The organism is Undibacterium paludis (assembly GCF_022568815.1).
Lineage (GTDB): Bacteria > Pseudomonadota > Gammaproteobacteria > Burkholderiales > Burkholderiaceae_D > Undibacterium.
The window spans coordinates 57,672-173,014 of the sequence record NZ_JAKZHX010000003.1; the positions used below are offsets into that span (position 1 = coordinate 57,672).

The 115,343-nt window shown below is 51.6% G+C and carries 107 protein-coding genes, 1 tRNA gene and 1 pseudogene (2 of these 109 cut by a window edge); 20 read left to right on the forward strand and 89 right to left on the reverse strand.

From position 1 onward, the window contains the following. The 17 genes from hflK to surE all read right to left on the reverse strand — a co-directional run. Nucleotides 1–1,125, reverse strand: partial view of an FtsH protease activity modulator HflK gene (hflK, locus tag LZ463_RS06900; protein ID WP_241454888.1) — the 5' portion only. The gene continues 144 nt to the left of window position 1, outside the view; 1,125 of the gene's 1,269 nt are visible here — the first part of the coding sequence; its start codon is at nt 1,123–1,125; its stop codon lies beyond the left edge, outside the window. 31 nt (nt 1,126–1,156) lie between these two features. Then, nucleotides 1,157–2,284: a GTPase HflX gene (hflX, locus tag LZ463_RS06905; protein WP_241454889.1), complete on the reverse strand. Its 1,128-nt coding sequence runs from the start codon at nt 2,282–2,284 to the stop codon at nt 1,157–1,159. 35 nt (nt 2,285–2,319) lie between these two features. Next, on the reverse strand, nt 2,320–2,556 hold the full coding sequence (hfq, locus tag LZ463_RS06910; RefSeq protein WP_241454890.1) for an RNA chaperone Hfq: 237 nt from the start codon (nt 2,554–2,556) through the stop codon (nt 2,320–2,322). Between the two features lie 184 nt (nt 2,557–2,740). Further along, nucleotides 2,741–4,084 carry a ribosome biogenesis GTPase Der gene (der, locus tag LZ463_RS06915; RefSeq protein ID WP_241454891.1) on the reverse strand — a complete coding sequence of 448 codons (1,344 nt, stop codon included), beginning with the start codon at nt 4,082–4,084 and terminating at the stop codon, nt 2,741–2,743. Between the two features lie 5 nt (nt 4,085–4,089). Next, nucleotides 4,090–5,250 (reverse strand): outer membrane protein assembly factor BamB, encoded by a 1,161-nt coding sequence (gene bamB, locus LZ463_RS06920; RefSeq protein WP_241454892.1) that lies wholly within the window; start codon nt 5,248–5,250, stop codon nt 4,090–4,092. A 12-nt stretch (nt 5,251–5,262) separates the two neighbouring features. Next, on the reverse strand, nt 5,263–5,919 hold the full coding sequence (locus LZ463_RS06925; protein WP_241454893.1) for a YfgM family protein: 657 nt from the start codon (nt 5,917–5,919) through the stop codon (nt 5,263–5,265). A gap of 45 nt (nt 5,920–5,964) precedes the next feature. Beyond that, complete coding sequence (gene hisS / locus LZ463_RS06930) at nt 5,965–7,323, reverse strand: histidine--tRNA ligase (protein WP_241454894.1); 1,359 nt, start codon at nt 7,321–7,323, stop codon at nt 5,965–5,967. Nucleotides 7,324–7,338: 15 nt separating this feature from the next. Then, nucleotides 7,339–8,616 (reverse strand): flavodoxin-dependent (E)-4-hydroxy-3-methylbut-2-enyl-diphosphate synthase, encoded by a 1,278-nt coding sequence (ispG, locus tag LZ463_RS06935; protein WP_241454895.1) that lies wholly within the window; start codon nt 8,614–8,616, stop codon nt 7,339–7,341. A 2-nt stretch (nt 8,617–8,618) separates the two neighbouring features. Beyond that, nucleotides 8,619–9,677, reverse strand: coding sequence for a RodZ domain-containing protein (locus LZ463_RS06940; protein ID WP_241454896.1), 1,059 nt, complete (start codon nt 9,675–9,677; stop codon nt 8,619–8,621). Next, nucleotides 9,670–10,479, reverse strand: a complete 810-nt coding sequence (gene pilW / locus LZ463_RS06945) for a type IV pilus biogenesis/stability protein PilW (RefSeq protein ID WP_241454897.1) — start codon at nt 10,477–10,479, stop codon at nt 9,670–9,672. Before pilW ends, LZ463_RS06940 begins: the two co-directional genes overlap by 8 nt. Then, nucleotides 10,476–11,636, reverse strand: coding sequence for a dual-specificity RNA methyltransferase RlmN (gene rlmN / locus LZ463_RS06950; RefSeq protein WP_241455154.1), 1,161 nt, complete (start codon nt 11,634–11,636; stop codon nt 10,476–10,478). The genes pilW and rlmN overlap by 4 nt, the downstream gene beginning before the upstream one ends. A gap of 78 nt (nt 11,637–11,714) precedes the next feature. Further along, complete coding sequence (gene ndk / locus LZ463_RS06955) at nt 11,715–12,140, reverse strand: nucleoside-diphosphate kinase (protein ID WP_162041069.1); 426 nt, start codon at nt 12,138–12,140, stop codon at nt 11,715–11,717. 206 nt (nt 12,141–12,346) lie between these two features. Further along, entirely contained in the window at nt 12,347–13,681 is a 1,335-nt protein-coding gene (gene rlmD / locus LZ463_RS06960) for a 23S rRNA (uracil(1939)-C(5))-methyltransferase RlmD (RefSeq protein ID WP_241454898.1), read from the reverse strand. A gap of 110 nt (nt 13,682–13,791) precedes the next feature. Next, nucleotides 13,792–14,862 (reverse strand): RNA polymerase sigma factor RpoS, encoded by a 1,071-nt coding sequence (gene rpoS / locus LZ463_RS06965; RefSeq protein WP_241454899.1) that lies wholly within the window; start codon nt 14,860–14,862, stop codon nt 13,792–13,794. Between the two features lie 151 nt (nt 14,863–15,013). Continuing rightward, nucleotides 15,014–15,964: a peptidoglycan DD-metalloendopeptidase family protein gene (locus LZ463_RS06970; protein WP_241454900.1), complete on the reverse strand. Its 951-nt coding sequence runs from the start codon at nt 15,962–15,964 to the stop codon at nt 15,014–15,016. A gap of 46 nt (nt 15,965–16,010) precedes the next feature. Further along, entirely contained in the window at nt 16,011–16,880 is an 870-nt protein-coding gene (locus tag LZ463_RS06975; protein WP_241454901.1) for a protein-L-isoaspartate(D-aspartate) O-methyltransferase, read from the reverse strand. After that, complete coding sequence (gene surE, locus LZ463_RS06980; protein ID WP_241454902.1) at nt 16,877–17,614, reverse strand: 5'/3'-nucleotidase SurE; 738 nt, start codon at nt 17,612–17,614, stop codon at nt 16,877–16,879. The genes LZ463_RS06975 and surE overlap by 4 nt, the downstream gene beginning before the upstream one ends. Nucleotides 17,615–17,719: 105 nt before the next feature. Between surE and LZ463_RS06985 the strand changes: the two genes are divergently transcribed. Beyond that, the gene (locus LZ463_RS06985) at nt 17,720–18,700 is read left to right on the forward strand and encodes an NADPH:quinone oxidoreductase family protein (protein ID WP_241454903.1); all 981 of its coding nucleotides are present in this window, start codon (nt 17,720–17,722) and stop codon (nt 18,698–18,700) included. Nucleotides 18,701–18,772: 72 nt separating this feature from the next. Here the strand turns inward: LZ463_RS06985 and LZ463_RS06990 are convergent, their stop codons facing one another. From LZ463_RS06990 to LZ463_RS07060, 15 genes are all read right to left on the reverse strand, one after another. Then, nucleotides 18,773–20,026 carry an HD-GYP domain-containing protein gene (locus tag LZ463_RS06990; protein WP_241454904.1) on the reverse strand — a complete coding sequence of 418 codons (1,254 nt, stop codon included), beginning with the start codon at nt 20,024–20,026 and terminating at the stop codon, nt 18,773–18,775. A gap of 124 nt (nt 20,027–20,150) precedes the next feature. Next, complete coding sequence (locus LZ463_RS06995; protein ID WP_241454905.1) at nt 20,151–20,960, reverse strand: uracil-DNA glycosylase family protein; 810 nt, start codon at nt 20,958–20,960, stop codon at nt 20,151–20,153. Beyond that, nucleotides 20,957–21,556 (reverse strand): type II secretion system protein N, encoded by a 600-nt coding sequence (locus LZ463_RS07000; protein ID WP_241454906.1) that lies wholly within the window; start codon nt 21,554–21,556, stop codon nt 20,957–20,959. The genes LZ463_RS06995 and LZ463_RS07000 overlap by 4 nt, the downstream gene beginning before the upstream one ends. 10 nt (nt 21,557–21,566) lie before the next feature. Then, entirely contained in the window at nt 21,567–22,787 is a 1,221-nt protein-coding gene (gspF, locus tag LZ463_RS07005) for a type II secretion system inner membrane protein GspF (RefSeq protein ID WP_241454907.1), read from the reverse strand. Nucleotides 22,788–22,791: 4 nt separating this feature from the next. Continuing rightward, the gene (gene gspE, locus LZ463_RS07010; protein ID WP_241454908.1) at nt 22,792–24,222 is read right to left on the reverse strand and encodes a type II secretion system ATPase GspE; all 1,431 of its coding nucleotides are present in this window, start codon (nt 24,220–24,222) and stop codon (nt 22,792–22,794) included. A 3-nt stretch (nt 24,223–24,225) separates the two neighbouring features. Then, nucleotides 24,226–26,397 (reverse strand): type II secretion system secretin GspD, encoded by a 2,172-nt coding sequence (gene gspD / locus LZ463_RS07015; protein ID WP_241454909.1) that lies wholly within the window; start codon nt 26,395–26,397, stop codon nt 24,226–24,228. Next, complete coding sequence (gspN, locus tag LZ463_RS07020; protein WP_241454910.1) at nt 26,394–27,167, reverse strand: type II secretion system protein N; 774 nt, start codon at nt 27,165–27,167, stop codon at nt 26,394–26,396. The genes gspD and gspN overlap by 4 nt, the downstream gene beginning before the upstream one ends. 42 nt (nt 27,168–27,209) lie before the next feature. After that, entirely contained in the window at nt 27,210–27,710 is a 501-nt protein-coding gene (locus LZ463_RS07025) for a type II secretion system protein M (RefSeq protein ID WP_241454911.1), read from the reverse strand. Continuing rightward, nucleotides 27,710–28,969 carry a type II secretion system protein GspL gene (gene gspL / locus LZ463_RS07030; protein ID WP_241454912.1) on the reverse strand — a complete coding sequence of 420 codons (1,260 nt, stop codon included), beginning with the start codon at nt 28,967–28,969 and terminating at the stop codon, nt 27,710–27,712. Before gspL ends, LZ463_RS07025 begins: the two co-directional genes overlap by 1 nt. Nucleotides 28,970–28,975: 6 nt before the next feature. After that, entirely contained in the window at nt 28,976–29,983 is a 1,008-nt protein-coding gene (gspK, locus tag LZ463_RS07035; RefSeq protein WP_241454913.1) for a type II secretion system minor pseudopilin GspK, read from the reverse strand. Beyond that, complete coding sequence (locus tag LZ463_RS07040; RefSeq protein ID WP_241454914.1) at nt 29,980–30,657, reverse strand: PulJ/GspJ family protein; 678 nt, start codon at nt 30,655–30,657, stop codon at nt 29,980–29,982. Before LZ463_RS07040 ends, gspK begins: the two co-directional genes overlap by 4 nt. Further along, a complete protein-coding gene (gene gspI, locus LZ463_RS07045; protein ID WP_241454915.1) occupies nt 30,647–31,024 on the reverse strand; it encodes a type II secretion system minor pseudopilin GspI in 378 nt (125 codons plus the stop codon). Before gspI ends, LZ463_RS07040 begins: the two co-directional genes overlap by 11 nt. A gap of 1 nt (nt 31,025) precedes the next feature. Next, a complete protein-coding gene (gene gspH / locus LZ463_RS07050) occupies nt 31,026–31,493 on the reverse strand; it encodes a type II secretion system minor pseudopilin GspH (protein WP_241454916.1) in 468 nt (155 codons plus the stop codon). A gap of 9 nt (nt 31,494–31,502) precedes the next feature. Further along, entirely contained in the window at nt 31,503–31,964 is a 462-nt protein-coding gene (gspG, locus tag LZ463_RS07055; protein WP_241454917.1) for a type II secretion system major pseudopilin GspG, read from the reverse strand. 252 nt (nt 31,965–32,216) lie between these two features. After that, on the reverse strand, nt 32,217–34,475 hold the full coding sequence (locus tag LZ463_RS07060) for a xanthine dehydrogenase family protein molybdopterin-binding subunit (protein WP_241454918.1): 2,259 nt from the start codon (nt 34,473–34,475) through the stop codon (nt 32,217–32,219). A gap of 179 nt (nt 34,476–34,654) precedes the next feature. Here LZ463_RS07060 and LZ463_RS07065 point away from each other — a divergent pair, with 179 nt between their 5' ends. Beyond that, nucleotides 34,655–34,855 (forward strand): hypothetical protein, encoded by a 201-nt coding sequence (locus LZ463_RS07065; RefSeq protein WP_241454919.1) that lies wholly within the window; start codon nt 34,655–34,657, stop codon nt 34,853–34,855. A 211-nt stretch (nt 34,856–35,066) separates the two neighbouring features. Here LZ463_RS07065 and LZ463_RS07070 read toward each other — a convergent pair whose 3' ends face one another. The 3 genes from LZ463_RS07070 to LZ463_RS07080 form a co-directional block, all read right to left on the reverse strand. Next, a complete protein-coding gene (locus LZ463_RS07070) occupies nt 35,067–35,813 on the reverse strand; it encodes a metal-dependent hydrolase (protein WP_241454920.1) in 747 nt (248 codons plus the stop codon). Between the two features lie 100 nt (nt 35,814–35,913). Next, nucleotides 35,914–36,681, reverse strand: a complete 768-nt coding sequence (locus LZ463_RS07075) for a hypothetical protein (RefSeq protein WP_241454921.1) — start codon at nt 36,679–36,681, stop codon at nt 35,914–35,916. A gap of 790 nt (nt 36,682–37,471) precedes the next feature. Then, nucleotides 37,472–37,663 carry a DUF1289 domain-containing protein gene (locus LZ463_RS07080; RefSeq protein WP_241455155.1) on the reverse strand — a complete coding sequence of 64 codons (192 nt, stop codon included), beginning with the start codon at nt 37,661–37,663 and terminating at the stop codon, nt 37,472–37,474. A 250-nt stretch (nt 37,664–37,913) separates the two neighbouring features. Here LZ463_RS07080 and elbB point away from each other — a divergent pair, with 250 nt between their 5' ends. Then, a complete protein-coding gene (elbB, locus tag LZ463_RS07085; RefSeq protein WP_241454922.1) occupies nt 37,914–38,564 on the forward strand; it encodes an isoprenoid biosynthesis glyoxalase ElbB in 651 nt (216 codons plus the stop codon). A gap of 39 nt (nt 38,565–38,603) precedes the next feature. Further along, on the forward strand, nt 38,604–39,206 hold the full coding sequence (locus tag LZ463_RS07090) for a MarC family protein (RefSeq protein ID WP_241454923.1): 603 nt from the start codon (nt 38,604–38,606) through the stop codon (nt 39,204–39,206). 113 nt (nt 39,207–39,319) lie between these two features. Here LZ463_RS07090 and LZ463_RS07095 read toward each other — a convergent pair whose 3' ends face one another. The 6 genes from LZ463_RS07095 to LZ463_RS07120 all read right to left on the reverse strand — a co-directional run bounded on the left by LZ463_RS07095 (nt 39,320) and on the right by LZ463_RS07120 (nt 45,180). Further along, on the reverse strand, nt 39,320–40,567 hold the full coding sequence (locus tag LZ463_RS07095; RefSeq protein ID WP_241454924.1) for a CaiB/BaiF CoA transferase family protein: 1,248 nt from the start codon (nt 40,565–40,567) through the stop codon (nt 39,320–39,322). Between the two features lie 19 nt (nt 40,568–40,586). Then, nucleotides 40,587–41,252: an HD domain-containing protein gene (locus tag LZ463_RS07100; protein ID WP_241454925.1), complete on the reverse strand. Its 666-nt coding sequence runs from the start codon at nt 41,250–41,252 to the stop codon at nt 40,587–40,589. Nucleotides 41,253–41,263: 11 nt separating this feature from the next. Then, nucleotides 41,264–41,860: a recombination mediator RecR gene (gene recR, locus LZ463_RS07105; RefSeq protein ID WP_241454926.1), complete on the reverse strand. Its 597-nt coding sequence runs from the start codon at nt 41,858–41,860 to the stop codon at nt 41,264–41,266. A gap of 2 nt (nt 41,861–41,862) precedes the next feature. Continuing rightward, the gene (locus LZ463_RS07110; RefSeq protein WP_241454927.1) at nt 41,863–42,189 is read right to left on the reverse strand and encodes a YbaB/EbfC family nucleoid-associated protein; all 327 of its coding nucleotides are present in this window, start codon (nt 42,187–42,189) and stop codon (nt 41,863–41,865) included. Nucleotides 42,190–42,267: 78 nt separating this feature from the next. Beyond that, nucleotides 42,268–44,532 (reverse strand): DNA polymerase III subunit gamma/tau, encoded by a 2,265-nt coding sequence (locus tag LZ463_RS07115; protein ID WP_241454928.1) that lies wholly within the window; start codon nt 44,530–44,532, stop codon nt 42,268–42,270. Nucleotides 44,533–44,541: 9 nt separating this feature from the next. Continuing rightward, nucleotides 44,542–45,180, reverse strand: a complete 639-nt coding sequence (locus tag LZ463_RS07120) for a TetR/AcrR family transcriptional regulator (RefSeq protein ID WP_241454929.1) — start codon at nt 45,178–45,180, stop codon at nt 44,542–44,544. A gap of 101 nt (nt 45,181–45,281) precedes the next feature. Here LZ463_RS07120 and LZ463_RS07125 point away from each other — a divergent pair, with 101 nt between their 5' ends. Next, on the forward strand, nt 45,282–46,922 hold the full coding sequence (locus tag LZ463_RS07125) for an isovaleryl-CoA dehydrogenase (RefSeq protein ID WP_241454930.1): 1,641 nt from the start codon (nt 45,282–45,284) through the stop codon (nt 46,920–46,922). A gap of 55 nt (nt 46,923–46,977) precedes the next feature. Here LZ463_RS07125 and LZ463_RS07130 read toward each other — a convergent pair whose 3' ends face one another. The 12 genes from LZ463_RS07130 to LZ463_RS07185 all read right to left on the reverse strand — a co-directional run bounded on the left by LZ463_RS07130 (nt 46,978) and on the right by LZ463_RS07185 (nt 60,277). After that, nucleotides 46,978–47,709 carry a potassium channel family protein gene (locus tag LZ463_RS07130; RefSeq protein WP_241454931.1) on the reverse strand — a complete coding sequence of 244 codons (732 nt, stop codon included), beginning with the start codon at nt 47,707–47,709 and terminating at the stop codon, nt 46,978–46,980. Nucleotides 47,710–47,852: 143 nt separating this feature from the next. After that, on the reverse strand, nt 47,853–49,028 hold the full coding sequence (locus tag LZ463_RS07135; RefSeq protein WP_241454932.1) for an acyl-CoA dehydrogenase: 1,176 nt from the start codon (nt 49,026–49,028) through the stop codon (nt 47,853–47,855). Nucleotides 49,029–49,120: 92 nt separating this feature from the next. Further along, entirely contained in the window at nt 49,121–50,656 is a 1,536-nt protein-coding gene (locus tag LZ463_RS07140; RefSeq protein ID WP_241454933.1) for a 3-hydroxyacyl-CoA dehydrogenase, read from the reverse strand. Next, nucleotides 50,653–51,051 carry a RidA family protein gene (locus tag LZ463_RS07145; protein ID WP_241454934.1) on the reverse strand — a complete coding sequence of 133 codons (399 nt, stop codon included), beginning with the start codon at nt 51,049–51,051 and terminating at the stop codon, nt 50,653–50,655. Before LZ463_RS07145 ends, LZ463_RS07140 begins: the two co-directional genes overlap by 4 nt. Before the next feature lie 97 nt (nt 51,052–51,148). Further along, the gene (locus LZ463_RS07150) at nt 51,149–51,568 is read right to left on the reverse strand and encodes an acyl-CoA thioesterase (protein ID WP_241454935.1); all 420 of its coding nucleotides are present in this window, start codon (nt 51,566–51,568) and stop codon (nt 51,149–51,151) included. After that, complete coding sequence (locus LZ463_RS07155) at nt 51,565–52,746, reverse strand: acyl-CoA dehydrogenase family protein (RefSeq protein ID WP_241454936.1); 1,182 nt, start codon at nt 52,744–52,746, stop codon at nt 51,565–51,567. The genes LZ463_RS07150 and LZ463_RS07155 overlap by 4 nt, the downstream gene beginning before the upstream one ends. Before the next feature lie 14 nt (nt 52,747–52,760). Further along, nucleotides 52,761–53,615: an enoyl-CoA hydratase family protein gene (locus tag LZ463_RS07160; protein ID WP_241454937.1), complete on the reverse strand. Its 855-nt coding sequence runs from the start codon at nt 53,613–53,615 to the stop codon at nt 52,761–52,763. Between the two features lie 28 nt (nt 53,616–53,643). Further along, complete coding sequence (locus tag LZ463_RS07165) at nt 53,644–54,156, reverse strand: MarR family winged helix-turn-helix transcriptional regulator (protein WP_241454938.1); 513 nt, start codon at nt 54,154–54,156, stop codon at nt 53,644–53,646. A gap of 29 nt (nt 54,157–54,185) precedes the next feature. Continuing rightward, the gene (locus tag LZ463_RS07170; protein WP_241454939.1) at nt 54,186–54,971 is read right to left on the reverse strand and encodes an SDR family NAD(P)-dependent oxidoreductase; all 786 of its coding nucleotides are present in this window, start codon (nt 54,969–54,971) and stop codon (nt 54,186–54,188) included. A 2-nt stretch (nt 54,972–54,973) separates the two neighbouring features. Further along, the gene (locus LZ463_RS07175; RefSeq protein ID WP_241454940.1) at nt 54,974–57,367 is read right to left on the reverse strand and encodes a bifunctional salicylyl-CoA 5-hydroxylase/oxidoreductase; all 2,394 of its coding nucleotides are present in this window, start codon (nt 57,365–57,367) and stop codon (nt 54,974–54,976) included. 46 nt (nt 57,368–57,413) lie between these two features. Further along, nucleotides 57,414–58,619: an ABC transporter substrate-binding protein gene (locus tag LZ463_RS07180; RefSeq protein ID WP_489686090.1), complete on the reverse strand. Its 1,206-nt coding sequence runs from the start codon at nt 58,617–58,619 to the stop codon at nt 57,414–57,416. Between the two features lie 29 nt (nt 58,620–58,648). Continuing rightward, nucleotides 58,649–60,277: a benzoate-CoA ligase family protein gene (locus LZ463_RS07185; protein ID WP_241454942.1), complete on the reverse strand. Its 1,629-nt coding sequence runs from the start codon at nt 60,275–60,277 to the stop codon at nt 58,649–58,651. Nucleotides 60,278–60,485: 208 nt separating this feature from the next. Between LZ463_RS07185 and LZ463_RS07190 the strand changes: the two genes are divergently transcribed. Genes LZ463_RS07190 through LZ463_RS07205 form a run of 4 tightly spaced genes read left to right on the forward strand, consistent with a single transcriptional unit; the run spans nt 60,486 to nt 63,854 of the window. Further along, nucleotides 60,486–61,406 carry a branched-chain amino acid ABC transporter permease gene (locus LZ463_RS07190; protein WP_241454943.1) on the forward strand — a complete coding sequence of 307 codons (921 nt, stop codon included), beginning with the start codon at nt 60,486–60,488 and terminating at the stop codon, nt 61,404–61,406. An 8-nt stretch (nt 61,407–61,414) separates the two neighbouring features. Next, nucleotides 61,415–62,386 carry a branched-chain amino acid ABC transporter permease gene (locus LZ463_RS07195; RefSeq protein WP_241454944.1) on the forward strand — a complete coding sequence of 324 codons (972 nt, stop codon included), beginning with the start codon at nt 61,415–61,417 and terminating at the stop codon, nt 62,384–62,386. Continuing rightward, nucleotides 62,383–63,147, forward strand: coding sequence for an ABC transporter ATP-binding protein (locus LZ463_RS07200; RefSeq protein ID WP_241454945.1), 765 nt, complete (start codon nt 62,383–62,385; stop codon nt 63,145–63,147). The genes LZ463_RS07195 and LZ463_RS07200 overlap by 4 nt, the downstream gene beginning before the upstream one ends. Then, entirely contained in the window at nt 63,144–63,854 is a 711-nt protein-coding gene (locus LZ463_RS07205; RefSeq protein WP_241454946.1) for an ABC transporter ATP-binding protein, read from the forward strand. The genes LZ463_RS07200 and LZ463_RS07205 overlap by 4 nt, the downstream gene beginning before the upstream one ends. Nucleotides 63,855–63,875: 21 nt before the next feature. Here the strand turns inward: LZ463_RS07205 and LZ463_RS07210 are convergent, their stop codons facing one another. From LZ463_RS07210 to LZ463_RS07255, 10 genes are all read right to left on the reverse strand, one after another. Further along, the gene (locus LZ463_RS07210; RefSeq protein ID WP_241454947.1) at nt 63,876–65,003 is read right to left on the reverse strand and encodes a hypothetical protein; all 1,128 of its coding nucleotides are present in this window, start codon (nt 65,001–65,003) and stop codon (nt 63,876–63,878) included. A gap of 89 nt (nt 65,004–65,092) precedes the next feature. Next, nucleotides 65,093–67,486, reverse strand: coding sequence for a hypothetical protein (locus LZ463_RS07215; RefSeq protein WP_241454948.1), 2,394 nt, complete (start codon nt 67,484–67,486; stop codon nt 65,093–65,095). A gap of 329 nt (nt 67,487–67,815) precedes the next feature. Further along, on the reverse strand, nt 67,816–68,145 hold the full coding sequence (gene ftsB, locus LZ463_RS07220; RefSeq protein WP_241454949.1) for a cell division protein FtsB: 330 nt from the start codon (nt 68,143–68,145) through the stop codon (nt 67,816–67,818). 77 nt (nt 68,146–68,222) lie between these two features. Next, nucleotides 68,223–69,506: a phosphopyruvate hydratase gene (gene eno / locus LZ463_RS07225; protein ID WP_241454950.1), complete on the reverse strand. Its 1,284-nt coding sequence runs from the start codon at nt 69,504–69,506 to the stop codon at nt 68,223–68,225. 388 nt (nt 69,507–69,894) lie between these two features. Continuing rightward, nucleotides 69,895–71,538, reverse strand: coding sequence for a CTP synthase (gene pyrG, locus LZ463_RS07230; protein ID WP_241454951.1), 1,644 nt, complete (start codon nt 71,536–71,538; stop codon nt 69,895–69,897). A gap of 110 nt (nt 71,539–71,648) precedes the next feature. After that, nucleotides 71,649–72,602, reverse strand: coding sequence for a lipid A deacylase LpxR family protein (locus tag LZ463_RS07235; RefSeq protein ID WP_241454952.1), 954 nt, complete (start codon nt 72,600–72,602; stop codon nt 71,649–71,651). Between the two features lie 21 nt (nt 72,603–72,623). After that, nucleotides 72,624–73,433 carry an alpha/beta fold hydrolase gene (locus LZ463_RS07240; protein WP_241454953.1) on the reverse strand — a complete coding sequence of 270 codons (810 nt, stop codon included), beginning with the start codon at nt 73,431–73,433 and terminating at the stop codon, nt 72,624–72,626. Nucleotides 73,434–73,447: 14 nt separating this feature from the next. After that, entirely contained in the window at nt 73,448–75,886 is a 2,439-nt protein-coding gene (locus LZ463_RS07245; RefSeq protein ID WP_241454954.1) for a DNA internalization-related competence protein ComEC/Rec2, read from the reverse strand. Nucleotides 75,887–75,889: 3 nt separating this feature from the next. Then, nucleotides 75,890–76,696, reverse strand: coding sequence for a TatD family hydrolase (locus LZ463_RS07250; RefSeq protein WP_241454955.1), 807 nt, complete (start codon nt 76,694–76,696; stop codon nt 75,890–75,892). Nucleotides 76,697–76,742: 46 nt separating this feature from the next. Continuing rightward, the gene (locus tag LZ463_RS07255) at nt 76,743–77,558 is read right to left on the reverse strand and encodes a hypothetical protein (protein ID WP_241454956.1); all 816 of its coding nucleotides are present in this window, start codon (nt 77,556–77,558) and stop codon (nt 76,743–76,745) included. Nucleotides 77,559–77,720: 162 nt separating this feature from the next. Here LZ463_RS07255 and LZ463_RS07260 point away from each other — a divergent pair, with 162 nt between their 5' ends. After that, nucleotides 77,721–78,467, forward strand: a complete 747-nt coding sequence (locus LZ463_RS07260; protein ID WP_241454957.1) for a transcriptional regulator — start codon at nt 77,721–77,723, stop codon at nt 78,465–78,467. Here LZ463_RS07260 and LZ463_RS07265 read toward each other — a convergent pair. From LZ463_RS07265 to LZ463_RS07275, 3 genes are all read right to left on the reverse strand, one after another. Next, a complete protein-coding gene (locus tag LZ463_RS07265) occupies nt 78,464–79,285 on the reverse strand; it encodes an N-acetylmuramoyl-L-alanine amidase-like domain-containing protein (protein WP_241454958.1) in 822 nt (273 codons plus the stop codon). The genes LZ463_RS07260 and LZ463_RS07265 overlap by 4 nt on opposite strands. Nucleotides 79,286–79,643: 358 nt before the next feature. Then, on the reverse strand, nt 79,644–80,138 hold the full coding sequence (gene rraA / locus LZ463_RS07270; RefSeq protein ID WP_241454959.1) for a ribonuclease E activity regulator RraA: 495 nt from the start codon (nt 80,136–80,138) through the stop codon (nt 79,644–79,646). Between the two features lie 52 nt (nt 80,139–80,190). Next, on the reverse strand, nt 80,191–81,414 hold the full coding sequence (locus LZ463_RS07275) for an MFS transporter (protein WP_241454960.1): 1,224 nt from the start codon (nt 81,412–81,414) through the stop codon (nt 80,191–80,193). A 157-nt stretch (nt 81,415–81,571) separates the two neighbouring features. Between LZ463_RS07275 and LZ463_RS07280 the strand changes: the two genes are divergently transcribed. Further along, a complete protein-coding gene (locus LZ463_RS07280) occupies nt 81,572–82,357 on the forward strand; it encodes an AraC family transcriptional regulator (RefSeq protein ID WP_241454961.1) in 786 nt (261 codons plus the stop codon). A 92-nt stretch (nt 82,358–82,449) separates the two neighbouring features. Here LZ463_RS07280 and clpB read toward each other — a convergent pair whose 3' ends face one another. Next, nucleotides 82,450–85,059, reverse strand: a complete 2,610-nt coding sequence (clpB, locus tag LZ463_RS07285) for an ATP-dependent chaperone ClpB (protein ID WP_241454962.1) — start codon at nt 85,057–85,059, stop codon at nt 82,450–82,452. A 118-nt stretch (nt 85,060–85,177) separates the two neighbouring features. On the opposite strand from clpB, the gene LZ463_RS07290 reads away from it, so the two are divergent. Further along, a complete protein-coding gene (locus LZ463_RS07290) occupies nt 85,178–85,732 on the forward strand; it encodes a hypothetical protein (protein ID WP_241454963.1) in 555 nt (184 codons plus the stop codon). Nucleotides 85,733–85,783: 51 nt separating this feature from the next. On the opposite strand, the gene pip is transcribed toward LZ463_RS07290, so the two are convergent. Beyond that, the gene (gene pip / locus LZ463_RS07295) at nt 85,784–86,752 is read right to left on the reverse strand and encodes a prolyl aminopeptidase (RefSeq protein ID WP_241454964.1); all 969 of its coding nucleotides are present in this window, start codon (nt 86,750–86,752) and stop codon (nt 85,784–85,786) included. 226 nt (nt 86,753–86,978) lie between these two features. On the opposite strand from pip, the gene LZ463_RS07300 reads away from it, so the two are divergent. Continuing rightward, the gene (locus tag LZ463_RS07300) at nt 86,979–87,926 is read left to right on the forward strand and encodes a phytanoyl-CoA dioxygenase family protein (RefSeq protein WP_241454965.1); all 948 of its coding nucleotides are present in this window, start codon (nt 86,979–86,981) and stop codon (nt 87,924–87,926) included. 22 nt (nt 87,927–87,948) lie between these two features. Here the strand turns inward: LZ463_RS07300 and crcB are convergent, their stop codons facing one another. The 5 genes from crcB to LZ463_RS07325 form a co-directional block, all read right to left on the reverse strand. Continuing rightward, the gene (gene crcB, locus LZ463_RS07305; RefSeq protein ID WP_241454966.1) at nt 87,949–88,332 is read right to left on the reverse strand and encodes a fluoride efflux transporter CrcB; all 384 of its coding nucleotides are present in this window, start codon (nt 88,330–88,332) and stop codon (nt 87,949–87,951) included. Next, a complete protein-coding gene (gene moaE, locus LZ463_RS07310; protein ID WP_241454967.1) occupies nt 88,329–88,817 on the reverse strand; it encodes a molybdopterin synthase catalytic subunit MoaE in 489 nt (162 codons plus the stop codon). Before moaE ends, crcB begins: the two co-directional genes overlap by 4 nt. Nucleotides 88,818–88,820: 3 nt before the next feature. Beyond that, on the reverse strand, nt 88,821–89,078 hold the full coding sequence (moaD, locus tag LZ463_RS07315; RefSeq protein ID WP_241455156.1) for a molybdopterin converting factor subunit 1: 258 nt from the start codon (nt 89,076–89,078) through the stop codon (nt 88,821–88,823). Nucleotides 89,079–89,104: 26 nt separating this feature from the next. Continuing rightward, nucleotides 89,105–90,310, reverse strand: a complete 1,206-nt coding sequence (locus LZ463_RS07320; RefSeq protein WP_241454968.1) for a molybdopterin molybdotransferase MoeA — start codon at nt 90,308–90,310, stop codon at nt 89,105–89,107. A gap of 226 nt (nt 90,311–90,536) precedes the next feature. Continuing rightward, nucleotides 90,537–91,049 (reverse strand): outer membrane lipoprotein, encoded by a 513-nt coding sequence (locus LZ463_RS07325; protein ID WP_241454969.1) that lies wholly within the window; start codon nt 91,047–91,049, stop codon nt 90,537–90,539. Nucleotides 91,050–91,367: 318 nt separating this feature from the next. On the opposite strand from LZ463_RS07325, the gene LZ463_RS07330 reads away from it, so the two are divergent. The 3 genes from LZ463_RS07330 (at nt 91,368) to LZ463_RS07340 (ending at nt 95,741) form a co-directional block, all read left to right on the forward strand. Continuing rightward, nucleotides 91,368–93,635, forward strand: a complete 2,268-nt coding sequence (locus tag LZ463_RS07330) for a catecholate siderophore receptor Fiu (RefSeq protein WP_241454970.1) — start codon at nt 91,368–91,370, stop codon at nt 93,633–93,635. A gap of 73 nt (nt 93,636–93,708) precedes the next feature. Next, nucleotides 93,709–94,389, forward strand: coding sequence for a Fe2+-dependent dioxygenase (locus LZ463_RS07335; protein WP_241454971.1), 681 nt, complete (start codon nt 93,709–93,711; stop codon nt 94,387–94,389). A gap of 122 nt (nt 94,390–94,511) precedes the next feature. Continuing rightward, complete coding sequence (locus LZ463_RS07340) at nt 94,512–95,741, forward strand: MFS transporter (RefSeq protein WP_241454972.1); 1,230 nt, start codon at nt 94,512–94,514, stop codon at nt 95,739–95,741. 108 nt (nt 95,742–95,849) lie between these two features. Here LZ463_RS07340 and LZ463_RS07345 read toward each other — a convergent pair whose 3' ends face one another. The 4 genes from LZ463_RS07345 to LZ463_RS07360 all read right to left on the reverse strand — a co-directional run bounded on the left by LZ463_RS07345 (nt 95,850) and on the right by LZ463_RS07360 (nt 98,472). Further along, a complete protein-coding gene (locus LZ463_RS07345) occupies nt 95,850–96,215 on the reverse strand; it encodes a cytochrome b/b6 domain-containing protein (RefSeq protein WP_347176247.1) in 366 nt (121 codons plus the stop codon). 304 nt (nt 96,216–96,519) lie between these two features. Then, a complete protein-coding gene (locus LZ463_RS07350) occupies nt 96,520–97,077 on the reverse strand; it encodes a PilZ domain-containing protein (RefSeq protein ID WP_241454974.1) in 558 nt (185 codons plus the stop codon). Nucleotides 97,078–97,244: 167 nt separating this feature from the next. After that, on the reverse strand, nt 97,245–98,075 hold the full coding sequence (gene lepB / locus LZ463_RS07355) for a signal peptidase I (RefSeq protein WP_241454975.1): 831 nt from the start codon (nt 98,073–98,075) through the stop codon (nt 97,245–97,247). 307 nt (nt 98,076–98,382) lie between these two features. Then, nucleotides 98,383–98,472, reverse strand: a tRNA-Ser gene (locus LZ463_RS07360). Nucleotides 98,473–98,808: 336 nt separating this feature from the next. On the opposite strand from LZ463_RS07360, the gene LZ463_RS07365 reads away from it, so the two are divergent. After that, the gene (locus LZ463_RS07365) at nt 98,809–100,587 is read left to right on the forward strand and encodes a GGDEF domain-containing protein (RefSeq protein ID WP_489686093.1); all 1,779 of its coding nucleotides are present in this window, start codon (nt 98,809–98,811) and stop codon (nt 100,585–100,587) included. 79 nt (nt 100,588–100,666) lie between these two features. On the opposite strand, the gene serS is transcribed toward LZ463_RS07365, so the two are convergent. The 5 genes from serS to LZ463_RS07390 all read right to left on the reverse strand — a co-directional run bounded on the left by serS (nt 100,667) and on the right by LZ463_RS07390 (nt 106,116). Continuing rightward, nucleotides 100,667–101,962 (reverse strand): serine--tRNA ligase, encoded by a 1,296-nt coding sequence (gene serS, locus LZ463_RS07370; protein WP_241454976.1) that lies wholly within the window; start codon nt 101,960–101,962, stop codon nt 100,667–100,669. A 115-nt stretch (nt 101,963–102,077) separates the two neighbouring features. Continuing rightward, on the reverse strand, nt 102,078–103,514 hold the full coding sequence (locus tag LZ463_RS07375; RefSeq protein WP_241454977.1) for a DUF4139 domain-containing protein: 1,437 nt from the start codon (nt 103,512–103,514) through the stop codon (nt 102,078–102,080). Between the two features lie 473 nt (nt 103,515–103,987). Next, entirely contained in the window at nt 103,988–104,674 is a 687-nt protein-coding gene (locus LZ463_RS07380; protein WP_241454978.1) for a DsbA family oxidoreductase, read from the reverse strand. A 17-nt stretch (nt 104,675–104,691) separates the two neighbouring features. Further along, the gene (locus tag LZ463_RS07385) at nt 104,692–105,333 is read right to left on the reverse strand and encodes an NAD(P)-dependent oxidoreductase (protein ID WP_241454979.1); all 642 of its coding nucleotides are present in this window, start codon (nt 105,331–105,333) and stop codon (nt 104,692–104,694) included. 165 nt (nt 105,334–105,498) lie between these two features. After that, nucleotides 105,499–106,116: an FMN-dependent NADH-azoreductase gene (locus LZ463_RS07390; RefSeq protein ID WP_241454980.1), complete on the reverse strand. Its 618-nt coding sequence runs from the start codon at nt 106,114–106,116 to the stop codon at nt 105,499–105,501. 109 nt (nt 106,117–106,225) lie between these two features. Between LZ463_RS07390 and LZ463_RS07395 the strand changes: the two genes are divergently transcribed. Continuing rightward, complete coding sequence (locus tag LZ463_RS07395; RefSeq protein ID WP_241454981.1) at nt 106,226–106,660, forward strand: winged helix-turn-helix transcriptional regulator; 435 nt, start codon at nt 106,226–106,228, stop codon at nt 106,658–106,660. Between the two features lie 68 nt (nt 106,661–106,728). On the opposite strand, the pseudogene LZ463_RS07400 reads toward LZ463_RS07395, so the two are convergent. The 5 genes and pseudogenes from LZ463_RS07400 to LZ463_RS07420 all read right to left on the reverse strand — a co-directional run. Then, nucleotides 106,729–106,980, reverse strand: a pseudogene (locus LZ463_RS07400) (transposase); the annotation flags it as partial. 43 nt (nt 106,981–107,023) lie between these two features. Then, a complete protein-coding gene (locus tag LZ463_RS07405) occupies nt 107,024–108,340 on the reverse strand; it encodes a replication-associated recombination protein A (RefSeq protein ID WP_241454982.1) in 1,317 nt (438 codons plus the stop codon). Then, entirely contained in the window at nt 108,333–108,779 is a 447-nt protein-coding gene (locus tag LZ463_RS07410; protein WP_277623973.1) for an AAA family ATPase, read from the reverse strand. The genes LZ463_RS07405 and LZ463_RS07410 overlap by 8 nt, the downstream gene beginning before the upstream one ends. 9 nt (nt 108,780–108,788) lie before the next feature. Beyond that, on the reverse strand, nt 108,789–109,433 hold the full coding sequence (lolA, locus tag LZ463_RS07415) for an outer membrane lipoprotein chaperone LolA (protein ID WP_347176248.1): 645 nt from the start codon (nt 109,431–109,433) through the stop codon (nt 108,789–108,791). A gap of 18 nt (nt 109,434–109,451) precedes the next feature. Then, a complete protein-coding gene (locus LZ463_RS07420) occupies nt 109,452–111,788 on the reverse strand; it encodes a DNA translocase FtsK (protein ID WP_241454983.1) in 2,337 nt (778 codons plus the stop codon). A gap of 280 nt (nt 111,789–112,068) precedes the next feature. Between LZ463_RS07420 and trxB the strand changes: the two genes are divergently transcribed. Beyond that, nucleotides 112,069–113,013 (forward strand): thioredoxin-disulfide reductase, encoded by a 945-nt coding sequence (gene trxB, locus LZ463_RS07425; protein ID WP_241454984.1) that lies wholly within the window; start codon nt 112,069–112,071, stop codon nt 113,011–113,013. 37 nt (nt 113,014–113,050) lie between these two features. Continuing rightward, on the forward strand, nt 113,051–113,686 hold the full coding sequence (locus LZ463_RS07430; RefSeq protein WP_241454985.1) for a Smr/MutS family protein: 636 nt from the start codon (nt 113,051–113,053) through the stop codon (nt 113,684–113,686). A 202-nt stretch (nt 113,687–113,888) separates the two neighbouring features. Here LZ463_RS07430 and LZ463_RS07435 read toward each other — a convergent pair whose 3' ends face one another. Together LZ463_RS07435 and LZ463_RS07440 are read right to left on the reverse strand one after the other, a co-directional pair. Beyond that, the gene (locus LZ463_RS07435) at nt 113,889–114,227 is read right to left on the reverse strand and encodes a P-II family nitrogen regulator (protein WP_241454986.1); all 339 of its coding nucleotides are present in this window, start codon (nt 114,225–114,227) and stop codon (nt 113,889–113,891) included. Nucleotides 114,228–114,308: 81 nt separating this feature from the next. Then, on the reverse strand, nt 114,309–115,343 hold the 3' portion of the coding sequence (locus LZ463_RS07440; RefSeq protein ID WP_241454987.1) for an NAD+ synthase. It continues 579 nt past the right edge of the window; only the last 1,035 of its 1,614 coding nucleotides appear in the window; its start codon lies beyond the right edge, outside the window — the gene reads right to left on this strand; the stop codon is at nt 114,309–114,311.

Below are 115,343 nucleotides of genomic sequence, written 5' to 3' on the forward strand. Positions count from 1 at the left end.
AGCCTGACCTGTCAACTTGTCCAGAGGCAGGTAAATCATGTTATTGCCGCTTTTACTATCGATCATGACTTTGCTTGTATTCGCAAAAATTTGCTGCATGGCGTCGAGATACATCCTGTCACGAGTAATTGCAGGAGCTTTTTGGTATTCAGTCAGGATTTGCTGGAAGCGAGAGGCATTACCCTGTGCATTGGCGATGGTACTTGCCTTATAGGCTTCCGCCTCTTGTATCATCCTGGATGCTTCACCACGCGCCTTTGGGATCACATCATTGGCGTAAGCAATACCTTCGTTCTTCAGACGTTCTTTGTCTTGCTTGGCTTTTTGCGCATCTTCAAATACGGCCTGCACCTGCTCCGGTGCCTGTACATTCTGCATGGTAACCTGGGCAACCTGTACGCCAGAACCATAGGCATCCAGTATTTTCTGCATACCAACATTGACATCAAGTGCTATTTTTTCACGGCCCTCGTACAAGACAAAATCCATGGTGCTTTTACCAACAATTTCACGAACTACTGTTTCCGCTACCTGACGGATCATTTCTTCCTGGTCACGATTGTTGTATAACCAATCAGCAGCATTATTCAATTTATATTGAACGGCAAATTGAATATCAACAATATTCTCATCATCAGTCAGCATCAGCGAATCACGTTCTTTCGCGCCTTTTTTATAACCTATTTCTACCGTTCTGACTTGTGACAGGTTAACGATCTCGTGATTTTGTATGGGATAAGGCCAGCGCCAGTTAAAACCTGCTGAAGTCTGATGGCTGAGCTTGCCGAATGTCGTGATGACAGCGGTTTGCCCCTCTTGCACAATAAAGAAGCCGCTGGCCAGCCAGATCAGGACAACAATCGAAATAATCAGAGATGCACCCACTCGTGCACCTGCGGAGTCAGGTGAAAAATTCCCGTTGTCGCCACCATTACCTTTTTGGCCAAAGAAACGGCTCAGCTTCTGGGTAAAGTCTTTCCACAACTGATCAAGATCAGGCGGACCTTCCGGAGGTTTTTTACCATTCTGGTTATTATTTTGATTATTGTTTTGAGAACCACGTCCCCATTGCGGGTCGTTCATCGACATGGTCAAACCAATTCTTTTGAGAAGTGAAACAAGCATTCTGTCGCTATCCAATGAATAGTGGGTTGGACTACTGAAGATTAAAGCGTGCATCAAGATCTTCTGGCAGGTCGTTTTGCCCCTTGCCAGCACTCTTTGCCAATGCGAATTCTGCAATTGATTCGCGTAATAAAGCTACACCTGCCCCGGTACGAGCGCTCAAAAAAACCCGTTGAATTTTATCATATTCATCCAGCTCAACCGCAGGCTCCAAACCTACCAAGTCAATCTTATTCCACACAAGTATCTGTGGAATATGGTCGGCACCTATCTCTTTTAACACATGATTGACTTGCTGAATCTGATCAAACCTGACCGGACTGCCCGCATCGACCACATGCAACAGCAGATCTGCGTGAATGGTTTCTTCCAGAGTAGCCCTGAACGCCGCCACCAGTTGATGTGGCAACTCACGAATGAAACCGACAGTATCAGAAATCACGACATTGCCTGCGTCACCAAGATAAAGGCGGCGTGAAGTGGTATCCAAGGTAGCGAACAATTGATTCGCAGCATAAGCACCAGCCTTTGTCAGGACATTAAACAAGCTGGATTTACCCGCGTTGGTATAGCCGACCAGAGAAATTGACAAGGTATTGCTACGACCGCGTGAGCGACGCTGCGTTTCCCTTTGTTTATGCAATTTGTCGAGCTTTTGCTTGAGCATTTTCACCCGGTCACCCAACAAGCGGCGATCAGTTTCCAATTGGGTTTCACCTGGACCGCGCAAACCAATACCGCCCTTTTGCCTTTCCAAGTGAGTCCAGCCACGTATCAGGCGCGTTGCCAGATGCTGTAACTGTGCCAATTCAACTTGAACCTTACCCTCATGGCTTTGCGCACGTTGTGCAAAAATATCAAGAATCAGACTGGTACGGTCAAGCACTCTGACTTTCAGGTGACGCTCAAGGTTTCTTTGTTGCGCTGGAGAAAGTGCATGATTGAATATGACGATTTCCAATGCATTATCAGTAACAGCGTGTGCAATCTCATCAGCCTTGCCGCTACCGACAAACAAGGCTGCGTCGGGACTTGCCCGCTTGCAAGTGATGGTTGTAACGGGCTCCGCCCCCGCAGATTGCGAGAGTAAAGACAGCTCTTCCAGACTAGCGGCAAAGTCGTCCTTGCCGAAATCAACACCGACTAGAGCGGCGCGCATAGACGACTTCTTTCCAATAATTCAGCACTCAAAAATTACTCAGCTTCCTGCTCTGTATTGATGCTCACTGCGCGTGCCGGGACGACAGTGGAAATAGCGTGCTTGTAGACCATCTGCGTCACGGTATTACGCAGCAAAACCACATATTGATCAAAAGATTCAATATGACCTTGCAGCTTGATGCCATTGACCAGATAAATTGATACAGGAATATGCTCTTTACGCAAAGCGTTCAGAAATGGGTCTTGTAATAATTGCCCTTTATTGCTCATAACAGCTCCATTGTGTTGTTGTGATTAGGAGTTGGGGACTACTTAACAAAATACAAGTATTCCCAGAAGTTGATTACAAAGTAATGTAATCTATTTTCATCTTAATTGCATATCCCTTGCTTAAATTTCATTGCAAAAGGAGATGAACCAAGCTTTTTTTACATTTTGATACTTGCCTGCAAATCTACTTGGACGACTTGTCAAACGGATTCTTGCCCGAACGCATTTCAATTCTCAGGGGAGTCCCTGTCAATGAGAAAGTCTCACGGAAATGTTTTTCCAGATAACGTTTATAGACATCGCCCACTGCTTCCAATGCATTACCATGAATAACAATGATAGGTGGATTTTGCCCACCTTGATGAGCGTACCGTAGCTTGGGTCGAATAGAACCTTTACGCTTGGGTTGCTGATGTTCTACCGCCTCAATCAGGGCACGCGTCAGTTTGGGCGTGGACAAGTTGACCATCGCAGCAGCATAAGCTGCATCAATGGACTTCATCAAAGGACCTATGCCTGTCGACTTCAATGCTGAAATGAAGTGGAATTTGGCAAAAGTCAGGAAATTCAGCTTGCGCTCGATATCCATTTTGATTTCATCGCGCCTGTCGCTCTGCAGGCCATCCCATTTATTGACGCCAACTACCAGGGCACGGCCAGATTCCAGAATAAAACCAGCAATATGCGCGTCCTGCTCGGAAATATCCTGCTGGGCATCAAGCAATAGCAAAACCACATTGGCTTCAGACACCGACTGCAAAGTCTTCACAACGGAAAACTTCTCTATCGCCTCAAACACTTTACCGCGACGGCGGATACCAGCAGTATCAATCAGGGAGTAGTGCTTGCCATCGCGTTCAAACGGGATTTCTATGGAATCGCGCGTCGTACCCGGCATATCGAAAGCAATCACCCTGTCTTCACCCAGCAGGGTATTGACCAGGGTCGACTTGCCAACATTGGGCCGACCGACAATAGCGATTCTGATACCTCTTACGTCAGGCTCTGGCTCTTCCAGTTCTGGCGGGCGCTGGGCAAATGCGATATCGAGCATTTCCTCAACCAGATCAGCCACGCCATCACCATGAGCAGAAGAAATCACATAAGGATCACCAAGTCCTAACTCATAAAAATCTGCAGTAACCGAGGTATATTTCATCCCCTCAGCCTTGTTTACTACCAACATGACAGAGCGGCCGGATTTACGTAAAAAATCTGTGATGGTTTTATCATGTGGCGTCAAACCCTGACGTCCATCAACGATGAAAACGACAACATCAGCTTCAGCCACGGCCTGCTTGGTTTGCTTGGCCATTTCATGCATGATGCCTTCTTTGGCGACAGGTTCGAAACCACCTGTATCAATCACCAGGAACGGGCGTTCACCAACACGTCCTTCGCCATAGTGTCTGTCCCTGGTCAAACCTGGCAAGTCTGCAACCAGGGCATCGCGAGAACGGGTGAGCCGATTGAACAGCGTGGATTTGCCGACATTGGGTCGGCCTATAAGTGCGATAACCGGCTTCATTATTATTACTCGGTTGCAAGAGCAACCACTGATCCTGATTTTGTTTGGACGATCAGCTTGGTATCGACAACCAAAGGTGCCGCGACTATCTGACTACCGTCAGTAGCTATTCGTCCGATAAAAGAACCATCTTCCCTTGAAAGAAAATGGACATAGCCTGCCATATCACCGACCGCAACTGCACGGTCATATGAGACAGGTGCCGATAAACGGCGATAACTGAGTTTGTCATTACGCCAGGCGCTGGCGCCACCATTGCGCGCATAGGCGTTGACGGCACCGCTAACGTCAGCGGCAAATACAAAGCGCTCATCGACGCTGACACCAACATCACTGGATAGAGCCTTACCCCAGCGCAACGCGCCGGTACCAAGGTCAAAGCAGGCAACCCGTCCCTGATAGGACGAGGCGCAAATATCACGCCCCAGAACGACAGGAGCACCCGACACATCGGCAACACGTTCCAACTCGGTTGCACCTTTAGGCTCACCAACTGTCGCCTCCCAGCGCACACCACCGTTATTCAGCGCCAGCGCAGCCATACGGCCACCAGGCAAGGCAACGACAGCCTGCTGCTCGACAATTACGATACCCGGCGCCAGACGCAAGGTCAGCGGCGGCAAAGGACGCTCTACCGACCATTTACGTTCGCCCGACTTGACATCATAGGCGCTGACCTGGTTATCGATGCTTCGCACCACGACCACCCCCTGCCCCACGGCCGGGGCAGAAAGAATTTCATTGGTACTTTGCTTCTTCCACAATAGCTTGCCATCAAGATCAAATGCCAGTATCTGGCCTTTTTCACCGGCCACCACCACCGCATCCGCATCTGCACCAACTCCGGCTGTCAGTCGCATACCAGCATTGATGCGCCAGACTACGCGACCTGTCGCCAATTCTATTCGCGCCAGCGTACCATCAGCTGCCGCAACATAAACATTTTGTGCAACAGAAACCGGGGAAAACACATAATTACCTGCGCCCCCCACCGCAACAGTCCAGCTTGATTTGACTGCCATCGTCGACTTAATTTCTGTCAACACAGCCGGTTGATTTTTTGTATCTGATCTTCCAGAAAATGGATTCAGTGAAGACAGCGCAGAGCAACCGGACAATGCCAGAAAGGCAGAAGATGCAAGAAGCAGTTTGGCAGAAAATTGCATGTATGAGTCCTCTTATTTGCTAACAACTTTTGTTTCTGTCGCACCGCCAATGACATCAAGTTTCATCTGCAAAGCTTGGCGACCAGGGCTCTTTTCAGTCATTTTTTCCAAAGCAGCCTTGTAGGCTGTTCGGGCATCATCAATCTTGTTCTGGGCAACATAGATGTCACCTTTGGCGTCGAGCACATCAGCATCGAATTCAGCAGGGAAAGTACCCGCCAGCTGTTTTAATCCTTCATCATAAGCTTTCTCATCGAGTGCTATACCCGCCAGGCGTATTCTTGCCAGAGCCTGATATTCCTCAGTCTTGCCATTGTCAACCACCCATTGCAACTGTGCTTTGGCCGCTTTAAGATCATTCGCGTCAAATGCACTTTTGGCAGCAACCAATGCTGCCATAGGCGCATAACTGGTTGTGGCAAACTTGGCCTTCAGGTCGTCAGCAGCCCTTTGCACTTTGCCATAGTCTTTGGCCGTAATGGATTTTTGCATCTCTTCATACAACTGGGATGCCTGTGCCGATTGATTTCTTTGATGTGAAGTCCAGGCAGTCCAGGCTGCGTAGGAACCGAGTACGATGATCAACAGCCAGGTGACGAGGTTACCGTATTTTTTCCAGGTTGCCTTCAGGGTTTCAAGTTGCTCTTGTTCTTCTAAATCGTATGCCATAGCGTCTGTTGTTATTTATGTTATAAATGAAAAAATAAATCAAAATCAATGGTGAACATGGTGATGATCAGGGTCATCACAGCAGTGCTCTTCACCGCCACCTGCGATCTGATCAACCAGATAATCAACGGCAGTACCAAACGGTACGTTGACCTGATTGTTTTCGGTCTCACCAGCACGCATTTCCTTGATGCTGACAGTATTATTGCTTGCCTCATCCTCACCGATGATAACGGCGTAAGCTGCACCGCTACCGTCGGCTTTTTTCATTTGCGATTTGAAGCTGCCCACACCAGTCGCCGTAGCGCAATGTAACACAACATCAAGTCCGGCATCCCGCAAACGTTCGCCAAGGACCATGGCTTGCATCTGTGCCTCTTCACCCTGGTGCACCAGGTATACGTCGCACATGGCCGGTTGATGCACATCGCCATTTGCCTTCATCAACTCCAGCAGGCGCTCCACGCCCATGGCAAAACCGCAGGCTGGCGTGGGTTTGCCGCCAAAAATACCGAACAAGGCATCATAGCGCCCCCCTGCACAAACCGTACCCTGGGAACCCAGGTCGTCCGTCACCCATTCGAACACGGTACGATTGTAGTAATCGAGACCACGCACCAAGCGCGGATTGATGGTGAATGGAATGCTATTGTGACGCAAAATCTTTTGCACACCTTCAAAATGCGCCAGCGATTCTGCGCCCAGGTAATCAAGCAATTTAGGTGCGGCATTGACCATTTCCTGCATAGCAGGATTTTTTGTATCGAGTATGCGCAAAGGATTGGTCAACAGGCGTCGCTTCGCTTCGGCGTCAAGCAGGTCCTGATGCTGCTCAAAGTAAGCGATCAAAGCGATTCTATGCTGATTACGCTCAGCCGCATCACCGATGGAATTCAATTCCAGGCGTACATTCTGCAAACCGAGATCATCCCAGAAACGCTGACACATCATGATCAGTTCAGCATCAATATCGGGGCCAGAAAAACCCAGTGCTTCAGCGCCCACCTGATGAAACTGGCGATAGCGGCCACGCTGCGGTCTTTCGTGACGGAACATGGGGCCGGTGTACCACAGGCGCCTTGGGCCGTCATAAATCATATTGTGTTCGATTGCAGAACGTACAACGCCTGCCGTCCCTTCAGGACGCAAGGTCAGCCTGTCACCGTTCAAGGAATCTTCAAAAGAATACATTTCTTTTTCGACGACATCCGTCACCTCACCCAGACCGCGCGCAAACAAGCTGGTCGATTCAACGATGGGTGTGCGAACCTGCTGGAATCCATAGCTCTTCAATATGGATTGCACCGTATTTTCAAATAACTCCCACAGAGGGGCATCATCCGGTAAAAGATCATTCATGCCTTTTACGCCAGTGATTTTTTCTGCTTTCTTCATTTCCGACATGCTTTACAACCCGATTTAATTATTTATGACGCCGTTCGCAGGCGAATAATGGCTTTTTACATAGTCCAATACGATGGACTGAAATTCTTCAGCAATATGCTCGCCACGCAAGGTCATCGCCTTGGCGCCATCGATAAAGACCGGTGCAGCAGGTGATTCACCTGTGCCAGGCAAACTGATACCGATATTGGCATGTTTGGATTCACCCGGACCATTGACGATACAACCCATCACAGCAACGTTCATGTTCTCCACACCGGGATATTGCTTTTTCCAGACCGGCATCTGATTACGCAAGAAGCTTTGTATATCATCCGCCAGTTCCTGAAACACCGTAGATGTGGTCCTGCCACAACCAGGGCAGGCAATCACCATGGGAGTAAATTTACGCAAGCCCATGGTTTGCAAAATTTCTTGGCCAACTATTACTTCGCGGCAGCGATCGCCCCCTGGTTCTGGTGTCAGCGATATGCGTATGGTATCGCCTATGCCTTCCTGCATCAGCACTGCCAGCGCTGCTGTCGAAGCGACTATACCCTTGCTGCCCATACCCGCTTCAGTCAAACCAAGGTGGAGCGGGTAATCGCAACGTGCAGCCAGTTCACGGTATACCGCGATCAAGTCCTGCACACCAGAAACCTTGCAGGACAAAATGATCTTGTCGCCGGCCAGGCCCAGCTCTTCCGCCTTCTGGGCATTTTCAATTGCCGAGGTAATCAGGGCCTCATACATAACAGCCTGCACACTCCAGGGATTGGAGCGTTTGGCATTATCATCCATGATGCGCGCCAGCAACGCCTGGTCAAGGCTGCCCCAGTTCACCCCTATGCGCACCGGTTTGTCGTAGAGACAAGCCATTTCTATCATCTGAGCGAATTGCGTATCACGCTTGGCACCCTGCCCCACGTTACCGGGGTTGATGCGGTATTTGGACAGAGCCTTGGCACAATCCGGGAAATCCCTAAGCAAGATATGCCCGTTATAATGAAAGTCGCCAACCAGGGGAACGTCAATTTCCATCCTGTCGAGCTGCTCACGAATCGCCGGTACTGCTGCGGCTGCTTCGGGATTATTAACGGTTATGCGCACCATTTCAGAACCGGCGCGCGCCAGCTCCTTGATCTGAATTGCTGTACCTATCACATCAGCTGTATCGGTATTGGTCATCGATTGCACGACAACCGGCGCCCCGCCACCCACAATCACTTCACGCTTACCATAAACAACTTTGGCTGCACGAGATGCACGTCTGAGCTTTGAACCAGAAACAATTTCCGATAGAAATTCTGTCATCTTCACTTCACATTCAAATTAATGACATTACTGTCCTTGCCCGGCACAATTTCCATATTCTTGCCGCGCAACCAGCCTTCAACACCGGCAGCATTACCAATACGGAGTTGCAAAGCCTCTTTCATGTCAAAAACTTCTTCCGTACCCGCCCTGGCCAGATGCGAAGTCAGTACAGTACCATTTTCACGTTTGACCTGTATCCAGGAGTCCTGTTTGAATTTCAGTTTTAACTGGTTACTCCCAGCGTCTGCCACGGGTGGCGCAGCAACGACCAACGGGGTCATATTCGAAGTCGGCACCGCCACATGTGAAGCAGCTTGTTCATTCTGGCTTGACCTGACTGCGGAAGCAGGCTGCTCCTGCATATCTGTTTTAATATCATTGATTGTGTTGAGCACAGTAGGCACAGATGCAACAGGAACAGATGCGATAGAAGTGCTTGTTGCAGCTGCATTTACCACAGGCTTGTCGACGACAGGATTGGCGACAACCGGACTGACTTCTTCAGGCGCTTTTTCAGGTACTGGTTCAACCGCCTTCTTCCCAGCCTGGGAAGAAATCAGATTCTTGAAATAATCACTGTGCTCAAGTTTTTGCACACCAACAAAAATCACTGCTCCGACCGCCAGCAAAGCAGCGCCTATCAGGTATTTACGATTATTATTGCTTTCCTGTCTGCCAAGGAACGGTGTGCGCGACTCCATGAAGGGCGTTGCCAACGTGGGACGCAAATCCGCATCCAGGCCACCGGCGCCAGATTCCGAAGGCAGACAATCAACGATGGCGACAGGATCAAGCTTCAACAGTTTGGCATAAGAACGCACAAAACCACGTACGATCACCATTTTTGGTAAATCTTCAAACTGGTTATTTTCCAGCGCCAAAATCTGCCGCTGCGACAACTTGAGCTGATCCGCAACCTGCTGCAAACTCAAACCCATTTGTGTGCGTGCTGCAGCCAGCTGCGAGCCGGCAGTCTGCACCACAGACAGCGCTGCTTTGTTCTCGGACCCATCAGAGGACGAGGATTCAACAGGCAACTTCATTCCCGCTTCACTCATCAAACACTCCACGTTGATACAGAGAATACTCCTTGGAATTAGGATGACGTCGGCGCAACTGCGTACCCAGACTGACTACTGCTGCCTCATCACCCATTTTCTTTTCTATTCTGATTGCCAGCCACAACACGTCGGCAGCCAGCACATCATATTTCAGGACACGATTGATATAAAACCTGGCTTGTGTATACTCATTGCGGTCAAACAATATCTTTGCCAGATTGGCATTAATTGCCGGATTAGCAGGTTCCTCACGCAGGCCCTGCATGAAGAAACGCTCAGCCCCAGCGGGGTCTTTCAGGCGAAGACTGCACAGGCCGGCATTATTCAAAGCCTTGCCTGGCGCAGAATAATTCGGGTCCTTGATCGCCTTATCCAAGTAGACCAGCCCCTGCTTTTCACGTCCATTCAGGCACAAAAACCAGCCGTAATTATTGGAAATGTCCGCGTTACCTGGTGACAATTTCAAAGCATGCAGAAAATTCTCTTCTGCCAGTTGCTTTTCGGACATATCCATGAATATCAATGCCCGCAGGCTAAAGGCGTCAACCATATCAGGTGCGATCAGCAAAGCCTGACGAATCTCTTCCAATGCGACTTTGAACTGCCCCTGCTGATAATAGCCTATGGCTAACTGCATGCGTATCGCAGCTCGCTTCTGCGCCTCCTGCTTTTCAGCCGAAATATTATCCTCCTGCCTTTCACCCTCAAGGCGCTTGGACGCACATGCAGACAAGGTGAGCGCCAGGAAGGCTATCAGCACTCCTGTCAAAAAGCGGTAACGCATTTGAAAAATTTTCACTGATTGATCTCCACGATCTTGCCAAAATTTTCGCCAAACTTCTTCTGATATTCCGCCATCTTTTGCATGCGCTCCTGCACACGCGTCCTATCTTGCACCTCCCCTGCCAACTGCCCACATGCAGCGTCAATATCGTCACCACGAGTCTTGCGTGTTGTAGTGACTATACCGGCATCCAGCAAGATTTGCGCAAACGCCTTGATCCGTGGATTGGCAGATCGCCTCAAACCTGACTCAGGGAAAGGATTAAACGGGATGAGATTGAATTTACAGGGCACATCACGCACCAGTTCAATCAACTCCCGTGCATGCTCATCAGTATCATTGACGCCGTCAAGCATGCAGTATTCAAAGGTAATAAAGTCACGTGGCGCGAATTCCAGGTAGCGCTTGCAAGCTTCTTTCAATTCTTTCAGGGGATGCTTCTTATTCAGGGGTATCAGACTATCACGCAAGGCATCATTCGATGCATGCAACGATACTGCCAGAGCCACCGGACATTCTTGCGCCAGTTTATCTATCATGGGCACGACGCCACTGGTCGACAGCGTGACACGACGACGTGACAAACCATAAGCATTGTCATCAAGCATCAGACGCAGCGCCGTAACAGTCGGCTCAAAATTCAGCAAAGGCTCGCCCATACCCATCATCACCACATTAGTGATCTGACGCTCCCCTTTGGGACCAGGTGCTATGCCCTTGGTTTTACGTAATTCAAATTCAGCCATCCACAGCTGGCCTATGATTTCGCCAACGCTGAGATTGCGGTTAAAGCCTTGCTTGCCGGTAGAACAGAAACGGCAATTCACGGCACAACCAGCCTGGGTGGAGATACACAAGGTGCCGCGATTTTCTTCAGGTATAAAAACAGTTTCCACCGCATTGCCTTGGCCGACATCAACCAGCCATTTTCTCGTGCCATCCGTAGAAGTATGGTCACTTATAACAGCGGGAGCGGCAACTATGGCCCGGGTAGCAAGCTTCTCGCGCAGGGATTTCGCGAGATCAGTCATTTCATCAAACGAACTGGCACCAAACTGGTGTATCCAGCGTTGCAATTGCTTGGCGCGAAACGGCTTCTCACCCAACTCGCCACAATAGGCAACGAGCTGCGCTGGATCAAGGTCCAATAAATTTGTGAGCACCGTCATGATCTTCTCTTTCGCACCTTGCACAGCATCGAGCCATGCAAGGTGATTATTTTAAACCGTTACAAACAGAACAAGTCTGAATTAACGAGAGTAAACGTTCAATGCCGGGAAGTAGTAAGCGATTTCCACAGCCGCTGTTTCTGGAGCATCAGAACCGTGAACAGCGTTTGCATCGATAGAATCAGCGAAATCAGCGCGGATAGTACCTGCTTCTGCTTTCTTAGGATCTGTCGCGCCCATCAGATCACGGTTTTTCAATATTGCGCCTTCGCCTTCGAGAACCTGGATCATCACAGGACCGGAGATCATGAAGTCAACCAGATCTTTGAAAAAAGGACGTGCACTGTGAACAGCGTAAAAGCCTTCTGCCTCAGCACGGGACAATTGCGCCATACGGGCAGCAACAACTTTCAGGCCAGCGCCTTCAAAGCGGCTGTAAATTTGACCGATAACATTTTTTGCAACTGCATCAGGCTTAATAATAGACAATGTGCGTTCGATAGCCATCTAAAAACTCCAATAAAAAGAAAGGGTTAAGAAAAATTTCGAGAATTCATCTAACCTTAGATTTTAACATGAAACGACAGACTCAGATATGTCTTTCAAGAAATACAATTGGTCGCAGAATAGATTAACTTCATTTTTAATATCAAAAGTCGATGACTATTTGATATTTCGACCAATTCACCGTTAAAATATTATTAAATAAGCATTTAAATCAAGTCAAAAACCGCCATGGATTCCACATGCGAAGTATGCGGGAACATATTGACAACACCTGCAGCACTCAGCTTGTAACCAGCCTGATTGACAAGCATGCCGGCATCCCTGGCCAGGGTTGAAGGACTGCAAGATACATAGACCAAACGCTTGGGCTTCAATACTGGCGCAATACCGCCAAGATCAATCAATGCCTGGCAAACTGCCATCGCACCATCACGCGGAGGATCAATCAGAAAACGGTCGAACTTACCCAGCCTCACAAAGTCCTGGGCCGTGACTTCAAACAGGTTGCGGGTACTGAACGAGGTTTTCTTGTCCAGACCGTTGTACCTGGCGTTTTCCAGGGCACGCTCAGTCAGCGCATCACTCCCCTCTATACCCACTACTTCCGCTGCCAGAGTCGCGATCGGCAAAGTGAAATTGCCAAGTCCACAGAAAAGGTCTGCTATGCGTTCATTTTTTTGCACATCAAGCAAACGCAGGGCACGTGCAACCAGAACACGATTGATATGATGGTTGACCTGGGTAAAATCGGTTGGCTTGAATGGCATTTTCACGCCGAACTCCGGCAACAGGTAATGCAAGTCGCTTTTTGCCGGATAGTAAGGCTCTGCCGTTTCCGGCCCCTTGGTTTGCAGCCACCATTGCACCTGGTATTGATCTGCAAACTCCTTGAGCCTGACTTCATCATCCTTGGACAACGGCGCCATGATACGCAAGACCATGGCTGTCACACCCTCACCGATTGCCAGCTCGATTTGCGGCAATTCTTCAACGATGGATAAGGACGCAACCAGTCCGCGCAAAGGCATCAGCATGGCCGATACATGAGCCGGTAGTATTTCACACGTTTCCATATTGGCAACATAGCGCGATTTTTTCTCATGAAAGCCAACCAGCACCGTGCCTTTTTTGACCACGTGACGCACCGACAGACGGGCGCGATAGCGGTAGCCCCAGGTGGGCCCGATAATCGGACGCATCATGATGTCCGCCTTCACCTTGCCTATGTGCCAGAGATTATCCTCCAGCACTCGTTGCTTCATCGCCACCTGGGCATTGGCATCGAGATGCTGCATGGAGCAACCGCCGCAAGTGCCAAAGAATTCACATTTAGGCTCCACTCGTTGCGACGATTCACGCAACAGGTTGCTCATGGTTGCCGCCTCCCAACTGGCTTTCTTTTTGTACGTGCTGAATTCAACCAGTTCGCCAGGCAATGCGCCATCAACAAAGACCACCTTCCCAGTACTGCCATCTTCGTTTTGCAAATTGCCGACGCCGCGCGCGTCCATGTCTAAGGAACGGATTTCTAATGTATTCATGGAAATTAAAGGCGCGAAAACAGGTTCACGCTGTGAAGAAGTGAAATTTCAAAACCGGAATTATAAGAGATGCGCGGGCACGCACCCCAGGAATATCTACAAAGCCTTATTCAAAGCACAGAATCCCTGCCCACACCACGTGAAGCAAAAGAACGTTTCAGCTTGATCAGGGCCTCCTGCTGGATTTGTCGGACACGCTCGCGCGTAATCCCCATCTCATCGGCCAGGGTCTCCAGCGTTGCTGGATCATCGTTATCCAGACCAAAGCGCCTGACGATGACGATGCGCTGCTTGTCAGGCAATTTCGACAACCAGTCCCTGACCAGTATGGTCATCTCATGTTGCTCGGCACGGATATCTGGCGCATCATCGCTATCCCCAGGCAACATATCCATCAGACTGGATTGAGGATCATTATCGAGCGGCGTATCGAGCGAAGTGGCATGCTCGGACAAGGTCAGAATGTCCTGCACCTCGTCCACCGGTCTGTCGACCAGCAGGGCGATATCTTCGAGTGCAGCATCTCTGCCGTCACGCCTTTGCGACTCCAGATGGTACTTGGCGCGCAATATCTGATTGAGCTCACGCACCATATGCACTGGCAGGCGTATGGTCCTGGCCTGGTTCATAATGGCCCGCTCTATGCTCTGACGTATCCACCAGGTCGCATAGGTAGAAAAACGAAATCCACGTTCGGGCTCAAACTTGTCAATGGCATGCATCAACCCCAGATTGCCTTCTTCTATCATGTCAAGCAGAGCCACACCGCGATTGATATAGTGCTTGGCAATCGACACAACCAGGCGCAGGTTGTGTTCTATCATTTTTTGCCTGGCCTCAAAGTCACCTTGTTTGGCCAGAGTTGCATAATGCAACTCCTCAGTTGAGGCAAACAAGGGGCGCGTGCCTATCTGATTGAGGTAATACTGGGTGGTATCAGTCGATAACTCCGCCGCCAGTACATTCTTCAATTCATCAATCGGCGCAACAATCAGTGCAGCCGGATCTTCGCCCTGCTCATCCTGCCCTTCCCGTGCAAGATCAGCCGCATCTTCCGCCAGATCAGTCAAATCTCCAGACAAGCGCACATCTCCGTCGCCATCAGCAGTGTCCGCAATGAGATCCTGCTCATCACTGGCAGCAGAATTTTCCAGCTTATAGGTGCTTACATTGTTGTGCATGATCTGTGAGAATTGACATGTTCAGCATCCGTACTGCCTGAACAAATTGTTATTCAAAGTATCGATAATAGTCTATTAATATTAACCAATGGTATTTTATTAAAATGTCAGCACCAACAAGGTATCGCCTATTGCAAAACTCCAACACTAACTACCGGCCAGGCAGGTATTTTGCAGGATCAACCGGCTTCCCCTGAACCCGGATTTCGAAATGCAGCTTCACTATATCACTGTCCGAATTTCCCATTTCAGCGATTTTTTGCCCTCTGGATATGGCTTGTCCTTCTTTCACCAAAATGGCCTTATTGTGCGCATATGCTGACAATAAACTGCTGGTATGTTTGATAATCACCAAATTACCATAACCACGAATTCCGCTACCGGCGTACATGACCCTGCCGGCGCCAGCTGCCAGCACATCCTGCCCCATCTTACCGGAGATATCAAAGCCCTTGTTCTTGACATCGTCAAAAGTCGCCAGAACTTTACCGTCCGCTGGCCACATCCAGTCTACGACATCTGACTCCGCAGGAGCTGTTTCGGTTGCCTTGATCGGCGCTGCCACATCATTTTTTACTGTCGGTGCCACAGCGGCAACAACCGTGTCTGTCTTCTGCAATTCGGCGAGATTTGTCTCGGAGTAGGCTCTTTTATCCCCGCGTGGGCTATTTTTATTGATCACCTGATTCGATGGCAAAGGCTTGACCTCAACTGCCGCACTTGAAGGTGTTACGGCGGTCGTTTGTGTTGTCGCAGCCCCCTCAGGTGGTGCCACCCTCAAGACCTGACCGACCTTGATGTCGTTCGGGTTTTTCAAATCATTCCAGGTCACGAGGTCGCTATAGCTCTGACCATGATCAAGTGCAATTCTGTACAAGCCGTCACCACGTTTGACGACATAAGTGCCACGCGCATTTTCGGGGGCTTTTACGACAACTGGCGATTTATTGACAACCGGGGGTGGCGTGACTTCGACAGGGGGCTGATCAACACCACGCTCAACCACAGGCGCCTTATTTGGCAAAGTGGTGGTACATGCGGTCAGACCCGCCAGTATGCACAGGGCAAAACCTGTTTGTAATCTCTGCTGTATATTCTTCATTTCCGTTTTTTGATCTGTTCTGAGCTTGTTGGTATCAATGGCAAACTTAAATTACGCCGGAATGCAACGGTACAAAATGACATTGTTCCAGAACCGAACTCTTCCATTCGTAATTTGATACGCGCTCAATTAATTGCAACACCTGATGACGCCCACCCACCGGTGCAACCAAGCGTCCGCCAACCCTTAACTGCTTCAACAAGGATTGTGGCACTTCCAAGCCAGCGGCAGCCAATATGATACCGTCAAACGGCGCCTCTTGCGGCAAACCTAACATACCATCCCCGTAAAGCAGGCGGATATTGGCAATGCGCATCGGGCGCAAATTACTCTTCGCCAATTCATGCAGGGCCTTGATACGCTCTATCGAATACACCTCCCTGGTCATCACTGACAAAACAGCCGCCTGATAACCGCAACCGGTGCCGATTTCGAGCACTCGCCCGAGATTCGTACCGTTCCGCAACACCTCTATCATGCGAGCAACGATATACGGCTGGGAAATAGTCTGATGGTGACCAATAGGCAAGGAGGCATCTACATAAGCCTGGCTTGCCATTCCAGACTCAAGGAATAGATGACGTGGTACAGCCTGCAAGGCAGCCAGCACAGTCGCGTCCTTGACACCTTGCTGCGCCACACGCATCACCATCGCCTTCCTGATCCCTTCAGAAACCAGCGGCCCCGATAACAAAGATGGAGACAGGCCAACATCAGTCTTGCCTGCTCCCTGTGGCGACTTGACATCCGTTTTCTGCGCAGCCCTGGCAGCTAATGTCCCACTAAGATGGTGAGCAGCATTACGCATTGCCGTTTGGGGCATGGCAGTACTCCGCCCACCAGGTTCAATCGCTTTACTTTTCTGATTGACCACAGAAGACAGAGGTAAAGGAAAACGCTTGTCTTTAGCCGTCATGCAAAGTCCAGGTCCAACTCGTTCAATTGACGACTGTTGGTCAAGTCTATCTGCAAAGGTGTGACCGACACAAAACCGTGGGCAACTGTATAAAAATCTGTTCCACTACCGCCATCACGCGCTGCCCCCGGCGGACCTATCCAATAAATATCGCGTCCGTGTGGATCTGTCATGTGTATCACAGGTTCAGAGGTATGGCGCTTGCCCAGCCTGGACTTACGCACCCCCTTGATATCGGAAAAAGGCAGGTTGGGGATATTCACATTCAGCAGGAATGGCGAAGGAAGTCCAGCAAACCCTTTGACCACCATCTCTTTTGCAACTCTGGCTGCCGCATCAAGGTGCGCCCAGCCTTTGTCCGCCTGAGAAAAGGCGATGGCTGGTATGCCAAACAAAAATCCTTCCGTGGCAGCCGCCACAGTACCTGAATACAGCGTGTCATCCCCCATATTCTGTCCCTGATTGATTCCGGAAACGATCAGATCAGGCTTTTCTTTCATAATGGCAGTCAAGGCAATGTGCACACAGTCTGAAGGTGTACCATTGACAAAGTAAAAACCATTGCTGGCACGTTGCACACTCAAGGGGCGGTCAAGCGTCAGGGCATTTGAGGCACCGGAGCGGTTGCTATCGGGTGCAACAACCGTAATTTCAGCAACAGACGACATCGCCTCCGCCAAAGCCATGATCCCGGGCGCCAGATAACCATCGTCATTACTGATTAGAATTTTCATATTTTGTATTCTACCCGATGCTGATTTATAAATTTCTACAGAGAACAGATTTTTACGGCATAATCGCAAAATCAAACGGTCGTACTATTTTATGGAGACATCAAAATGAAAGCTGTTGTGTGTAAGGAATGGGGATTGCCCGAAACACTGGTGATAGCGGATTTACCCGACTTGAGTCCGGGCCCAGGGCAAGTTGCCATCAATGTCAAGGCGGCGGGAGTTAACTTCCCCGATGTGTTGATCATACAGAACAAGTACCAGTTCAAACCAGAGCTGCCATTCACACCAGGCAGCGAATTGTCAGGCGTCGTCTATGCTGTCGGTGAAGGAGTCAGCCACCTTAAAATCGGCGATAAAGTCATCGCATTCATAGGCAATGGCGCTTTTGCACAACAGGCTGTAGTGGCAGCCAATGCCGTCATGCCCATGCCACCGGGCATGGACTTTGATGTTGCCGCTGCCATTACGCTGACCTACGGCACATCCCATCATGCAGTCGTTGACCGGGCCCAACTGAAGGCTGGTGAAACCATGCTGGTACTTGGCGCCGCAGGAGGCGTAGGCCTTGCCGCCATAGAGATAGGCAAGGCGCTGGGAGCACGCGTCATTGCAGCCGCATCCACCGACGAGAAATTAGCTATCTGCAAACAACATGGCGCAGACCTGACCATCAATTACAGTACCGAAGACTTGCGTGAAGCAATCAAGACAGCAACGGATGGCAAAGGGCCGGATGTGATCTATGACCCGGTCGGTGGCATCTATGCAGAACCGGCATTCCGCTCCATAGGATGGCGTGGACGCTATCTGGTAGTCGGTTTTGCCAATGGTGAAATACCCAAGTTACCGCTGAATCTGACCTTACTGAAAGGCGCTTCACTGGTTGGTGTTTTCTGGGGTGAGTTTGCGCGCCGCGAGCCAAAAGCAAACCTGGCCGCTATGCGTGAACTGATGGGCTGGCTGCATGAGGGGAAAATCAAACCGCACATATCCGGCCGCTACGCCTTGAAAGACACGCCACAAGCACTGAATGATCTGGCTGCACGCAAGGTCACCGGCAAAATAGTGATACAGCCGGAAATTTAGCGAGAAGAAGACGGGGTTGCTATATGGTGGCTCCGTCTTTTTGATTTTTTCAGTACCTGCACCACCAGGTATTTAGCGATTATTGGCGGCGTCCCCCAGCCAATAACGGTTGATGTCTTTGATTCCCCATTTGGCAGCGTCTTCACGCGTCGCTATTTTGTCACTGCTCCCGGGACGAGACAGGTCTATCAGTTCCGGTGCGATATAGGCCATGGATTTGGTTGAAAAAAACACCCTGACCTTGGGCAGCAATAATGACTTGCCTATCTGCTGCTCGACAACTACAGCAAGGCGACCGGACTCAAGACGCACCAGGGTTCCAACTGGGAATATCCCTATACTTTTGACAAACGCCTGAAATACCTTGTCATCAAAATGTCCATTGCTCCACTCCGCCATCTTGCGTAAAGACTCGGCGGGGCACCACCCTTGCTTGTAGGGACGGTCGGAGGTGATGGCGTCATACACATCGCAGACTGCCCCCATGCGTGCAAACAGGCTGATCTCATCCCCCTTCAGACGACGGGGATAACCCGTTCCATCCATCTTTTCATGATGGTGCAAACAGACATCAAGGGCTGTCATGCTGACGCCATTGGCTTCTTTCAACATTTTATAGCCAGCGACGGGATGTTCTTTGACGGAGACGAACTCTGCATCGGTCAATTTACCGGGCTTGTTGAGGATGTCAGCAGAGACCATCATCTTGCCGATATCATGCAACAGGCCGGCCAGACCGGCATCCCTGGTTTCTGCCTCACTCAGGCCCAGTTGTTTTGCCAGTGCCACCATCAGCGCGCATACGGCAACTGAATGCATATAGGTGTAGTCGTCTTTAGTCTTCAATCTGGCCAGACCGATTAGCGCACCGGGGTTACGCATGACCGAATCTGCAATCTCTTCGACCATGGTTTGTGCATTGCCAACGTCAACCGCCTTCCCCATGCGGGCTTCATTAAACATGGAATACACAGCCTGTTTGGACTTACTGACAATCACAGACGCCCGGCCAAGCTCGTCATCCATGGAGACGGGACTGATAACCGGACGCGGCGGCGGAACAACTATTGCGGGAGGTTCAGGTGCTGGGGCAGGCTCAGGCTCTGGTTGGCGCTGGATTTTTTCTTCTTTTTCGCTCAATACATCCAGGCCTTTACTGGTATCTATCCAGGCCTGACGAATGCTAGTTTCCTGTATCTTCTTCAGCTCTTCAAAGTCGTTGAGCATGAAAGACTTTTGCCAAAACGGCGTGTCTATCCAGGAGCTGCACAGCTCCTGCACATACATACCAACCCTTAGCTGAGCAACTTCAATTTTCTTCAACATAACAGGCCATAGAAATGAGTCAGACAGTCAAAAAACCATCATCAGTTCACGATTATTCTACAAAGCCTTTCACGAAGCTAGTTTACAGTACCGTTAAATGTCGGCATGTTACAAAAATTTTCCTTCAAGCAATCCTTTTTAGCAGAGCCATCGGCTTGAAAAACTCCTGCATAGATGCATTCCCGATGAAACTCAAATTGTAGGGATGCTCTGCACAAATCTTTTCAAAAGCAACCGCTTCAGGTATTTGCCTTAACTGTTCGGCAATTTTCCCCCACAAAACCAGTACAGGTGAACGTGCCTGTTCAGTCTGTCGTTCTTGATATAACCGAGCCAGCACCGTTTGCAAAAAGGGGAGCCACGCCCTGGCATCTTTTGCAGGTGGCGTATCTTCGCGAAATACCAGGCTGGCGTTCAACAACAAGAAACCCTGGCTGATCATGTTTTGCTGCAACTCACCCAAGGTTTGAATAATACCTGATGCGGGATTGCGTGCATGGCTGGCAACTGCTGCCATGGCCTCACCTGTCGTCGCATCCTGTTGCAAATGCCCGGACGTAACCAGCAACATTTTCATGAAATTTCGCAATGATGTCGCCCGATTAACCTTCTTTGACAAGCCACCACCTTCCTCATCCGACCACAGCCTATTGACCGCACCATCCATAAAACAATAACCTGTAGCGCTGTCGGCGCGTGGGTAAGGCCCCTCCCCGATCAGGATATAACGCACGTCCTGCATGGGAATGGAAAAAGCCGCAAACAATCTGGCCTGATCTGGCAAATAGGCTGACTTATGCAAACTGGCAAAATAGGCAGGATCTCTCTCGTGGACCTGTTGCAATGCAGCTTCGATAACAGCAGACCAGGATGGATGCACTTGCTGCAACGACAGACGTATGTCTTCCGGAATGGCTTCAGACCACCCCGTCATTGCTGACCACCAGGCATGGTTGCAGGCAAGGAAGCCGTTGGCAAACCAGGTGTCACCACAGGCTGGGGTGGGCTATTCACCGGTCCGCCAGGCGCATCATTATGTTTTGGCGGAGGGAAAGCTACAGGGGCAATCTGTGGCGGCACCATGTTTGCCTGGTTCAACGGTGGAATTGGCGCAGGCGGGCGATTGATGTCGGCCGGCACAGGCAAGTCCACCCGACGTGCCATACCTGATTCCGACACGATTACATACTGTTCATGCACCTCGGTCAAAGTCACACCTGGTGAAAGTTCCTTGTTCATGGCAACAGCTACAGCTGGTTTGCCATTTGCACTAATGATGGCGAGACTTTCATTGGCTTTCCTTGAAAGCACAATCCCCTTTAACTGATAATTGCTGGCGCTGACTTGTGCCACCTGGCTATTACCAAATATGCCGCCCCATTGCCCGGTACCGGGTTCGTAACTATTTTGCTGGAATGCTGCAGCGACGTTCCTGGCCTGTGGTTTGAACAGACGCAATCCCCAGTAACTGAGTGAGACACAAAGAGCGATAAACATTAAAAAAGTTACAACGACAGGTAAGCGTTTCATTTTTATCCTTTTAGCGTACCAATTGATTTATTTCTATGATAGGCATCAGTACCGCCAGCACTATCAGTAATACCACGACACCCATGGTCAGAATCAGCACCGGCTCAAGCAAGCCGGCGATGGTCAGCGCACGACGTTCAAGGTCCTGTTCCTGGGTATTGGAAGCCCGTCCCAGCATGGATGGCAATTCACCAGTGACCTCACCTGCCCTGATCATGTGTATCAGCATGGGCGGAAAATGTTTATGTGCAGACAATGCACGCGCCAGACTGACACCTTCGCGCACACTGGCAGTGGCCTCTTCCACCTGCGCACGCATGGCAACATTTGACAGGGTCTCGCGACTGGTTTGCAAGGCACGCAAAATCGGCACACCAGAACCGGTGGTAATCGCCAGCGTGCTGGCAAACCTTGCCGTGTTCAGACTGCGCTCAAATTTCCCGTACAAGGGGGCAACCAGTAACCAGCGGTGCCATCGCATCTTGAACTCGGGATTGCGCAAAGCCATGCGCCACAGGGAAAATGCCCCCGCCAGTACAATTGCCACCAACCAGCCATAGGCACGCACAAAATCAGAAATCGCCAGCATCACCAGTGTCAGGAACGGCAATTTCTGTTTGGTATTGGCAAATACCGATACAATTTGCGGCACCACATAGGTCAGCAAAAAAATCACAATGGCGAAAGCAACGACAGTGACAATCGCTGGATAAGTAAATGCGAGCCTGACTTTTTGCACCAGCGCGTTGCGCCGTTCAATATAATCAGCCAGACGCAGCAACACACTGGATAAATGCCCGATCTGCTCACCTGATGCAACCAATGCACTATAGATGTCGGTAAAATCATTCGGATGCTGTTTAAGCGCATCCGAAAATGAGTTGCCAGCCATGACCTCTGAGCGGATGGAACCGACCAGATCGCGTACATAGCTACGCTCTGCCTGTTCGAGCAAGGCAGACAATGACTGCTCCAGAGGCAAACCTGCTTCCAGCAGGCTCGCCAGCTGCCTGGTAAATAAGGCAATTTCCACCGTCGATAAACGATCACCAAACAAGGCTACCTTGCGTTTTCCACCGGCATCCATCTGATTGGCGATGGACTCAACGCTGACCGGCACCAGACCCTGCGCACGCAAATCGCTGCGTGCCGACCTTGCACTATCTGCGTTCAGCACACCCTTGCTGGTATGGCCTGCGGTATCAACAGCCTCATAACGAAATGCTGGCATGAGTTTATTCCTTCGTTACCCGCAACAACTCTTCCAGGGTAGTCACCCCGCTCTTGAGCCAGCGATCACCGTCTTCACGCATGGTTTTCATGCCGTCTGCCTGGGCGGCGACACGAATTTCTGCCTCTGCCGCCTGGTGATGTATCTGTGCCCGTATGGCATCGGTAGTCTGCAATAACTCGTACACGCCGACCCGTCCCTGATAACCGGTATGACCACAATGCTCACAGCCAACGGCATGCCAGGCACCATCTTTTTCTGTCTTGCAATGCACGCATAGCTTGCGTACCAGCCTTTGTGCCACGGCGCCGAGCAGCGACGAAGACAGCAGGAAGGGTTCTATACCCATGTCCAGCAAACGCGTGACTGCAGCTGCCGAATCATTGGTATGAAGAGTAGCCAGCACCAGATGGCCAGTCAGCGAGGCCTGCACGGCAATCTGCGCTGTTTCCAGGTCACGTATCTCACCAATCATGATGACATCCGGGTCCTGGCGCAGGATGGCGCGCAGGGCCTTGGCGAAAGTCATGTCGATTTTTGCATTGACCTGGGTTTGCCCCACGCCAGCCAGTTCATATTCAATCGGGTCTTCCACCGTCAGGATATTGGTCGTCCCGGCATTGACGCGCGACAGCGCTGCATAGAGTGTCGTCGTCTTGCCTGATCCAGTAGGCCCGGTGACCAGCACAATGCCGTGTGGCTGGGCAATCAGTTTATCAAACTGCGTCAGCACATCAGCGCTCATTCCCAGGTGACTCAGGTCCAGACGGCCTGCCTCTTTGTCGAGCAAACGCAATACGGCCCGTTCACCATGGCCGGTAGGCAGAGTCGATACACGCACGTCAACAGGCTTGCCACCTATGCGCAAGGTAATACGGCCGTCTTGCGGCAGGCGCTTTTCGGCAATATCAAGCTGCGCCATGATTTTGATACGCGAAATCAATGAGGCATGAATCGCTTTTTTGGGACGTACCACATCACGCAAAGAGCCGTCTACGCGAAAGCGTACAACCGAAATCTGCTCAAATGGCTCGATATGGATATCCGATGCACCGTCACGCAGGGCTTGCGTCAACAAGGCATTGATCATGCGAATGACAGGGGCGTCATCAGCTGATTCGAGCAAGTCTTCTACCGCCGGCATATCGAGCATCAGCTTGGCCAGGTCGAGGTCAGATTCCACCTCTCCGACAACGTCAGCAGCATCCCCACCCGAGCCGGCATAGGCCCTGGCTATCGCCTCTGTCAAATCGGCATGCGGCAGCACAGTCAGCTTGACCCTGCCAAACTTGCGCCCGACCTCTGATATGGCTGGTGATGGTGTCATTTTGGACACCTGCACTTCTACCAGGCCATTATTGACGGCAGCGTCCCTGACAGCCAGTATGGAAAAATCGCGGGCAAAACCGTATGGCAGTAATCGATGATCAAGCATGACTTACTTGCCTTCCTGACCTGCAGTTTTTGATTTTCCTGTCTCGGTAATCAAAGGTGTAGACAATAATTTCCCTTTTTCCAGATTGGGCATCAGATTTTCTGTGGCTGTGTCCTTGGACGGAGCAAGTTGCGAACGCATATAATCATAGCGATCTACCGAGACATTGGTGCTTTGCTCAGCACTGCGGAGCACTGTTGGGCGTAAAAAAACCATCAGGTTGGTCTTGCCACGCTTGGTAGTTTGGTATTTGAACAAATTGCCGATGATGGGTATATCACCGAGACCGGTTACTTTTTCCACGCCATCATTGGTTGTGTCCTCAATCAGACCGCCCAAGGCAATGATCTGGCCATCGTCAACCAGTACATTGGTGGAAATGGAGCGTTCCTTTGTGATGATACCGGAGGGATTGGTGGTGTCGTCAATGCTGGACACCTCCTGGTAAATGGCCATCTTGACCGTCCCGCCTTCGGAAATCTGCGGTTTGACTTTCAATTTCAGACCGACATTTTTACGGTCTATGGTCTGGAAAGGATTGGTGCCAGCGGTACCGCTCGCAGCCGTTGTGAATTGACCGGTAATCAAAGGTATGTTTTTACCAACGATGATATTGGCTTCTTCATTATCAAGCGTCACCAGATTCGGGATGGACAAGACATTGGCATTACCATCCGTCTGCAATACATGCGCCAGCGCTCCCAGCCCCAGTTGACCATTGATCTGTCTGAAAATACCGACAGACAGACCATTGCCTGGCAATACTGAACCCGTAGTGGCTGCATTACCTGCAACCAGGGACAAAATATTATTGCCCTTGCTGTTGAATGCAGTACCACCACCAACGCGATATTTACTGTTGGCATCGCCAGACAGACCCATCCACTGTACGCCCAGCTCACTGGCTTTATCTGCACTGATCTCGACAATCAGTGCTTCAACATAGACTTGTGCCCTGCGTGCATCAAGCTGGTCAATCACGCTGCGTAAATTGCGGTAAACAGGCTCACTCGCGGTAATGATCAGCGTATTGGTTGCTGAGTCTGCCTGGATATAACCTGCTGCACCGCCGCCACCTGATGAGGAACTGCTGTTGGTGCTATTGCTGGCAAAAGATGGCATCGTGGATTGATTGCTGCCACTGTTTGCCGCAGCTACCGGGCTATTGGTGCCGCTGGCAGAATTGCCGACATTGGACAAACTGGAAGATGATTTACCTGCAGATGAAGTGTCGCCAGTAACGATGGAACGCAGAGTCTGGGCAAGTTTTTCAGCCTCGGCATTTTTCAGGTAAACTACATGTACATTGCCCGGCTGCGCAGTTGGCTGGTCAAGCTTGGCAATCAGGGATTTGATCTGATTAGCCTTGGCAACTGAAGAAGCGCGCAGGAGTATCGAATTCGAACGCGGGTCTGCCAGCAGGACAGGCTTGGTCGGATCTGCACTGCCGCCAGCATCAATGACCTTGCTGACCATGGCGGCCAGATCAGAAGCGATAGCGTGCTTGATGAGGATGACATCCATATCCGTCGTGGCAGGAACATCAAGCGCGGCGATGATCTTGTTGAGTCGCTTCAGGTTATCTGCATAATCAGTAATAACAACTGTGTTATTACCCGGGTTACCATTGATTGTATTGTTCGGTGAAATCAATGGACGCAATATCGTGACAATATTGGCAGCAGACTCATAATTCAGTTTATAGATTTGCGTGGCGACCTGGTCCCCTTTGGCAGCTTCGTTTCTGTCTGCATGGGCAGTCTGGGTTGGGCCAGGTTGCAATTTGGCATCTGACTCAGGTACCACCTTGGAATAACCATCCGCAGTAACGACGGAATAGCCTTGCAGACGCAGAGTGGAAGTGAGCAACTTGAATGCCTGATCCTTGGTCATCGGCGTTTCTGAAACCAGGTTGATCTGTCCCTTGACGCGAGGATCAATGATGAAAGTGACACCGGTATAGTGCCCTATCGCCTTGATCGCTGACTCGATGTCAGCGCCGACCAGGTTGATATCCACCGTATTCTTTGAAGGATCCTGCGCCATGGCCATGGGTGCAAGCAAAAATCCTGCAGTCAATACAGCAGCACCAGTCATTGCAGACAATTGCTGGATAGGTTGGCGTAGCGTATTTCTTGTCATGGCGACCCTGATCTTTAATGGAAATGTTTTCATTTGAACTCTAACGCGATTACGTCTTTATCACCGTCATTACGACGCTGCCCCAGCAAATTCAATAAATTTGCCAGCCTTGCTTCTTCACCTGCCTGTGCCCATGCCTTGCCTGAGAACTGGAAACGACCATTCTGCATCTTCCCATTACCAGCCAACATCATCGGCCCTTTCATGGTCAGTAACTGAATATCAGCTTCTGTCCCACGCATATCGAATGCCATTTGATAGCTGCCCAGCGGCTTGATCGGCGAAAGGCGTGACGCCATTTCCGCCAGTTCCAGTTGCAGATGCCCGGTCATTGCCATTTGCCCATTACTCTGGGTAAACAACAAGTCATTCCAGGACAAATGCAAAATACCGCTAGGTCCAACCGTATTCAACGGCGCGCCCAAACCCTCCAGTCGTTCCGGCGGCAAAAGCAGCACGGAAGGGCTGACATGCCATTGACTGAAATTACCTGTCAACCTGACCGGCGCAGACAGTGCCGCACTGTTTTCCAGCTCCGCCTTGATTTGCCCCAGTAACAGCAGTGGTGAAATATGCCACTGAAAGCGCCCCGGAAACAATGGTGTCACCGGTCCGCTTTTACCAGCCGCCACGCCGATGAAGGCCGAACCCTGCCAGAAACTGCCCTGCACATCACCGAGGCTCAATCGGCCCTGGCTTTGCTTCTCGACCAGCAAACCCAGCCAGCTGGCCGGCAAAAAAATCACCAGAGTAATAACGACACTGGCAATGGCAGCCAATATCCAGGTCAGGCGCTTTAACATAAACTTCTCATCGACATCTCTTCAGGCTTTATTGTCCCAGGATCAGGAGTTACTTCTTTGCTGCTTCAGTGAGATCGTGGCGCTGACCTGACCAACCTCAAGCAAAGCAACCAGCTTAGCCTCCTCCACTGTCAATCTTGATGCCTTTTGCATTTCAACCAGCCACTCCATCAGGTTGGCATAGGCAGCGGCAGGTATCTGCAAGCGCACCAGATCATCGGTAACTGAAATAGTTTGCGCCTTGATGCCGCGTCTTGTCAGCGAAGCTTCCAGTTGCTCGCGGCTTACCGGCGGCACCAGCTCAGACAAGCTGACAGCCAGCTTCGACTGCTGTTTGCTCAATTCATTGATTTCTGCCAGCTTCTGGTTCAGGACAGGCAAGTCTTCACTGAGCTTCTTCCTGCCACTCAATGCGGGCGACAGTAAGAAACCATAGATGATTGCGGACACAATAACCAATGCGCAAATCAGCAGCATATTACGCTCACGTTGTGCGCGCGCTTGCCAGAATAGATTGAATTGCTCTTTGAGTGCACTCAACATTACTTCTTACCCCCGATACTGATACGCAACAAGCCTTCTGGTGTCGTTTTAAGTTCCAAAGACTGCTCAGCCAGAGCTGAACGCAATACATCTGTAGAAATTTGCGTGTTTGGCTTCACTTTGACAAACAGGGCCCTGTCCTTGTACTCCACCGATGCAATGCCGCCGGGCACGCCGGTTCTATCCCATGCCTGGGTAAATTGGGACGCCATCACGGCAAAATCATTGGCGGCAAACTGACCGGCCACACGCTTGGCGGCGTTGACATTGAGTTGCATCTGTTTCAAGGCATCCTGGACCACAGTTTCTTTTGGGTACGCATTTCTGAACACCTGATTCAGGGATTTGTTGATCTCGTCTGCTTCACGCTTCATGCCCAGCCATTCAACATTAAGAGCAAGCACGTTTACCACCAGTACTGCCAATGCCAGTCTGACTGGCCAACGCCATTTGCTCCAGTCAAAACTGGCCATATGTTCTGCAGCCACGCCCGTCATCAGGTCAGGCGTATCGGCGGCGATGCCTGCGACTTTGTTGATCCAGCTGGCTGGCATGATTGTGATCCGGTCTTCCAACCCGGCTGTTTTCGCTGCCTGCTGATAAGCATCCTGGCTGGCGGGCGGTACATAAGCCAGCAAGTCCGGCGTTTTACTGAGTTGTACCAACATGGACAAGACGTCGGCCGGTGCGGTAGTTTCCACGCTTAGTCCCAGACCATGTTGCAGACCGTCACGCAATGACAACTCCAGTGTGTCATCTTTTTCTTCTATAAAGGCAGTCGCGGCTTCTGATTCGGGTTTGGCCGCGACATTGAAAGCCAGGCCCAGTTGCGAAGGATAGGCAGAAAATTTTCTGGCCGGCCAGTCTTTAACGTTGCGCGCCACGCTCTCCAGCCATGCACGATCAGCGACGACGACGCTCACCTCTCCGTCCTTTGCAGCACCCGCCACAAGTATCAGGTCGGCAGGATCATTGATCAACTGGTCTTCCAGCAGGTTTGGCAGGGCCTGCTTCAATTTTGCAGGCGACATCGGTGGGACTGCTGCAGTCAGCAGGCTGGCATCACTGGCTGCAAGCAAAAATGCGACCTGTTTTGCCGCTGAAGCCATGCTACGCAATTCAGCAAGACTTGATTGGCCCTGTTGTTGCAAGCGCCCCTCATCAGAAATCAGTGCAAATGCCAGCGACTGGGCAGCCCAGTCCGGTCGATTTTGTGCCACCACTCTGGAAGGCAGTGATATATACAGTGTGCTTGCCATTTTTATTTAATTTTCCTTAACCCAAAGCACTGTTGTCGAAGCATTTGATGTTGTCGCATTATCTGCCCGCTCTATCAGGGCACTGACATCCAGGGCTGAGCGGTTCATTTTGACTTTACCATTAACAATGAAAAAATTGGTTGAAACAGCCACGTCTTTCACTGTCACTGCCTTCACTCTTTCTTCAAAACGCGACTTGAATTCATCCAGCGTTCTGAAATAGGCCCTGTCGCGACTGGCGATTATCATTGCCGCATCAGAGACACTCAAGCCCTCTATGCGCGCAGCCAGCACTTCAGGAAAGGTTGTATTGACATTAATCGCTGTCTTGCGCGGCAAGACAGTGACAAAAGCCTTGATACGTTCCATCATCTCAGGCGTAAATCCATTCACAGCCAGCAAATCATCGACTTGAGTAAAACGCAGGAATTGTACTGCAGTACCCGCGCCATCCACGGGACTTTTTACCGGACCGGTCTCCGCTGCAGAAGAACTCGGCACAGCCGCCTTGACCTGTGTCTTCGCAACCATATCGGCAACGGACTGCGCCAGTTGGCCATCAAACCGCAAATTCACCAGCAGGCGGGCAAAGGCATCGACTTCCCGCTGATCCACATAACCGTCCGTCGCAAGATTATTCAGGTTATACATGGCCTGGGCATCAACCACCTGGCCTGACAAGGTGGCATCACTGTCATCACCGTCAGTGCGGGCATTTTCCACATACTGGTCAAGACGGGTGTCTGCCAGGGTAACCGCCCATGGTTCGCCCAGATGATCAACATTGGCAGACTGCCTGCCATCTTCGCGCAATATCAGCCTGGCCCAGTCTATGGCGCCACGCAATATCCATTTTTTTTGCAACTGCATGCGCTGGTTTTCTATTGAGCGCACTTGCACCTGCTGTTGCCAGAACAGGCTGGCAACGATAGTAATCGCCAGGGTCGTGAGCAACAGGGCCGTAATCACCGCCACGCCACGCTGGTGACGCAAGACATCCATTCTTGTCGTCATACTGCCCCCAATAAGAAAACTTTGGTGACTGGCAATTCGCGGCCACTGATCTGTATGGCGATCTCCAGCCCGTTCAGTTTTCCTGTCTGGCTTGGCACACCCGGAGCCGCCTGCACTGGCGTGCTGCCAGCCTCACTGCCGCCGGTGCGCCAACCATTTTCACCGTCTTTCCAGGTGCGCATGTCAAACCCGGTTATCATGCTTTGCAGGTCAATAGCAGGGCTGGCATCGGCATCTGACATGGCGCTTTGCCAGTCGCTGTCGAGGTTGGCCAGTTCGCGTGTCGCCAGCATTTCACGGCGACTGAGAACGCCATTGGCGACACGGTACACCACAACCTGCAAGCGTGTCGGCTGATTTTCTTCAAACACATTGCGTATCATGACCAGCCTGGTGCCTACCGCATTCAATACTTCGCGGCCTGGCAAACTGGCGGGATCAACCAGATGAGCACAATCATTTTCGATTTGTGCAAAAGCCAGCTGTATGCCGCGTGTCTGCTCCATTTCTGCCGTCAATGAGGCACGGGCTCGGACGATACTGTCCAGCCCGCGCCAGCCAAGTACGGCAATGATGGCGAGTATGGTGATGGCCACCAGCAGTTCGACCAGGGTAAAGCCACGCGCATGCCCAATTCGCCTGGATGCCATGCGCTGCAGGATACTAGAGCGCATTCGGCACCACCTGGGTCAGTTTGATGATCCTGCGTTCAGGTGTATCGGCTTCATAGACAAATACTTCCACCCGGCGAAATGAGGGATTGGGTGTCGCAATCACATGCTCTTCACACATCAGGTGCAACTCGCCTTGCGGACAGGCAAAAGTACGCTCACCAAAGGATGGCCACTCATGGGCCAGGCGTATTTGCGCCAGGCGGTTTTCTGCTGACCAGGTCGCCATCATGGACGCGCGCAGATTGTTGCTGTTCTGTGTCAGGCTGGCAACCGCGCGCAGGCTCGCCATCAGGGCAGTCCCGACGATGACCAGTGCCACCAGGACTTCCAGCAATGTAAACCCGGATTGAGAACCTGAATACCGCATCTTATTCCATCGAAAAATGACCTATGCCATCGGCACGTACGCTGACCTGCTTGTCATCGGACTTGATGGTGAGGAGAAAAGGTTTATCCACCGGTTCACGACCGAAGATGATGCGCATCGCCGTCGAAGTATCGCCATTTTTAGGCTGTAGCAGCAGTTGCACGGGAGCCGTCTGAAAACTTCTTTCGCGCAGCATGTCATCTTTTATTGGCGACCATATCCTGTCTTCCCGCACCAGGAAGCGGTAACCATTCTGGTCAACTTCAAACGCCACGGGCAAGTTGCGGACGATGGCTTCATCACGGGCCAACTGCAATAGCAAGGCAATCCTGCGCGCATCATTTTCAAGACGCTGCTGCTGTCCTGGCACGGCGTTAATCGTCACGGCCCCTAGAATGAGGCCGAAGATCATCAATACCACCAATAATTCCAGCAAGGTAAAACCGCGCTGCCCATGCCTGATATTCATCTAAGCTGCTTATAAGTCCCAGGAACCGATATCGGCGTCTTCACCCGCGCCGCCTGGCTGACCATCCGCACCAAGAGAGAACACGTCGATTTCGCCATGAATACCTGGCGACATGTATTGATAGGGTTTGCCCCATGGGTCATTACGCAATTTTTCTATGTAACCACCAGCAAGCCATGAGTTTGCCGGTGGACCGGAGGTCGGTTTTTCGATCAAGGCCTGCAAGCCCTGCTCAGTCGTTGGATAACGCTGATTTTGCAGCTTGTACATTTTCAGCGCATTGACGATGGTTGAAATATCCTGTTTGGCCGCCGTTACCCTGGCTTCGTGCGTGTAACCAACCAGCCTGGGCACCATGAATGCGCCCAGAATTGCGATGATGGTAATCACCACCATGATCTCTATCAAGGTAAAGCCACGTTCAGACCTGGGCTTGCGGCCTGAGCGCTTGACTGCAGAAAAATTGAACATAAATTGAATAATTAAATTGTAATTTCTAAAAATGCAAAAAATAATACTTGGCAATCAAACTTGCGTCGACGCAGTATAAATCCTGAGTTCCACTATTTGTCTGTTTTCTGTATCGAATAGTAACAAAAATGTAAGCAAAGCAAGTAAAAAAATTGCTCTTTTGCACTTTAAAAGTAAAATTTTGCAAACATTTAACAGAAAAATGGGCTAAAAACACTCAAAAACAGTCACACATACTACCACCAGTATATTTCAACTCAATTTCAAGGGCAAACTACGCAAGCGCCTACCCGTCAAGGCAAACACGGCATTGGCGACCGCCGGCGCCAACGGCGGCACCCCGGGTTCACCTATGCCTTGAGGCGGCTCGGCGCTCTTGATGATGACAGTTTCCACTTCCGGCGCCTCATTGAAGCGCAGTACCTGATAGTCATTAAAATTACTCTGGACTACCTTGCCATCCTTAATGCTGATTTCACCATACAAGGCAGCGCTGAGGGCAAACACCACCGCTGATTCCATCTGCTGGGCAATGATATTGGGATTGACTGCCATACCACAGTCAACAACGCAGATCACTTTATGCACCCTGATCTGACCATCCTGTATCGATACCTCGGCGACTTGCCCAACTATGCTGCCAAACGACTCATGCAAAGCCAGGCCTTGCGCCCTCCCTTCACCTGCCTTAGTCATTTTGCCGGCCAGGGCGTCCAGCACAGCCAGATGACGCGGATGCCTGCTTAATAATTGGCGGCGAAAAGCAAAGCCATCCTGGTTTGCCGCATGCGCCAGTTCATCGATGAAGCATTCCTTGAAAAAGGCATTGTGTGAATGCCCGACAGAGCGCCAAAAACCAATAGGCACGGGACTGGGTACGATCACATGGGCAATACGCTGGTGCGGCACTTCATAGGGCATATCAAATTCACCCTCGGCCGTGGTCTTGTCCGGTCCCATGCCGGCAAAACCAAAAGCCCGCTGCAAGAACTGATGGGCAATGGCGCCAGAGGCTGACTTGTTATCATAAGCAAGCAATTTGCCCGCACTATCAAGACCAGCCTTGAAGCGTGCCAATGCAGCGGGCCGGTACATGTCGTGGCTCATGTCTTCTTCACGACTCCAGATCAGCTTGACGGGTGCGCCTTTGGTATCCATCGCGATACGCACTGCCTGCGCAACCATATCTGCCTCCAGCCTGCGGCCAAAACCACCGCCGAGAAATGCCATATGCAGATTGACGTCTTCCGGTTTGACTTTGGCTATCTTGGCTGCCAGATCAACGCAGATACCTGGCACTTGCGTAGAAACCCAGATATTGACCTTGCCGTCCCTGACCTGCGCAGTACAGTTGATGGGTTCCATCGCGGCATGGGCCAGAAAGGGTGCACGATATTCAGCCTCAATGGTTTTTGCGATGGTTTTTCCGCTCAGGGTTTCTTGCACGTCCCCCGTCTTGTAATAGACATGACCAGGTTCAGTATCAAGTTTATTGGCAAAATCCTTGAAGATGGCTTCGGTTGATAGCCCTGCATTTGCACCAGCGTCCCAATTGACGGGCAAGGCCGCCAGGGCCTGTTTTGCCTGCCAATAGGACCTGGCGACAACGGCAACACCAGACACTGCATTTGGCATGGAAAAATCCACAACCTGGGTCACGCCTGGCATGCCTAGCACTTTGCCTGCATCGAATTGTTTTACCATGCCGCCTATAGTCGTGCTTTGCTGCAAGGCTGCATACAACATGCCTTCAGGCTTGGCGTCTATGCCGAACCGGGCACTGCCATCGCTCTTGGCAAGAGCATCAGTACGCGCCAGTGGTTTGCCTATAAGCCTGAATTCTTCAGGACGTTTCAGGTGAATTTCAGCCGGCTGTGCAAGTACTGCATTTGCTGCGAGTTCGCCGTAGCCGGCGCGCTTGCCGGAAGTATGTGTGACAAATCCATCCTGCGTTTTGCATTCGTCAACAGCGACATTCCATTTTTTTGCCGCCGCAACCAGCAGCATGGCCCTGGCGGTAGCACCCGCCTCGCGCAAGGGCTGCCATGCATCCTTGACGCTGCTGGAACCACCGGTCATCTGTATTCCCAGTTCGCGGGCAAACTTGAGCGTCATCCAGTGTGCGACTCGCTTCAGGCTACCCGTATCGTCGGGGTGAAAAGGCAAGCCATCGGCCAGGGCAGCCAGGTTGCCGTAGATCTTGTCGCCATGGACATGCACGGACTTCACCATGCTCATGGGCACATCCAGCTCTTCGGCAACCAGCATTTGCAAAGCCGTATGTATGCCCTGCCCCATCTCGCTCCTGTGCATGGCAACGGTGACCATGCCATCTTGTGCAATCGCAATCCAGCCGTTCAAGGCAACCTCGCCGTCGTGCACAGGAAGTGGCTGACTGGCATTCAGGCGTTGCCGTGGCGGCAGCATACCCCAGCCAACCAGTAAAGCACCTGCCACACCCAGTCCGCCAAGAACGAAGTGGCGGCGGGACTTTTTTTGAGGTTCAGACATATTTGGTCTCCGGTCTGTTTTATTTTCTCTTATGGTTTTTACTGCACATGCTCAATTTGCCTTTTTGATTCCAGACATCCAGACATCGTGTATTGAACCTGCCAAACATCAAGTGACACGGGTCAAGCTTGAGGTTCAGTAGAACCCCAGGTGCAGAGCCTAAATTGAAGATGCAGGTAATGAAACAGTTTAGCAAATATGTTGGTCTGGATGTGCACAAAGCAACGGTAGCCGTTTCAGTAGCGCGGGCCGGTGGTGAGGTACGCTACGTGAGAGAGATCGCCAATACGGCAGATGTGCTCAAAAAAACTGATCCGCCGGATTTCCTTGATCATGGTCTTTATCAAGCGACGCAAGATAAGCGCCTGAGGTGGAGTTGATGAAACAAGTGGCCCCGCTCGCGGTTGCCTGCCACCATCTTTGCTTGCACGTCGGGGGCAAGTTCGGCCAGCCTGGCAAAAACCCAGTGTTGCACCGCGGGCCAATGCACCGCCAGGCTCCTGAATACGGACGGCCCGGCACGGTGGCGCAATAGCTGCACGCCCGGAAACGCTGTCGGCGCCAGCCGTTGAAAATGTGCAGCCTCCATCGTCAGCTTTTAATCATGACGACATGGCGCAGGCCAGCGCCAGCCATACGCAACAAACTGGGGATGGCACGTATGGTGAAAGAGACTGCCTGCAAGCTCACGCGTACCATGCCGACACGTTGGGCGCGTATGTCAGTCCACAGCAAGCTTGCCAGCGCAAAGGTGATATCCGTAAAAAGATAACATGCAGCCACCAGAAATATCAACGCACATCGGCGCTTCCCTATCTTCATCGCATCCGCCACGTCTTGCACGACGTAGCGATGTTCGATCTCTTCCTGGCAATGCCATTGCCACAGCCGGGTCTGTTGCGTGTCATTCTGCCCCAGCCATACATTGTGTGGCCGCAATACCTGTTCTGCCAGCAGCACAGTCAACTGTTCGAACGCGGCAGCAAAAGCGATGCGGGTCGGCAGTGTCCACACGGCCATTTGCTGCATGGCTGATTCAATACGCTGCTCCAGCCGTTGCGCTGGTGCATGGGTAGCCATTCTTTCGTTATACAGACGATGCGCGCGCGAATGGGTTTGTTCTTCCCTGACCAGGCGCTGTACTTCGTATTGCAACTGTGGTGTGCAAGAGCTGTGCGAGTTTGTGTTGAGCCAGTCGTTAACAGCCGTCACGACAAAATGCTCACCACAGGGAAGCAAGAGCGAAATGGCGTCGAACAGTCGCGAACGGAATGCGTCACCGTCATTCCACCACAGCGTGTGCAGCCCGGTTGCTGCCGGGTTTGAGGATGTGTTCATGGCACGATATCCTTGATCAGACGTACATGTGCAAAAGCCCATTGCAGCGCATTGCAGTGATGTGGTGCAGTCTGGATTTTTATCTGATTTTTTTGCCTCATTACGACACCTTTTCACCGGTTGGTGTGTCTTTCAAGCCGGGGCGTGGCTTCATATATTCTGCATATGTATCTTCGACATACTCGACACAATGGAGTATTACCTTCAGGATCTTGAATGGCAGACGCTGCCATACCAGCCACAGTTGTGACAGCGGCACAGTTCCCTGGATTAATACCCCATGATCAAGCGAGGCATCATGGGGAAAATAATCCGGCAACACGGCAACGATGCGGGTAAAACCTTTGCCATAGTAGTAGCGCAATTGTGGATCAAACGGCAGCTTGCCACCGCGTGCTTGTGAATGTGCATAGGTATTGGCATCAAGCGAGGGATTATTTTCCAGTGCGCGTTTAAAACCAGGAATCGGTGAGCCAAGATAAATCTGACGCCATCCATTCTTCAATGCATGTGGCCAGAAAAAAGAAAACAGCGCTGCCACTGCACGTGGCTCCACACTCGTCAGGCTGATGCCGAACAGACTGCTGGTCTTCCTTTCTGTGCTATCGTGTGCTGCCTCGACACAATCTTCCCAGCGACGTGCGTGCGCGACTTCTTCCGGTGAAATTGGCCGCATGAACAGTGAAGCAAGCGCTTTGCCGGTATGAGAACAAAAAGCCCCCAGACATAATTTGGGATAATCAAGCAAGCGCTTACGCAGCTTATCAGCACTGGCAGCCTGGTTTGATGTCCATTGCCTGGATTCAAGTTCCAGCAGCGTAGATATGTCGTCGATGGTAAGGAAGCGAGGCACAATCGTTAATGACATAAAAGTGGATGACTAAAGTAACGAAAATGCCGAGTATAGGATCGGGTCGTGACCTCTCAATGACAAGTTTTATTTACATAGTATATATAAAATATATCGATAATATTACTATCTTGCTGAGAAGTTCATTTACACATCATATTCACTGGAGGCGGTGCACCCAACACACTATCCGTCAAAGTCCCAACAGTGTTCGCAAACATAGCCAGCAATACGCGGATTCTCTTCCATTCGACAAGTGCTGTATCCATACCGGTTCTCACCATAAGGAACATAGATAGAGATACGCACACAAAATCCCATCCCCAGCAATCGTTCACACAACGACTCGCCCCAAGCAGCATTTGAAATTCAAACTGTGTCGACGCGATGCGATGCGGCGTTGATAGCGCTTCTGTCGCGCCACATGTTCTTCATGAGATGGGATTGATCTTCTGCATAGTTCACGAATATGAACCAGGGCATCTGCCAGCTTGTTGCCGGAGATATAGCGACGAGAGATTTTTGTACCAGGGCGCGAGGAAACAAGGGGATAGCATGCGCCATCATCAACCGTCGGCATGCTGTCCGTTCTGCTACCAATACGCTGCAAGAAACAAAGAATTTTATCGACGGACTTGGCAGATCCCACACATATCAGTGGCCTGTAACAGTGAAAATCAGGATGTTTATGTATCCGCCGACCATGGCGGCGTCGCCAATACTCTCGATAGCCCCACTATCACTGCGCTTTGCTTCTTACCCTGGTCGCCGGGCACATGCCTTTCACTCTCGCCACTCTTATCGTCTACTAGTTGTTCCGTCTGGGGTATCCCTCAGACAAAATGCGGGTCCAGACTACTTCTTTTTGCTCATCTGTCATGAATACCCACTCTGCTACTTCGGCAACAGTACGGCCACAACCACGACATACATCATCAAATGTTGTTGAGCAAACAGCAACACAAGGTGTGTCAGGTCTTTCTTTATTTTCCATTTTCATCATTATCGTCCGGTCCTGTGCTTTGATTCATTTTCATAAAATGAGCCTAAGCTTACTGCAAGACTGTTCCCACACAAATAATACGGCCGTTCGTCTTTTGGGCTTCCATAGTAAATGGTTTTTCAGCAATTGCGCTCGACTATCCATTCTATTTTCTGAAAACCGGTCAGGTTTATTGACACATATGCGCCATTAGCAGGAAAATTACTCGCTTTCCTGTCCCTTCCAACACAAATCGCAAAGGCACATCATGAAAGTAGCCATCGTCCTGTCGGGTTGCGGCGTCTATGACGGCGCTGAAATCCATGAAAGCGTACTGACCATGCTGTCTCTGGTCAAAGCAGGTGCAGAACCAGAATTCCTTGCCCCGAATATTGCGCAGGCACATGTCATCAATCATCTGAGCGGTCAGGTCGCCCAAGGTGAAAGCCGCAATGTCCTGGTTGAGTCTGCCCGCATAGCACGCGGCAAGATCAAGGATATTGCCGCGGCCAACGCAGCTGACTATGCTGCAGTGTTTTTTCCAGGTGGTTTTGGCGCCGCCAAGAACCTGTCCGACTTTGCCTTCAAGGGGGTCGATTGCCAGATACAGCCGGATGTCTTGCGTTTTGCCAAAGCCATTGCGCAGGCTGGCAAACCGGCCTGTTATATCTGCATCGCACCGGCCATGATCCCGCAAGTGTACGGTCCGGGCGCTTCGGTGACCATAGGCACGGACGCTGATACGGCCGCAGCAGTCAGCGCCATGGGCGGACAGCATGTGAATTGTCCGGTGAAAGAATTTGTCATTGACAAACAAAGAAAAGTTGTCAGCACACCGGCCTATATGCTGGCTGAAAACATTGCCGAAGCCGCCATTGGCATTGAGGCCGCAGTCAATGCTACATTGGCGCTGATCTGATCAGGCCAGAGATATTCATTACATCAAAACAAGGCCTGCATGACGCAAGATTTTTTTCAATCCCTGATTTTACTGATATTGGTGACAGATCCGTTCGGCAACGTCCCCATCTTTGTCAGTGCCTTGTCCCACGTGGCGCCTGAACGGCGCTGGCGTGTTGTGGTACGTGAATGTGCGATTGCCTTTGGCCTGCTTTTGCTATTCATGTTTTTTGGCAAGCACTTTCTGATCGCCCTGCAATTGACCGAAGTGTCTCTGCGCATAGGCGGCGGGGTAATCCTCTTCCTGATCGCCCTGCGCATGGTATTCCCTCAGGAGGGAGGTATCTTTGGCGATGTCGAAGACGGGCATGAACCTTTTATTGTCCCGCTGGCGATCCCTGCCCTGGCGGGTCCTTCTGCATTGGCGACCGTCCTGCTGTTTTCTTCCGACAGCCGCCAGGACATGTTCATCCACCTGGCGGCATTGACAGCGGTAGCAATAGTCTGGCTAGTGGTTTTGCTGGGCGCCGAACGCATGCAAAAAGTGTTGGGTGTGCGTGCCATGACAGCATTTGAACGCCTGATGGGCCTGATACTGACAGCAATGTCGGTCGAAATGCTGCTGGCAGGTATCAGGGATTACCTGAAGACTTTGGGCTGAATCAGCCCGGCAACAGATTTAGTAACTTTAGTGGTTAAAGGTGAAATAACCGAGCAGGAACAGGGCCAGTGCGATTAGAAACTGCTTCAGGTTCTGGCGATTCATTTTCACCCCTATATCACTTTATCTGCGATCATTTGTACAATCTCTGCCTCACTATAGCCCAGATTGCGCAAAACCTCATCATTGTGTTGACCAAGCCGCGGCCCCAGCCATTGCGTTTGCCCCGGTGTTGCAGACATTTTGGGTGTGATCGCCGGCAACTTGACCGGCGAACCATCTTCGAAAGCATGCTGCTCAAACATCTGGCGCGCCAAAAATTGCGGGTCGGTCATCATGTCGCGCACGGAGTATATCTTGCCGACCGGGACATCGGCAGCCTTCAATACCTGCAAGGCACTGTCAATATCACGGCCTGAGCACCAGGACTGGATTGCCGCGTCAATTTCTGCCGTACGCGGCACCCTGCCGTCATTGCGCACCAGGCCCGGGTCCTGCGCCAGATCATCCCTGTCTATGGCTTTCATCAGCCGATGGAAAATCGCATCGCCATTACCGGCAATGACAATGTTCTCGCCCTCTGCTGTCGTGTAAGTATTCGACGGCACGATACCGGGCAAGGCGCCGCCTGTACGCTCACGCACTACGCCGGCATGATCAAATTCCGGCACCAGTGATTCCATCAAGTTGAAGACCGATTCATACAGAGCCACATCAACCATCTGTCCCTGACCAGCCACACAACCCTCGCCCTGCTTGCCATTCCAGCGACCGCCTGTCACATCACGGTGGCGCAAGGCCATCATGGCGCCGATGACACCATGCAAGGCAGCAACAGAATCACCGATGGAAATACCTACGCGCACAGGCGGCCGGTCGGCATGGCCAGAGACATAGCGCAAACCGCCCATTGATTCACCAATCGCACCAAAGCCGGGCAAGTCTTTCATCGGCCCGGTCTGTCCATAACCCGACAGGCGCACCATGATAGTGGCCGGATTGATTGACTTCAAATCTTCAAAACCCAGCTCCCATTTTTCCAGTACGCCGGGGCGGTAATTTTCTATGATGATGTCGGCTTCCTGGGCAAGGCGACGGGCTATCTCACGCGCCTGCGCCTGTTTCATATTGAGGGTAATGCTCTTCTTGTTACGCGCCTGCACGCTCCACCACAATGACGTACCATCTTTCAGCACCCGCCACTGGCGCAAGGGATCACCGCCATCCGGGGCTTCCACTTTGATGACCTCTGCACCAAACTCGGCCAGCATACGTGAACAAAAAGGGCCGGCAATCAATGTGCCGAGTTCCAGGACCTTGATACCCGCAAGCGGGCCATGTGCTTTTGCTGGTGGTTGCATAGTGAAAGAGAGAGAATAATCAGAAGAAAGTCAGTTTCTTGATTTCCCAGGCAAGATTGGCACGTGCCTGGGCATCATATTGCGCCGCCATTGCCGGGTGGAAGAACAGTTCTTCACGTTCGGCAAAGCGTTTCAGGACCTTAATGCGTCCTGCCCTGTAGAGCGGCGCCTCCAGCCAGCGAAATTCATTGCGTATTGCCCGACTGTATTGCTGGTAAACATCAGGGGCAGATCCATAGATTGCCATGTCCAGGTCAAGGAACAGTGGCAGATCAGCGGCAACAATGCCACGCTTGGGCACTTCATGCCTGGCAGTCGCCAGTATGCATTGCTGCACATGCAGAATGATGCTGCTGTCTATTTCAAGGCGGCTCAGCAGGATAGAGGCCAGTTCAGCGCTTTTACGCTCATTGTCATTGCCACGCGTGTCATGTACCAGGTCATGCAACCAGATGGACAAGGCAACCACAGGGAAATGATGAATATGCGACCTGACCTCATCAGCATGCCGCAATAAAGCCTGTATATGGGAAAGATTATGAAAACTGCGCTGTGGCTCTGAATAATAGCGATCAAAGAGCGCCCATACCTCTTTGCTTTGTTTCTGACTGCCAGCCAATTCCTGTACCAGGTCTGACCATTGCTGTTGCAATTTGTTTTTTTGCTCGGACGGGATCAGAAACATGGTATTTGCAATCAAGTCGTACGGCGGTCCAGCATTGCCCTGGCTATCGTTCCGGCGTCTACGTATTCAAGTTCGCCCCCTACTGGCACACCACGCGCCAACCTGCTGACTTTTAAACCGCGGGCCTTGAGGTTTTCGCTGATGTAGTGCGCAGTCGCCTCACCTTCATTCGTGAAATTAGTCGCCAGCACCACCTCCTGAACAACACCATCGGTAGCCCTGCTGATCAATTTTTCCAGGTGTATGTCCTTCGGCCCTATGCCATCGAGTGGTGACAACCGTCCCATCAGGACGAAGTACAAACCCTTGTAGGTCATGGTCTGTTCTATCATCATCTGGTCAGACGGAGTTTCCACCACGCAGAGCAAACTGCTGTCACGCGCTGCGTCCTGACAGGTTTCGCAAACTTCACTCTCTGTAAAAGTATTGCATGATGCGCAATGCTGTATACGCTCCACGGCATGAGTCAATGCAATGCCAAGGATGGCCGCGCCTTCCCTGTCATGTTGCAGCAAATGATAAGCCATGCGTTGTGCAGATTTCGGCCCAACGCCGGGTAAGCGACGCAGAGCCTCTGACAAGGCTTCCAGACTGCCGAGTTTCTTCACACTCAGAATGGCATTTTAAAGCCGGGTGGCAGAGGCATGCCAGCTGTCAGTGCAGACATTTTTTCCTGGGATGTGGCTTCTGCCTTGCGCACGGCATCATTGAAAGCGGCGGCAACCAGGTCTTCCAGCATATCTTTGTCGTCGCCAAGCAGGGATGGGTCAATGGTGACGCGCTTGACATCATTCTTGCAAGTCATGACAACCTTGACCATGCCAGCACCGGCCTGGCCTTCAACTTCAACCAGCGCCAGTTGATCCTGCGCCTTTTTCATATTGTCTTGCATTGCCTGCGCTTGCTTCATCAGGCCAGCCAATTGATTTTTCATCATGATCATTTCTCCAAAATTTTAAAAATATGAATTCAGTCCAGTTTTTTAAGTATTCCGCCGCGATGTATTCCTCGAATATCACACTGGCCGGACACTCCCTGTGACGATGGTAGCGCCAAATTCGCGCATTAAAGTTTGTACAAAACTGTCTGCCTGTATGGATGCTTCAGCTTGCTGCTGCCTGACTTCACGCTCAGCGACGGCTTGCGCATTGGCGGTTTGTTCAACGGCGCCTATTTCGGTTTCCAGGCGTATGCTTTTGTCAAAGCGTTCAGACAAAGCTGCCGTCAATTTTTCTACACTACCGGAAGAAAGCAAGGTCTGCAAAGGCAGGCGCAGCCGGAACACATGAGCATTGCCATCCTGTCTGCAACTGACCAACTCACTTTGCTGTGCCATTTGCTGAGCAACACCACGCACTGGCAAACTGGCCGCCAGCGTAGGCCAATGACCATCCCAGTTCAGTTCGGGGACGGGTGAATTGAAAATCTGGCGGTCCGTATTGAGTACTGCTGCTTCCGGCTTCAAACCTGGTGTCGCTATAGCAGCCTGCTGCTCAACTTCAGCGACGGGCTCAGATATGACGGCAACTTCCGGATGCGGCCTTGACTCAATGCTTCTATTTTGTGTCTTTGCAGGCACTGCCGATCTGGCTGGTTCACCCTCAAAGAACATTTCCTCATCCCAGGGTGGCGGCATATCATCCATGCCCACAGACTGGAAATCCTGTTCAGCAATCATCGGAGCCGGCGCGGAAACAACCGGTGCTGATTTGACAGGCGGTGGCGCCACCGGAGCCACCTTGGCGACAGGCGCTACAGGAGCGACCTGAACCGGTTTGTCAGTAGCAGGCTCAGACCTGGCAGCGACCTCAGCTACGGGAGCGGGCCTGGCACCAGGCTTTGCACTACCCGCACGGGCAGCAGCCAGGGCTGCCATCACAGGACTGATTTTGGTTGACCCGGGTGCCGGTGTTGCAGGTTCTGGCGTTGCGGGTGCAACAGGTGCAGTGGCTGCAACCGGCACATTTATCGATGTGACATTACTGTTTTGCGTAGCGGATGAATGGCTGACGGCCATTGCCGGGGTACTTGCAGCAGTCGTACCACGATTAACAACATTACCGTTAGCGTTACCTGAGCCATGATTGACAGGCGCAGGACGAGTATTGTTCTGCGCAGGCGAACCGGCAAGCGGGACAGCTGGCCGCCCGCCTGAAGACGGCGCAGGTGCAGGAGAGGATGCCAACTGCTCACCACTGACCGGCCTGAATGCCAGCATGCGCAACAAAGTCATGCTGAAACCGGCATACTCATCAGGCGCCAGGGCCAGCTCATTGCGGCCATGCACGGCGATTTGATAAAACAGCTGCACTTCTTCCCTGCCAAAACTTTGCGCCAGACGCACAAGTTGCTCACGTTCGGGCACATCTTCTGCCACGGCAGCCGGCACCAATTGGGCCACGGCGATCTGATGCAGCAAACTGCCCAAATCCTGCAAGGCAGCTTTATAAGACAGGCTGCGCGCCGCCATTTCATCAGCAACGTCGAGCAAGGCCTTGCCATCCTGAGCCAACAAGGCATCCAGCAGGCGTATCAGGTAAGACTGGTCCAGTGCACCAAGCATGCCCTGTACGGCATTCAGGCTGACCTTGCCTGCTGCATAGGCAATCGCCTGGTCCGTCAGCGACAAGGCGTCACGCATGGAGCCATGAGCACCTTGGGCCAAAAGTCGCAAGGCAGGCACTTCAAAATCGATCTGCTCTTGCCCCAAAATGTTTTCCAGATGGCCAACGATATGACCAGGTGGCATTTGTTTGAGGTTAAATTGCAGGCAACGGGACAGCACTGTCACCGGTATTTTTTGCGGATCTGTCGTCGCCAGGATGAATTTGACATGCTCAGGCGGTTCTTCCAGCGTTTTCAACATGGCGTTGAAAGCGTGGTTGGTCAGCATGTGCACCTCGTCTATCATATAGACTTTGAAACGCGCATTGGACGGTGCATAAATCGCCTGCTCCAGCAACGAAGCCATTTCATCGACACCACGGTTCGAGGCGGCGTCCATTTCTATATAGTCAACAAAGCGCCCGGCATCAATCGCCGTACAGGCTTCGCAAACACCGCAAGGATGGGCAGTAATGCCCGTCTCGCAATTAAAGGACTTGGCCAGTATGCGTGAAAGCGTCGTCTTGCCGACACCACGGGTGCCAGTAAACAAATAGGCGTGATGCAACCGCTGCTGCTCTAGTGCATGCGATAAGGCACGAACCACGTGCTCTTGGCCCACCAGAGTTTCAAAACTCCTGGGGCGGTATTTTCGGGCGAGGACTTGATAGGACATCCCGCGATTTTACCTTATTCGGACGCTCAGATCAGCGATTTGCAAATATCCCAACACCAAGTTTTTCATTTGAGCAAGAAATTCTGCCTCCAGCAGGCTCTGTGGTGACAGCATCAGAGTCTGGTATAACACGCCATACACGGCAGCATGGACCACGGCCGGGCTCTTGCCGGGGTAATTCTGGCGATCATCACTTGCCTGAAAAGCCAGTTCCCAGATGTCGACTATCTGACCATACAGGCTGGCATAGGCTTCGAGGTTGGAAATCTGTCTTTCCAAAAAAATCAGGGCTGACCATTCGTCGGTCTTTTCCGCATGCATATGTATGATCTGCTCGATCAGGTAAGCAATGATTACCTGCAAAGGCTTGCCCCTCTGGCTGGCCACCCAGACCTGCATTTGAGTACCTATACTCTTGAAACGCTCGTGGATGCAATGCGCTGCAATCGATTTTTTACCGGGAAAGTACTCGTACAGTGTACCCAAGCCCACACCTGCCACCAGCGCAATGTCGCGCATGGTCAAGTCTGCATAGCCTTTTTCCACCAAAAGCCGAACAAAGGCATCCAGAATCGCCTGTTGCGTCATCCTGGAACGTTGCTGCACTGGCTTGCGCCTCAATTTCAATGGGCTGGCGGTGTCATTCATTTATTTTTCCAAGCTATTTTTGCGGGAAGCAAAGACGAACATGGTCGGTTTGCCATCGGGCTACACTACTCACCTCAGGTCAACATTTTCACGAGGCGACTATGCAGTGGCAAACCCATGAGATCAGCAATCAGGTCCCCGACCTGGAAGAGTACAATATTTTCACTAGTGACACGGTTCTAAAGACAGGCTTGACGCTATATCAGGCTGACTGGCATCAAAGCAGCCTGACACAGGCAGGACAAGAACTGGGCAGCCGCGAAGTGCTGGAACTCGGTGCGCTGGTCAACACGCATCTTCCCGAATTGCATACGCATGACCGCCAGGGGCGGCGCATTGACAAGGTGGACTTTCACCCTGGCTGGCATCAGTTACTGAGCTTATTGCGCAGACAAGACGTACACGCCAGCCCTTGGAGCAAGCCGCAAGCTGGTGCGCATGTGGCGCGCGCCGCTGCTTATTTCATGCAATCCCAGGTTGAATCAGGTTCGTTATGCCCGACCACGATGACGTTTGCCTCCATCCCGGTATTGCAGAAAGAAGAGCAACTGTTTGCCGGGATCAGGGACAAACTCTATTCATGCCAGCATGATCCGCGCGACCTGCCCATCAGCCAGAAAACATCCATACTGATAGGCATGGGCATGACGGAGAAGCAAGGTGGTTCCGACGTGCGCACCAATACCACCACGGCCAGATCAACAGGCTCCGGCGGGCGCGGCACTGAATATGCTCTGACCGGTCACAAATGGTTTTTCTCCGCCCCCATGTGTGACGCTCACCTGGTGCTGGCCAATACGGAAGCCGGACTGTCCTGCTTCTTTGTACCGCGCTGGCGCCCCGAGGGCAGCAAGAATACTGTCATGGTACAGAGATTAAAAGACAAGCTGGGCAATAAATCCAATTCCAGCAGCGAAGTCGAATTCCAGGACGCCTATGGCATCATGGTTGGCGTTGAAGGCCGTGGTATCCCCACCATCATAGAAATGGCCGGCCTGACCCGGCTTGATTGCGTGATAGGCAGTGCTGGCCTGATGCGTCATGCCCTGGTGCAGGCCATACATCATGCGCGTCACAGGCAGGCATTTGGGAAGAAACTGGCAGAACAGCCGTTGATGCGCAATGTGCTGGCTGACCTGGCACTGGAAAGTGAGGCAGCCACCCGGCTGATGTTGCATCTCGCAGCTGCACTCGATGCACCGGACGATGCCCTGCAACGCGCCTGGAAGCGCATCATGACACCGGCAGCAAAATTCTGGATATGCAAGCGCGCCCTGGAATTTACCGGCGAATGCATGGAGGTCTGGGGTGGTAATGGCTATGTGGAAACCGGCCCCATGGCCAGACTGTACAGGGAAGCGCCGGTCAATTCCATCTGGGAAGGATCAGGTAATGTGATGTGCCTGGACGTATTAAGGGCCATGGAGCGCGATCCTGAAGGCATGCAGTTATTACTGGCCTCGTGGGAAAATGCAGCGTCAACGGAAGTCCGGCACATGGCGCAGGATTTGCACCTGGATCTGCTCGCCCCCGCAGGACAGAAAGAAATGAATGCAAGACGCATTACACAAAAGCTGGTCTTGACCGCCCAGGCCTACCTGATGAGTACCTATGCAGAAACAGAGATCGCGTCTGCTTTTTTGAGTACACGCGCCGATGGACATGCGGGGCGCGTCTATGGCTCCCTCAATATTGCACCAGACATCGCCGGGAACATCATCGAGCGTGCATTCATGAATTGAGACCCTGCCTGACCTCAGGTGCAGACGCGACTTTTGCGCCTGATTCTATCGACTTCTACCCACGCTTGCGCAGTTCATCCCTGAGGGCTGCCACTTCCTGGCTCAACTTGCGTATGTCTGCGTGCAATTGACGTTCCAGATTGGCTTCTTCCTCCTCCACGAACAAGGCAGCGATATTGGCGGTGACGATGGAAAACATGGCGTAGCCAAGCAAGACAATGAACACGGCAAATATCTTGGAAGCTGGCGTCGATGGGACAATATCACCATAACCGACAGTGGCAATTGTGGTGAATGCCAGCCAAACGCCGTCAGCATAGCCATGTACATTTGGTTCGAGCCAGTAAAAACCGGCCCCCGCTGTGCTGAGCATCAGCATGGCCAGGCCCAGCATCTGCACCAGGTGGCTTGGCTTCACCTTTTGTAATACAAGTGTTGCCAGGCGTAACAGGATGGCTGCACACAAACCCAGGCGCAATAGCCATTCCCAGGTAGCCCACACATCTCCTGTAGGTATGACACTGAACAGACAGGCAATGATGATGAACAGGTCCAGCAACAGCTTCCCGCTCTTGCGCCTTTTATGTCTGTTCTTGCGCCATTGCATGGCAGTGTCCACAGCCATCAGCATGGCACAGAACCCATAAAGCAGATGGCCAGCAGAGCGCATGGCCGGGCCAGCACCTGCCAGCAGCAAATAGAATGCAGGAATGGTCAGCACCAACCCTGTCAACAGCAGGGGGCGAGGCAACCTGTTCCAGAATCGTTGGGTAACCGGAAATTTCATCAACGCATCTTCGCAAGCGGCTTGTCATCCTGTTTTGCGGTACCTCAAAACAGTTGCGAACAGTTGTGACTCCATGCAAATAAAAATACAACGCCATCACTTGCGCAGTGATGGCTTGCCAGAGACTTAAAAGAAATGCTATTTTAAAAAGCAGCGATACCGGTTTGTGCGCGCCCCAGTATCAGGGCATGGATGTCATGTGTACCTTCGTAAGTATTGACCACCTCAAGATTGACCAGATGGCGGGCAATGCCAAATTCATCAGAAATACCGTTACCGCCGAGCATATCACGTGCGGTGCGGGCGATATCGAGGGATTTACCACAGGAATTTCGCTTCATGATGGAAGTGATTTCCACCGCTGCCGTGCCTTCGTCCTTCATGCGCCCCAGGCGCAGGCAGCCTTGCAATGCCAGGGTGATTTCTGTCTGCATGTCAGCCAGTTTCTTTTGCACCAGTTGATTGGCTGCCAGTGGGCGACCAAATTGCAGCCTGTCCATCGTGTACTGGCGTGCAGTATGCCAGCAGAATTCTGCCGCACCCAATGCACCCCAGGCGATGCCATAACGGGCAGAGTTCAGGCAAGTGAATGGTCCCTTCAAGCCCTCCACACCCGGCATGAGATTTTCTTCAGGCACGAACACTTCATCCATGACGATTTCACCAGTAATCGAAGCACGCAAGCCCACTTTGCCGTGGATAGCGGGTGCAGTCAGGCCTTTCCAGCCTTTTTCCAGAATGAAACCGCGAATGCGACCATCGTCAGTTTTAGCCCAAACCACAAATACATCGGCGATGGGGCTGTTGGTGATCCACATCTTCGCGCCGCTCAGGGAGTAACCGCCAGGTACGGTCTTGGCGCGCGTCACCATGCTGCCAGGGTCGGAACCATGGTTGGGCTCGGTCAGGCCAAAGCAGCCTATCCATTCGCCCGTCGCCAGTTTCGGCAGGTATTTTTGTTTTTGTGCTTCACTGCCGAATTCATTGATAGGCACCATGACCAGCGAACTTTGCACGCTCATCATGGAACGGTAACCAGAGTCGACACGTTCCACTTCACGCGCCACCAGGCCATAACAGACATAATTCAGGCCGGCACCACCATATTGCGCAGGAATCATGGACCCCAGCAAACCAAGCTCACCCATTTCACGGAAAATGGCCGGATCTGTTTTTTCATGACGGAAAGCCTCAAGAACGCGTGGCGCCAGCTTTTCTTCACAATAGGCGCGTGCAGCATCCTGCACCATGCGCTCTTCCTCAGTCAATTGTGAGGACAATAACAAGGGGTCTTCCCAACTAAATACTGCCTTGGCCATCTGTTTCTCCAGTTTGAATTATGTTTGTTTCTTGTTTTCCCTGTATGCCCCTCATCAGAAAAGGGAAGCATGCAGATTATTTTCATGCAATCTTATTGAGTTACCTGATCCAGCATTTGCCCAGGTACATGCAGCAAAGACAAACCCAGTTGCGCCCTGCGTACCAGCCAGGGGCTGGGGCGATAACGCGGGTCGCCGGTGCTGTCCAGCAAGTTGCGTAAAACCAGTAGTATACGCGAAGCGCCGAGTTTGTCGCCCCAAGCCAGCGGCCCCATGGGATAAGCCAGGCCTAATACCACCGCCTTGTCAAGGTCGGCCGGACTACAAATCCCCTGTTGCACGATGTCGCAGGCAATATTGATAATTGTCGCCAATATACGCTGCACGACAAAACCGGCACTGTCCTGTATCAAACTGACACCCAGTCCGCCACGACGCAGCAGGGATTGACATTGCAACGCGATATCGACATCTGTAGCGGGATTTGTCATCAGGCTGATGTGCCCTTTACAATCAAGCAGGCTATCGATGCCCAGAGTGCGTCGCGCGTCCAGGCATGCATTGACGACACAGGTACTGACATCTTCCCCATCCGGGCTGACTATGCATAATGCGGTGCCCGACGGTCTGTCACCAGTTTCAATTTCTGCCCCGCATTGTTCGAACAGGTCTGTCAGCACCGCTGTGGCTTGCGGATTACCCCGGTCTATCCAGACACTGCCTGACCACGCCGGCCCGACCTCTGCCTCGGTCTCATCTGCCTCATGCGTTGCATAGGCATAAAAACCACGGCCGCTTTTACGACCCAATACACCGGCATGCAGACGCTGGGCCGTGATGACGCTGGGCCTGTAGCGTGGTTCCTCATAATACTGGTGATAGATTGCCTCCATCACGGGATGTGAAACATCAAGGCCGGTCAAGTCCAGCAATTCAAACGGCCCCAGCTTGAAACCAGCCGCTTCACGCATGATCTGGTCTATCTGGCGGAAACTGGCGACATTTTCCTGCAAGATGCGCAAGGCTTCCGTGCCATAGCCACGTCCTGCATGATTGACGATAAAACCTGGGGTATCCCTGGCGCGTACAGGCAAATGCCCTACCCGTTTGGAAAAATCCACCAGTTTTTGTGCAACACTCTCGCCTGTCAAAAGGCCGTTAATCACTTCCACCACTTTCATCAATGGCACGGGATTGAAAAAATGCAGGCCGGCAACACGTTCCGGCCATTTGCTGCCAGTCGCAATTGCCGTTACTGACAGTGAGGATGTATTGGTTGCCAGAATGCAGAATTCACTGAGGATACCATCCAGTTGCTGAAACAGGCCACGCTTGGCTTCAAGTTTTTCGACGATGGCTTCGATCACCAGGTCGCAGTCGGCCAGCCCTTGCAAATTCTCGACGACTTGCAGGCATTCCAGCGCATCCTGGTATTCTTCTTCGCTGAGCTTTTCCTTGTTCAGCATTTTTTGCCACTGCTCTTCTATCAGCTGGCGGGCTTTTTCTGCAGCATCTGCCTGTACATCGAACAAGAGTACGTTGTAACCAGCCTGGGCTGCAATTTGCGCAATACCGCGCCCCATGGCGCCTGCGCCAACGACGCCCACCACGCCTATACCGGTTTTCATGCTGGCTCCGGCACGATAGCGGTGACTTCGATCTCCACCTTGGCCCTGTCCTCGATCAGGGCGCTGACCTGGACTGCAGTCATGGTTGGATAGTGACGGCCAATGATGTCACGATAAGCTTCACCAATTTCTTTATAGGCACCGATATATTCTTTCTTGTCGGTCACGTACCAGGTCATGCGTACGATATGCTCTGGCCTGGCATCTGCTTCAGCCAGCACTTCGACGATATTCTGTAAAGCTTGCCGAACCTGCGTCGCAAAATCGTCGGAATGAAAAACGCATTCTGCATCCCAGCCGACCATGCCGCTGACACAGACAGTACGGCCACTGGCCGCTATTCCGTTCGAATAACCACGCGGTCTGGCCCAGCCAGCAGGTTGCAAGATGTCCATATATACCCTTTCTTTAACAGCAGACCACGCAGCTTCATACATGCCTGCCATTTTTAATAATCCAAATTACCAGTTTTTACTATAAGCGAACAAATTTTCAGGCAATATCAGCATGATATTTTTTCATGCCATCGCGCAGCTCATCAGGCAAGGCAACAGCCTTGCGCAATGTTAAATCCATCATGACCAACACCAGCCTGGCTTTCAATCGTGCATCATGTTGCGGGCCACTGATCAATATTTCCACTTCTGCAGAACTGGCACCAAGTTTAATAACACTTAATTCTGCCAGCAGAATTTCGCCCAACTCAGCCACCTTGATAAAGTCCGTTTCTATATGCACGGTAGGCAAACCTATGCTGCGCCGGATGTGCATCTCGTGAAAACTCACGCCCAGTCCATCAGCACACCAGTCTTCCACAACACCATTGATCATTTCAAAATAACGCGGGTAAAACACGATACCGGCCGGATCACAGTGAGCAAAGCGTATCGCCAGTTGGGAAGTAAATTTCATGAGGCGGTAAATTCCTTTAACATTTCCCTGGCAATGATCAACTGCTGTACCTCGGTTGCACCTTCATAGATACGCAAGGATCGTATCTCACGATACAGGCGTTCTACCGTGACTTCACTGACGACGCCCATACCGCCAAATATTTGCACAGCATCGTCAATGACTTTCTGCGCACTCTCGGTCGCTACCAGCTTGGCCATCGCCGCTTCCTTGGTGACTTTTTTACCCTGGTCTCTTTGCCAGGCAGCACGGTAAATCAGCAGCGCAGAGCTATCGACAGAGATTGCCATCTGCGCCAGCTTGGCCTGGGTCAACTGGAAGTCTGCCAGGGTCTGGCCAAACATTTTTCGTGTAGTGGCGCGGCGCAAAGCCTCATCCATGGCACGACGGGCAAAACCCAGGGCAGCAGCAGCGACCGAAGTGCGAAAAATATCCAGCGTTGCCATCGCCACCTTGAAACCCTGCCCTGCTTCCCCCAGACGTTTGCTGGCCGGGATGCGGCAGTGATCGAATTGCAGTCGCGCGAGAGGATGCGGCGCAATGACATCTATACGCTCGGCAATCTCAAAACCCTCTATCCCGGCATCAACGATAAAAGCGCTGATGCCACGTGCACCTGGTGCTTCACCGGTGCGGGCAAACAGGACATAGAAATCGGCAATACCTCCATTTGAAATCCAGGTTTTCTGGCCATTCAGGATGTAGTGACCACCGTCTGCACCGTCAACAAATTCCGCCGCACATTGCATGGCAGCGACATCTGAACCGGCATCAGGCTCTGACAGGGCAAAGGCAGCAATCGCTTCGCCACGGGCCACCCTGGTCAGGTAAGACTGTTTTTGGGATTCAGTACCAAACAGGCTGATCGCACCGGAACCCAAGCCCTGCATGGCAAAAGCAAAATCTGCCAGGCCAGAATGCCGCGCCAGGGTCTCACGTATAAGGCAAATTGCCCTGGTGTCGATCACCTCTGCATCAGCGCCATAAGCTGTGCCGCCTACTGCGTTTTTCAGCCAGCCTGCGGAACCCAATTGCGCCACCAGATGACGACAGGCCTGATCCACATCGCTGTCATGGTGATCACTCAGATTGTCGGCAGCCCAGGCATCGAGTGTGCGTTGCAATTGTTTATGTTTGTCGTCGAAGAAAGGCCAATCGAGATAGCTGTTATCAGACATGACATGGCTCATCATCAATCCCCTTCAAATACTGGTTTTTGCCTGGCGACGAAAGCATGGTAGGCACGATGGAAATCATTGGTCATCATGCATATCGCCTGGGCTTGCGCTTCTGCCTCTATCGCCTCATCGACGCCCATATTCCATTCCTGTTGCAGCATTTTCTTGGTGATGCCATGGGCAAAGGTCGGGCCTTCCGCCAGGTTGCGGGCGTAGGCCTGGGCTTCGTCCCACATTTGTTCCGGTTCCACCAGCCTATTGAAAAATCCCCAACGCTCTGCTTCTTCACCAGACATGGAGCGGCCTGAGTATAAAAGATCAGATGCACGCCCCTGCCCTATAATGCGCGGCAAAATGGAACACGCGCCCATGTCGCAGCCCGCCAGGCCAACCCTGGTGAACAGGAATGCCGTCTTGCTGCGCGCCGTGCCTATGCGTATATCAGATGCAAGTGCCAATATGGCGCCAGCACCTGCGCAAACACCATCGATCGCCGCCACTATCGGTTGCGGGCAGGCACGCATGGCCTTGACCAGGTCACCAGTCATGCGCGTAAAACTTAACAGGCCCGGCATATCGAGCTTGGTCAGCGGGCCGATGATTTCATGGACATCACCACCAGAGCAAAAATTCTCACCGGCACCTGTGACGACAACAGCCTTGACATCGTCCGCATAAGCAAATGAGCGGAACAAGTCGCGCAATTCAGCATAAGAGTCAAAGGTCAGGGGATTTTTGCGCTCTGGCCGGTTCAGGCTGACGGTAGCAACACCGGCAACCACCGCATATTTGAAATGCTGCGCTTCATAACCCGTCAATTGCGAACGGTTGCCGGGTAAATTGTGTGCTTCACCGGGTAAGTATTTCATGATATGTATCCCTGCTCAGTATGGTTATTTATATCTTGTCAGTGTTGCTGCCAGCTTCAGGCTCATGCAAATGGCTTTTCACCTGCGACAACAATTCAAATAAATGTGTTTTTTGCTCAGCTTGCAGGCCAGAAAACATGTCTGCAATCCAGCTTTCATGCACGGCCGCCATGCGTTTGAAGGCGCGCCGCCCGGCAGGCGTCAGCTTGACACTGTAGGCACGCCGGTCTTTCAGATCCGCCACACGGGTGACCAGCTTTTCCTGTTCCAGTTGATCAGTAATACCGGTGATATTGCCGCCAGTGACCATCATGCGCTTGGATAATTCGCCCATGCGCAAACCTTCCGGATGACGTTCCAGCTGCGCCATCAAATCAAAGCGTGGCAAAGTGATGCCAAATTCGCTGCGCAGGCGGCTGCGGATTTCACCTTCTATCATCACGGTACAGGACAACATGCGCAACCACAGGCGCAAGGACTGATGATCGTCTTGCGTCAGGCGGGTTTCCATGTCGTACACTTGCGCGCTGTCTTCGTTCATACTTGTCTTGATCTGTATAATTAATTTATCTACATCACTTCGCCACCGGCCACGGCGATGGACTGACCATTCATGGCGGATGCGCCATCCATACATAGCCAGAGCACGGCATCTGCCACTTCTTGCGGCTGCACCAGGCGTTTTTGCGGATTACCAGCCGCCAGTTCGACTCTTGCCTGTTCTTCTGTGCGACCTGTCCTGGCGACAATATTGGCAACTGCTTCCTTGACGATATCGGTCTCGGTATAGCCGGGGCAGACGGCGTTCACAGTCACGCCTTTGCTGGCCACTTCCAGCGCGACAGAGCGGGTCAGGCCGATGACAGCATGTTTGGCAGCGCAATATGCAGAGACATAAGCATAGCCTTTCAGACCTGCCGTACTGACCACATTGATGATGCGGCCCCAGCCTGATTCCAGCATGGCTGGCAAAGCCTGTTGCATGCAGTGGAAGCTGCCGCTCAGATTTACAGCCAGCATGTTGTCCCACAGTCGCGTATCTGTCTTCAAGAAAGAAGCTGAACCTGCCTGACCGGCATTGTTGATAAGGATGTCGATACGGCCATCCCTGGCTTGTGACTGCTCAAACGCCAGGTGTACTGAATCTGCGTCACTAACGTCCATGACCAGGTATTGCACTTTACCCAAAGCCTGCAAACTAACGACGGCCTCTTGCAAATTCGCTTCATTCCGGCCCGTGATGCTGACACTGGCCCCTTCTGCCAGTAAAGCCTTTGCTATTGCCAGGCCTATGCCTTTGGCACCCCCAGTCACCAACGCATGCCTGCCTTGCAATGCCCTCTTTAAAACGGTCATTCTCAGCCCTCCAGCAATCTGGCGGCAATCTGTTGCGGCGTCAGTCCGGCGCTTGCTGCGGCAATCTGGCGTTCACGTTCCAGGTTGCGCTCCAGTTGCATTTTTGCCGCCGTGTATTGTTTCGGCCAGGGCATATCAAGAAAGCCCAGCTTGGCAGCTTCATTCAAAGTCCAGGATGGGTTGGCCAGGTGTGGCCGCGCAATCGCGCACAAATCGGCCCGGCCTGCAGCAATGATGCTATTGGCATGGTCAGCCTCAAAAATCGCGCCAACTGCTATCGTCGGTATCTGCCCCTCATTGCGTATGCGGTCAGCAAACGGTGTCTGGAACATGCGACCATATACCGGCTTTTCCTGCTTGCTGACCTGACCAGACGAACAATCTATCATGTCTGCCCCGGCTGCCTTGAACAGTCTTGCGATTTCAATTGCATCATCAGGCGTAATGCCCCCCTCTACCCAGTCATGTGCAGAAATACGGACGGATATGGGCTTGTGCGCAGGCCAGATGGCCCGTATGGCAGCAAATATTTCGAGCGGAAAGCGGCAACGGTTTTCCAACGAACCACCATAAGCATCCTGGCGCTGATTGGTCAACGGCGAAATAAAACTGGACAACAGGTAGCCATGCGCGCAATGTAATTCCAGCCAGTCAAAACCTGCCTCGTCTGCCGCCATGGTCGAGCTGACGAAATCAGCCTTGATACGTTGCATATCTTCCAGGCTTGCAGCACGGGCGCGTTGTGAAATGCCGACAAGATATTCCTGTTCTGATGCAGACACCAGCGGCCAGTTGTCCTCTTTCAGAGGTTGATCCGTTCCTTCCCATGCCACACAAGTAGAGCCTTTGGCGCCGGCATGACCAAGTTGCACGGCAATCTTTGCATCAGTATTGGCATGCACAAAATCAACGATGCGCTTCCATGCCTGCGTATGTGCAGGCGCATACAGACCAGGACAAGCCGGCGTGATGCGGGCATCGGCAGAGACGCAGGTCATCTCGGCAAACACCAGACCGGCGCCCCCCATGGCGCGACTGCCAAGATGTACCAGGTGATAGTCTCCAGCGATACCGTCAACTGCTGAATACTGCGCCATCGGCGACACCACGATACGGTTCTTCAATACGACGTCACGCAACTTGAATGGCGTCAGCATGGGTGGAATCGCCGATCTGGTTTTGGGTACCGGCAAGCCCGCCCTGGCATAAGCCTGCTCTGCTATCCACTCTTCAAAACTGCGTACATACGCAGAATCTCTGGTACGCAGGTTCTCATGCGAGAGGCGCTGGCTGCGTGTCAACATGGAATAGGCAAACTGTGGTGCCTCCATGGCAGTATAGCGTTTGACGTTTTCAAACCATTCCATGGAATTGCGAGCGGCACTTTGTATTTTCAACACCTCTACAGAACGCAGTGCCTGATATTCCTCCAGTACGGCTTTCATACCCTGCTTGCCATGTTTTTCAAAACTACACGCCAGTTCTATCGCATCTTCCAGTGCCAGCTTGGTGCCGGAGCCGATGGAAAAATGCGCCGTATGTGCGGCATCACCCATCAACACTACCGGTACCTGCCTGTCATTAATTTGATTCCAGTGCACCCAGTTCTTGCAGATGATGCGGGGAAACTTGATCCAGTTGGCAGAGCCGCGCAAGTGCGAAGCATTGCTCATCAGTGCATTACCATCGAGGTATTTGGCAAACAGTTTTTCACAAAATGCCACAGCTTCCTCCTGACTCATCTGGTCTATGCCAGACTTGAGCCAGGTTTCTTCTGGTGTTTCTACAATGAAGGTCGCGGTATCACCGTCATATTGATAGGCATGCGCCTGGAACCAGCCATGTTCGGTCTCTTCAAACGCAAAAGTAAAGGCTGAAAACAGTTTCTTGGTGCCCAGCCAGACAAAGCGGCATTTACGGGTATCAATATCAGGCTGGTAGCTTTGCTCATAACGGGTGCGTACACGACTGTTCAAGCCATCGCAAGCGATCACCAGGTCAGCAGCATATTCACGCGCCAATGCCTGGTCATCAGCCACATCGGTTTCAAACACCAGTTTGACACCAAGTTCTTCGCACCTTTCCTGCAAAATATTCAGCAGGCGCTTGCGGCCTATGCCACAAAAGCCATGCCCGCCTGAAGTCACCACCTGCCCCTTGAAATGGGTGTCGATATCGTCCCAGTGATTGAAGGATTGCAGGATGGAGCGCGCAGTCTGTTCATCAGCATTGACCAGGTTGCCCAGCGTCTGGTCAGAAAACACCACCCCCCAGCCAAAGGTATCATAGGGGCGATTGCGTTCAACCACGGTAATCTGGTGCGCCGGGTCTTGTTTTTTCATCAGCAGGCTGAAATACAGGCCAGCCGGACCACCACCGATGCAGAGGATGTTCATTGGAATACCTTGAAGAATTTAAATATAAGAGTGATGCATTGATTGCTTACTGCATCTTGCACGAAGCAACATAAGCATCAGGATGATTGGTAAACACCGGACTCAGTGTTTTATTTGTCACCCTGCCCTGTGCGTCTTTACTGATAATGCGCGCATAATAATTTTGTATCGGGTAGTGATTGCTGTTGAACTTGAAATCACCACGTACTGATTTGAAGTTAGCTGCCTTGATGGCCTTGCCCAGTGCATCTTTGTCTTCTATCTTGCCTTTGACACCACGTACGGCACTATCCATCAGCATCGCGGCATCATACCCCTGCGATGCGTACAGTGAAGGCAAGCGGCCGTAGTCTTTCTGGAAGTCGGCGACGAAGCGTTTGTTCTGCGGGTTATCCATATCATGCCCCCACTGCGAAGCATTGAACATGCCCAGCATGGGCGCACCTACTGCCTTGATGATGTCTTCATCAGCAGAGAATCCCGGGCCAAACAGTTGTACATTTTTTGACAGACCCGCATCCACGAACTGCTTGATGAAATTGATGCCCATGCCGCCAGGCAGGAAGATGTAGACCGCATCAGGCTTCAGGCCGCGGATTTGTGCCAGCTCGGTTGCATAATCAAGTTGGCCCAATTTGGTATAGATTTCTTCAGCAACCTTGCCCTTGTAATAGCGTTTAAAACCTGTCAGGGCATCTTTGCCTGCCGGATAATTGGGCGCCACCAGCGCCACGTTTTTAAAACCCTTGTCATTGACCTGTTTGCCTACCGCTTCATGCAGGCTATCATTTTGCCAGGCCACGTTAAAGAAATAGGGATTACATTGCTCACCTGCATATTGCGAAGGACCCGCATTGGCACTGATGTAATGTATCTTCGCACTGAATATGCCGGGGCCAACCGCCAGCATCAGGTTGGAAAATACAATACCGGTCATCAGATCGACTTTGTCCTTCTTGATCAGTTTATCCACCAGTTGCTTGGTCGCGTCAGGGTTTTGCTGATCGTCACCGGTAATGACTTCCACCGGCAAATTACCGAATTTATTGTCGAGATGCTTGAGTGCCAGAGCAAAACCGTCACGTATATCCACACCCAGGCCAGCGCCAGCTCCTGACAAGGTGGTCACCATACCAACCTTGACTTTATCAGCGGCAAAAACATTGGGTGCAGCAAGGCCAGACAGCAATACACACAGCAAGGTCTTTTTCACGAAAATCTCCTTCAGGATGGTGTTGACAAGCGGGGACATGGAATTGGACAAGGTAAATTCAGTCAAAGCTAAGCGGGCGTACGCAGTTTATAGCGCTGCAGCTTGCCGGTTTCAGTTCTCGGCAAGCTGCTCATGAATTCTATGGCGCGTGGATATTTATAAGGTGCTATGCTGTTCTTGACGAAGTCCTGTATTTCTTTGCGCAAAGCTTCTGTGGCGGCCACTTCCGGCTTCAGGACAATATAGGCTTTGACTATCTGCCCTCTTTCTTCATCAGCAATACCGACTACAGCACATTCGGCAACTGCTGCATGTTTGAGCACCGCGTCTTCCACCTCTGGTCCAGCGATGTTGTAACCGGCAGAGATGATCATGTCATCGGTACGGGCGCGGTACCAGAAATAGCCATCGGCGTCCATTTCATAAGCGTCACCCGTCAGGTTCCAGCCTTGATGCACATAGTTTTTTTGCCTGTCGTCAGCCAGATAGCGACAGCCGGTCGGACCTTTGACGGCGAGGCGCCCCACGACACCAGGGCCTGCCACGTTACCGTTGTCATCAAATATGCAGGCCTGGTAACCAGGAATGGGCTTACCGGTGGCGCCGGCCCTGACTTCATCACCGGCGGCGGAGATAAATATGTGCAACATCTCGGTCGCGCCTATGCCGTCTATCATGACCAGACCAGTCGCCTGCCGCCAGGATTCACGCGTGGCTGCTGGCAAGGCTTCACCAGCCGAAACAGTTTTCTTGAGGCTGTCGAGTTTGAAATTTTTGGTCAGCATGGCCATCTGGCGATAAAAAGTTGGCGCAGTAAAACAAACCGTTGCGCCAAAATCGTCTATGGCTTTCAGGAGGGATTCCGGCGTCAGCTTCTCCAGCAGCACGGCAGTCGCACCGATGCGCATGGGGAACAGCAACAAGCCGCCAAGGCCAAATGTAAATGCCAGCGGCGGTGTGCCAATAAAAATATCATCGGGTCTCGCCCTTAAGGTAGAACGCGGGAAACAGTCACAGATCGCCAGCACGTCACGATGAAAATGCATGGTCCCCTTGGGCATGCCGGTCGTGCCGGAGGTAAAGCTGATCAGGCAGACATCTTCTGCCAGCGTATCTACGGGAGCAAACTCCGCAGGCTTGCCCGCCATGCATGCTTCCAGGCCGCCTTCACCTTGGTGGTTGAAATACACCACCTGCTTCAGGACAGGATTAGCCTGTACCGCCAGGTCCATTTCTTCACGCAGGTTTTCTGAACACAATGCCGCGGCAATTTCAGCCTTGTTAGCAATCACACCCAGTTCCTTGGCACGCAACAAAGGCATGGTTGGTACGGCGATACAACCCGCCTTGATGACAGCCAGTACAGACGCAGCCATCATGGGATTGTTTGCGCCACGCAACATGACCCGGTTGCCTGTCTGCAGATGCATGTCTTCAAGCAAGACATGGGCAATACGGTTGACGGTCGCCAGCAGGTGGGCATAGGTCCAGCTTTCGTTCTGGCTACGGATGGCAATCTTGTCTGCAAAACCTGTTGCACACATCTTGTCAAGCAACTCGGCCACGCAATTCAGTCTCTCGGGGTATTGCAATTCAGGCAAAGAAAATATCAACTCAGGCCATAGCTCGCGCGGCGGCAAGTGATCGTAGGCAAAAGTATCCAGATGAGCTGATCCTGGTCGGGCATTTGAAATCATTTCTTCTCCGTAAAAGGCGAAAACTTCTTTGCAGCAATCCCTTCAAATACAAAACTACTTTAAACCTAAACTATTTTTCGGTAAAGTGTTTTTTATTGAAAAAATCAAATTTTCATAAAGAAAATGCTCAAATAATTTGCAACTATAGTATATTTTAGACCTAAAGCAATTTCATCAAAGCAGCATTTCACGGATCAGGAATCAGGGAATGAACATCACGCTCTTGTTTGAACATGGTTTGAATGGCCTGCAATTCGGCCTTATGCTTTTCCTGCTGGCGGCTGGGCTGACCCTGATCTTTGGCATCATGGATTTCATCAATCTGGCGCATGGCTCCCTGTACATGGCCGGCGCTTATTTCGCCGCCAGCTTTACCGCCATGAGCGGTTCTTTCTGGCTGGGCCTACTGGCCGCCATCATCGCGACTGCCCTGCTTGGGGTAATACTTGAAGTGGTTGTATTCCGGCACCTGTATCAACGTGATCATCTGTCCCAGGTCCTGGCAACCTTTGCACTGATACTCATCTTTAATGAAGGGGCGCGCATGATCTGGGGTTCGCAGCCACTGCAGCTGAACATACCGCCGCAACTGTCACGACCTGTCGAATTACTGCCAGATTTTTTATATTCGTCTTTCCGCCTGTTCATTATTGCCACAGGGTTGGCAATAGCTGGTTTACTGTATTTCATCGTCAGCAAGACAAGGCTGGGCATGCTGGTACGCGCCGGAGCATCGAACCGCGAGATGGCGATCACCATGGGTGTCAATATCAAGCTGGTTTTTACCTTGCTGTTTGCCTTTGGTGCTGCCTTGTGCGCAATTGCTGGCGCCCTGCTTGGTTCCATACTCGCTGTCCAGGTAGGTATGGGCGAAAGCATATTGATACTGGCTTTTGTCGTTATCGTCATTGGCGGCATAGGTTCCATCCGTGGCGCCCTGGTCGGAGCTTTACTGGTGGGGCTGGTAGATACGTTAAGTAAAACCCTATTGCCGGGAGCCTTGAAATTAGTCATGCCACTGGAACTGGCGGCTAATCTTGGCCCAGCCCTGGCATCGATATTGATCTATGTGCTAATGGCAGCCGTCCTGTTTTACAAACCACAGGGTCTCTTCCCTGCACGCGGCTGAGGATGATCATGCAAAGCAATCTGCATCACCGCATTTCACCTTTATCTTGCTTTCTGACACTGTGCCTGTTGGCAATTTTTCCTGTCGTGGCAAATTATCTGGGGCAAGAATTCTACATAGGCCTGCTCAGTCGCCTGATGATTTTTGCTCTGGTGGCAAGCAGCCTTAACCTGATACTTGGTTTTGGCGGCATGGTCAGCCTTGGTCACGCCGCCTATTTTGGTAGTGGCGCCTATGTGGTGGCCATCCTGATGCAACACGGTATCACGTCAGCCTGGATCAGTTGGCCCCTTGCCATGCTGACCGGCTTTGCGCTGGCAATGCTGACGGGCAGTGTTTCGCTCAGGACCAAGGGCGTATACTTCATCATGATTACACTGGCATTTGCGCAAATGCTGTATTTTTTGTTTGTATCGCTGAAGAACTACGGTGGTGACGACGGCCTTGGCCTGGCGCAGCGCTCTGCTACTGGCCTGAACATGGCGGATGACAGTGTTTTCTATTACCTGGTATTGGTGCTGGTCAGCATGCTACTGCTTGTTTTATACCGCCTGATCAACTCACCCTTTGGACGTGTGGTCCAAGCCATCAAAGAAAATGAAACCAGGATGCAAGCCCTGGGTTATGCCGTCTTTCGCTACAAATTATTATGCTTTGCCATTGCCGGCAGCGTCGCCAGCCTTGCCGGAGCCCTGCTCGCCAACCAGAACATGCTGGTCAGTCCCAATCTCTTGCACTGGACGCAGTCAGGCAGCCTGATGGTGATGGTGATACTGGGCGGCGTCGGCTATATGTCCGGAGGCATACTCGGCGCCGTTTTCATGCTGATGCTGGAAGAAATTTTGTCGGGCTACACCATGCACTGGCAACTGTATCTGGGCATCATCCTCCTGCTGGTGGTGATGTTATTACCCAAGGGTCTGGCCAGCCTGCCGGAGAAAATCATGTCTGCAATAAAACAAAAAAAGGAGCAGGCATGAGCGTCTTGCAATTGCACGGACTAGTCAAACGCTACGGCGGCTTGCTGGCAACCAATGAACTGAGTCTTGAAATAGAAGAAGGAGAAATCCATGCCATCATCGGTCCGAATGGTGCAGGCAAGACGACCCTGATACACCAGATTTCTGGAGCAGTTGTGCCAAACCAGGGGAAGATCATTTTCAATGACAGGGATGTGACGATCCTGAGCATGCATGAACGTGCCAAGCTGGGGCTATGTCGCTCTTACCAGATCACCAATATTTTCCAGTCATACACTGTTATCGACAACCTTAGTCTGGCGCTACAGGCAAGCAAAACCAGCAGCATGCGATTCTGGCGCCCGGCAATCCAGGAAAAGACCTTGTTTGCAGAAGCAAGACAGCTCGCTAAAGAAATAGGCCTGGAACACCAGGCACAGACACTGGCTTGTGCGCTGGCACATGGTGAACAACGTCAACTGGAATTGGGGTTGGCGCTGGCATGCAAACCACAGTTGCTGTTGCTTGATGAACCCATGGCAGGTACCGGCCATGAAGAATCAGCCAAGATGATTGAACTGATTCAAGCCTTGCGCGGCAAGGCATCCGTCATATTGATAGAGCATGACATGGATGCCGTATTCAAGCTGGCGGACCGCATCTCCGTGCTGGTTGCTGGCCGCATCATCGCCACTGGCACTGCCGATTTTATACGCCAGCATCCGGAGGTAAAGAAAGCCTATCTCGGTGATGAAATGAGCGACGCAAAGGAAGCCGCATGAATTACCTGCTGGAGATCGACAATATTTCCACTGCCTACGGCCACAGTCAGGTTTTGTTTGGAGTGAACCTGCAAATCCCGCAAGGCGAAGTCGTCAGCCTATTAGGCCGCAATGGTGCTGGCAAAACCACGACATTGAGATCAATATTTGGCTTGACACCTGCATACCAGGGGCATATCAGCTTCATGGGGCAACACATAGAAAAATTAACGACAGACAGAATCGCCCGCCTGGGTATCGCCCTGGTGCCGGAAGGCAGGCAAATCTTCCCCAACCTAACCGTCAAAGAAAATATGCTTGCCTTTGCCACCAACCGCAATAACAGCAAGACACCATGGGGCCTGGAGCAAATCTATCAACTGTTTCCACGCCTGGCAGAACGGGCGAGTAATATGGGCAATCAATTGTCCGGTGGCGAACAGCAGATGCTGGCGATCTCACGCGCCCTGATGACCAACCCGCATCTGCTGATTCTTGACGAAGCGACCGAGGGCCTGTCACCGTTGGTACGCGAAGAAATCTGGAGTTGCCTGCGAAAATTACGCGAACAAGGGCAAACCATCCTGGTCATTGATAAATATGTAGAGAAACTGATTCCGCTTGCCAATCACCACGCCATCATGGAACGTGGCAAAATAGTCTGGCAAGGCAATAGCGAGCAACTGGCGGCCACACCGGAAACCTGGCAGAAATATGTTGGTGTTTAGCCTTGATAAATCGCCGCTGATTTAAAACTGACGGTGCAACTGCACACCAAGACCAAGGACTTTTGCGCTTGCCAAGTTCAATTTATCAGTTTGCAGATGCAGGCTCAGCCAGTCATTGTTCCAGCCGAGACCGATTGATTTATAGCGGGTATCCAGATCAACTGAAACACGACCATATGCGACATCCTTGCTGACACTGAATTCGGGCAGATTCTCGCCGTAAAAATGCCTGACTTGCGCCGCAAATTCCCATTGTTGCCGGGCATAACTGATACGTGCGGTATGCGTGGCAGGTACGGAAATTGATCGACCACCCTGGCTATTCCTGCCCTGCAACAAAGGCTGATAATTCAAATAACCCCTGCTGTCATATTGAACTACGGCAGAATTCAGGCTTTGCTGCAATTCGGGTAAATTCTTCCATGCAAATCGATTAAAAGCATCGTCAAGCTGATACTGGATGCGCCAAACCTGATTCAACTTCCAGTCCAGTTCCAGACTGCTGCTGTAGCCCGTAGCCTCGGGTTCAAATTGACGAAACAGATATTGGTAACGGCTGTTGGCATCAATCTCTGAAGCAGAAAAACTGTAGTGCTGCCTGTCAATATAGTCAGCCGCCCCATTAGCCTGTACAGCACGATACTGGGGTTTTGTGTAATACACCACGCTGGCAAACACCTTGGGTTGATATTCACTACCAAACTCGAACCAGCGTCCTGCCCGTATGCCAAAGCCTGACCAACTCTGCATCTGCGCATCGAGTTGATAACTGACTGGCTGCTGCGGCAAACCACCGAGTTTGTATGCTCTGACAAAAGCCAGGGTAGATGCACTGGCTGTTAACATGCCGTCCTGACGTGCTTCCAGGCTAAGACGCCAGTCTTTATATCCTGCTCCCAATTCCGCCCGATAACGGCGCAGGCTGGTATTGCGCCCGGCCCTGGGTGAAAAATCCGTATTCCAGTCCCCCTCGATCTTGCTGGCAGGCATGAAATCTGAAGCGTCCCATAAATCAATGTTGGCAAAAGCAATCCAGCCGTCTTGTGCTTTTTCCGATACGAACAAATCACTGGCCTGCGCCTGATTAAATAAGGCAAACGCTGAAGCCTGGGCAACGGCCAACAAAAAAAAGAAGCGGGATGCAGACATGATGAAGATCAGAAAAATAACCCGCCGACAAATCTGGTCAGCGGGTTTGGGGTGATGCCTTGGTCAGTCTATTGATTGGCCCGGATAATTTATTTGATGGTTTCGAAACTGCCGTCGGTATAACTGATACGGCCTGCCTTCATATCCAGCCAACCAACCTTGGCGCCATCCTTGAGTATGTCGGCAACTAGATTACTGCCAAATACATCAAAAGAAACACCGGACGTGCTGCTGACACGCACGATTTTTTGTTTTGTCAGGCTTTCAGACATCTGGGCATTGATGACATTACTACCATCGTCATATTGTGCAATCAGGCTATTGCTGCCAAACGCGTCATTACTGCCATTCAAGTTCAATTTGAGCGGCGGACGTCCCGGCACCTGAATTACGCCTGAAGCTGCAACAGATTTGCGCACAAAATTGCTGGCGGATTCTGGTTTTGCACTATCGAAACTGCCATAACCAAAACGCTCTACAGTTAATTTACCATTAAACAGTTCTGCTGCACTGGAAAGGCCAAGGCTGTTACTGACGGTCCCCACAAAATCAAGACGATTTGGCTGGTAGCTGACACCGTTTTTATCTGTAGAGGCATTACCCAGTTTTAATTCACCATGTACCTTGCTATTGCCTGCCTCACCGGTGATGGCAAGATTGAATTCCTTCACACCATTCTTTTGCAAATTGCCCTTGTAGTCCAGGTCGACGGTTGCATAAGACCCCTTATCCAGAGACAAACGGGAATTCATATTACTCTTTACATAGGATATGAATTCGCCAGTGAAGTCATAGCGAAAACTGCCATCTGGCAAACCAGTGCGACCAGCATGAATATCCCACTTTTCGTAATCAGACGTTAGCTGGCCATTACCGTCACTGCGTGGCGGCATTGTCCCCTGGACCACCAGTGCGTACAAATTCCTGGCTTGCATGGCAAAGCTGATCTGGCCCGTGAAAGCATTGCCGGAATAAGCGTCAATTATCACCGTATCTGCCGGGTTGGCAGGCCGCCTGATGAAATCATTCTTCTCTTCATTCCAGGCAAACACGGCTTTTTGCTTAACCAGCTCAGACTTGTAGTTGAAGCGACTACTGTCATTGGCAACCGGTTCCAGCCAGATGCGATCTATCAACTCTACCCACTCAACCTGATATTTGTATGAATATTTGAAAGTGCCCGGCAATGCCAGGCGCGAAAAGCGGCACTCCATGCCCTTGGCCTGCGCCGGTGTGCTGGCGACATTCAGTGGATCGCGCATTGCGCTGCAATCACCAAGATTACCTATATTCTGATAGCCCCTCCACAAGGGCGCAGGTCCATAGAACAGGCCGGTCACAGTAGTTTCCCTGCTCTGGCCAGAAGTATATTTATTGTACTGATCAATACCGTCTGCTATGGTCTTGGACCAGATCAGCAAGTCTTTATTCAGTGGCGCCGTGGCATTTTCAAAATCAGCCTTGACTGCATTCAAGCGCAAATCGAGGCCGCCAGAATTTTGCGAATTAGTCACCGCATAAAGATTGTTGCGCAGACTGCTGAACAATTGCTTGGTCGCGATGATATTGTCGGCTTCAGGAGCAGGACTTGGCAAACTGGCGCTCAAAAACGCTCCAATACCTGCGACAGAATTCTTGCCAGATTTATTCAGACTCTCATCCGTTGCAACCTGCTCTAGTGCTGCACGCATGGCAGCACGCACATCTTCGCTGAGATTAAAGGTGTTGCCATCAAGTTTTCCTGCATTGGCAATCTTTTTCACCACACAGGCAACTCGCGCGCCCTGCAACGGATCATTGCAGGAAAAAGCTTTATTGAAAGCAAGGTAAGAAATCGCCGTCAGACTTAAACCCTGGATTTTCTCGTCGACATAGCTGTTTGACGACGTATCGGCAGTCGTGTGAATGATGGATACACGCTGCGGATCAAAACCGAGCAAAGCCTGGACACCTGCCCTGGCCTTGTCGATATTTGCAGGCGTCAGGCTGCCAGCATTTTCTGCAACCTGAACGATCAACTCCGTCAACGGCGTCACACTACCCCAATATACAGATTCAGGATTGCTGCCTTGCTTGACGACACTGCGTAATTTCAAATCAGCAGGGAAAGGCAGATCAGCCTGTGTCACCTCGTCATACATGGTTGCACCAGGTGCTGAGGCCACCTCAAGCATAAAACTGTTGACGCCATCTGGCACGGTAATCGTATAACTGCCGTCGTCACCTGTCAGGGCACTGCTGAAAACATTGGCCGACTTGTTACCAGCTTTATCCAGCGCATAAGCCTGCACCCTGGCGCCGACTATGCGCCCTTTGGCGACTTGTCCATTGAATTGCCGGCCATCTGTTTTTATTGCGACGGTAGAGGTATTGCCCGAAGAGCCTGTATTCCCGGCGCCACCACCGCATGCACTCAGTAATCCGACAAATAGTGAAGTTAGCAAGACCGGGAGCAGGGATTGGTATTTTTTATTTTTTTCCATGGGCATATTCATCTAAAACATCACCAGACATGGCCTGAGAAGAATGTTCAGGCACATAAAAAATCTGTCAGGATAATTAAAAAACAAAGTTGTAACAAACTGTAAAATGTAATCGCACGTGATTCTAACATTGAATCTTGATCTGCCATCTGTGAAATGAAGAAATTAATTCATGCAAAGAAGATATGAACAATAAATGGCGAATTTTTTATGATGGAGAAAAGGAATTTTCAAACTTACACCTTGGGGGCGGGAGCAGAAATGATTTCAGTAAGTTTGCAGAAACAAACAGATCAGTAATTCAGTCTCAAATCTGAATCAAACCTGATTTACTGCGGCTTGCCTGAAGTTGGGGAAACAGGCTCGGAAGCACTCGATGCAGGTGAATTGGGGTCAAGAATTTGCACGAATATTTCATTTTTCTTGATCATGCCTAGTTCAAAACGAGCACGCTCCTCTACAGCATCGGTGCCGTTTTTCAAATCCTGGACTTCGGAATCAAGCTTGCTGTTTCGCTCTTTCAACTTTTCATTATTACCCTTCACCAGGGCCACCTGCCTGTCCAGCTCCCATACGCGTAGCCAGCCTCCCTTACCCAGCCAGAGCGGGTATTGAATCAGTAATAACAAGGCAGCAAAGGATAAAGCGATCAAACGCACAGGTTTTTAGTAGAATGAAAAGACAACAATATGAAAAAGGGGAACAGCGTTCCCCTTTTTGACTCCAAGATACCAGATTACTTCAGATTATAAAAGGCATCGCGGCCAGGGTAGCTGGCAATTTCGCCCAAATCTTCTTCTATGCGCAGCAATTGATTGTATTTTGCCATACGGTCAGAGCGTGACAGCGAACCAGTCTTGATCTGCAAAGCATTGGTACCCACTGCGATGTCGGCAATGGTGCTGTCTTCTGTTTCGCCAGAACGGTGCGAGATCACCGCTGTGTAACCAGCGCGTTTTGCCATTTCGATGGCAGCGAAAGTTTCTGTCAATGTACCGATCTGGTTGATCTTGATCAGGATGGAATTGGCGATACCTTTTTGTATGCCTTCCTTCAGGATCTTGGTATTGGTCACGAACAGGTCATCACCAACGATCTGGACTTTCTTGCCCAGTTTTTCAGTCAGGATAGCCCAACCTTCCCAATCGCCTTCAGCCATGCCGTCTTCGATGGAGATGATAGGATATTTATCGACCCATGTCGCCAGCAGGTTGGTGAAATCAGTGGAAGACAGGGTCAGCCCCTCGCCTTCAAGGTGATATTTGCCATCTTTATAGAATTCGCTGGCAGCGCAATCAAGGCCCAATGCGATTTGCGTACCTGGCTCGTAGCCAGCTGCTTCAATCGCCTGGATGATCAGTTTGATGGCAGATTCATGATTATCGACGGATGGTGCAAAACCGCCTTCATCACCAACTGCTGTTGTCAAGCCCTTGTCGTGCAGGATTTTTTTCAGTGCATGGAAAACTTCTGCACCATAACGCACGGCTTCACGGAAAGTTGGTGCACCAACCGGGATGATCATGAATTCTTGCAAATCCAGATTATTGTCCGCATGCGCACCACCATTGATGACGTTCATCATAGGCACAGGCAATTGCATCGCGCCAGAGCCGCCAAAATAACGGTACAACGGCAAGCCGGCTTCTTCAGCAGCAGCTTTTGCGACTGCCATGGAGACCGCCAGCATGGCATTGGCGCCAAGGCGGCTCTTGTTTTCGGTACCATCGAGATCGATCAGGGTGCGGTCAAGAAAAGCCTGCTCATTCGCATCAAGACCCATGATGGCTTCAGCGATTTCTGTATTGATATTTTCACAGGCTTTCAATACACCCTTGCCCAGATAGCGGGACTTGTCGCCATCGCGCAATTCTATCGCTTCGCGGGAACCGGTAGATGCACCGGATGGTACAGCAGCACGACCCATGACGCCGGATTCCAGCAAGACATCACATTCAACAGTTGGGTTACCGCGTGAATCCAGAACTTCACGACCGATAATGTCAACGATGGCACTCATTCAATTCTCCTAAACGATCAATATAGCGAACAAAATAAAACGAATCTGACTTGTGTCTGCAACTGTTGGCCTGGTAAGGCTGACAGGTGAATAAAGCTGTCTGGTTTTTGGTACTAACAAATTGATATGGCAAATACAGCCAATCAAACTGTCTCGACAAACATGACACGACTTTATTTTTAAACCACTGCGTTGATAAGCAGATTGGCTTCCCATCACACGACAAATCAAGCGAAAATGGATTCAATGAACCCTTGTGTCTTTAGCGCATTATCCAGACCAGACAGCACTAAAAATCTATTTTTCAAGTACAGCGCAAATTGCTGGCAAGTTCAACTGACAGGGGCCAGTACAGAACTGCCCCTGTTGGCATCAATGCAGCAACATCTTATGCCTTGTCAGCTACAGCCTTCTTGTGTGCAATCGCAGCCTTCGCGAAAGAGATAAACAAGGGATGACCATCGCGTGGTGTCGACTTGAACTCAGGGTGATATTGCACACCGAGATACCAGGGATGCACCTCACGTGGCAATTCCATGATTTCGCACAGGTCCTCTGTCGGCGTACGGGCAGAAACTATCAGGCCTGCGTCTTCGACACGGCCAAGATAATGGTTATTGGCCTCATAACGATGACGATGACGTTCGGTCACGACATTGCCATAAATTTCTGCCGCCAGAGTGCCGGGACGAACTGCACAAGTTTGTGCCCCCAGACGCATGGTGCCGCCAAGGTCGGAATTTTCATCGCGGGTTTCAACCTTGCCGTCATGGTTTTGCCATTCATTGATCAGCGCCACTACAGGCTGCTCAGTTTCTGAATCAAACTCGGTAGAGTTTGCCACTGCAAGGCCCGCCTTGTTACGCGCATACTCAATCAGGGCGACCTGCATGCCTAGACAGATACCAAGGTAAGGCACCTTGTTTTCACGTGCATAACGTGCTGCCAGAATCTTGCCTTCTACACCGCGCTTGCCGAAACCGCCAGGCACCAGGATGGCGTCATATTTTTCCAGCGATTTGGTACCGTGTGCTTCAATTTCTTCAGAATCGACGTATTCGATATTCACACGGCTTTCTGTATGGATACCGGCATGACGCAAAGCTTCTGTCAAAGACTTGTACGATTCGGTCAGGTCGACATATTTGCCAACCATGCCTATGGTCACTTCTTCTTTCGGGTTTTCCAGCGCATAAATCAGCTTGTCCCACATCGCCAGATTGGCTGGTTTTGGTGACAGGCCCAATTTATCGCAGACAATTTTATCGAGCCCCTGGTCATGCAACATCTGTGGAATCTTATAGATGGTATCTGCATCCCAGACTGAGATCACGCCTTCTTCCGGCACGTTGGCAAACAGCGATATCTTGGAGCGCTCATCATCAGGAATAGGACGATCGGCACGGCACAGCAGGGCATCGGGGAAGATACCAATCTCGCGCAACTTCTGTACGCTATGCTGAGTAGGTTTGGTTTTCAATTCACCGGCAGCCGCCACATAAGGCACCAGGGTCAGGTGCACGAAGGCTGCTGCATTACGGCCGGCACGCAGGCTCAACTGGCGAGCAGCTTCCAGGAAAGGCAGGGATTCAATATCTCCAACCGTACCACCGATTTCAACCAGGGCGACGTCAGCACCGGCTGCACCACGATGGATGAATTCCTGGATTTCATTGGTGATGTGCGGAATGACCTGTACGGTCTTGCCGAGGTATTCACCGCGACGTTCTTTGCGGATTACTGATTCATAAATCTGGCCAGTGGTGAAGTTATTCACCTTTTTCATTTTGGCCGTGATGAAACGCTCATAGTGGCCCAAATCCAGATCAGTTTCAGCGCCGTCATCGGTCACGAAAACTTCACCGTGCTGGAATGGGCTCATGGTACCCGGGTCCACATTGATATATGGATCAAGTTTGAGCATGGTGACTTTGAGGCCGCGCGATTCAAGGATCGCAGCGAGAGAGGCAGCGGCAATGCCTTTGCCCAGTGAGGAGACTACGCCCCCCGTAACGAATACAAACTTAGTCATTGCAGAAGGTGCCGGACGGCACAAGCGGGAAATTCGAATTATACACCACTATGCCGTGACTGCGCGAATTCCCGCTTTCAAATCCTGCGAATTTTCAGGTCTGACTGGTTTTACATTGCATAAAAAACTTGCAATCTGGCAAAATTCTGTGCCCCCTGCCCATTGCTCAATTGCCGGATTTCATTGCTGCGGCGAATGATGGCAGCTGACAGACCGTAGCTGTCGTTACGCCAGAGATAGCCGATTTCAAGCTCGCCAACCATGGTCTTGGGTTTGACTAGGCTGGCCTGATCATTAAAGTAGCCCCCCTGTATTGTGGCATTGTAGGCGATCGCCTTGACTTCGGCCCTGGCAAAGGCATAGCTGGCTGGCTGTTCGGGCAAGACATTCAGACTGCCAGCCCGCAGCAATAGCTCGCCGCTTGCATCAGTAAAGATGTTGCCAAAATGACCTCTGAAACGCGGCGTCAAATCCACATTGGAAGCAGGTAGCAAGCGTCCTGGTGAATATTCGGCAGTCAGCACTGCGCCCCATTCATTGCGCAGCTGCGTACTCCAGCCCTGCGGCAAAGGCTGCTTCAACAGACGATGCAAATGTGTCTGCGTCCATTCACCACCTGCGCAAGGCCCCAGGCAACCAAGGTCCAGGCCCAGTCGCAGGCTTTTACCGTTGACTTCATTTTTCTCTTTGAAGATACCTGCATATAACCAGCCGGCGTAAGGATGATCAAACGGCGATATCTGCCCTGGCTTCAGTTTGATATCAGATGCCGTGTACAGATCCTGCCCCAGTCGCCAGCCATAGGTCAGCGACTGCGAGGCATCGCCCCTTGTATATGTTTGCCCTATGCGGTTGCCACTGGTATAAAAACCGTCATCCTTCTTGAACAGGAGGCTGTCGTTATCGATATCCAGTTGCAGGACTGATTTACCGACTTGCCTGACCTGACTGAACTCATCCCACGATGGCAGTAGATTGTCGGCCAATGCTGCCGTACTGCTCAACAACAAGGAAAGGCTGGTAACTAATGTCGCCATATGGCGCACGGGTTTGACTGGGTTCATGAATAATATTTCAAAATTGAATTAACTCAGCCTGAAACGGGCGATCATCTCGCGCACGGCAATGGCTGAGGCTACCGGCGTTTCCATGGGAATCAGGTGCCCGCCGGGGATAAGTACATAATTATCACCCATCAGCTTCCTGGTTGCCTTGTCCCCTGCCTGCCGGCATTCTATCGACTCGGTTCCACCAACAAAACCGACAGGCATGGCAGGACGTCGTACATTCAGGCGCCCCAGGCCATGTGGCAGGCTGCGGTATATCGCTGTTTCCACTTCGCGTGTGAAGCGCAGGGTCACACCCTCCGGGTGAGGTTTCAATCCGGCCTTCATATAATCGCGCAATACCTCGGGCGGCCAGATGGCAAACATTTCTTTTGCGGCAAAGTGCTGGTAAGCCTCTTCTTCATCTTTCCAGATATGTCGCCGCTTGGCAGAAAACCGTGCAGGCGAAAATTTTCTGTCCCAGCCAAAGAATTTGAATGTCCGCAACAAAAAGGCACGCCAGCCGGCAACGACCGGTGAATCAAGGACAACAACCGCACGTACCAGGTCGGGCCTGGCCCTTGCCGCCATCAGTGACAAGATGCCACCCAATGAATGTCCCACCAGGATCACAGGTTGCTGATAACCGCCTTGCAGGGTATCAATCAATTCCTGCACCAGGTGACGCCAGCCATCAGTGACGGGATAAGCCGGGTTGTGACCAACCATGTCAGTGGTAAAAACCTCAAAGTCCGTGCGCAAATGATCCAGGAATGCACGGTAAGTCCCTGAGGGGAAGCTGTTCCCATGAACAAAATGGATGATAGGTTTTACTGTAAGCTCGCTCATAGCATGGATTTACATTACCGGCCAAACCAATAACGCGCGTTTTCCTGTCTGAATGCTGAAGTCGTCAATGATGCGCCAAATTGTATGCCGATTGCACCAGTTTCATCGGTTCTTAGACGTTTTATTCCAAAATCAGCATAGCGCTGGAAAACTTCCGGCTTGGGATGATGGTAACGATTCAGGTAACCAACCTGGAATATGGCAATTGAAGGTTGCACGGTTTTCAGAAAGGCAGTTGTCGATGAAGTGCCACTGCCATGGTGTGGCGCCAGCAAAATATCCGCCTTCAATTTTTGCGGGATGGAGTTGACCAGCTCATCTTCCTGTATGGCCTCTATGTCGCCAGCCAGCAACACTGAGAAACGTCTGGTCGAGACTTTTAGCACGCAACTGCGTGCATTCGGTTTCCACTTGGTGCTTTCATAACTGACACTGACAGGTTGCAGCATTTCAAAACTGACGCCATCCCATACCCACTGCTGCCCTGCCTCACAACGCCGATGTTTTTTTGCAGCCAGAACAATGGGGCTGGCAAGATTGAGCGAACTGCTCACCGTATCCACAGGCAGATGCTTCAATATGGTCACTGCGCCACCCGAGTGATCGTTGTCATTATGTGAAACCACCATGGTATCGAGCTCATTAATGCCACGCGCATGCAGATACGGCAAAATGACACGACTGCCACTGTCTGATTCAAAACCCAGGCCGGGGCCGGTATCATAGAGCAGACGATGATGGCGGGTTTCCAGTAGTAGAGCCATGCCCTGCCCGACATCGAGAGCCGTGATTTGCAAATCACCGTCATCCGGATGTTGTGGACGCTGAAAAACCAGGGGCAGGCAGCAAATCAGGCCCAGCCAGCGCATGGGCCAGGCTTTTGGAGCCAGCAACCACAGCATGCCCAGCATCGCCAGCAAGAACAGGGCAAAACCTGGTAGTGGTGCATTCCATACCGCCATAGGCAAGCCACTAAAATATGCCATGGCCTGCGCCAGCAACTCCACAAACAAGTGAGCCAGCTTCAGCAAATAAATCGATAATGGCGCCGGCGCTATGCTGCCCAGCAAAGCCAGCGGTGTGACAACAAAACTGAACAGGGGAATGGCAATGGCATTGGCAACAGGACTGATCAGGGAAATCTGTCCAAACAAGAGCATGGTCAGGGGAATCAAGCCTATCGTAACAGCATATTGCGTCAGGCTGGCAGAGCGCAAACCATCGAGCATGCGTGCTTTGAGTTTTTCATCCTGCCTTGGTGTGAATTGCCCGCCACTGGCAAACACGATAATAGCCACCGCAGAAAAAGACAACCAGAAGCCGGGGGACATGACGGCCCAGGGATCAAACAACACCACAACTGCAAGCGCCAGACTCAACACCGAAAACAGGCCACTGGTACGCCCAGTACAGACGGCAATAGCAACCACTGTCAGCATGATCATGGTTCTTTGTGCTGGCAAGCCAAAACCAGCCAGGGCGACATAAACAAATGCCATCAATGCCCCGGCCACGGCAGCCGCCTTTTGCGCAGGCAAGCGCAGCGGCAAGGACGTACCCATAAAGAAGGAGTTGCGCCATAAATAAAACACCAGGCCTGCCAGCAAACCGGCAATCATGGTGATATGCAAACCGGAAATGCTGATCAAATGACCTATGCCCACGCGATTAAAAACCGTCCAGTCGGACTGCGGGATTTCACGCTGATCACCCACCACCAGCGCCACGAGAACACCAGCATAGGCATGCTGTGGAAGAGCCGCATGAATGCGCTCACGCAAGCTGGCCCGACTACGCTCAACCAGGTTACTCCAGCTCCAGACAAATCCATCCAGGCGTTTGTTGTAGTGCGTGTTTTCTGTTTCATCCTTGTCTGACCGCACGGTCCCCGTCGCACGCAACCCCTGCTCCAGCAACCAGACCTCATAGTCAAAGCCATAGGGGTTCGCGTTACCGTGTGGACGCTTCATGCGCACCCGCAATTGCCAACGCTCGCCTGGCTGCACATTCGTGACAGGTATCGCATCAGCGCCATGCATTGCACCATACCAGGAAAGTGCAACCTTTGATGGCCAGTTTGCCCTGGAGGTCAGATCAAGTCCGTCAGCATGTATCTGCTCCACAGCAAAATTGAATCTTTGCCCCTGCTCAAAATGAAATGGCAAGCTATCGACTGTACCGACCAGCACGACATCCTTGTTTTCCCATTCTGCAGGCAGGGATTCACGCAGATAAAAATGGGCAAAAGCACTGGCCCAGACAAAACCACATGCAGCAGCAAGCAACATGCGTGCTGGTAGGCGCCAATAGCTTTTCGATGTAAGCCGGTATAGAAAAAAACTGATACCAACAACCACACTCGTGATGATTGCCAGTACCAAGGGACTCAACAAGCCGGCCTGCTGCTGCAGAATGGCGACACCGACAACAAAGCCCAACATCACCGCACGCACGAATTATCCTATCAACATGCGTGGCAATACTGTGCGAACATTTGCTGAAGTGGCAGCAGCCAGATCTGCAATTGACATATTGCGTAATTCAGCCAGCACCCGCCCTATCTCTGGCAACTGCGCAGGCGTATTGAACTCCTCATCCAACCAGGCTGGCGGGATATCGGGTGCATCAGTTTCCAGCACGATACTGTCGAGTGGTAAATCACTGGCCAGACGCCTGATCTGCAAGGCACGCGTGAAAGTCATGGCTCCACCAAAACCGAGCTTGAAGCCTAGCTTGATAAACACCTCCGCCTGCTGGGCACTGCCATTGAAAGCATGGGCAATACCACCATTGACCTGGATGTGTCGCAGATGCTTGAGTATGATGTCTTGTGACCGTCGCACATGGAGCAGGACCGGCAAATCAAAGTCACGGGCCAGTTTCAGCTGTTCAATATAGAAATGCTCCTGCTTTTCACGCAAGGGGCTCTGCGTCAGTTCCGGCACAAAATAATCGAGGCCAATCTCACCTATCGCCACCAGTTTACTGCCGGCATCTGCCCCTGCCATCAGGCCTGCAACCCTGTCACGTAATAATTGCAGATCTTCTTCTTTTGAAGTGGGAACATACATGGGATGTATGCCCAAGGCATAAAAGCAGTCTTCACGCTGCTGCCCGAGTGTGATGACTGCCTCAAAATTTGTTTTGTGCACTGCCGGGACAATGATGGCAGACACCCCTGCCCCGGCCGCTTCTTCGGCAACACTCAGGGATTGCCCGCCGAATTCATTTGCATCCAGATGGCAGTGGCTATCTATCCACATAGCTTGATACGCTTCAAAAAAAGGTTATAACAAATCAACACCCCGATTATGAAGCAGTTTGCCTGTACACCTCAATCTTTTGCAAGGATGCAGGCGTCGGGCGTGACATACTTTTTTGCTGCTGCCACCTGTACACAATCAAGCCAGCCGCCAAGGCGGCCAGCAGATGTTTGAGACTATGCCCGCTGATGAAATGAGAACATTGCAGGATTTGCGCATCAAGCAATTCGGTTATTTTTGCTACTACATACAGGCCCAGGGCCGCGGTAAACATCAGGGTCCCCTTGCGATCTGCTTTAAGTGCATCATGCATCAAGAGCCTGATCGGTATCAGTGTCAGCGCCAAACCCTGTATCAGCAGGTAGGGACGCAGGTCACCGCTTTGTTGCCACCAGACGACCGACATCAGGCCCGTCAACAAGAGCAGACCCAACTCCATGACCGCCTGACGTGTATCCATGGCTGGCTTATATTCTGCCCTGGTCGCAGCCAGCAGACTGCAACAAGCCAGTGCGATGGGTAACCTGTCCCAGAACAGACGCGCATTGTCCGGGGCCAGATGGTAATACGTTGAGCAGACAGCTGTCGCTGCCAGGCTGGCCACAAACATCGCGTAAGCCACAAAACTCCGCCCGCACCCGATTTCCCGTTTTTTCACCTGCAACACAACAAACCCATATATCGCAACCAATGCAAAACCCGTATTGCTAAACACATCCATCACATGCGGCACCCCGGCCCAGGTCGATACGTCAGCAAATTCGTGATAATGCTCAAACTGGGCAATCGGGCCGTGCACCAATAGCGCCAACACCGCCAGCAAAGTAATCGCCGAGGGCAAGGCACGCCAAAAAAGTTTCATTTATTCCACCAAGTGATTAAAAAAGTCGGCAAAGCTTGCCAAGAAGTGGCGATAAATGAAACCATTAATGGTAAAGTAGCAGAAAAGCATAGAGAAGGTATTATCTTTTGTAACCTTCAATGCTACCCACCTTGTAACCAGGCAATAAACTGAACCATCAACATGACTGAAATCAGGCAAATTCTCAGCAGCATCAAGTTTCAGCTCAAGCAACAAGGTAAAACCTACAAGGATGTTGCGCTGACCCTTGACTTGTCAGAAGCCAGCATCAAACGTCTGCTCAGTACCGAGCATGGCGCCAATATGAGTATCGAGAGACTGGCGCAGCTCAGCCAGTTTCTTGGATTCAGCCTGATGGAAATCACCCAGGAAGCCAATGCCAGCAATGCCCGTATCCACACCCTGTCCGTCGCACAGGAAAAAGAACTGGTGTCCGATACCAAGCTGCTGCTGGTCGCAGTCTGCGCCTTGAATCACTGGAAGTTTGAAGAAATCCTGCAGGTATATCAATTCAGCGAAGCAGAGTGCCTGAGCAAATTATTGCGTCTGGATAAATTGAGACTGATCAGCCTGTTGCCAAATAACCGCATACGTCTGAACATCGCCCGCGATTTTGACTGGCTGGCACATGGGCCGATACGCCTGTATTTTCAGGAAACCGGCATGACAGATTTCCTTGATTCACGTTTCCAGCAGGGGCATGAATCCATGCATTTCATCCACGGTATGCTCACCGATGCCGCACTGGAAAAATTCCATGCTGAATTGAGGTTGCTCAGACAAAAATTTGCTGACCTGCACACGGACAGCCTGGCCAGCCCCTTGAAAAAACGACGTGGTACCGCCGCCCTGTTTGCCATGCGTGAATGGGAACCGGCCAGCTTTACTGCTTTGCGCAGAAAAACTTAACGTATTACTGGCTTGTCTGCATTCGGCCTGGGCAAACTGATGGACGGCGGGATCACGATATCGTCACGCAAACGCAGGAATTTAAAACCGATCAACTTCCGTGGATGAGCAAGTTTGCTGTTTTTGGTTCTTTCATTGGTACGGGCGACGAAGGCATCAAAACTTTCTTCTTTTACCTGTGGGTCGGAAGAATTCAGGAAATTCCTTTTACCGTCAGCATCAATCACCACCAGGCCGACATGGGTAATTGACTGATAACCCTCTTTGTCCGACACCACATTGACGAAATCACCGGCCTGCAGCTGATTGAGCACGGCATTGACCTGACCTGCTTTCACATAAGCTTCGCGACTGGCCTGCACAGGTATGTTTGTCATCGTGTGATGTTGCTCACGCAGGAATTTTGCCCTGTCAACAGTGATATCGTAGCTGGCTATCTTGTCAGCAGCAAAACCGCCGCTGATATCCTTCAGCAACCAGGCATTATTGACGTTCCAGTCGACCTCTGTGTAATGATTGCGTGTGACGACACCTATTTGCCCGTCTTTATAGCGTATGCGCTGCAAGGTCCAGAAAAATTCATCCCAGGACTTGCTCAGCGCCATTGCGTAAGTATGCTCGGCAAACACCAGGCAATCACTATGCGTCAGGCTGTACATGGGCAGATTATCGTGTATCTCGAACGGAAATTCGCCAAGCAGGTTCAGCTTGTAAGCCTGACCTATATTCTTGCGTGCGATGATCGCTATCCGCTGACGCAGGTCAGGTACGCTGACATACAGGTAAGCCAGGTATTTGTCGACCTCTTGCGGTGTCATCTGGAACAGTTTTTTGCCAGGGTAGGGTTCAGCGCCTGTATTCAGATTTGGCTGCGCCTTCTCTTGAGCTTGAGCTTGAGCTTGAGCTTGAGCTTGAGCTTGAGCTTGAGCTTGAGCTTGAGCTTGAGCTTGAGCTTGAGCTTGAGCGGGCATGGTAATCAGAATGGTTATAGCAAATACCGAAGCAAGTGCAATTGTCAGTGAACGCAGAAACATGTTGGAAGCAGATAATTTATAAGAGTCGGCTTTATACCACAAGCTATACAAACCCACCGCATGCAGAAACACCCGCAGGACACCAGGTCTGCGCGGGAATAGACTTAAGCCTGATTTTTAAAAGTGTGACAGTTGCCTCTTGCTATACTAATGCATGCCTGGCGACCACTACTCCATCGGCATCTGCGTAGATCCAGTCTCCGGGATGAATGGCGATACCGGCAATATTAATGCGTAAATCTTTCATACCACCACCATGCTTACTGCTGCGTAGCGGCATGGGCGCCATGGCACGTACGCCTATGTTGCAAGCATTGATTTCATCAACATCCCGTATACAACCATGCACGATGATGCCTGACCAGCCATTCTTTTCACCAAGCGCAGCCAGGTTGCCGCCAACCAGGGCGCAACGAAAACTACCACCTCCGTCAATGACCAGTACACGACCGTTGCCAGGTGTCTCCAGCGTACTCCTGACCAGGACATTGTCTTCAAATACCTTCAAGGTCACGGCTTGCCCGCTGAATCTGGTCACATTACCAAAACGCATGAAAATCGGCGGTATAACTGCCAGTTCATGCGTAGCAATCTTGTCTTCGTTGGCATCACAAATATCACAGGTAGCAAAGCTCATGATTTTTCCTTGGTTGGGCGGAAGCCCATTTTAACCAGCTATGCAGCATTGATCAAACAGCCAATTTACGCGTCTTGCTGCCGACATTGACGGCGGTCAAGATTGCCATCACCTGGAAGAAACCAACACAGACAAATAACCACGAAGGATGATGCGCATCCATGATTGCACCAAAAATCAGCGGCGCTACCGCCAGACCGGAATCAAGACCGGAATACACGATGCCATATACCCTGCCAGTCGCATTTTTTGGTGCGGCAGCACGTATAAGCAAGTCACGCGAAGGGCCAGCCACACCGGCACCGAACCCGATACCAGCCATCAGTACAATGGCCAGGATTGCATTCGCCGCACCACTGGCCAGGACAAGTGAGAGTACTCCGGCACAACCAAACGCGATGGTAATCGTCCTGTCATGCTGGGTGGACCTGGCCGCCAGATAACCACCCCACAGCATGCCCGCAGCCGACGCCAGCATATACAAGGTATAAGCAGTAGTCGCCGACTCCAGTGACATTTCATACATCTGACGCAGACTGGCCGAAGAAAAACTCTGTATGCCTCCCAGTGCTATGGCTGTCATGAAGAAAAAACCGAAGCACATCCATACAGCCGGGATACGCATGAAATCTGTCGTGCCTTCCTTGACCTTGCCCGCATCAATACTGGCTGCCCTATGACTGACTTCGGTATGGAGCAAATCGCGAAATACAAACAGAATAGCCAGCACCACAAATGGCAGGAAGGCGGCACAAAACAGGGCTGTGCGCCAGGTAGTCATCCCCGCGATTGTCACCAGAAACACAGGTGCAGCCGCCCAGCCCAGGTTGCCCGTCACACCATGGACAGAAAATGCATAACCCAAACGTTGGCTGCTCACCTTTTTATTAAGCAAAGTGTAATCAGAAGGATGAAATACACTATTGCCCACACCTGCCAGACCAGAGCCCACTAAAAGCATGGCGTAATTTTGTGCAGATGACAAAACAAGTGCTGACACCCCCAGACAGCTGATGCCAAAAAACAGTACCGCCCTGGCGCCGACTTTGTCGACAACAAAACCGGATAGAGCCTGGCCTATGCCGGAAATCACAAAAAACACTGTCATCAGCAATCCCAGCTCTGCGAAAGAGAGGCTGAATGCCTCTTTGATCCAGGGAAACAGGGGTGCCAGTATCATGTGAAAAAAATGCGAAATACCATGTGCAAGCCCGACCAGGCTGATAACCATTACGTCCTGCCTGATATGATCTTGTGCGCTTACTACTGTAGTCATTACCATGTCCTTTCGCTAATAAGTTGGCGCATTTCTGCGCCCGACTCATGAAGTGTAAGCAAAATCAGATAGTCTGATTTAAGATAGATGGACAAGTTTTATCGAATTTACGCCATTTTATAATGGCACTTGCCACTTCTCTGAAAGTCACGTTGTCATGAGTATAGAAATACTGACCGACACCCGTCCGCAGCCATTGGATAAATACCCAACGGCGGACAGACCCGTACGCCTGACTGCACGCAACCTGCAAACCGAAGAAGTCATCAGCATGCATCGTCACGTATGGGGGCAATTTACCTATACCCCGGAAGGCATGATGCAAATCATTGCTAATGACAGCACCTGGTTTGTCCCGCCCTTGCGCGCCATCTGGATACCGTCTGGTGTTGAGCACGAAGTACGCATTATTGAACCCTCACAGCTACGTGTGCTGTATTTCCATGCCGACCATGTGCCCTTCAAAGGCAGTGAGTGCCTGGTACTGGAAGTCGCTCCTTTATTGAGGGAATTGATTGTCACCATGGAAACTATCACTGCCGGCAGCGAACGCGAAGCCCATCTGGCAACAGTGGTGATTGATGAAATCCAGGCAGCAAAACACCTGCCCATACACCTGCCCATGCCTCGCGACAAGCGCCTGAAAAGCCTGTGTGAAATTTTACTGGCTGAACCCTCCAGCGGGCTGACTCTCGAAGACTACGCCCGACAAGTGGGTGCCTCATCCCGGACTCTGTCACGCCTGTTTGAAAGTGAGTTGAACATGTCGTTTTCTGCCTGGCGCCAGCAAATGCGTCTGTCGAAAGCCTTCCCACTGGTAACCAGCGGCTTGCCTTTGTCACAAGTGGCGGAAGAACTTGGCTATGCCAGTCAGTCAGCGTTTTCTGCCATGTTCAAAAAGACTTTTGGAGAATCCCCCTCAAATTTCTTCAGGCAAAAATAAAAAAAGGGTGACATTGGCATGCCACCCCGAACTTGCTTCCTACTTTATGCTAAGACCCAGTCTGCCTGGAATAGTTCCCTGACATTCCGGTTTCAGTCATTAAATTCTGCTTCGCCTTTGGTAAAGACGAGTTCATGATTGGCAGCGTCAATGACAATGACATCCTTGGGCCCGAATTTGCCCTGCAGGATCAGCTTGGACAAGACATTTTCTATCTCTTGCTGTATTGCCCGTTTCAAGGGGCGGGCGCCATACACAGGATCAAAACCTGCTTCGGCAATTTTTTGCAAGGCGTCTTCGCTGACCTGCAAGCCCATGTTCATCTGACGCAGACGCTGCTCCAGGGTCTTCAACTGTATCCTGGCGATTGCACCTATATTCTTGGCATCGAGCGAATGGAACACCACGAGTTCATCGATACGGTTGATGAACTCGGGACGGAAATGGGTTTTCACCTCACCCATCACAGCCATCTTGATCACCTCCGGATCACTGCCTTCCATGGCCTGTATCTGATGCGAACCAAGATTCGATGTCATGACGATCACCGTGTTTTTGAAATCCACCGTGCGCCCCTGCCCGTCCGTCATACGACCATCGTCAAGCACCTGCAACAGAACATTGAAAACATCATGATGTGCCTTCTCGACCTCATCAAGCAAAATCACACTATAAGGTTTCCGGCGCACTGCTTCGGTCAGGTAGCCGCCTTCTTCATAGCCGACATAACCAGGCGGCGCACCGATCAGGCGGGCAACGGAATGTTTTTCCATGAATTCACTCATGTCTATACGGATCAATGACTCTTCCGTATCAAACATGAAGCCGGCCAGGGCTTTACACAACTCTGTCTTGCCAACGCCTGTTGGTCCCAGGAACAGGAAAGAACCGTAAGGTCTGCCAGGATCACCCAGTCCCGAACGTGAACGGCGGATAGCATCAGATACCGCTGTGATCGCCTCATGCTGACCAACCACACGCTCATGCAAGGCATCTTCCATGTGCAGGAGTTTTTCACGCTCCCCCTGCATCATGCGCGATACCGGGATACCGGTTGCACGCGAGACGATTTCGGCAATTTCTTCAGCACCTACCTGGGTACGCAGCAATTTCATCTTGCTGCCTTCCGCTGCATTTTTATCTGCTTGTGTGTCAGCCTGTTTCAGCTGCGTTTCCAGTTCTGGCAAGCGGCCATACTGCAGTTCAGACATGGTCTGCCAGTCGCCCTTGCGCTTGGCTTCATCCATTTGCAGGCGAATCTTTTCTATCTCTTCCTTGATGTGGGCGCTACCCTGTACCAGGGCTTTTTCTGCCTTCCAGATTTCTTCGAGGTCGGCATATTCACGCGACAGCCTGTCGATTTCTTCTTCGATCAGGAATACCCGTTTTTTTGAGCCTTCATCTTTCTCGCGCTTGACGGCCTCCCTCTCTATCTTCAGTTGTATCAGACGGCGGTCGAGCTTGTCCATGACTTCCGGCTTGGAATCAATTTCTATCTTGATCTTGGCCGCGGCTTCGTCGATCAGGTCTATCGCCTTATCGGGCAAGAAGCGGTCAGTGATATAGCGATGCGACAATTCTGCCGCAGCGATAATCGCCGGGTCGGTAATATCAACGCCGTGGTGAACTTCATATTTTTCTTGCAGGCCGCGCAGGATCGCTATGGTTGCCTCAACACTGGGTTCGTCAACCAGTATCTTCTGGAAGCGTCTTTCCAGCGCCGCATCTTTCTCTATGTATTTGCGGTATTCATCAAGCGTAGTCGCACCCACGCAGTGCAGTTCGCCACGCGCCAGAGCAGGTTTGAGCATATTACCTGCGTCCATCGCGCCCTCGGCCTTGCCGGCACCGACCATGGTGTGCAGTTCATCGATGAAAACGATGGTCTGCCCTTCGTCCATGGCAATTTCTTTGAGGACGGCTTTCAGACGCTCTTCAAACTCACCGCGGAATTTTGCGCCAGCCAGCAAAGCCGCCATATCCAGTGACAAAACCCGCTTGGACTTCAAGCTATCCGGTACTTCGCCATTAACGATACGCTGCGCCAAACCTTCGACGATAGCGGTTTTACCAACACCGGGTTCGCCTATCAGTACAGGATTGTTTTTGCTACGGCGTTGCAATACCTGGATGGCGCGGCGGATTTCATCATCGCGACCGATGACCGGATCAAGCTTGCCCAGGCGTGCGCGCTCGGTCAGGTCCAGTGTGTATTTTTTCAAAGCCTCGCGCTGGCCTTCTGCATCCTGGCTGTCGACATTGCCGCCGCCGCGCACAGCTGCTATCGCGGCTTCCAGCGCCTTGCGGGTCAGGCCATTTTCACGCGCCAGTTTGCCGGCATCGGACTTGTCGTCGGTCAATGCCAGCAAGACCATTTCACTGGCCAGGAACTGGTCGCCACGCTTTTGTGATTCTTTGTCCGCCAGATTGAGCAAGCCAACCAGCTCACGACCTGCCTGCACCTGGCCGTCCGCCCCGCTGACCTTGGGCAAGCGTTCCAGCGCAGCCTTCAAGGCATTGGTAAGAGCGACAACATTCACACCTGCCCTCTGCAACAAGGAACGGCTGCTACCGTCATCCTGGTTAATTAAAGCCAACAAAACGTGCACAGGCTCTATGTATTGGTTATCATTGCCGACTGCCTGGCTTTGCGCGTCGGCGAGGGCTTCTTGCAATTTGGTGGTTAATTTATCGAGTCGCATGACTCTCTCCTGAAGAATTAGTTACCATCTCAATTTGGGGCAGCAAAGCCAATTTCAAGAATACCGGAAACATCTCATCGAGAACACTTAGGGCTGTTTGCGTTACATCAAATATCACATGGAATTACATCAGTTACAAACCAGCTATTTACCTGATCAGGATAGATTACTGGTCAAGTTTTCATTTGCAGAAAAATCAAGTGACGGCGCGCCTAGCGGCAGGCAAGAAATCCATTTGCTGTTCACCCGCCGTACCAGTATGAAATTCTGGCCAGCCTTGCTCGAAGCCATGACCAAGCAGGTCAGGATGAGTAAGCCAGGGGCTGCCCACGCCAGTTCTGAAATCGTGCAAATGGAACATGAAGCCTCATTAGCCGCCATGCAAGAAGGTGGTGTTTTTAACAAACCCTATGAGAGTAATGTTGATGGCTGGCCCTTGGGCAAGGATGCCTTGTTGCCTGTAGACATACAATTCCATGTCCATGCTACTGCACCATTCAGGATGGAGTTTGTTGTGGACGGTGGCAAAAACTTTGAAGTCGCCATGGGCAGCAGGTTACTGCACGGCTTTTGCAAATTATTCCAGGACGCTGTTGAAAAAGCCGACTGGGGTTTTACCCTGGAAATGACGAGCAGCACCCCAGAAGCACCTCCCGCCCATTTGCTCAATTAAACCGGTACTGGCATTGCTGTTTTTACGCCACAATGCCAGTCAGACTGCGCTTTAGATGGCCGGATCAAACTTGCCATTCAGCTTGAATTGCTCGGTTGCCTGGACCAGGGCAGCAGCAATGCCCGGTTCGGAACCGGCATGCCCGGCATCGGCAATTACATGCAGGCTGGCTTCTGGCCAGGCCTGATGCAAGCGATATGCGGTAACTGGAGGGCAGACAACGTCATAGCGGCCCTGCACAATCACTGCGGGCAAATGGCGTATGCGCCCTATTTCCTGTATCAACTGGTCTTCACGCATAAACGCGCCATTGATCATATAGTGCGCCTCCAGCCTGCCCAGGCCTATGCTGATCGCATCTGACTCAAAATCGGCAATAACGTCCGCCTGCGGCAACAGGAAAATACAAGACCCTTCGTAACGGCTCCAGTTACGTGCAGCCTCTGTATAGATGGCGGGATCACTGGAGAACAGGCGCTCGGCATATGCCTTGAGCAGATCATGACGTTCGGCTTCTGGTACACCTTCAGTGAAACGCTGATGTACTTCGGGGAAGAACCATTTCATGCCATTCACAAACCATTCGACTTCTGCCTTGGTACACAGGAAAATGCCTCTCAACACAAAACCAAGACAACGTTCCGGATGCGCTTCTCCATAGGCCAAGGCCAGAGTAGAACCCCAGGAACCACCAAAAATCAGCCACTGCTCTATTCCCAGCATCTCGCGAATTTTTTCTATGTCGGAAATCAGCAAGGCTGTTGTATTGTCGCGGTATTCACCCAAAGGCTGGGACTTACCTGCGCCACGCTGATCAAACAAGACGATACGGTAGTGCCCTGGATCAAAATAACGGCGATGATTTGCTGTCGTACCGGCACCAGGGCCGCCATGCAGGAACAGCACGGGCTGCCCATCAGGGTTACCGCTTTCTTCCCAATACAGGGCATGGGTTTCATCAACCGCCAGCATGCCGCTTCGGTTGGGTTCTATGGGGGGAAACAGAGTGTCGGTAGTCATAGATACAAATCAAGAGATGGAAGAAAAATAGTACTTGGCTCTGGCAGTCATTGCAGTAAATGTGCAATATTACAATGTTTTCTTGTTCAAATAGTTAGTCTTGCTTATCATCCGACCTTAAAATCTCATACAAATCATGCCACTCGCAGATCACCCAGCAGCAACGCGGCCATCCTTAGAACCGGGACAAAATGATGTCCCTCACCTCCGGCAATACTGGTCACGGATGCTGGATGCACGTGCCGGGGTCGTGTCCGGCTCCAATCCTGACTACCATCGTGACCGCCTGCTTCTTTCCACGCTGGGACTGGGGCTGGAACAGACCAGTCAGTACCTGATGCAGAATGCGCCTGGCTTTGACGAGTTCAATGCCTGGATAATTGAAACAGCCGGCAAGCCGACCGACACCGCCATCGCCCGCCTGCGGCACCTGATTCACGGTACTGCACAGGCTGCTGCTATCACAGAACAGCATCAGCAAATCCTCGTCATGGCAGATGTGCTGGACGCAGATGACCTGCAGTTCTGGCAAGAAAATGGTTATGTCATTCTGCATGATGCCGTCCCGGCTGCAGACTGCGCTGCCGCAGAACAGGTTATTTGGAACACACTGGGTGCGCGTGAAGATGATATTGAATCCTGGTACCACGGGCAGCATGCCAACATCATGGTGCAATTGTTCCAGTCAGCAGCACTTGAAAAAAATCGTCGCTCCCTGCGCATACACAAAGCTTTTGCACAGTTGTGGGGGACAGCAGATTTATGGGCCACGACCGATCGTTGCGGCTTCAATGTACCGGATCGTCCCGGTCACCGTTTTCGCGGCCCTGACCTGCACTGGGACATGAGCTTGCAGCAACCCATCCCCTTTGCCACCCAGGGCATACTGTATCTGACAGATACGCCGCCCGAGCAAGGTGCCCTGACCGTTGTACCTGGGTTTCACCGGCGTATAGACGCCTGGCTGGATCAACTGCCGGCGGGCGCAGACCCCAGGGAGCAGGATTTGCATGCCTTGGGTTCCGTCCCCATTGGTGGCAAGGCTGGTGACCTGATCATCTGGTTGCAGGCACTGCCACATGGCAGCCGTGCCAATCTGGGCAGTAAGCCGCGCATCGTTCAATACATCAATATGCTGCCCAGTGAATTGCAGATACAACAGACTTGGCGCTGATGGTCATCGCGTCGGTAATGAATTACTGGAACAAGGCCCGGTAACTGGCAAACCCGGCAAAACAGCAAATGATGGAACCGGTCAGATGAGCACCGCTATGCAACAGAGCCCATCCATAATCACCGCGATGCAAGAGGCTCATGGCTTCGGCAGAGAATGTGGAAAATGTCGTCAAACCACCTAGAAAGCCGGTAATCAGGAACAAACGCCATTCCGGCGACAGTTGCGGATAGGCTGAGAAAAAAGCAACAGCAAAGCCGATGATATAGCCACCTCCCAAATTGGCCACCAGAGTGCCAACCGGCAACAAGGGATATATGCCGTTAAACCATAATCCCAAAGCCCAGCGCAACCAGGCGCCGAGGGCTGCACCAAGACCAACTGCGAACATCCCAAGCCAGCTCATGCGTCATTACCCTGCACAACGGCATTGGCAGCTTCTACACCCCATTTTTTCAGGGCCTGGTCATCTGTCTCACGCGCATCAACCCAGCGCGCCCCTTCCGGCGTTTGTTCTTTTTTCCAGAATGGCGCCTGTGTTTTCAGGTAATCCATGACGAATTCGCAGGCGGCAAAGGCATCGCCACGATGGCGTGATGCTACGGCCACCAGCACGATCTGGTCCAGTGGCTGCAAGACGCCTACCCTGTGTATGACCAGGGTATTGATCAGTTGCCACCGGGCTTGAGCCTGCGCAACAATATCTGCCAGCGCCTTTTCTGTCATGCCCGGATAATGTTCCAGTTCCATCGTGCTGACGGTCGTACCGTCGTTGATATCACGCACCAGGCCCACAAAGCTGACCAGCGCACCTATGCCAGGGTTCGCTTTACGCAATTCGACAAGCTCTGCATTGAGGTCAAAATCGGCGGTCTGTACACGTACGGTCACGGCTCACCCTCCGGTAACGGGCGGGAAGAATGCGACTTCCGCACCTTCCCTGATCCGGGTATCCGGCTCGCACATTTGCTGGTTATACGCCATGCGCAAGGCACGCTCCGGGGCAAGTACTTCAGCCCAGGCATCGCCGCGTGCAGCCAGCCATGTGCGGACATCACCCACAGTCAACACTTCAGCCGGCAGCACTACTGTCTGCTCAGACATGCCCAGTTTTTCACGGACGCTGGCAAAAAACCTCAATCGGATATTCATCATGCTTACTCGCTTCATTACAAAATTCAGGACATCAGGCTTTGAAAAGGAAGATAGCGTACCAGATCACCTTTTTTAATGGCTTGTCCTGGCGCAAGATCAATCAGTCCATCACACCATACTGTCGACGTCAGCACGCCAGAACTTTGATTGGGAAACAAATCCAGACCACCTTCAGCATTGATACGGGCACGCAAAAACTCGTTACGCCTGTCTGGTTTGAGCCAGTCAAAATCAGCACGCATCTGGTAGGCCACAGGTGCAACTTGCTGCACGCCCTGCATGCGCAAAATAAACGGGCGCACAAACAGCAAAAAGGTGACAAAACTGGACACGGGATTGCCTGGCAAACCGATAAAAAATGCCTGCCCGACCTCACCAAAAGCCAGGGGCTTGCCCGGCTTCATGGCAATCTGCCACATATTCAGACTGCCTTCGGCCTCAACGGCAGGCCGCACATGGTCCTCTTCACCAACTGACACACCGCCTGAGGTAATGATCAAGTCGTGTTCCTGGCTGGCAAGCCGCAAGGTGTCGCGGGTAGCGGCCAGGTTGTCCGGAACAATGCCATAGTCTGTCACATCGCAACCAAAATCCTGTAACAGGCCATTCAGCGTAAATCGATTGGAATTGTATATCGCCCCTGGCTTCAAAGGTTCACCGGGCATGGTCAACTCATCACCTGTAAAAAACACCGCCACCCTGGGTCTGCGCAGCACTGGCAATTCCGCCAGGCCAACCGAGGCTGCCAGGCCCAGCTCCTGTGCGCGTAATTTTGTGCCTGCATGCAATATGGTGGCACCTGCCTGGATATCTTCACCCTGGCGACGTACCCACTCCCCGTTTTCAGGTTGATGTCTGATCGTCACAAACTCGCCAATGGCCTCACATTGCTCCTGCATGACGACTGCATCTGCTCCCGCAGGTATCATGGCACCGGTAAAAATACGCGCGGCGGTACCCGGCTCCAGAGGCTGGCCGACATGGCCGGCGGGGATGCGCTGCGATATACGCAAACGCGCCTCACCACCGGCGCAGTCACTGGCATAAACGGCATAGCCATCCATCTGTGTATTGTCCATGGGGGGCACGTGCAACAGCGACGCCTGGTCCCGAGCCAGGATACGGCCATGGGCATCTATGGTAGCAAGAGTTTCAGTTTCGACGATAGGACGAACCGCAGACAGCAAAAAATCGAGCGCTTCGGCAGCACTTAACATGGGTTTGGACATAAGTATGGTTTTCCTGATTCAGTATTTGCAGGTAATACCGGCAAGCAATGTGACATTGTAGCCTGAGAGCTCATGGTAAACATCAGCCACATCAAATCATGCGAACAGTATATTCCGCATATAAAAACCGGACCGTGCATAAAAAAACCACTGCCAGATGGCGGTGGTCTTCCTGAAAAAATTCCTGATCACTGACAGACAGGTGCTGCCAGCAGTACAACACGACTCAAGGGGCTATCATCATTTGCCCGTTTTGATAAGTCAGTCTGACACGGTCGCCAATACGATAATAATTGGTCGGCTCCACGAGCAAGGCGCGTTGCTCGCCATTCTGCAATCGCAATGTCAATTCCAGCTTGCTGCGCGGTGCGGCTGAACCACGTTCCATTTCATTGCCAACCACACCACCAGCAATAGCACCACCTATGGTAGCCAGGTCACGCCCCGTACCCTTGCCGACCTGATGTCCAAGCACACCGCCAAGCAAGGCGCCGACCACTGCGCCGCCTCCGGATGTACTACCATTGCCGCCGACATTGACGTCACGCATCGCGACGATGACGGCCGTATCCATGTAATTATTTTGATACTGATTAGGATACACCACCGGCTGGCTTTGCCCATAGGCCGGATACTGCGCCGGATATTGATTTTGCGTATTCGCAGGATAGTGATGTGTTGCACATCCTGATATCACGAGGATGAGAGCGGTGGTAGCCAGGATAGTAAGCTTGCGCATGTTGCACTCCAAAAAGGTCATGTACTCAATCAACGCAATAGCAAGTACTTTGTTGACATGAATTGCGCAAAAGCCTCAGTAAGTAACAAAGACTTACATTCAAGGTATGGTTTTCATTAAATAACATAGCACATTGCAACAAAAAAACAGTCCATAAAATCAGACAATATCAAAGCCGAAAACACAAATAGGAATTATTATCATTTACTTTTGCAACTTATTTCGTTACAATTGCACACTTGTTTTTTTACATTTATGCCTTAGCCATTCTTCGAGAAAAGCCAGCGGTATTTTATTTTCATCTTCCCAGGAAATATCATGGTTCATATTAAGAGTCGCAAGCATAAGCACGCCCGTTTCAACCTGACAATAGCAGCAGCAACAGCCATGATGTTGCCGATTGCAACACAAGCAGCAGACCCCAGTTTGCCAGAAGTCAAAATAACGGCAAAAACAGAAAATGACTTCAAAGCTGACAAAGCTTCGTCACCCAAATATACCCAACCCCTGGTTGATACGACACAAACCGTTACCGTCATCAAGCGTGAACTCATTGAGCAGCAAGGCGCCCTGACCTTGACCGATGCCTTGCGCAACACCCCGGGCGTTGGCGCATTCTTCCTCGGTGAAAATGGTAGCACCAACACCGGTGACGCCATCTATATGCGAGGATTTGATACGTCCAGCAGCATCTATGTGGATGGTGTACGCGACCTGGGCTCCATCTCGCGCGACCTGTTCAATATCGAACAGGTCGATGTACTCAAAGGACCTGCCGGCACCGACGGCGGGCGCGGCGCCCCAACCGGCTCAGTCAATCTGGTCAGCAAACAGGCTGGCCTTGACGATGCCACATTTGGCAGTTTGACTGCTGGCAGCGGGCGCCAGAAACGCCTGACTGCTGACGTGAATAAACTCATCAGTGCCGAACAGGGTTCAGCATTCCGCCTGAACGTCATGGCCCAGGACAGCGAGGTTCCAGGCCGCAATGAAGTAAAAAACAAACGCTGGGGTGTTGCCCCTTCCCTGGCTTTTGGCCTGAAGTCGCCAACCCGTTTCTACATCAACTACCTGCATGTACAGCAGGACAATGTCCCTGATGGCGGCGTACCGACCCTGGGCTTGCCAGGCTACAGCACACCCGATGTCAAACGCCCTTTCCTGGCGACAGCACCCAGGGTTGACTCCAGGAATTTCTATGGCTCTGCTACCGACTTTGATAAAGTCACAGCAGACATGCTGACCGGTCGCGTCGAACACGACTTCAATGACAAGGTAAAACTGATCAATACAGCCCGCTTTGGCAAAACCACTCAGCATTATCTGCTGACTTCCTTCATGGGTACAGCTGCCAATCTGGTCACACCATCTGCCACCGACCTGTCCACCTGGACACTGGCGCGCGGCACACGTACGCTGAAAGACCAGGAAAACGAAATCCTGACCAACCAGACCAACCTGGTTGCCGACCTCGAACTGGCGGGCCTCAAACATAGTCTGCTTGGCGGCGTAGAACTGACCAGCGAAAAACAAAACACCTGGGGCAATGACAATCTGGGGACTCTACCCGTAGCCAATTTCTACAATCCCAACCCAAGGGACACAATTACCGGCCTGAACCCTACCCGCAACGGCGTATTCTCACGCGGTTCGACCAGCACAGTCAGCGCCTACGCATTTGACACCATCAAGTTCAGCCCTGAATGGCAAGCCAATGCCGGTGTGCGCATTGATCACTACAGCACAGACTATTCAGCGGCCAGTCTGTCCACCGCCACCAGCAATCCGACTTTGCCGGTAGGCACACTGGTACCGACCAATCTGAACATGGCCGGCAATCTGGTCAATGTCAAGCTTGGCGCCTTGTACAAACCCACAAAGGACAGCAGCATCTATGCATCTTACTCTACGTCCAAGCAACCACCTGGCGGCTCCAACTTTGCCTTGAGCACATCAGCCAACAGCGCAGCCAATCCCAAGTTTGATCCGCAGGATACCAAAAACATGGAAATAGGCACGAAATGGGATTTGCTGGAACAAAAGCTGTCCTTTACAGCCGCCATCTATCGTACGGAAGTGTCCAATGAAGTTGTACAAAACCTGACAGATCTGTTGTACTACCAGACTGGCAAGAAACGTGTACAAGGTGTGGAACTGGGCGTGACAGGTGCCATCAACCGCAACTGGCTGGTCAGCGCAGGCTATGCAAGAATGGATACCAGCGTAGAAAGCGGCCCGGTAGTCACCGCCAGCGGCATCAACAACCTGTCTTACACACCAAAACAAAGCTTCACTGGCTGGACGTCTTATCAATTGCCTATGGGCCTGAAAATCGGTGGTGGCGCACGTTTTGTTGATGCGTTATTGCGAGGAACTGATGGTGCAATAGGCACACCTGCAAAAACAGAGGCATATTGGGTATTTGATGCCATGGCCAGCTATGCAGTCAGCAAAAACCTGGACCTGCAATTGAATATCAATAATATTGCCGATAAAAACTATGTTGCCGCCATCAACAAGAGTGGCTATCGTTATACTCCGGGTACTCCACGTACAGTCAGCCTGACCGCCAATGTCAAGTTCTAGCACGCTGGTGCAGTAAACAGATTCAAACGCCCCTCCCCATGAAGGAGGGTTTTTTTTGTTGGAGCAGTAAACCATGATGCTACATATACCAGAAGTACTCAGCCGTGAGCAGATTCGTGAAATACGTCGGCGACTTGACGAAGCCAACTGGGTCGACGGCAAACAGACTGTTGGCGCTCAGGGCGCACAGGTCAAGCGCAACCGCCAGCTACCTGAGCATTCCCCCCTGGCGCAAGAACTGGGGCAGATCGTTCTGGCGGCACTGAAGAACAATCCCCTGTTTTTTGCTGCCGCCCTGCCCATGCGCATCGTGCCGCCCTTGTTCAATTCCTATGCCGGTGGGGAGCATTATGGCCTGCATGTGGACGGCTCCGTGCGCAATGTCGCCAACACTGATTGCCGCTTGCGCACCGATGTATCCTCCACCCTTTTCTTGTGTGAGCCGGAAGAATATGAAGGCGGCGAACTAGAGGTGGTTGATACCTATGGTACCCATGAAGTCAAATTGCCTGCCGGCGACCTGATACTCTACCCATCCACCAGCCTGCACCAGGTCTTGCCTGTCACTGAGGGCGAACGGGTATGCTCCTTCTTCTGGACGCAAAGCATGATACGCGACGACGCCCGCCGCTCCATGCTGTTTGAAATGGATCAGAACATTACCCGCCTGCGCAGCCAGCTTGGCGACAGCCCGGAAGTGCTCGGCTTGACTGGTCAGTACCATAATCTTCTGAGGATGTGGGCAGAGACCTGAGTTTTTTCGATCGCGGGCACAGGCAATTCCGGCAAATACACGAAACGCCAATTACCTCTACAATGAAATCCCTGGCTGATTTTACTCTTGCAAAATCAGCATGTACTTTTCACTGCAGATACATGACCCCTACCGCCCCGACATCCACGGAAAATACCAGCACCCCTGCGCTCGCCCTGCCATTGTTATCGCTGGCAGCATTTGGCAGCGGTATATCGCTGCGTGTAATGGACCCTTTATTACCACTGTTAAGCAAAGACTTCGGCGTATCACTTGGTGATGCATCACTGGTGGTAACCGTATTTTCGATTGCTTATGGGCTGTCGCAACTGTTCTTTGGCCCTCTGGGCGATCGCTACGGTAAATATTTTGTCATCGCGTGCGCAGCGATAGCCTGCTCCCTCACCTCCGGCTTATGCGCCCTGGCCGGGAATTTTCATGCCTTGCTGTTTGCGCGTTTTATTGCTGGCACCACGGCTGCTGCCATCATCCCCCTGTCGATGGCCTGGATAGGTGATGTGGTTGCTTACGACAAACGGCAACCCATACTCGCACGCTTTCTGATAGGACAAATTCTTGGACTGGCTGCCGGTGTGTTTGCAGGTGGCATGGCTGCCGATGCCGCGCAATGGCGGCTGCCATTCTTCTTCATATCGACGATTTTTATAGCGGTAGGCGGTGGCCTGCTGATATTGAACCGGCAATTGCCTGCCCATGCCAGGCTAACACGCACAGTCGAAGGTTCTGCCATATTGCACATGTTCGCCGAGTTCCGCCATATAGCCGCCCTGCCCTGGGCACGTCTCGTACTGCTGACAGTGTTCCTGGAAGGCGCATTTCTGTATGGACCTTTCGCCTTCATCGCCTCTCATCTGCACCATGTGCATGGCGTTTCGCTGACCACGGCTGGTTCCGTCATCATGCTATTTGGCCTTGGCGGTTTTGTCTTTGCGGTGGCATCGGCCAGGCTGGTGAGCCGGCTCGGTGAAACAGGCCTGTCGCTATGGGGTGGTGCCACCCTTGCAATTGCGCTGACTGCCATTGGCTTGTCAACTGGCTGGTGGTGGGCCATACCTGGCTGTTTCGCTGCAGGACTGGGATTCTATATGCTACACAATACCCTGCAAATCAATGCTACCCAGATGGCGCCTGAACGCCGTGGTGCAGCGGTATCCGCTTTTGCATCGTGCTTCTTTCTCGGCCAGTCGATAGGCGTCGGCATTGCAGGCCGGCTGATAGATCATTTGGGCAGTACACCCATCATGATCATAGGTGGTATAGGTGTGCTGGCGGTGAGCATGAATTTTTCCAGGCTACTGAGAGGCAAACAACTTCAAGCTGCTGCGGCTTAGAGCAAATGCTCCAGGTGTTTATTGTGACGAAGTAGAAAAACCCGGAGCATGACCAAAAACTATGTGTCTGCTTTCGAATCAGACGCATGCGTGCATGCGGTCCGCAATTCACATTACATCATCCCCGGCAGGAGCAGTCTTGATGCCGGCAATCATGGCACGCACCAGGTTTTCACGATGACGATAGCTGGTCATGATGACACCCAGCAAATGCAGGGCAACCAATCCAACCATCGACCACGACAGCGCGATATGCAGGTCCGCAAGCCAGTCATGGCCCCATAACAAGTCCGTCGTGAATAAATAACCGGTCAGGCTGGTCAAGGCTACGCACGACAGCAAGACAACCACCATCCAGCCGCCAAGGAGGTTGTGGCCTATGTAGCGTGCCTCGTGCCGATCAGACATCTGTCGCGCATAGCGCAAGGTCTGTACCGGACTGCACAAACTGGGTAAAGCGGGCGTAGTAATCACCGCGCAAGCCCCAGAAGGTTCGCATCACTTCGATAGTACCTATCGCATACCCGAATTAAACTTGCAACAACGAACATAAAGCCATCTACCATCGCCGACTACGCAATCGATATCAGTTACGGGCATTTTTTGGGGGAGAGGTTCTGACCGGAACCGGGTTGCGACATGGTGTCAGGCCCAACAAAGTCGGACTTGCGATAGGACAAATGATGGGTGAAGCCAAGTATTTGAAAGATATCAGACCCGCGGCTTACGAAGGGAGAGAGATTGATTTTTTAAGCTGGTGACCAGGCAAACAGTAATGCTAAAGATCCATATAAGCCATACCACCCGCATTGCTGATGTTGAGTCTGTCTTCCAGCAGCTTTTTGTCATTACCCTGGAACTCAAGAAACTCCAGGCCAATACGAAACAATTGCTGGGACAGAATGGTGTAATTCATGCGGCAACTGATCTCCAGTGTTTTGGGCCTGGTGCCCGCATTCAATGGCGGCAGGATCAGCAACAAAATCACCTTGCCCTCATAGAAGATATTGTAGTCGCAATGTATGCTGAGTCCGCTCAGGGAAATCTCATTGACGCGCCCATGAAAAGTCTTCTTGCCCGAACCGCCTTCATAGACAATCGCCATCCGCCACTTGACCAGGTAACGCCGGTGCAAACGACGGTTGGGCACCACATTTTTGGGATTAAAAACACTCTTTACCGGTAACGTAGCAGCAGGAGGCTCAGCGGTAGCAAGTTCTGGCACAAATGCAGGTGTCAGCGCAGTCAAAGGCACTTCTGCCTTGTCAGGTTCGGGCACTGATGTCGCGTCCGCCACCAGCTCCACAATGACACCATTCTTTCTGGATGTAACCATTACGCGAATGCCCCGGATTAGTTCTTCAAGTGTCGCATGACCATGAAATCCATTCATGGCATATCAAATACCGCTACTTTATTTGCAAGCGATGGAATGCCAAACATGTAGCACAATAATACCGTAAATTCACGAACTGACATTACACAAGAAAATCAGACACGACTTCAATCCTTCATTCGTCGGCCAATTCTCTCCCAGCGAACGCCCCCTTCCCCAAAGGAGAAATAGATGAATTCCACACTCCCATATAAATACTTTGCTGGTATGGAACCCCAATAACGGCTATCTGCACTATTGTCTCGATTGTCTCCGAGGAGAAAATATGAATCTGTCCCCACCTCAAATTCTGAGGTAGTTTGGTGCAGACCCGTGTTATTTTTCTGCTCTATGTACGAATCGGGGACTAAGATTCCGTTTGCAAATACACGGCCATCACGAAACGTGATCTTTTCTCCAGGTAAGCCTATGACACGCTGAACATACTTGATGTCCGATTGCCTGGGGTCGCGGAACACGACCACTTCTCCACGTCGCGGCACCCGGTGGGAAAATGCCTGAGTATTGGAAATAAAATCATCGCCAACCAGGAGCGTCGCCTCCATCGATGCCGAGGGCATCCTAAATACATCGTAACCAAAAAGAACGCCCCGAAAGGCAGTGACGAGAGTGAGTGATACACCAACTATTATCGTAAATCCAATGTAGATATATCCCCGCTGAAATGGTCCCAGCTTAATCGATTTCTGTTTCCTTGCGATAAGGTATGCCCAGGCCGCCATACCGAGCCAACCACCAACAAAAACCACCGACACGACCAGGAATCCCTTCGGAGAGAGAATCCATCCTGACCTGCCCCCAAGAAAAAAAACGACCGGCATGAATGCTATCGCAGCGATCGCAAGTGCGATGCGGTTAAGATATAGAAACCCCAGTCCAGGGGAAAGCAAATTTAAAAATGCGGAGAATAAGGGGCTTCGTTTCTTTTCGACTTGCATGAGGAGATTTCTGGTGCGATTCTAAACGCAAGCGATTATTGAGTGTAATTATTCAAACGTCAAGTAATGCATCACAAGCCCAACCGAAGCAGGAAATTACTATCACCCCAAACTTTTAACAACTTTAATAAATTAGCAATTAAATATGACGTAAGCAGAGCTCAAATCGTTGAAGTCCGCATTCGATGTAAAATAGAGCGAAGCACCTATCTGTGAGAAAAAATGAGAATAATGAAATTGGAATGGCATGCCAGGAAGTACAGATAAAGAAAAAGCCCCTGAGTTAACTCAAGGGCTTTTCATATTCTGGCGGAGAGGGGGGGATTCGAACCCCCGATAGGTTTGACCCTACGCCTGATTTCGAGTCAGGTACATTCAACCACTCTGCCACCTCTCCGGCTTTGGTTGTTCGTTGTGATAACGAAGCCTACGATTATAGCAAAGAACTTGTCCAAAGCAAAATTGTGGCTGCTATTTCACCCCGGACTGGCTTCTTGCATATTTTTTCCATATCGCAAGACGACATGAAGATGTCATAAAGCAAGATTATATTCAGTTGCCATACGGTAGATTCGACGATTTTGCGTCTGCTGCAACAAGGTTTTTTATATTTCAAGCAAGGCTGGTTGTCATGGAAAGTTGTTTAGCAGAGGATACAATGGATTACCTGTCTCAGCAGAATCTGGTGTCACCTCAGGATATCAACATTCTGGGTGCACAGACTGATGCCATGATGCAGACGCAATTACAGCGCATTATTGATCAGCGCCTGCTGACTGCGCGTTTCCAGCCCATAGTGGAAATGCAGAATGGCGACATCCTTGGCTATGAGGGTCTGATACGCGGGCCTTCGGACAGTCCTTTGCATTCGCCGGTCAATCTGTTTAAGGCAGCCTGGGAAAATAATCTGACTGTCACTGTCGAGCATTTATGCCGTCGCGTGGTGCTGGAGCAGTTTGCGGCACAAAAACTGCCCGGTAAATTATTCCTGAACGTCAGCCCTGAATGCCTGCTGCAGCGCGATGTACGCTATGGTGAAACACTCGACTACATCCATGAACTGGGCATCAACCCGCAAAGGGTGATCATAGAATTGACTGAATACCAGCCTACGCATGACTACGCCTTGTTATGTGAAGCAGTCATTCATTATCGCGAAATGGGATTTGAGATTGCGATTGACGATCTTGGCGAAGGTTTTTCCAGCCTGCGCCTGTGGTCAGAATTAAAGCCTGAATATGTCAAGATAGACATGCATTTTATCCAGGGTATAGACCATGACCCTGTCAAGGCGCAGTTTGTCAGGTCTATACAAAGCATCGCCGAAAAGTCTGGCACACGCGTGATTGCCGAAGGCATAGAAACGCAGACAGAATTGCTGGCCGTGCGCGACCTTGGTGTAGCCTGCGGGCAGGGTTATCACATTGCTCGCCCCCACCCTGCCCCGGCGCGTGCCGTTTCTGCTGAAGTGGCCCGCATTTTGACACCCAATCAATTTCAGGCGGCAAAGCGGGGGTCTTCGGGCTTTGAGCAAACAGTCACTGTTGAGAAGATACTGAAGACCCCGCCGACGATCTCTTCAAAAATGCTGAACAACCAGGTTGACGACATTTTTTTGCAAAATCCCAAGCTGCAGATTATCCCGGTTGTTGATGACGGCATACCGGTAGGCCTGATCAATCGCTATCACATGATAGATCGCTTCGCCCGCCCCTATCAGCGTGAACTGTATGGCAAAAAACCATGCAAGGTGTTCATGGAGCCGCACCCTGTCATCGTCGATAAAAATACCAGCATGCAGGATGTCAGCCACATCATCGTCGAAGCCAATCCTGAACATCTGATCAACGGCATCATCATCACTGACCAGGGGCGTTATATCGGCCTGGGCACCGGCCCTGACCTGATGCGCGAGATCACGCAAATGCAGATCAACGCGGCCCGCTATGCCAATCCGCTGACACAACTGCCTGGCAATGTGCCCATCAATGAGCACATAGATCGCTTGCTGCAAAAAGACCTGGCTTTCAGCGCCTGCTATTGCGACCTCGATCACTTCAAGCCATTCAATGACGTCTATGGCTACCGGCGTGGCGACGACATCATACAGATGACCAGTGAAGTGCTGAAACAGCATTGCGACCCGCAACTGGACTTCATCGGCCACATCGGCGGCGACGACTTCATCATTCTGTTCCGCAGTGAAGACTGGGAAGTGCGCTGCCAGGCCATACTGGCCAGCTTTGCGGCAGCAATCTACGATTTTTACAGCAATGAAGACCGTGAAAGGGGCGGATATTTAAGTGAAGACAGGCAAGGCAAGAAAGTATTCTATCCCCTGGTGAGCCTGTCCCTGGGCGTGGTGAAATCGCGCGCCAATCGCTACTATTCACACCATCAGATATCCATTGCTGCATCAGACGCCAAAAAGCAGGCAAAGAAAATACATGGCAACAGCCTGTTCGTGGATAGGCGCTCTGAAGCAGATTTGTTGGTGAGTCAGGTTTCGTGATTCAAAGGTTTTGCACACTCAGAAAACAAAAAAAACCGTGTCATCTTGCGATGCACGGTCTTTTTGTGGCGAACCAGGATCAGGCTGTGGGCAACAGCACTTCCATCCCCCCCATATACGGACGCAAGGCAGTCGGGATGACAACTGAACCATCAGCCTGCTGGTAATTTTCCAATACAGCCACCAGGGTACGACCAACTGCCAGTGCAGAACCGTTCAAGGTATGCACAGGTTCAGGCTTACCCTGGGCATTGCGGAAGCGAGCCTGCATGCGACGCGCCTGGAAATCCCACATATTCGACACCGAAGAAATTTCACGGTAAGTATTTTGTGCCGGCAGCCATACTTCCAGATCGAAAGTCTTGCAGGCGCCAAAGCCCATGTCGCCGGTACACAGACTCATCACACGGTAAGGCAATTCGAGTTTTTTCAATACAGCTTCTGCATGTCCGACCATTTCATCCAGGGCTTCCATCGATTTCTCAGGATGGACAATCTGCACCATTTCGACTTTATCGAACTGATGCTGACGTATCATGCCACGGGTATCGCGACCTGCACTGCCGGCTTCAGAACGGAAGCACGGAGTATGCGCCGTCATCTTGATTGGCAGAGCATCCGCAGCCACGATCTCGTCACGTACGGTATTGGTCAGTGATACTTCTGAAGTCGGGATCAGGTAAAACATCTCGCCTGCACCGTCCTGTCCGCCTTTTTTCACTGCAAACAGGTCTTCTTCAAACTTGGGCAACTGACCGGTGCCACGCATGGAATCAGCATTGACCATGTAGGGGGTGTACATCTCGGTATAACCGTGTTCCAGCGTCTGCATGTCGAGCATGAATTGCGCCAGTGCACGATGCAAACGCGCCATACCGCCCTTCATGACAGAGAAACGCGAACCTGTCAGTTTGACCGCTGTTTCAAAATCCAGGCCCAGGGCAGAGCCGATATCCACGTGGTCCTTGACTTCAAAATCAAAGTTGCGCGGTGTACCGACTTTACGCACTTCCACATTACCGGTTTCGTCTTCACCGACTGCAACGGACTCATGCGGCAGGTTCGGAATAGTCTGTAGCAAACTGTTCATCCGGGTTTGCACATCTGCCAGGTGTACTTCGGAAGCTTTCAGTTCTTCCGGAATGCTGGCCACTTCAGCCATCAATACAGATGCATCCTCCCCTTTACTCTTGAGATTACCAATTTGTTTGGACAAGGTATTGCGCTTGCCCTGCAATTCTTCAGTACGCGACTGGATTAGTTTGCGCTCTGCTTCGAGTGCATTGAAGGCTTCCACATCGAGCTGGAATTTACGGGTGGCCAGACGGGCCGCCACATTGGCGATGTCTTTGCGCAGGAGTTGAATATCTATCATGATTAATTGCGGTGAACTAAACGAATTGACTATTGTAACAAGGGACGGGGAAATTCCCTATTTTTCGCTTGCCGGGAAGCCCGTCGCCTCTATAAACACAGGTTTACATGATTATTTAATAACGCACCTGGGTACGGTAAACCAGTTTTGTATTACCTTCTGCCGGAACGCTGACTTTCCAGACCGCTGTATTGCTGGCACTCTTGACATAAGGATGGCTGCTATTGAGTATTTGCCAGTCGCCTGGCACGGGTTCTTGCACGGTGACCACTACCGCTTCTTTCTTGGCGTTTTTCAACACGATTTCAAACGCTGCTTCAAATACATTATTGTACTTGCCAACCCCTGGCAGTTTTTTAAAGTCAGTCTGCTTTTTGTCAGCAGTGACGTCGAAAGCATCTCCCAGCTTGAGCCTGACTTTTTCATTCTTTGGTGTGTGATCGACATTATCTTCACCAATGAACTGGGCATTGCCTGCACTGTCCTTTTTATAGACACGAATGACACCTTTAGGTAAAGGCATACCCAAATGCGAGGCTTCTTTGTTGTCGAACTCGACAAAGACGCCTATTTTCATTTTCTGACCCAGATCACCATAGCTGCTCTGGTAGTAGTAGTCGTTGCCAGTCAACAGCAATTCCTTGCGTGCAGGCACGCCTGCTGCAGTCAGTAGAGCTACTTGCTTGGTCTGGTTTTCTGCAATGGTCGTTGGCCTGTCCAGGGTGTACAGATGGTACTCAAACAAGGACTCTTCAGCCATTGCTTCTTTTCTCAACATGGCTTTTGGTGCAGCCATGATAGCGCTGCCTGTAATCTCAACCCTTTGCTTGACCAGGTTGACATCGCCCGCCACCAGTTGCAATTTGGCGTTACGGTAAGTGCTGCCACTGGTATTGCCCAGAGTAACCCAGCCGGAAATATCGAGCTTGTCGTCAGCACCGTTCAGTTCCACAACATAATCGGCTTTCCATGACAGGCCGGCCGTCAGGTAACTAAGTTCCACGTCTTGCTGTTGCGCGCCATTATTGTCGAGAGACATCACCAGGGTCGGGCGGTCGCGCAAATTTGCCGGCACATCAGGGTAAATGATGCGACCTGGAAGGCCGGTTTCTATGCGATCACCTATTTTCAGGACCACGCCATTATTGGCAGACAAGACCTGTGCAGACTCGGTGGTTTCGGCACCGGTTGCGGTATTGGTACGGATGATGCTGACATTGCGTCCCACATATTTTTCCAGCAGTTTTTGTGGTGTCAGCAAATCAAAATTGAAATTTTGTTCGACAACGGACAGACCACCTGGCGAAGTCAGGCTGCGCAGCAAAGCTGTTTCTGGCCGCATCTTGGCGCTGACATCACGAAAAGCCAGTGCGACCGGGCCATGCTTCAGTTGCAGTTTCCGCTGGTCCTTGACCAGGGCAAGATTTTCATTATAGATAGTGACGGCGACTTCTTTCTGGTCACCCAACGTGCTGCGTTGCTCCTCGGTTTGCGCATGGGCGCTGGAGACCAGAGCCAATAACAATAAGCTTGCTACGAGTGGTGTATGCATGACAAATCCTCAATAAAGATGAAGAAAAATGCCGCTGGCGCCTGTACCGCCAACAACACCTTCTTGTTACAACAAGTTTAACAGTAGCATTTTAACAGCAGCTTATTTTGCCTGCTCGTCCAAGCTGCGCAAGCTGACCAGCTTTTCCGCAATTTTTATTTCCAGGCCGCGTGGTACGGGTGATATCAGGACTTCGCTTCCAAGTCCTCAGGCAGATAGGTTTCACCCGCCGGGCCATATGCTTTTCTAGTGTCCCGAGTTAGAAATTCGTGGAATAACAAATCTGGCGAAATCGGTACGAGACAAGGAGCAAATGCTCGCAAGGCTAGAGCCTTGCGAGCATTTGCGACGCAGTATCGTGTCGATTGTCGTCGAATTTGTTCAACAAATTAATAACTCAGGACACTAGTGGCCCTTGCACGAAATTCTGCAAGAAATTGTAGGGCGACCTTGATGCCAAATGCACGTTCTATTCATCGAGGTCGTCCAAGCGAGGTCGAAAGCCACGCGCCATTGAGCTTGCCGCCCATGGCGGCATGCACAGTCTCCTTGATGGAGTGAGCAATTTCGTCTTCGCTGCGCCCTCCATTGATTGCAAAGCGGTTTTCGAAAACGAAGTGCGGAACCGAGCGAACGCCTGCCACAGTGGAGTTCACCGCCTCTTGCTCAATCCGCTTGTGTTGGGAGAAATCGAGTGCGATTGCGCGGGCCTCATCCCTGCCGAATTCATGGACAGCAGCAACATCAGCCAACACGTCCACATCAGCGATGTTTCTCGCAGCAATGAAATAAGCGTCCGTGATGGCCACGGCAAGTTGGTGCTGCGTACCGTATTCTCTGGCTGCCAGGATGATGGCGTGCGCAGCCTGTGTTGGGTAAGCGTAGAGCTGGCGACCAAGATCCAGATCGAAGCCGGATGCGCGGGCCTCAGCTTCAGGGCGAGCAAATGCTGACTTCGGATCTGTCACGCCATATCGCGCACGTAGCAGATCGGGGATGTAGAGTCCGGCCGCCGGCGCGTCTGGCAACAAAAGAACTGGATGATGATGGATGTCCGCGACCAGCTCAGGGAAGCGTTCCTGAAGAACCTTGTCGAGCCGGTGCTGGCCCACGAAACACCAGGGGCAGGTGATCTCAGTATAGAGGTCGATTCGCAACATGGTTCCAGTCTCCTGCTTTAGCGATTAGCGATACCCGGCGCAGCACGCACGAACGCCTTATCCGTGACCTGGCCTACTAGAAACTTCGCCAGATCGCCTCTGGACAGCTTCATGCTGAGCTTGGTCCGCCCGTACCAGCCCACGTCAACCTTGCCATTTGCAGGACCATCCTTGAGGTTCGGAATCCTCACTAATGTCCAGTCGAGACCGGAATTGGCGATGAGTTCACCAGTCGCCTTGATGTCGTCATATGCCTTGCGCACGATCACCTTGAACAACAACACAAACGCATGCGCCTTGAGAGCGAACCCATCCTTGGAATCGCGATATGCGGCAGTGGAAATCTGGATGAGGCGACGTACGCCCACTTGCTTCATCGCGGAGATGATGTTGGACAGACCATGCATGACCGGTCTATCCCCCTGGACCTTCAGGCTGTTGGGGCCTAGTGCGCTGATTACTGCATCGGCGCCGCGAACGCACTTCGCAATCGCTTCACGGTCCTGCAGGTCACCAACGACGATTTCGACCTTTCCCGCTAACGCTTCAAGCTTCTTGGCATCGCGCGTATAGACCGACAGGCTGTAGCCCTGCTTAAGGGCTTCTTCGATGATGTGTTTTCCTGTCGGACCGGTCGCACCAAATAAAGAGAGTTTCATTTTTATCCCGGGTAAATAGAAGTTCTTTGCCCTTTCACGCAGAGGGCGCTTTCCATAGTCAGACAGTCGAAGGTTCGGTGGGCAGATCGAATTGAGGACCGATGAGCTTCTCGATTTCGCCCCATACCTACGCCGAAAAAGCGACGGTCTTCTTCATAGTGATGGTCATGCCACCTTCGCCAACAGGGCTTGCACTGCCCTTTCGGCATTGGCGATGGCGGCCTTTGCCGCATCCGGGCCGAACACAGTGCCTTCGACGCGCACCAGCTCAACGTCAGTCAAACCAATGAAACCGAGCAGGTGCAGGAGGTAGTTGGTGTGGAAATCGAACGGCGCCCAGACGCCTTCCGAGAACACACCGCCGGCGGCGGTGACGAGATAGACCTTCTTGCCGGTCAGCGCCCCCTTCGGCCCAGTGTCACCGTAGCCGAAAGTGACAGCAGGCCAAGTGACGTGATCAAACCAAGCCTTGAGTTGCGAGGACGGTCCGAAGTTGATCATTCCCGAGCCAAGCACGACTACGTCAGCGGCCTTTAACTCATCAACCAACTCTTGTGCGATCCCCACTGCCTCAGCCTGCTCGGGCGTCCGGATATCTGGCGCCGTGATGCGGCCATGGATGTAGGCCGAAGTAATGTGGGGGAGCGGATCTGCTGCGAGATCACGCACCGCCAGCGTACCGCCAGAGCGCACCTTGATGCCTTCGGCAATCTCGGTTGCGAAGCGTGAAGAAAGGCTGTCAGCCCCGCGTGGGCTTGAGGTAATCAGTAGGATGTGGCTCATAATGGCTCCTTAGTATAAAATAAGAACTAGGTAATCAAAAAATCCTAAATTACCAAACTATATGAAGGATGGTATAGTTCCTGTCGTTAATCCACAAGAAGGCACATGTATGTCACTGAGTCACATTGATCTACCTAAAGACATGCCCCACCCCGATGCTGAAGGCTGCCAGGCCACCCGCGAAATCCTGGATCGCATCGGTGACAAGTGGAGCCTTTACATCATCGCCACGCTGGCAAACGGAACGAGGCGTTTCAATGAGCTGAAACGGGGAATAGACGGCATTTCGCAACGCATGCTGACGCTGACGCTGCGCGGTCTGGAGCGTGATGGGCTGATTACCCGAACGATGTATCCAACAATTCCGCCGCGAGTTGACTACGAACTCACTGCATTGGGAATGACGCTGCTAGGGCCAGTAATGTCGCTGGTCAACTGGGCTAATACCAACAAGCTAGCCATATCCGAAGCACATAGGCGCTTTGACGAAGAGTCCGAACCAGAGCGAATCTCCGTACAGGGCGTTATCTATCAACGGCGGTGAGGTTGCCAACCTCGAGCAGCAGACATGCACTTTGGGTGAGTCGAACTTCGGCTTTGGGTCGGTTATGGTCGTTGGGCCTCTTTCGCGACCTCGTTCTCCGGTAGCGATTCGGCCAGCAACTTCTTCAGCCGGGTGTCCTCAGTCTCCAATTCCTTCAGACGTTTGGTATCTGACACGCTCATGCCGCCAAACTTACTGCGCCAGAGGTAGTAACTGGCTTTCGAGAATGTCTGCTTTCGGCACAACTCCGCAATCGGCAAACCGGCCTCCGCTTCCCGCAGAAAGCCAATGATCTGTTCTTCACCGAATCGCTTCTTCATGTCCAATCTCCCAGAGGGTGGGATTGGGCTCTAAAGTCAGGCGCTACTCAATTCCGGGGGGACGTCGCGCTTCTTCATCCCACTTCCGCAGGAGAGCGAGCTTTTCAGCAATCTTGGTTTCCAACCCTCTTGGCACTGGCTGATACCAAGCCGGTTCCGCAATGCCGTCAGGCAGGTAGGTTTCACCAGCGGCGTAAGCATTGGGTTCGTCATGGGCATATCGGTATTCATGCCCGTAGCCCAGTTCCTTCATCAACTTTGTTGGTGCATTCCGAAGATGAACAGGAACTTCTCTACTCTTATCCTGCTTCACGAAGGCTCTGGCCTGGTTGTAGGCGTTGTATCCAGCATTGCTCTTTGCGGCAACAGCCAGATAAATCACAGCCTGCCCAAGTGCTAGCTCACCTTCAGGACTTCCCAACCGTTCAAAGGTCAGTGCTGCATCATTAGCTATCTGCATGGCTCTTGGATCAGCAAGCCCTATGTCTTCCCAAGCCATACGAACAATTCGCCGTGCCAGATAGCGAGGGTCAGCACCACCGTCCAACATGCGCGTCAGCCAGTAGAGGGCAGCATCTGGGTGCGAACCACGAACCGACTTATGCAGGGCTGAAATCTGGTCATAGAAGTTGTCCCCGCCCTTGTCAAAACGCCTTGCATTAAGGGACAAGGCATTCTGTATGAAGACAGCATCAACCCTCTGTACGCCAGCAGCACCAGCAGCCGTCTTGCACTGCTCCAGCAGGTTCAGGAACCGTCTTGCATCACCGTCTGCATAGCCAATGATGGTATCCCGCGCCAGATCGTCAAACTCCAGCTCTCCAAGGGCCTTCTCTTGAGCCCGTTGAAGCAGTTGCTTCAGTTCTTCATCCGTCAGCGACTTCAACACATAGACCTGAGCCCGCGACAGCAAAGCCGAATTCACCTCAAAGGAAGGATTCTCTGTGGTGGCCCCAATGAAGGTGAACAGTCCTGATTCCACATGAGGCAACAAAGCATCTTGCTGAGACTTGTTGAACCTGTGAATTTCGTCTACGAACAAGATGGTGTTCTTGCCCTGAGCAAGATACTGCCTCGCTTGTTCCATTGCTTCCCTGATGTCTTTGACACCGGAGAGAACGGCAGACAAGGCGATGAACTCGCACTTGAAGGCCGTGGCTGTGAGCCGTGCCAAGGTCGTTTTACCGACGCCCGGCGGCCCCCAGAAGATCATGGAGTGCGGCTTGCCTGACTGGAAGGCCAGTCTGAGAGGCTTACCTTCACCCAGCAAGTGCGACTGCCCAATGACCTCGTCCAAGGTCTTGGGGCGCAGGGCTTCAGCAAGTGGTGCGGCAGGTTCTTGTGTGAACAGATCAGGCATGGTTTGCCCCCACAGAACAATGGGGGAGCCTAAAAATCTGCACAATAAGTCTTGTAAGCCATTGATTTATATATGACTTGACAGCTTTGTCGAAGCGATGCACCTCATCAACAAACAATATGGTCCGTCTATGCAAAGTTGCCTGCAAAATCTGCGCACGCTCTACCGCTTCGCGTATATCCTTGATGCCCGACAGGACTGCTGACAAGGCGATGAATTCGCAATGAAACGTATCGGCCATCAACCGGGCCAGCGTGGCTTTACCCACACCTGGCGTCCCCCACAGGATCATGGAATGCGGTTCACCTGACTGGAAAGCCACGCGCAAAGGCTTGCCTTCACCCAGTATATGCTGCTGGCCGATGACGTCATCAAGAGTTGCCGGGCGCATGCGCTCCGCCAGGGGGGCAGGTTTCTTGCGCGTTTGATTCTGTACCATACTCATTTGCTACTGGCGAAAAACATCGGCACCGGCAGGTACGACAAACTTGAATTGTTCAGGCTTCAAAGCAGGATTTTTTTCCAGGTTCTTCAGTGTCAGTATGGAAAACTGTCCAAAACTGTCGCGCAACTCCAAAGCAACCGGCACGCCATCTTTCATGCCTATGCCTATGGTTTCAAACTGGGCGTCCTTGGTTTTTGGCGTGGCTTCCAGCCATTCCATGCCCTGCTTGTTACCAACTTCCTTGAAGCTGAAATTTTTATCGAGGTCTGCCGAACCGGCGCTGCCAAACAAAATGGCAGCGGGGCTGGAGCCCAAGGCATTACCCAGGGCGCGTATGGTGACCTGGTTCAGGTCTTTATCAAAGATATACAGTTTATCGCCATCAGCCTGCAAGATTTGCTCATAAGGCTTGGTGTAGGCCCAGACAAACTTGCCAGGGCGGGCAAAGATGAAATTGCCTGTTGCTGTCTTGCTGACCTTGCCATCGGCCTTGACTTGCTGCTGGGTAAATTCACCTTTGGCGCTTTTATTATTGGTGACAAAAGACTTGAACTGCTCAACAGCCGATGCCGACGCCAGTGCCGGCGTCATAGCCAGGGCAACTGCGCAGGCAGCCAGTCTTGCCAATATGGTGGATGGTTTCTTCACTGATTTTCCTATTCTGTCCTATTCGGTATTGCCGGCTGGCACCAGGATTTCACGGTTACCATTCGATTGCATGGTAGATACGACCCCGCTTTGTTCCATTTGTTCCAGCAAACGGGCGGCGCGATTGTAACCGATGCGCAAATGTCTTTGTACCAGCGAAATCGAAGCACGCCGATTCTTGAGCACCACGGCAACAGCCTGGTCATACAAGGCGTCAGACTCACCACCACCGGCGCCTGCCGCTTCGCCACCGGCATCACTGCCCTCTTCCAGCGTACCGCCTTCGAGTATGCCTTCTATGTAATTTGGCTCACCCTGGGCTTTCAAGTGCTCGACCACCCGGTGCACTTCTTCGTCTGACACGAAGGCGCCGTGGACACGAATAGGCAAACCCGTACCTGGAGGCATGTACAACATATCACCCATACCAAGCAAGGCTTCAGCACCCATCTGGTCAAGAATGGTGCGCGAATCTATCTTGCTGCTTACCTGGAAAGCAATACGGGTAGGAATATTCGCCTTGATCAGGCCGGTAATCACATCCACCGAAGGTCTTTGTGTCGCCAGGATCAGATGCAAGCCTGCTGCACGTGCTTTTTGGGCAATACGGGCAATCAGCTCTTCCACCTTCTTGCCGACAACCATCATCAGGTCAGCCAGTTCGTCGATGATGATGACGATGGTCGGCAGTTTTTCCAGAGGCTCGGGCGCATCTGGCGTCAGGCTGAAAGGATTCGGGATATGCGTTTCTTTCTTGGCTGCTTCGGCAATCTTTAGGTTGTAACCAGCCAGGTTACGCACACCAAGCTTGGACATCAACTTGTAGCGGCGCTCCATCTCTGCCACTGCCCAGTTCAGGGCATGGCCGGCCTGGCGCATGTCAGTGACCACCGGGGCCAGCAAATGCGGTATGCCTTCATACACGGACATTTCCAGCATCTTCGGATCGATCAGGATCATGCGCACATCATTCGGGTCAGACTTGTACAGCAAAGACAGAATGGTCGCGTTGATACCGACAGACTTACCAGAACCTGTCGTACCGGCGACCAGCAAGTGCGGCATCTTGGCCAGGTCAGCACAGACAGGATGGCCCGCAATATCCTTACCCAAGGCCACAGTCAGGCTGGACGAACTGTCGTTATAGACTTTGGAGCCAAGTATCTCGGTCAAACGCACAATCTGGCGTTTGGGATTGGGCAATTCCAGTCCCATGTAGTTCTTGCCAGGGATGGTTTCGACCACGCGTATCGACGTCAGTGATAATGAGCGCGCCAGATCACGAGCCAGATTGACAATCTGGCTGCCCTTGACGCCGGTAGCCGGTTCGATTTCATAGCGGGTAACGACAGGACCTGGGTAAGCTGCCACCACCTTGGCCTCCACCCCAAAATCAGAGAGTTTCTTTTCTATCAGGCGACTGGTAAATTCCAGGGTCTGTACACTGACAGATTCCTGCACCGGCGGCGGCTCATCCAGCAGAGACAAAGGTGGCAAATTGGTGTCTGGCAGTTCATTAAACAGTGAAACCTGCTTCTCTTTTTCCACCCGTTCAGAACGCTGTACTGCAACCACTTGTGGCTCTATTCTGATCGGCGGCGCTTCGACTATCTTGGCCCTCTCCTGAACGACGACCTCTTCGCGCTTGACTGCGGCGGTCTGGCCGACGCGCCTGTCCTCAGCATCAGCATGCTTGTTTTGCACAAAAACAAAAGCCAGCTCTATGCCAGCACCGATACGCTCGGCAATGGTCAGCCAGGACACGCTAAAGTACAGGCTGATACCAATTGCTATCATCAACAGCAAAGCCAGGGTTGCACCAGTAAAGCCCAATGCCGAATAGCTCAGATTGCCTATCAGCTCACCCAATACACCACCGGGCGCTAGCGGCAAAGCCACTTTGATGCTATACATGCGCAAATATTCCAGCCCCATGCTACCGGCCAGCAACAGACCAAAACCGATGTTTTGCACAAGAATTTCTGGAAAACCAAGATCAGCTTCAGGCTCGGGATTGATTTTCATCCGCTGCGCCAGATTGCTATATGAACGCCAGACCTGCCGGCATGCGGCGACACACCACCACCAGGCCGAGACACCGAACACATAAAACATTACATCAGACAGCCAGGCGCCAAATTTGCCAGCGATATTGTGCACCCTGGGAATATCGATAGAGCGGGACCAGCCCGGGTCCTGCGTGGAATAAGTCGCCAGTATCAATACCAGGCAGACACAGAGAGCCGCCAGGGCGATCCATTTTGCCTCCATGATCAAGACAAGGAAACGATTTGGCGGGGCCGCAGGAACTGCAGTTTTATTGCTTCGTGTATAAGCTTCGTTACTAGTAGTCATAAAACAGGGAAAAACCTCATCCAGGCAGCCATCGAAAGCTGACAAGATAGCATGATAGCGTGTACGCGCCAAACAAGTGCACTGTAACAATTGAAACTGAAGCCTTGCAATTGGTCGCCGTGACCTGACGCTTGCTATGAGGATAGTCTATAATTTGGTCTTATCTCAGAATAGCGATGCAAAATAAGCAAAAAACTTGAAATTTGCATGAAAAACGCCATCTGCACGCTATCAACAGGCTTTTTTCAGCCTCTCGATCAACTTTTTTGTCAGGTCTGTCATGTCCACACCCAAACACGCTAAAGTCTTAATTCTCGGTTCTGGTCCCGCAGGTTATTCGGCTGCCATCTATGCCGCCCGCGCCAACCTCAACCCCGTACTGATCACCGGCGTGGAACAGGGCGGCCAGCTGATGACCACCACCGATGTCGAAAACTGGCCTGCCGACCCCATGGGCGTGCAAGGCCCGGAACTGATGCAGCGTTTTTTGCAACATGCAGAACGTTTCAATACTGAAATCATCTTTGATTATATCCACACTGCCAAGCTTGATGAAAAACCCATACGCCTGATCGGCGACCAGGCGCAATACACCTGTGATTCCCTGATCATTGCGACCGGCGCCTCAGCGCAATACCTGGGTCTGCCATCTGAACAGGCCTTCATGGGCAAAGGGGTGTCTGCCTGCGCCACCTGTGACGGTTTCTTTTATCGCGGCAAAGAGGTGGCCGTGGTCGGCGGCGGCAACACTGCTGTCGAAGAAGCGCTCTACCTGTCGAATATCGCCAGCAAGGTCACCGTCATCCACAGGCGTGACAAATTCCGTGCAGAAGCGATCCTGATCGACAGGCTGATGGCCAAGGTGGCCGAGGGCAAGATCGACGTCAAATGGAACCACACCCTTGATGAAGTTGTAGGCGATGACAGCGGTGTGACCGGCATCCGGATCAAGGCTACCGATGGCGCCATCACCGCCGTACCTTTGCATGGCGTCTTCATCGCCATTGGTCACAAGCCCAATACCAGCCTCTTTGAAGGCCAACTGGACATGCACAATGGCTATATCAAGACACGTACCGGTACCGAAGGCATGGCGACCGCCACCAATGTACCAGGCGTGTTTGCTGCCGGTGATGTACAGGATCATGTGTATCGTCAGGCCATCACCAGTGCCGGCACAGGCTGTATGGCGGCGCTGGATGCACAGCGTTTTCTGGAAGAATAAACAGACTCAGGCAGTAAATCAGTGAAGAAAGTGCAGTATGTCGTCTTTTAAAAATCTTGCTGACTTGAAGTCCTTGAGTCAGCAATTAAAACAACAAGAAGAAAGCCGGCAACTTGCCGAAACCCAGCGTCTGGAACGCGAAAAAAAAGCCAGGGAAGAGGCGAATATTTTCCGTTCCAGCATAGGCAGTGTTGAGCCACTCAAGACAGCAGTCAAGCATCATCCGGTTCCTGCACGCCCGGAACCCCTGGCTTTCCAGCATCTGGCCGACGAGCAGGCAGCATTACAGGAATCGCTGTCGGATGAATTTGATGCCGACTCCTTGCTGGAAACGGATGAAAATCTCAGTTACACCAGACCCGGCGTAGGCCAGGATGTCGTCAGAAAATTACGCAAGGGGCACTGGGTGATACAGGCCCAGCTCGACTTGCATGGCTTGCGCCGTGATGAAGCCAGGGACAGTCTCGGTGAATTCTTGCGCAAATGCATGCGCAATGGCACACGCTGTGTACGCATCATCCACGGCAAAGGTCTGGGCTCCATCAACAAGGAACCGGTACTCAAGCAAAAAGTCCGGAACTGGTTGATACAAAAAGATGAGGTACTGGCATTCAGTCAGGCCACCGCTGCAGATGGCGGTTCCGGTGCGCTGATCGTATTACTGAAATCTTAGCTCATTACAGGCTTCACCTGACCGGGGTGAAGCTGCAACCGTCAAATCCTGCATAAACACTGCAAGACAAACTGCCACAACAATATATGCATCAAGGCTGGAAAAAATCAAATCATTGATCCAGCCTTGTCAGCATGTTATCCGCCTTTTACCAGCCAACGCTCGGCAAAAACCACTGCACGACATCAGCTGCGAATACAAATCAGACTGCATCAGGTCCGGTCTCGCCTGTACGTATGCGTATCACCTGCTCCACATTTTGTACGAAAATCTTGCCGTCACCGATCTTGCCTGTGTGGGCAGCCTTGATGATGGCGTCAACAACGTGATCGGCAATCTTGTCATCGACAACGACTTCAACCTTGATCTTGGGCAAAAAATCAACTACGTACTCAGCACCACGATACAGCTCTGTATGGCCTTTCTGACGACCAAAACCCTTGACCTCAACTACAGTCAAGCCAGTGACGCCGACATCGGCCAAGGCTTCGCGCACTTCATCGAGCTTGAATGGTTTGATAATTGCGGTAATTTGTTTCATGTTTTTCTCCCATGTAATTTCAAATGATTTTTCAAGCGAATCTTCGGCCTGATTCTTCCACTGCCTTGCCAGCAGCAACCCTCAATCCCTGAACTTCGAAGTAATCGGATAACGCCAGTCACGGCCAAAGGCACGGTGGGTAATCCTGATGCCTATAGGCGCCTGACGGCGCTTGTATTCATTAATTTTAATCAAGCGTGTAATGCGCTCCACATCTTCCTCTTCATAACCGGCAGCAACGATGTCAGCGCGCGCCTTGTTTTCTTCCATATACATGGCCATGATGCCATCGAGAATCTCATAAGGTGGCAAGGAATCCTGATCTTTCTGGTCGGGTCGCAATTCAGCCGATGGCGCACGCGTCAGGATACGCTCAGGTATCACGGCCGATATCGTATTGCGATAAGCACACAACCGGTAGACCAGAGTCTTGGCAATATCCTTGATGACAGCAAAACCACCCGCCATGTCGCCATACAAGGTGCAATAGCCAACTGCCATTTCACTCTTGTTACCTGTCGTTAATACGATGGAACCATATTTATTCGACATCGCCATCAAAAGCGTGCCACGTATCCTTGCCTGTATGTTTTCTTCGGTCGTGTCTTCTTTTAGACCAGCAAATTCCTGGCTCAGGGTGGACCTGAATGCATCAAAGCAGGCGCTGATGGCAATTTCATCGTAACGTACACCGACACGCTCCACCATATCGCGTGAATCTATCCATGAGATATCAGCGGTATAAGGTGACGGCATCATGATGGCCCTCACCTTATCTGCACCCAGTGCATCCACCGCAATCGCCAGCACCAGGGCCGAATCCACACCACCGGACAAACCAAGCAGGACACTGGGGAAGCCATTTTTGCCTACATAATCCCTCACCCCCATGACCAGCGCCTGATACACCTGAGCTTCCAGTGGCAAGATTGCTTCCATGCACGCTGGCAAGGGTTGCGGGCCATCGAATGTGATGGTTTGCAGGTCCGCAGCACAATGCTTGAGTTGCGCGCAGACCTGGCCTTGTGCATCCATCACAAATGAATTGCCATCAAAAATCAGTTCGTCTTGCCCGCCGACGAGATTGGCATAAACCAATGACAATCCCTGCGAAAT

Coding starts and splice junctions, on each gene's coding strand:
- hflX (WP_241454889.1), bottom strand. CDS start 2,284: ATGCGCGCCGCTCTAGTCGGTGTTGATTTCGGCAAGGACGACTTTGCC.
- hfq (WP_241454890.1), bottom strand. CDS start 2,556: ATGAGCAATAAAGGGCAATTATTACAAGACCCATTTCTGAACGCTTTG.
- der (WP_241454891.1), bottom strand. CDS start 4,084: ATGAAGCCGGTTATCGCACTTATAGGCCGACCCAATGTCGGCAAATCC.
- bamB (WP_241454892.1), bottom strand. CDS start 5,250: ATGCAATTTTCTGCCAAACTGCTTCTTGCATCTTCTGCCTTTCTGGCA.
- LZ463_RS06925 (WP_241454893.1), bottom strand. CDS start 5,919: ATGGCATACGATTTAGAAGAACAAGAGCAACTTGAAACCCTGAAGGCA.
- hisS (WP_241454894.1), bottom strand. CDS start 7,323: ATGTCGGAAATGAAGAAAGCAGAAAAAATCACTGGCGTAAAAGGCATG.
- ispG (WP_241454895.1), bottom strand. CDS start 8,616: ATGACAGAATTTCTATCGGAAATTGTTTCTGGTTCAAAGCTCAGACGT.
- LZ463_RS06940 (WP_241454896.1), bottom strand. CDS start 9,677: ATGAGTGAAGCGGGAATGAAGTTGCCTGTTGAATCCTCGTCCTCTGAT.
- ndk (WP_162041069.1), bottom strand. CDS start 12,140: ATGGCTATCGAACGCACATTGTCTATTATTAAGCCTGATGCAGTTGCA.
- rlmD (WP_241454898.1), bottom strand. CDS start 13,681: ATGAATACATTAGAAATCCGTTCCTTAGACATGGACGCGCGCGGCGTC.
- rpoS (WP_241454899.1), bottom strand. CDS start 14,862: ATGCACAACAATGTAAGCACCTATAAGCTGGAAAATTCTGCTGCCAGT.
- LZ463_RS06970 (WP_241454900.1), bottom strand. CDS start 15,964: ATGAAGAATATACAGCAGAGATTACAAACAGGTTTTGCCCTGTGCATA.
- LZ463_RS06975 (WP_241454901.1), bottom strand. CDS start 16,880: ATGACGGCTAAAGACAAGCGTTTTCCTTTACCTCTGTCTTCTGTGGTC.
- surE (WP_241454902.1), bottom strand. CDS start 17,614: ATGAAAATTCTAATCAGTAATGACGATGGTTATCTGGCGCCCGGGATC.
- LZ463_RS06985 (WP_241454903.1), top strand. CDS start 17,720: ATGAAAGCTGTTGTGTGTAAGGAATGGGGATTGCCCGAAACACTGGTG.
- LZ463_RS06990 (WP_241454904.1), bottom strand. CDS start 20,026: ATGTTGAAGAAAATTGAAGTTGCTCAGCTAAGGGTTGGTATGTATGTG.
- LZ463_RS06995 (WP_241454905.1), bottom strand. CDS start 20,960: ATGACGGGGTGGTCTGAAGCCATTCCGGAAGACATACGTCTGTCGTTG.
- LZ463_RS07000 (WP_241454906.1), bottom strand. CDS start 21,556: ATGAAACGCTTACCTGTCGTTGTAACTTTTTTAATGTTTATCGCTCTT.
- gspF (WP_241454907.1), bottom strand. CDS start 22,787: ATGCCAGCATTTCGTTATGAGGCTGTTGATACCGCAGGCCATACCAGC.
- gspE (WP_241454908.1), bottom strand. CDS start 24,222: ATGCTTGATCATCGATTACTGCCATACGGTTTTGCCCGCGATTTTTCC.
- gspD (WP_241454909.1), bottom strand. CDS start 26,397: ATGAAAACATTTCCATTAAAGATCAGGGTCGCCATGACAAGAAATACG.
- gspN (WP_241454910.1), bottom strand. CDS start 27,167: ATGTTAAAGCGCCTGACCTGGATATTGGCTGCCATTGCCAGTGTCGTT.
- LZ463_RS07025 (WP_241454911.1), bottom strand. CDS start 27,710: ATGTTGAGTGCACTCAAAGAGCAATTCAATCTATTCTGGCAAGCGCGC.
- gspL (WP_241454912.1), bottom strand. CDS start 28,969: ATGGCAAGCACACTGTATATATCACTGCCTTCCAGAGTGGTGGCACAA.
- gspK (WP_241454913.1), bottom strand. CDS start 29,983: ATGACGACAAGAATGGATGTCTTGCGTCACCAGCGTGGCGTGGCGGTG.
- LZ463_RS07040 (WP_241454914.1), bottom strand. CDS start 30,657: ATGCGCTCTAGTATCCTGCAGCGCATGGCATCCAGGCGAATTGGGCAT.
- gspI (WP_241454915.1), bottom strand. CDS start 31,024: ATGCGGTATTCAGGTTCTCAATCCGGGTTTACATTGCTGGAAGTCCTG.
- gspH (WP_241454916.1), bottom strand. CDS start 31,493: ATGAATATCAGGCATGGGCAGCGCGGTTTTACCTTGCTGGAATTATTG.
- gspG (WP_241454917.1), bottom strand. CDS start 31,964: ATGTTCAATTTTTCTGCAGTCAAGCGCTCAGGCCGCAAGCCCAGGTCT.
- LZ463_RS07060 (WP_241454918.1), bottom strand. CDS start 34,475: ATGTCTGAACCTCAAAAAAAGTCCCGCCGCCACTTCGTTCTTGGCGGA.
- LZ463_RS07065 (WP_241454919.1), top strand. CDS start 34,655: ATGAAACAGTTTAGCAAATATGTTGGTCTGGATGTGCACAAAGCAACG.
- LZ463_RS07070 (WP_241454920.1), bottom strand. CDS start 35,813: ATGAACACATCCTCAAACCCGGCAGCAACCGGGCTGCACACGCTGTGG.
- LZ463_RS07075 (WP_241454921.1), bottom strand. CDS start 36,681: ATGTCATTAACGATTGTGCCTCGCTTCCTTACCATCGACGACATATCT.
- LZ463_RS07080 (WP_241455155.1), bottom strand. CDS start 37,663: ATGAAAATGGAAAATAAAGAAAGACCTGACACACCTTGTGTTGCTGTT.
- elbB (WP_241454922.1), top strand. CDS start 37,914: ATGAAAGTAGCCATCGTCCTGTCGGGTTGCGGCGTCTATGACGGCGCT.
- LZ463_RS07090 (WP_241454923.1), top strand. CDS start 38,604: ATGACGCAAGATTTTTTTCAATCCCTGATTTTACTGATATTGGTGACA.
- LZ463_RS07095 (WP_241454924.1), bottom strand. CDS start 40,567: ATGCAACCACCAGCAAAAGCACATGGCCCGCTTGCGGGTATCAAGGTC.
- LZ463_RS07100 (WP_241454925.1), bottom strand. CDS start 41,252: ATGTTTCTGATCCCGTCCGAGCAAAAAAACAAATTGCAACAGCAATGG.
- LZ463_RS07110 (WP_241454927.1), bottom strand. CDS start 42,189: ATGATGAAAAATCAATTGGCTGGCCTGATGAAGCAAGCGCAGGCAATG.
- LZ463_RS07115 (WP_241454928.1), bottom strand. CDS start 44,532: ATGTCCTATCAAGTCCTCGCCCGAAAATACCGCCCCAGGAGTTTTGAA.
- LZ463_RS07120 (WP_241454929.1), bottom strand. CDS start 45,180: ATGAATGACACCGCCAGCCCATTGAAATTGAGGCGCAAGCCAGTGCAG.
- LZ463_RS07125 (WP_241454930.1), top strand. CDS start 45,282: ATGCAGTGGCAAACCCATGAGATCAGCAATCAGGTCCCCGACCTGGAA.
- LZ463_RS07130 (WP_241454931.1), bottom strand. CDS start 47,709: ATGAAATTTCCGGTTACCCAACGATTCTGGAACAGGTTGCCTCGCCCC.
- LZ463_RS07135 (WP_241454932.1), bottom strand. CDS start 49,028: ATGGCCAAGGCAGTATTTAGTTGGGAAGACCCCTTGTTATTGTCCTCA.
- LZ463_RS07140 (WP_241454933.1), bottom strand. CDS start 50,656: ATGAAAACCGGTATAGGCGTGGTGGGCGTCGTTGGCGCAGGCGCCATG.
- LZ463_RS07145 (WP_241454934.1), bottom strand. CDS start 51,051: ATGGACATCTTGCAACCTGCTGGCTGGGCCAGACCGCGTGGTTATTCG.
- LZ463_RS07150 (WP_241454935.1), bottom strand. CDS start 51,568: ATGAAATTTACTTCCCAACTGGCGATACGCTTTGCTCACTGTGATCCG.
- LZ463_RS07155 (WP_241454936.1), bottom strand. CDS start 52,746: ATGTCTGATAACAGCTATCTCGATTGGCCTTTCTTCGACGACAAACAT.
- LZ463_RS07160 (WP_241454937.1), bottom strand. CDS start 53,615: ATGAAATACTTACCCGGTGAAGCACACAATTTACCCGGCAACCGTTCG.
- LZ463_RS07165 (WP_241454938.1), bottom strand. CDS start 54,156: ATGAACGAAGACAGCGCGCAAGTGTACGACATGGAAACCCGCCTGACG.
- LZ463_RS07170 (WP_241454939.1), bottom strand. CDS start 54,971: ATGACCGTTTTAAAGAGGGCATTGCAAGGCAGGCATGCGTTGGTGACT.
- LZ463_RS07175 (WP_241454940.1), bottom strand. CDS start 57,367: ATGAACATCCTCTGCATCGGTGGTGGTCCGGCTGGCCTGTATTTCAGC.
- LZ463_RS07180 (WP_489686090.1), bottom strand. CDS start 58,619: ATGTCCCCGCTTGTCAACACCATCCTGAAGGAGATTTTCGTGAAAAAG.
- LZ463_RS07185 (WP_241454942.1), bottom strand. CDS start 60,277: ATGATTTCAAATGCCCGACCAGGATCAGCTCATCTGGATACTTTTGCC.
- LZ463_RS07190 (WP_241454943.1), top strand. CDS start 60,486: ATGAACATCACGCTCTTGTTTGAACATGGTTTGAATGGCCTGCAATTC.
- LZ463_RS07195 (WP_241454944.1), top strand. CDS start 61,415: ATGCAAAGCAATCTGCATCACCGCATTTCACCTTTATCTTGCTTTCTG.
- LZ463_RS07200 (WP_241454945.1), top strand. CDS start 62,383: ATGAGCGTCTTGCAATTGCACGGACTAGTCAAACGCTACGGCGGCTTG.
- LZ463_RS07205 (WP_241454946.1), top strand. CDS start 63,144: ATGAATTACCTGCTGGAGATCGACAATATTTCCACTGCCTACGGCCAC.
- LZ463_RS07210 (WP_241454947.1), bottom strand. CDS start 65,003: ATGTCTGCATCCCGCTTCTTTTTTTTGTTGGCCGTTGCCCAGGCTTCA.
- LZ463_RS07215 (WP_241454948.1), bottom strand. CDS start 67,486: ATGGAAAAAAATAAAAAATACCAATCCCTGCTCCCGGTCTTGCTAACT.
- eno (WP_241454950.1), bottom strand. CDS start 69,506: ATGAGTGCCATCGTTGACATTATCGGTCGTGAAGTTCTGGATTCACGC.
- pyrG (WP_241454951.1), bottom strand. CDS start 71,538: ATGACTAAGTTTGTATTCGTTACGGGGGGCGTAGTCTCCTCACTGGGC.
- LZ463_RS07235 (WP_241454952.1), bottom strand. CDS start 72,602: ATGAACCCAGTCAAACCCGTGCGCCATATGGCGACATTAGTTACCAGC.
- LZ463_RS07240 (WP_241454953.1), bottom strand. CDS start 73,433: ATGAGCGAGCTTACAGTAAAACCTATCATCCATTTTGTTCATGGGAAC.
- LZ463_RS07250 (WP_241454955.1), bottom strand. CDS start 76,696: ATGTGGATAGATAGCCACTGCCATCTGGATGCAAATGAATTCGGCGGG.
- LZ463_RS07255 (WP_241454956.1), bottom strand. CDS start 77,558: ATGAAACTTTTTTGGCGTGCCTTGCCCTCGGCGATTACTTTGCTGGCG.
- LZ463_RS07260 (WP_241454957.1), top strand. CDS start 77,721: ATGACTGAAATCAGGCAAATTCTCAGCAGCATCAAGTTTCAGCTCAAG.
- LZ463_RS07265 (WP_241454958.1), bottom strand. CDS start 79,285: ATGACACCGCAAGAGGTCGACAAATACCTGGCTTACCTGTATGTCAGC.
- rraA (WP_241454959.1), bottom strand. CDS start 80,138: ATGAGCTTTGCTACCTGTGATATTTGTGATGCCAACGAAGACAAGATT.
- LZ463_RS07275 (WP_241454960.1), bottom strand. CDS start 81,414: ATGACTACAGTAGTAAGCGCACAAGATCATATCAGGCAGGACGTAATG.
- LZ463_RS07280 (WP_241454961.1), top strand. CDS start 81,572: ATGAGTATAGAAATACTGACCGACACCCGTCCGCAGCCATTGGATAAA.
- clpB (WP_241454962.1), bottom strand. CDS start 85,059: ATGCGACTCGATAAATTAACCACCAAATTGCAAGAAGCCCTCGCCGAC.
- LZ463_RS07290 (WP_241454963.1), top strand. CDS start 85,178: ATGGAATTACATCAGTTACAAACCAGCTATTTACCTGATCAGGATAGA.
- pip (WP_241454964.1), bottom strand. CDS start 86,752: ATGACTACCGACACTCTGTTTCCCCCCATAGAACCCAACCGAAGCGGC.
- LZ463_RS07300 (WP_241454965.1), top strand. CDS start 86,979: ATGCTGGATGCACGTGCCGGGGTCGTGTCCGGCTCCAATCCTGACTAC.
- crcB (WP_241454966.1), bottom strand. CDS start 88,332: ATGAGCTGGCTTGGGATGTTCGCAGTTGGTCTTGGTGCAGCCCTCGGC.
- moaD (WP_241455156.1), bottom strand. CDS start 89,078: ATGAATATCCGATTGAGGTTTTTTGCCAGCGTCCGTGAAAAACTGGGC.
- LZ463_RS07320 (WP_241454968.1), bottom strand. CDS start 90,310: ATGTCCAAACCCATGTTAAGTGCTGCCGAAGCGCTCGATTTTTTGCTG.
- LZ463_RS07325 (WP_241454969.1), bottom strand. CDS start 91,049: ATGCGCAAGCTTACTATCCTGGCTACCACCGCTCTCATCCTCGTGATA.
- LZ463_RS07330 (WP_241454970.1), top strand. CDS start 91,368: ATGGTTCATATTAAGAGTCGCAAGCATAAGCACGCCCGTTTCAACCTG.
- LZ463_RS07335 (WP_241454971.1), top strand. CDS start 93,709: ATGATGCTACATATACCAGAAGTACTCAGCCGTGAGCAGATTCGTGAA.
- LZ463_RS07340 (WP_241454972.1), top strand. CDS start 94,512: ATGACCCCTACCGCCCCGACATCCACGGAAAATACCAGCACCCCTGCG.
- LZ463_RS07350 (WP_241454974.1), bottom strand. CDS start 97,077: ATGGTTACATCCAGAAAGAATGGTGTCATTGTGGAGCTGGTGGCGGAC.
- lepB (WP_241454975.1), bottom strand. CDS start 98,075: ATGCAAGTCGAAAAGAAACGAAGCCCCTTATTCTCCGCATTTTTAAAT.
- LZ463_RS07365 (WP_489686093.1), top strand. CDS start 98,809: ATGCAGACGCAATTACAGCGCATTATTGATCAGCGCCTGCTGACTGCG.
- serS (WP_241454976.1), bottom strand. CDS start 101,962: ATGATAGATATTCAACTCCTGCGCAAAGACATCGCCAATGTGGCGGCC.
- LZ463_RS07375 (WP_241454977.1), bottom strand. CDS start 103,514: ATGCATACACCACTCGTAGCAAGCTTATTGTTATTGGCTCTGGTCTCC.
- LZ463_RS07380 (WP_241454978.1), bottom strand. CDS start 104,674: ATGTTGCGAATCGACCTCTATACTGAGATCACCTGCCCCTGGTGTTTC.
- LZ463_RS07385 (WP_241454979.1), bottom strand. CDS start 105,333: ATGAAACTCTCTTTATTTGGTGCGACCGGTCCGACAGGAAAACACATC.
- LZ463_RS07390 (WP_241454980.1), bottom strand. CDS start 106,116: ATGAGCCACATCCTACTGATTACCTCAAGCCCACGCGGGGCTGACAGC.
- LZ463_RS07395 (WP_241454981.1), top strand. CDS start 106,226: ATGTCACTGAGTCACATTGATCTACCTAAAGACATGCCCCACCCCGAT.
- LZ463_RS07405 (WP_241454982.1), bottom strand. CDS start 108,340: ATGCCTGATCTGTTCACACAAGAACCTGCCGCACCACTTGCTGAAGCC.
- LZ463_RS07410 (WP_277623973.1), bottom strand. CDS start 108,779: ATGGTACAGAATCAAACGCGCAAGAAACCTGCCCCCCTGGCGGAGCGC.
- LZ463_RS07420 (WP_241454983.1), bottom strand. CDS start 111,788: ATGACTACTAGTAACGAAGCTTATACACGAAGCAATAAAACTGCAGTT.
- trxB (WP_241454984.1), top strand. CDS start 112,069: ATGTCCACACCCAAACACGCTAAAGTCTTAATTCTCGGTTCTGGTCCC.
- LZ463_RS07430 (WP_241454985.1), top strand. CDS start 113,051: ATGTCGTCTTTTAAAAATCTTGCTGACTTGAAGTCCTTGAGTCAGCAA.
- LZ463_RS07435 (WP_241454986.1), bottom strand. CDS start 114,227: ATGAAACAAATTACCGCAATTATCAAACCATTCAAGCTCGATGAAGTG.